Annotated in this window: 118 protein-coding genes and 1 tRNA gene (1 of these 119 running past the window's edge); 64 read left to right on the top strand and 55 right to left on the bottom strand. The window is 65.3% G+C overall.

Features of this window, described 5'->3' with window-relative positions:
• The 3 genes in view from aceA to aceB are tightly spaced (at most 13 nt apart) and all read left to right on the top strand, a layout consistent with a single transcriptional unit that may run on beyond the window.
• A protein-coding gene (aceA, locus tag LZ519_RS08665) for an isocitrate lyase (protein ID WP_249868279.1) crosses the window boundary here: on the top strand, positions 1–409 show its final stretch. Its footprint begins 869 nt before the window's first position; only the last 409 of its 1,278 coding nucleotides appear in the window; its start codon lies beyond the left edge, outside the window; the stop codon is at positions 407–409.
• Between the two features lie 13 nt (positions 410–422).
• Positions 423–620 carry a DUF4170 domain-containing protein gene (locus tag LZ519_RS08660; protein WP_249868278.1) on the top strand — a complete coding sequence of 66 codons (198 nt, stop codon included), beginning with the start codon at positions 423–425 and terminating at the stop codon, positions 618–620.
• Entirely contained in the window at positions 617–2,185 is a 1,569-nt protein-coding gene (gene aceB, locus LZ519_RS08655) for a malate synthase A (protein WP_249868277.1), read from the top strand. The genes LZ519_RS08660 and aceB overlap by 4 nt, the downstream gene beginning before the upstream one ends.
• A gap of 19 nt (positions 2,186–2,204) precedes the next feature.
• Here aceB and LZ519_RS08650 read toward each other — a convergent pair whose 3' ends face one another.
• From LZ519_RS08650 to LZ519_RS08620, 7 genes are all read right to left on the bottom strand, one after another.
• The gene (locus LZ519_RS08650) at positions 2,205–3,515 is read right to left on the bottom strand and encodes a PQQ-dependent sugar dehydrogenase (RefSeq protein WP_249868276.1); all 1,311 of its coding nucleotides are present in this window, start codon (positions 3,513–3,515) and stop codon (positions 2,205–2,207) included.
• Positions 3,512–3,943 (bottom strand): DUF2231 domain-containing protein, encoded by a 432-nt coding sequence (locus tag LZ519_RS08645; protein ID WP_249868275.1) that lies wholly within the window; start codon positions 3,941–3,943, stop codon positions 3,512–3,514. Before LZ519_RS08645 ends, LZ519_RS08650 begins: the two co-directional genes overlap by 4 nt.
• A 154-nt stretch (positions 3,944–4,097) precedes the next feature.
• The gene (gene rplT, locus LZ519_RS08640) at positions 4,098–4,475 is read right to left on the bottom strand and encodes a 50S ribosomal protein L20 (protein ID WP_249868274.1); all 378 of its coding nucleotides are present in this window, start codon (positions 4,473–4,475) and stop codon (positions 4,098–4,100) included.
• A 13-nt stretch (positions 4,476–4,488) separates the two neighbouring features.
• Positions 4,489–4,692 carry a 50S ribosomal protein L35 gene (gene rpmI, locus LZ519_RS08635; protein WP_249868273.1) on the bottom strand — a complete coding sequence of 68 codons (204 nt, stop codon included), beginning with the start codon at positions 4,690–4,692 and terminating at the stop codon, positions 4,489–4,491.
• A 130-nt stretch (positions 4,693–4,822) separates the two neighbouring features.
• Positions 4,823–5,479 (bottom strand): SDR family oxidoreductase, encoded by a 657-nt coding sequence (locus tag LZ519_RS08630; RefSeq protein ID WP_249868272.1) that lies wholly within the window; start codon positions 5,477–5,479, stop codon positions 4,823–4,825.
• 30 nt (positions 5,480–5,509) lie between these two features.
• Positions 5,510–6,085, bottom strand: coding sequence for an SOS response-associated peptidase family protein (locus LZ519_RS08625; protein WP_249868271.1), 576 nt, complete (start codon positions 6,083–6,085; stop codon positions 5,510–5,512).
• On the bottom strand, positions 6,085–7,020 hold the full coding sequence (locus LZ519_RS08620) for a ribose-phosphate pyrophosphokinase (RefSeq protein WP_249868270.1): 936 nt from the start codon (positions 7,018–7,020) through the stop codon (positions 6,085–6,087). Before LZ519_RS08620 ends, LZ519_RS08625 begins: the two co-directional genes overlap by 1 nt.
• Before the next feature lie 100 nt (positions 7,021–7,120).
• On the opposite strand from LZ519_RS08620, the gene LZ519_RS08615 reads away from it, so the two are divergent.
• The 9 genes from LZ519_RS08615 (at position 7,121) to ribH (ending at position 15,018) form a co-directional block, all read left to right on the top strand.
• Entirely contained in the window at positions 7,121–8,764 is a 1,644-nt protein-coding gene (locus LZ519_RS08615) for an NAD+ synthase (RefSeq protein WP_249868269.1), read from the top strand.
• Positions 8,765–9,072: 308 nt separating this feature from the next.
• Complete coding sequence (locus tag LZ519_RS08610) at positions 9,073–9,213, top strand: hypothetical protein (protein ID WP_249868268.1); 141 nt, start codon at positions 9,073–9,075, stop codon at positions 9,211–9,213.
• Between the two features lie 26 nt (positions 9,214–9,239).
• Positions 9,240–10,559 carry a glutamate--tRNA ligase gene (gene gltX / locus LZ519_RS08605; RefSeq protein WP_249868267.1) on the top strand — a complete coding sequence of 440 codons (1,320 nt, stop codon included), beginning with the start codon at positions 9,240–9,242 and terminating at the stop codon, positions 10,557–10,559.
• An 86-nt stretch (positions 10,560–10,645) separates the two neighbouring features.
• Positions 10,646–11,296, top strand: coding sequence for an energy transducer TonB (locus LZ519_RS08600; protein ID WP_249868266.1), 651 nt, complete (start codon positions 10,646–10,648; stop codon positions 11,294–11,296).
• A gap of 49 nt (positions 11,297–11,345) precedes the next feature.
• Positions 11,346–11,666 carry a hypothetical protein gene (locus LZ519_RS08595; RefSeq protein ID WP_249868265.1) on the top strand — a complete coding sequence of 107 codons (321 nt, stop codon included), beginning with the start codon at positions 11,346–11,348 and terminating at the stop codon, positions 11,664–11,666.
• The gene (gene ribD, locus LZ519_RS08590; protein WP_348539389.1) at positions 11,663–12,640 is read left to right on the top strand and encodes a bifunctional diaminohydroxyphosphoribosylaminopyrimidine deaminase/5-amino-6-(5-phosphoribosylamino)uracil reductase RibD; all 978 of its coding nucleotides are present in this window, start codon (positions 11,663–11,665) and stop codon (positions 12,638–12,640) included. Before LZ519_RS08595 ends, ribD begins: the two co-directional genes overlap by 4 nt.
• A 9-nt stretch (positions 12,641–12,649) precedes the next feature.
• Positions 12,650–13,258, top strand: a complete 609-nt coding sequence (locus tag LZ519_RS08585; protein ID WP_249868264.1) for a riboflavin synthase — start codon at positions 12,650–12,652, stop codon at positions 13,256–13,258.
• Positions 13,259–13,310: 52 nt separating this feature from the next.
• On the top strand, positions 13,311–14,594 hold the full coding sequence (gene ribB, locus LZ519_RS08580; RefSeq protein ID WP_249868263.1) for a 3,4-dihydroxy-2-butanone-4-phosphate synthase: 1,284 nt from the start codon (positions 13,311–13,313) through the stop codon (positions 14,592–14,594).
• Between the two features lie 4 nt (positions 14,595–14,598).
• Positions 14,599–15,018, top strand: a complete 420-nt coding sequence (ribH, locus tag LZ519_RS08575; protein ID WP_249868262.1) for a 6,7-dimethyl-8-ribityllumazine synthase — start codon at positions 14,599–14,601, stop codon at positions 15,016–15,018.
• Here the strand turns inward: ribH and LZ519_RS08570 are convergent.
• A complete protein-coding gene (locus LZ519_RS08570; RefSeq protein ID WP_249868261.1) occupies positions 15,015–16,103 on the bottom strand; it encodes an alkene reductase in 1,089 nt (362 codons plus the stop codon). The two genes, ribH and LZ519_RS08570, sit on opposite strands and share 4 nt — an antisense overlap.
• A gap of 159 nt (positions 16,104–16,262) precedes the next feature.
• On the opposite strand from LZ519_RS08570, the gene LZ519_RS08565 reads away from it, so the two are divergent.
• The 5 genes from LZ519_RS08565 to ssb all read left to right on the top strand — a co-directional run bounded on the left by LZ519_RS08565 (position 16,263) and on the right by ssb (position 22,570).
• Entirely contained in the window at positions 16,263–17,162 is a 900-nt protein-coding gene (locus LZ519_RS08565; RefSeq protein ID WP_249868260.1) for a DMT family transporter, read from the top strand.
• A gap of 6 nt (positions 17,163–17,168) precedes the next feature.
• Positions 17,169–17,816, top strand: a complete 648-nt coding sequence (locus tag LZ519_RS08560; protein ID WP_249868259.1) for a COQ9 family protein — start codon at positions 17,169–17,171, stop codon at positions 17,814–17,816.
• An 89-nt stretch (positions 17,817–17,905) separates the two neighbouring features.
• A complete protein-coding gene (locus LZ519_RS08555) occupies positions 17,906–20,029 on the top strand; it encodes a prolyl oligopeptidase family serine peptidase (protein WP_348539388.1) in 2,124 nt (707 codons plus the stop codon).
• A gap of 66 nt (positions 20,030–20,095) precedes the next feature.
• Complete coding sequence (locus LZ519_RS08550) at positions 20,096–22,045, top strand: cytochrome c/FTR1 family iron permease (protein ID WP_249868257.1); 1,950 nt, start codon at positions 20,096–20,098, stop codon at positions 22,043–22,045.
• 57 nt (positions 22,046–22,102) lie between these two features.
• Positions 22,103–22,570 (top strand): single-stranded DNA-binding protein, encoded by a 468-nt coding sequence (gene ssb / locus LZ519_RS08545; RefSeq protein WP_283937309.1) that lies wholly within the window; start codon positions 22,103–22,105, stop codon positions 22,568–22,570.
• Here the strand turns inward: ssb and LZ519_RS08540 are convergent.
• Positions 22,567–23,091: a YceD family protein gene (locus LZ519_RS08540; RefSeq protein WP_249868256.1), complete on the bottom strand. Its 525-nt coding sequence runs from the start codon at positions 23,089–23,091 to the stop codon at positions 22,567–22,569. The genes ssb and LZ519_RS08540 overlap by 4 nt on opposite strands.
• Entirely contained in the window at positions 23,091–23,603 is a 513-nt protein-coding gene (locus LZ519_RS08535; RefSeq protein ID WP_249868255.1) for a ubiquinol-cytochrome C chaperone family protein, read from the bottom strand. Before LZ519_RS08535 ends, LZ519_RS08540 begins: the two co-directional genes overlap by 1 nt.
• Positions 23,604–23,730: 127 nt before the next feature.
• Here LZ519_RS08535 and LZ519_RS08530 point away from each other — a divergent pair, with 127 nt between their 5' ends.
• From LZ519_RS08530 to LZ519_RS08520, 3 genes are read left to right on the top strand one after another with little or no spacing between them, the layout of a single operon-like run.
• Positions 23,731–24,195: an outer membrane protein assembly factor BamE gene (locus LZ519_RS08530; protein ID WP_249868254.1), complete on the top strand. Its 465-nt coding sequence runs from the start codon at positions 23,731–23,733 to the stop codon at positions 24,193–24,195.
• A gap of 44 nt (positions 24,196–24,239) precedes the next feature.
• A complete protein-coding gene (locus LZ519_RS08525; RefSeq protein WP_249868253.1) occupies positions 24,240–25,007 on the top strand; it encodes a tryptophan 2,3-dioxygenase in 768 nt (255 codons plus the stop codon).
• Entirely contained in the window at positions 25,004–26,167 is a 1,164-nt protein-coding gene (locus LZ519_RS08520; protein WP_249868252.1) for a PLP-dependent aminotransferase family protein, read from the top strand. The genes LZ519_RS08525 and LZ519_RS08520 overlap by 4 nt, the downstream gene beginning before the upstream one ends.
• Here LZ519_RS08520 and LZ519_RS08515 read toward each other — a convergent pair.
• Positions 26,164–26,799: a TetR/AcrR family transcriptional regulator gene (locus LZ519_RS08515; RefSeq protein WP_249868251.1), complete on the bottom strand. Its 636-nt coding sequence runs from the start codon at positions 26,797–26,799 to the stop codon at positions 26,164–26,166. The two genes, LZ519_RS08520 and LZ519_RS08515, sit on opposite strands and share 4 nt — an antisense overlap.
• Positions 26,800–26,921: 122 nt before the next feature.
• Between LZ519_RS08515 and LZ519_RS08510 the strand changes: the two genes are divergently transcribed.
• The 9 genes from LZ519_RS08510 to LZ519_RS08470 all read left to right on the top strand — a co-directional run bounded on the left by LZ519_RS08510 (position 26,922) and on the right by LZ519_RS08470 (position 39,937).
• Complete coding sequence (locus LZ519_RS08510) at positions 26,922–29,345, top strand: TonB-dependent receptor (protein WP_249868250.1); 2,424 nt, start codon at positions 26,922–26,924, stop codon at positions 29,343–29,345.
• A 44-nt stretch (positions 29,346–29,389) separates the two neighbouring features.
• Positions 29,390–30,616 (top strand): spinster family MFS transporter, encoded by a 1,227-nt coding sequence (locus LZ519_RS08505; protein WP_249868901.1) that lies wholly within the window; start codon positions 29,390–29,392, stop codon positions 30,614–30,616.
• 127 nt (positions 30,617–30,743) lie between these two features.
• A complete protein-coding gene (locus tag LZ519_RS08500) occupies positions 30,744–32,036 on the top strand; it encodes a hypothetical protein (protein WP_249868249.1) in 1,293 nt (430 codons plus the stop codon).
• Between the two features lie 78 nt (positions 32,037–32,114).
• A complete protein-coding gene (locus LZ519_RS08495) occupies positions 32,115–32,711 on the top strand; it encodes a fasciclin domain-containing protein (protein ID WP_249868248.1) in 597 nt (198 codons plus the stop codon).
• Positions 32,712–32,807: 96 nt separating this feature from the next.
• On the top strand, positions 32,808–33,911 hold the full coding sequence (dnaN, locus tag LZ519_RS08490) for a DNA polymerase III subunit beta (protein WP_249868247.1): 1,104 nt from the start codon (positions 32,808–32,810) through the stop codon (positions 33,909–33,911).
• Between the two features lie 31 nt (positions 33,912–33,942).
• Positions 33,943–35,004 carry a DNA replication/repair protein RecF gene (gene recF, locus LZ519_RS08485; RefSeq protein ID WP_249868246.1) on the top strand — a complete coding sequence of 354 codons (1,062 nt, stop codon included), beginning with the start codon at positions 33,943–33,945 and terminating at the stop codon, positions 35,002–35,004.
• Positions 35,005–35,211: 207 nt separating this feature from the next.
• A complete protein-coding gene (locus LZ519_RS08480) occupies positions 35,212–36,522 on the top strand; it encodes a DEAD/DEAH box helicase (RefSeq protein WP_249868245.1) in 1,311 nt (436 codons plus the stop codon).
• 117 nt (positions 36,523–36,639) lie between these two features.
• Positions 36,640–39,141, top strand: a complete 2,502-nt coding sequence (gyrB, locus tag LZ519_RS08475) for a DNA topoisomerase (ATP-hydrolyzing) subunit B (RefSeq protein WP_249868244.1) — start codon at positions 36,640–36,642, stop codon at positions 39,139–39,141.
• Between the two features lie 34 nt (positions 39,142–39,175).
• Positions 39,176–39,937 (top strand): endonuclease/exonuclease/phosphatase family protein, encoded by a 762-nt coding sequence (locus LZ519_RS08470; protein ID WP_249868243.1) that lies wholly within the window; start codon positions 39,176–39,178, stop codon positions 39,935–39,937.
• Here LZ519_RS08470 and rpoN read toward each other — a convergent pair.
• The 5 genes from rpoN to LZ519_RS08445 are packed head-to-tail and all read right to left on the bottom strand — an operon-like array spanning position 39,934 to position 43,986.
• Positions 39,934–41,382, bottom strand: coding sequence for an RNA polymerase factor sigma-54 (gene rpoN / locus LZ519_RS08465; RefSeq protein WP_249868242.1), 1,449 nt, complete (start codon positions 41,380–41,382; stop codon positions 39,934–39,936). The genes LZ519_RS08470 and rpoN overlap by 4 nt on opposite strands.
• An 11-nt stretch (positions 41,383–41,393) precedes the next feature.
• Positions 41,394–42,167 (bottom strand): LPS export ABC transporter ATP-binding protein, encoded by a 774-nt coding sequence (lptB, locus tag LZ519_RS08460; RefSeq protein ID WP_249868241.1) that lies wholly within the window; start codon positions 42,165–42,167, stop codon positions 41,394–41,396.
• A gap of 3 nt (positions 42,168–42,170) precedes the next feature.
• Complete coding sequence (locus LZ519_RS08455; protein WP_431358112.1) at positions 42,171–42,695, bottom strand: LptA/OstA family protein; 525 nt, start codon at positions 42,693–42,695, stop codon at positions 42,171–42,173.
• A gap of 5 nt (positions 42,696–42,700) precedes the next feature.
• Positions 42,701–43,339 carry an LPS export ABC transporter periplasmic protein LptC gene (locus LZ519_RS08450; RefSeq protein WP_249868239.1) on the bottom strand — a complete coding sequence of 213 codons (639 nt, stop codon included), beginning with the start codon at positions 43,337–43,339 and terminating at the stop codon, positions 42,701–42,703.
• Positions 43,340–43,362: 23 nt separating this feature from the next.
• Complete coding sequence (locus LZ519_RS08445; protein ID WP_249868238.1) at positions 43,363–43,986, bottom strand: ribonuclease D; 624 nt, start codon at positions 43,984–43,986, stop codon at positions 43,363–43,365.
• A 220-nt stretch (positions 43,987–44,206) separates the two neighbouring features.
• Here LZ519_RS08445 and LZ519_RS11605 point away from each other — a divergent pair, with 220 nt between their 5' ends.
• Positions 44,207–44,944 (top strand): cold-shock protein, encoded by a 738-nt coding sequence (locus tag LZ519_RS11605; protein ID WP_283937308.1) that lies wholly within the window; start codon positions 44,207–44,209, stop codon positions 44,942–44,944.
• Positions 44,945–45,020: 76 nt separating this feature from the next.
• Here the strand turns inward: LZ519_RS11605 and LZ519_RS08430 are convergent, their stop codons facing one another.
• From LZ519_RS08430 to LZ519_RS08420, 3 genes are read right to left on the bottom strand one after another with little or no spacing between them, the layout of a single operon-like run.
• The gene (locus LZ519_RS08430; RefSeq protein WP_249868237.1) at positions 45,021–46,568 is read right to left on the bottom strand and encodes a S10 family peptidase; all 1,548 of its coding nucleotides are present in this window, start codon (positions 46,566–46,568) and stop codon (positions 45,021–45,023) included.
• Positions 46,565–47,866, bottom strand: coding sequence for a metal-dependent hydrolase family protein (locus LZ519_RS08425; RefSeq protein ID WP_249868236.1), 1,302 nt, complete (start codon positions 47,864–47,866; stop codon positions 46,565–46,567). Before LZ519_RS08425 ends, LZ519_RS08430 begins: the two co-directional genes overlap by 4 nt.
• Positions 47,867–47,918: 52 nt before the next feature.
• Positions 47,919–49,517, bottom strand: a complete 1,599-nt coding sequence (locus LZ519_RS08420) for a cisplatin damage response ATP-dependent DNA ligase (RefSeq protein ID WP_249868235.1) — start codon at positions 49,515–49,517, stop codon at positions 47,919–47,921.
• 110 nt (positions 49,518–49,627) lie between these two features.
• Here LZ519_RS08420 and LZ519_RS08415 point away from each other — a divergent pair, with 110 nt between their 5' ends.
• Positions 49,628–50,398: a hypothetical protein gene (locus LZ519_RS08415; protein ID WP_249868234.1), complete on the top strand. Its 771-nt coding sequence runs from the start codon at positions 49,628–49,630 to the stop codon at positions 50,396–50,398.
• An 18-nt stretch (positions 50,399–50,416) separates the two neighbouring features.
• Here the strand turns inward: LZ519_RS08415 and LZ519_RS08410 are convergent, their stop codons facing one another.
• Entirely contained in the window at positions 50,417–50,725 is a 309-nt protein-coding gene (locus tag LZ519_RS08410) for a hypothetical protein (RefSeq protein WP_249868233.1), read from the bottom strand.
• A 162-nt stretch (positions 50,726–50,887) separates the two neighbouring features.
• On the opposite strand from LZ519_RS08410, the gene rpmG reads away from it, so the two are divergent.
• Positions 50,888–51,055, top strand: coding sequence for a 50S ribosomal protein L33 (rpmG, locus tag LZ519_RS08405; protein ID WP_249868232.1), 168 nt, complete (start codon positions 50,888–50,890; stop codon positions 51,053–51,055).
• Here the strand turns inward: rpmG and LZ519_RS08400 are convergent.
• Entirely contained in the window at positions 51,048–51,443 is a 396-nt protein-coding gene (locus LZ519_RS08400) for a response regulator (protein ID WP_431358111.1), read from the bottom strand. The two genes, rpmG and LZ519_RS08400, sit on opposite strands and share 8 nt — an antisense overlap.
• A gap of 64 nt (positions 51,444–51,507) precedes the next feature.
• Between LZ519_RS08400 and LZ519_RS08395 the strand changes: the two genes are divergently transcribed.
• From LZ519_RS08395 to LZ519_RS08380, 4 genes are read left to right on the top strand one after another with little or no spacing between them, the layout of a single operon-like run.
• On the top strand, positions 51,508–51,762 hold the full coding sequence (locus LZ519_RS08395) for a DUF3572 family protein (protein ID WP_249868230.1): 255 nt from the start codon (positions 51,508–51,510) through the stop codon (positions 51,760–51,762).
• Positions 51,759–52,505 carry an SDR family NAD(P)-dependent oxidoreductase gene (locus LZ519_RS08390; protein ID WP_249868229.1) on the top strand — a complete coding sequence of 249 codons (747 nt, stop codon included), beginning with the start codon at positions 51,759–51,761 and terminating at the stop codon, positions 52,503–52,505. Before LZ519_RS08395 ends, LZ519_RS08390 begins: the two co-directional genes overlap by 4 nt.
• Before the next feature lie 31 nt (positions 52,506–52,536).
• Positions 52,537–52,998, top strand: coding sequence for a RidA family protein (locus LZ519_RS08385; protein ID WP_249868228.1), 462 nt, complete (start codon positions 52,537–52,539; stop codon positions 52,996–52,998).
• A gap of 31 nt (positions 52,999–53,029) precedes the next feature.
• Positions 53,030–54,166, top strand: a complete 1,137-nt coding sequence (locus LZ519_RS08380) for a GNAT family N-acetyltransferase (RefSeq protein WP_249868227.1) — start codon at positions 53,030–53,032, stop codon at positions 54,164–54,166.
• Here the strand turns inward: LZ519_RS08380 and LZ519_RS08375 are convergent.
• The gene (locus LZ519_RS08375; RefSeq protein ID WP_249868226.1) at positions 54,142–55,068 is read right to left on the bottom strand and encodes an isoaspartyl peptidase/L-asparaginase family protein; all 927 of its coding nucleotides are present in this window, start codon (positions 55,066–55,068) and stop codon (positions 54,142–54,144) included. The genes LZ519_RS08380 and LZ519_RS08375 overlap by 25 nt on opposite strands.
• A 112-nt stretch (positions 55,069–55,180) precedes the next feature.
• Here LZ519_RS08375 and LZ519_RS08370 point away from each other — a divergent pair, with 112 nt between their 5' ends.
• Genes LZ519_RS08370 through LZ519_RS08360 form a run of 3 tightly spaced genes read left to right on the top strand, consistent with a single transcriptional unit; the run spans position 55,181 to position 56,544 of the window.
• Positions 55,181–56,083, top strand: coding sequence for an SPFH domain-containing protein (locus tag LZ519_RS08370; protein ID WP_431358096.1), 903 nt, complete (start codon positions 55,181–55,183; stop codon positions 56,081–56,083).
• A gap of 7 nt (positions 56,084–56,090) precedes the next feature.
• The gene (locus LZ519_RS08365) at positions 56,091–56,291 is read left to right on the top strand and encodes a type II toxin-antitoxin system antitoxin (RefSeq protein WP_249868225.1); all 201 of its coding nucleotides are present in this window, start codon (positions 56,091–56,093) and stop codon (positions 56,289–56,291) included.
• Position 56,292: 1 nt separating this feature from the next.
• A complete protein-coding gene (locus LZ519_RS08360) occupies positions 56,293–56,544 on the top strand; it encodes a hypothetical protein (protein WP_249868224.1) in 252 nt (83 codons plus the stop codon).
• Here the strand turns inward: LZ519_RS08360 and LZ519_RS08355 are convergent.
• Genes LZ519_RS08355 through LZ519_RS08345 form a run of 3 tightly spaced genes read right to left on the bottom strand, consistent with a single transcriptional unit; the run spans position 56,541 to position 61,130 of the window.
• The gene (locus tag LZ519_RS08355; protein WP_249868223.1) at positions 56,541–58,379 is read right to left on the bottom strand and encodes a hypothetical protein; all 1,839 of its coding nucleotides are present in this window, start codon (positions 58,377–58,379) and stop codon (positions 56,541–56,543) included. The genes LZ519_RS08360 and LZ519_RS08355 overlap by 4 nt on opposite strands.
• Positions 58,380–58,439: 60 nt before the next feature.
• Positions 58,440–58,976, bottom strand: a complete 537-nt coding sequence (locus tag LZ519_RS08350) for a hypothetical protein (protein WP_249868222.1) — start codon at positions 58,974–58,976, stop codon at positions 58,440–58,442.
• A 12-nt stretch (positions 58,977–58,988) separates the two neighbouring features.
• Positions 58,989–61,130 (bottom strand): toll/interleukin-1 receptor domain-containing protein, encoded by a 2,142-nt coding sequence (locus tag LZ519_RS08345; RefSeq protein ID WP_249868221.1) that lies wholly within the window; start codon positions 61,128–61,130, stop codon positions 58,989–58,991.
• A gap of 106 nt (positions 61,131–61,236) precedes the next feature.
• Here LZ519_RS08345 and ispG point away from each other — a divergent pair, with 106 nt between their 5' ends.
• Together ispG and LZ519_RS11675 are read left to right on the top strand one after the other, a co-directional pair.
• The gene (gene ispG, locus LZ519_RS08340) at positions 61,237–62,367 is read left to right on the top strand and encodes a flavodoxin-dependent (E)-4-hydroxy-3-methylbut-2-enyl-diphosphate synthase (protein ID WP_249868898.1); all 1,131 of its coding nucleotides are present in this window, start codon (positions 61,237–61,239) and stop codon (positions 62,365–62,367) included.
• A 19-nt stretch (positions 62,368–62,386) separates the two neighbouring features.
• Positions 62,387–63,292, top strand: coding sequence for a DMT family transporter (locus LZ519_RS11675; protein ID WP_249868220.1), 906 nt, complete (start codon positions 62,387–62,389; stop codon positions 63,290–63,292).
• On the opposite strand, the gene LZ519_RS08330 is transcribed toward LZ519_RS11675, so the two are convergent.
• Complete coding sequence (locus LZ519_RS08330) at positions 63,289–63,912, bottom strand: DUF1345 domain-containing protein (protein WP_249868219.1); 624 nt, start codon at positions 63,910–63,912, stop codon at positions 63,289–63,291. The two genes, LZ519_RS11675 and LZ519_RS08330, sit on opposite strands and share 4 nt — an antisense overlap.
• A gap of 61 nt (positions 63,913–63,973) precedes the next feature.
• On the opposite strand from LZ519_RS08330, the gene LZ519_RS08325 reads away from it, so the two are divergent.
• Complete coding sequence (locus LZ519_RS08325) at positions 63,974–64,288, top strand: DMT family transporter (RefSeq protein ID WP_249868218.1); 315 nt, start codon at positions 63,974–63,976, stop codon at positions 64,286–64,288.
• Here LZ519_RS08325 and LZ519_RS08320 read toward each other — a convergent pair.
• From LZ519_RS08320 to LZ519_RS08305, 4 genes are all read right to left on the bottom strand, one after another.
• Positions 64,271–65,860 (bottom strand): amidase, encoded by a 1,590-nt coding sequence (locus LZ519_RS08320; RefSeq protein WP_249868217.1) that lies wholly within the window; start codon positions 65,858–65,860, stop codon positions 64,271–64,273. The genes LZ519_RS08325 and LZ519_RS08320 overlap by 18 nt on opposite strands.
• 15 nt (positions 65,861–65,875) lie before the next feature.
• A complete protein-coding gene (gene murA, locus LZ519_RS08315; RefSeq protein WP_249868216.1) occupies positions 65,876–67,159 on the bottom strand; it encodes a UDP-N-acetylglucosamine 1-carboxyvinyltransferase in 1,284 nt (427 codons plus the stop codon).
• A gap of 46 nt (positions 67,160–67,205) precedes the next feature.
• On the bottom strand, positions 67,206–67,541 hold the full coding sequence (gene clpS, locus LZ519_RS08310; RefSeq protein WP_249868897.1) for an ATP-dependent Clp protease adapter ClpS: 336 nt from the start codon (positions 67,539–67,541) through the stop codon (positions 67,206–67,208).
• Positions 67,542–67,692: 151 nt separating this feature from the next.
• Positions 67,693–68,328, bottom strand: a complete 636-nt coding sequence (locus tag LZ519_RS08305; RefSeq protein ID WP_249868215.1) for a phasin family protein — start codon at positions 68,326–68,328, stop codon at positions 67,693–67,695.
• A gap of 119 nt (positions 68,329–68,447) precedes the next feature.
• Between LZ519_RS08305 and gmk the strand changes: the two genes are divergently transcribed.
• Positions 68,448–69,104 carry a guanylate kinase gene (gmk, locus tag LZ519_RS08300; protein WP_249868214.1) on the top strand — a complete coding sequence of 219 codons (657 nt, stop codon included), beginning with the start codon at positions 68,448–68,450 and terminating at the stop codon, positions 69,102–69,104.
• Here gmk and LZ519_RS08295 read toward each other — a convergent pair.
• From LZ519_RS08295 to LZ519_RS08270, 6 genes are read right to left on the bottom strand one after another with little or no spacing between them, the layout of a single operon-like run.
• Entirely contained in the window at positions 69,101–69,796 is a 696-nt protein-coding gene (locus tag LZ519_RS08295; protein WP_249868213.1) for an ATP12 family chaperone protein, read from the bottom strand. The genes gmk and LZ519_RS08295 overlap by 4 nt on opposite strands.
• Positions 69,793–70,020 (bottom strand): hypothetical protein, encoded by a 228-nt coding sequence (locus LZ519_RS08290; RefSeq protein WP_249868212.1) that lies wholly within the window; start codon positions 70,018–70,020, stop codon positions 69,793–69,795. The genes LZ519_RS08295 and LZ519_RS08290 overlap by 4 nt, the downstream gene beginning before the upstream one ends.
• Positions 70,013–70,678, bottom strand: a complete 666-nt coding sequence (locus tag LZ519_RS08285) for an HAD hydrolase-like protein (RefSeq protein WP_249868211.1) — start codon at positions 70,676–70,678, stop codon at positions 70,013–70,015. Before LZ519_RS08285 ends, LZ519_RS08290 begins: the two co-directional genes overlap by 8 nt.
• Complete coding sequence (locus LZ519_RS08280) at positions 70,675–71,745, bottom strand: RluA family pseudouridine synthase (protein ID WP_249868210.1); 1,071 nt, start codon at positions 71,743–71,745, stop codon at positions 70,675–70,677. The genes LZ519_RS08285 and LZ519_RS08280 overlap by 4 nt, the downstream gene beginning before the upstream one ends.
• 31 nt (positions 71,746–71,776) lie before the next feature.
• Positions 71,777–72,151 carry a ribose-phosphate pyrophosphokinase gene (locus LZ519_RS08275; protein ID WP_249868209.1) on the bottom strand — a complete coding sequence of 125 codons (375 nt, stop codon included), beginning with the start codon at positions 72,149–72,151 and terminating at the stop codon, positions 71,777–71,779.
• Complete coding sequence (locus tag LZ519_RS08270; protein WP_249868208.1) at positions 72,148–72,819, bottom strand: DUF4893 domain-containing protein; 672 nt, start codon at positions 72,817–72,819, stop codon at positions 72,148–72,150. Before LZ519_RS08270 ends, LZ519_RS08275 begins: the two co-directional genes overlap by 4 nt.
• A gap of 146 nt (positions 72,820–72,965) precedes the next feature.
• Between LZ519_RS08270 and LZ519_RS08265 the strand changes: the two genes are divergently transcribed.
• Both LZ519_RS08265 and LZ519_RS08260 read left to right on the top strand, forming a co-directional pair.
• Entirely contained in the window at positions 72,966–73,187 is a 222-nt protein-coding gene (locus LZ519_RS08265; RefSeq protein WP_249868207.1) for a hypothetical protein, read from the top strand.
• The gene (locus LZ519_RS08260) at positions 73,184–73,774 is read left to right on the top strand and encodes a YdeI/OmpD-associated family protein (protein WP_249868206.1); all 591 of its coding nucleotides are present in this window, start codon (positions 73,184–73,186) and stop codon (positions 73,772–73,774) included. The genes LZ519_RS08265 and LZ519_RS08260 overlap by 4 nt, the downstream gene beginning before the upstream one ends.
• Positions 73,775–73,819: 45 nt before the next feature.
• Here the strand turns inward: LZ519_RS08260 and LZ519_RS08255 are convergent, their stop codons facing one another.
• Positions 73,820–74,260, bottom strand: a complete 441-nt coding sequence (locus LZ519_RS08255; RefSeq protein WP_249868205.1) for a GNAT family N-acetyltransferase — start codon at positions 74,258–74,260, stop codon at positions 73,820–73,822.
• Entirely contained in the window at positions 74,257–76,029 is a 1,773-nt protein-coding gene (locus LZ519_RS08250; protein ID WP_249868204.1) for a PHA/PHB synthase family protein, read from the bottom strand. Before LZ519_RS08250 ends, LZ519_RS08255 begins: the two co-directional genes overlap by 4 nt.
• A 22-nt stretch (positions 76,030–76,051) precedes the next feature.
• On the opposite strand from LZ519_RS08250, the gene LZ519_RS08245 reads away from it, so the two are divergent.
• From LZ519_RS08245 to LZ519_RS08225, 5 genes are all read left to right on the top strand, one after another.
• Positions 76,052–76,672: a trimeric intracellular cation channel family protein gene (locus LZ519_RS08245; RefSeq protein WP_249868203.1), complete on the top strand. Its 621-nt coding sequence runs from the start codon at positions 76,052–76,054 to the stop codon at positions 76,670–76,672.
• Between the two features lie 8 nt (positions 76,673–76,680).
• A complete protein-coding gene (locus tag LZ519_RS08240; RefSeq protein ID WP_249868202.1) occupies positions 76,681–77,163 on the top strand; it encodes a DUF2721 domain-containing protein in 483 nt (160 codons plus the stop codon).
• A 62-nt stretch (positions 77,164–77,225) separates the two neighbouring features.
• Positions 77,226–78,224, top strand: a complete 999-nt coding sequence (gene glpX, locus LZ519_RS08235; protein WP_249868201.1) for a class II fructose-bisphosphatase — start codon at positions 77,226–77,228, stop codon at positions 78,222–78,224.
• Between the two features lie 33 nt (positions 78,225–78,257).
• Positions 78,258–80,003 (top strand): single-stranded-DNA-specific exonuclease RecJ, encoded by a 1,746-nt coding sequence (gene recJ, locus LZ519_RS08230; protein WP_249868200.1) that lies wholly within the window; start codon positions 78,258–78,260, stop codon positions 80,001–80,003.
• A gap of 39 nt (positions 80,004–80,042) precedes the next feature.
• A tRNA-Glu gene (locus LZ519_RS08225) sits at positions 80,043–80,118 on the top strand.
• Between the two features lie 59 nt (positions 80,119–80,177).
• Here the strand turns inward: LZ519_RS08225 and LZ519_RS08220 are convergent.
• From LZ519_RS08220 to LZ519_RS08200, 5 genes are read right to left on the bottom strand one after another with little or no spacing between them, the layout of a single operon-like run.
• Positions 80,178–81,413, bottom strand: coding sequence for an MgtC/SapB family protein (locus tag LZ519_RS08220; protein WP_283937470.1), 1,236 nt, complete (start codon positions 81,411–81,413; stop codon positions 80,178–80,180).
• Between the two features lie 23 nt (positions 81,414–81,436).
• On the bottom strand, positions 81,437–82,282 hold the full coding sequence (gene fghA / locus LZ519_RS08215; RefSeq protein ID WP_249868199.1) for an S-formylglutathione hydrolase: 846 nt from the start codon (positions 82,280–82,282) through the stop codon (positions 81,437–81,439).
• Entirely contained in the window at positions 82,279–82,650 is a 372-nt protein-coding gene (locus LZ519_RS08210) for a VOC family protein (RefSeq protein WP_249868198.1), read from the bottom strand. Before LZ519_RS08210 ends, fghA begins: the two co-directional genes overlap by 4 nt.
• An 11-nt stretch (positions 82,651–82,661) precedes the next feature.
• Positions 82,662–83,774, bottom strand: coding sequence for an S-(hydroxymethyl)glutathione dehydrogenase/class III alcohol dehydrogenase (locus LZ519_RS08205; RefSeq protein WP_249868197.1), 1,113 nt, complete (start codon positions 83,772–83,774; stop codon positions 82,662–82,664).
• The gene (locus LZ519_RS08200; RefSeq protein ID WP_249868196.1) at positions 83,771–84,460 is read right to left on the bottom strand and encodes a type 1 glutamine amidotransferase; all 690 of its coding nucleotides are present in this window, start codon (positions 84,458–84,460) and stop codon (positions 83,771–83,773) included. Before LZ519_RS08200 ends, LZ519_RS08205 begins: the two co-directional genes overlap by 4 nt.
• Before the next feature lie 60 nt (positions 84,461–84,520).
• Between LZ519_RS08200 and LZ519_RS08195 the strand changes: the two genes are divergently transcribed.
• From LZ519_RS08195 to LZ519_RS08170, 6 genes are read left to right on the top strand one after another with little or no spacing between them, the layout of a single operon-like run.
• On the top strand, positions 84,521–85,288 hold the full coding sequence (locus tag LZ519_RS08195; protein WP_249868195.1) for an SDR family NAD(P)-dependent oxidoreductase: 768 nt from the start codon (positions 84,521–84,523) through the stop codon (positions 85,286–85,288).
• Positions 85,285–86,094: an enoyl-CoA hydratase family protein gene (locus LZ519_RS08190; RefSeq protein WP_249868194.1), complete on the top strand. Its 810-nt coding sequence runs from the start codon at positions 85,285–85,287 to the stop codon at positions 86,092–86,094. The genes LZ519_RS08195 and LZ519_RS08190 overlap by 4 nt, the downstream gene beginning before the upstream one ends.
• A complete protein-coding gene (locus LZ519_RS08185) occupies positions 86,094–87,239 on the top strand; it encodes an acyl-CoA dehydrogenase family protein (protein ID WP_249868193.1) in 1,146 nt (381 codons plus the stop codon). The genes LZ519_RS08190 and LZ519_RS08185 overlap by 1 nt, the downstream gene beginning before the upstream one ends.
• Positions 87,236–87,628, top strand: a complete 393-nt coding sequence (locus LZ519_RS08180) for a RidA family protein (protein WP_249868192.1) — start codon at positions 87,236–87,238, stop codon at positions 87,626–87,628. The genes LZ519_RS08185 and LZ519_RS08180 overlap by 4 nt, the downstream gene beginning before the upstream one ends.
• Positions 87,625–88,032 carry a GFA family protein gene (locus LZ519_RS08175; RefSeq protein ID WP_249868191.1) on the top strand — a complete coding sequence of 136 codons (408 nt, stop codon included), beginning with the start codon at positions 87,625–87,627 and terminating at the stop codon, positions 88,030–88,032. Before LZ519_RS08180 ends, LZ519_RS08175 begins: the two co-directional genes overlap by 4 nt.
• The gene (locus tag LZ519_RS08170) at positions 88,032–89,615 is read left to right on the top strand and encodes an AMP-binding protein (protein WP_249868190.1); all 1,584 of its coding nucleotides are present in this window, start codon (positions 88,032–88,034) and stop codon (positions 89,613–89,615) included. Before LZ519_RS08175 ends, LZ519_RS08170 begins: the two co-directional genes overlap by 1 nt.
• Positions 89,616–89,897: 282 nt before the next feature.
• On the opposite strand, the gene LZ519_RS08165 is transcribed toward LZ519_RS08170, so the two are convergent.
• From LZ519_RS08165 to scpA, 5 genes are read right to left on the bottom strand one after another with little or no spacing between them, the layout of a single operon-like run.
• The gene (locus LZ519_RS08165; protein WP_249868189.1) at positions 89,898–91,904 is read right to left on the bottom strand and encodes an acetyl-CoA carboxylase biotin carboxylase subunit; all 2,007 of its coding nucleotides are present in this window, start codon (positions 91,902–91,904) and stop codon (positions 89,898–89,900) included.
• Positions 91,886–92,746: an alpha/beta hydrolase gene (locus tag LZ519_RS08160; RefSeq protein ID WP_249868188.1), complete on the bottom strand. Its 861-nt coding sequence runs from the start codon at positions 92,744–92,746 to the stop codon at positions 91,886–91,888. Before LZ519_RS08160 ends, LZ519_RS08165 begins: the two co-directional genes overlap by 19 nt.
• Complete coding sequence (locus LZ519_RS08155; protein WP_249868187.1) at positions 92,743–93,204, bottom strand: DMT family transporter; 462 nt, start codon at positions 93,202–93,204, stop codon at positions 92,743–92,745. The genes LZ519_RS08160 and LZ519_RS08155 overlap by 4 nt, the downstream gene beginning before the upstream one ends.
• Before the next feature lie 33 nt (positions 93,205–93,237).
• A complete protein-coding gene (locus LZ519_RS08150; RefSeq protein ID WP_249868186.1) occupies positions 93,238–93,432 on the bottom strand; it encodes a hypothetical protein in 195 nt (64 codons plus the stop codon).
• Positions 93,429–95,513, bottom strand: a complete 2,085-nt coding sequence (gene scpA, locus LZ519_RS08145) for a methylmalonyl-CoA mutase (RefSeq protein ID WP_249868185.1) — start codon at positions 95,511–95,513, stop codon at positions 93,429–93,431. Before scpA ends, LZ519_RS08150 begins: the two co-directional genes overlap by 4 nt.
• An 87-nt stretch (positions 95,514–95,600) precedes the next feature.
• Between scpA and LZ519_RS08140 the strand changes: the two genes are divergently transcribed.
• From LZ519_RS08140 to LZ519_RS08125, 4 genes are all read left to right on the top strand, one after another.
• Complete coding sequence (locus tag LZ519_RS08140) at positions 95,601–96,059, top strand: YybH family protein (RefSeq protein WP_249868184.1); 459 nt, start codon at positions 95,601–95,603, stop codon at positions 96,057–96,059.
• Between the two features lie 48 nt (positions 96,060–96,107).
• Positions 96,108–96,287 (top strand): DUF3008 family protein, encoded by a 180-nt coding sequence (locus LZ519_RS08135; protein ID WP_249868183.1) that lies wholly within the window; start codon positions 96,108–96,110, stop codon positions 96,285–96,287.
• Between the two features lie 88 nt (positions 96,288–96,375).
• Positions 96,376–97,599 carry a Na+/H+ antiporter NhaA gene (gene nhaA / locus LZ519_RS08130; RefSeq protein ID WP_249868182.1) on the top strand — a complete coding sequence of 408 codons (1,224 nt, stop codon included), beginning with the start codon at positions 96,376–96,378 and terminating at the stop codon, positions 97,597–97,599.
• Positions 97,599–98,600 (top strand): histone deacetylase family protein, encoded by a 1,002-nt coding sequence (locus LZ519_RS08125; RefSeq protein ID WP_249868181.1) that lies wholly within the window; start codon positions 97,599–97,601, stop codon positions 98,598–98,600. Before nhaA ends, LZ519_RS08125 begins: the two co-directional genes overlap by 1 nt.
• On the opposite strand, the gene LZ519_RS08120 is transcribed toward LZ519_RS08125, so the two are convergent.
• The 4 genes from LZ519_RS08120 to sucC are packed head-to-tail and all read right to left on the bottom strand — an operon-like array spanning position 98,597 to position 101,932.
• Complete coding sequence (locus tag LZ519_RS08120) at positions 98,597–99,526, bottom strand: electron transfer flavoprotein subunit alpha/FixB family protein (protein WP_249868180.1); 930 nt, start codon at positions 99,524–99,526, stop codon at positions 98,597–98,599. The genes LZ519_RS08125 and LZ519_RS08120 overlap by 4 nt on opposite strands.
• On the bottom strand, positions 99,523–100,272 hold the full coding sequence (locus tag LZ519_RS08115) for an electron transfer flavoprotein subunit beta/FixA family protein (RefSeq protein ID WP_249868179.1): 750 nt from the start codon (positions 100,270–100,272) through the stop codon (positions 99,523–99,525). The genes LZ519_RS08120 and LZ519_RS08115 overlap by 4 nt, the downstream gene beginning before the upstream one ends.
• Positions 100,269–100,718, bottom strand: a complete 450-nt coding sequence (locus LZ519_RS08110) for a GFA family protein (protein WP_489146316.1) — start codon at positions 100,716–100,718, stop codon at positions 100,269–100,271. The genes LZ519_RS08115 and LZ519_RS08110 overlap by 4 nt, the downstream gene beginning before the upstream one ends.
• 8 nt (positions 100,719–100,726) lie before the next feature.
• A complete protein-coding gene (gene sucC / locus LZ519_RS08105; protein WP_249868177.1) occupies positions 100,727–101,932 on the bottom strand; it encodes an ADP-forming succinate--CoA ligase subunit beta in 1,206 nt (401 codons plus the stop codon).
• Here sucC and dinB point away from each other — a divergent pair.
• The 4 genes from dinB to LZ519_RS08085 all read left to right on the top strand — a co-directional run bounded on the left by dinB (position 101,931) and on the right by LZ519_RS08085 (position 105,338).
• A complete protein-coding gene (gene dinB, locus LZ519_RS08100) occupies positions 101,931–103,043 on the top strand; it encodes a DNA polymerase IV (protein WP_249868176.1) in 1,113 nt (370 codons plus the stop codon). The two genes, sucC and dinB, sit on opposite strands and share 2 nt — an antisense overlap.
• A gap of 176 nt (positions 103,044–103,219) precedes the next feature.
• Complete coding sequence (locus LZ519_RS08095) at positions 103,220–103,756, top strand: CarD family transcriptional regulator (protein ID WP_249868175.1); 537 nt, start codon at positions 103,220–103,222, stop codon at positions 103,754–103,756.
• A gap of 118 nt (positions 103,757–103,874) precedes the next feature.
• A complete protein-coding gene (locus LZ519_RS08090) occupies positions 103,875–104,603 on the top strand; it encodes a head GIN domain-containing protein (RefSeq protein WP_249868174.1) in 729 nt (242 codons plus the stop codon).
• Positions 104,604–104,639: 36 nt separating this feature from the next.
• A complete protein-coding gene (locus tag LZ519_RS08085; protein WP_249868173.1) occupies positions 104,640–105,338 on the top strand; it encodes a GIN domain-containing protein in 699 nt (232 codons plus the stop codon).
• Between the two features lie 4 nt (positions 105,339–105,342).
• Here the strand turns inward: LZ519_RS08085 and LZ519_RS08080 are convergent, their stop codons facing one another.
• The 3 genes from LZ519_RS08080 to mgtE all read right to left on the bottom strand — a co-directional run bounded on the left by LZ519_RS08080 (position 105,343) and on the right by mgtE (position 108,097).
• Entirely contained in the window at positions 105,343–106,020 is a 678-nt protein-coding gene (locus LZ519_RS08080; RefSeq protein WP_249868172.1) for a CADD family putative folate metabolism protein, read from the bottom strand.
• A 211-nt stretch (positions 106,021–106,231) separates the two neighbouring features.
• Positions 106,232–106,633 (bottom strand): DUF1489 family protein, encoded by a 402-nt coding sequence (locus LZ519_RS08075; RefSeq protein ID WP_249868171.1) that lies wholly within the window; start codon positions 106,631–106,633, stop codon positions 106,232–106,234.
• A gap of 39 nt (positions 106,634–106,672) precedes the next feature.
• Positions 106,673–108,097 carry a magnesium transporter gene (gene mgtE / locus LZ519_RS08070; RefSeq protein WP_249868170.1) on the bottom strand — a complete coding sequence of 475 codons (1,425 nt, stop codon included), beginning with the start codon at positions 108,095–108,097 and terminating at the stop codon, positions 106,673–106,675.
• Positions 108,098–108,103 lie beyond the last annotated feature (6 nt).

Here is a 108,103-nt window from a genome sequence, read left to right as displayed (position 1 = left end):
TGCGGAGGCCGTGCGCCGCGATTTCCCGGGCAAGATGCTCGCTTACAATTGCTCGCCCAGCTTCAACTGGGAGGCGAACCTCGATCGCGGCACCATCGCCCGCTACCAGCAGGAGCTGGGCGCGATGGGCTACCGCTTCCAGTTCGTCACTCTGGCCGGGTTCCACAGCCTCAACCATTCGATGTTCGAGCTCGCTAGCGGTTACCGCGACCGGGGGATGGCAGCCTATTCCGAGCTCCAGCAGGCGGAGTTCGCGAGCGAGGCCAACGGCTACACGGCAACGCGCCACCAGCGCGAAGTCGGCACCGGCTATTTCGACGCTGTCGCTACCGCGATCTCGGGCGGCCAGTCGTCGACGGTGGCTCTCAAGGAATCCACCGAATCCGCACAATTCGTTGCAGCCGAATAGAAGGAGCAAGGCGATGGGACAGCGTTACTGGGTCATTGGCGGCGAATTCCGCGACTGCGAGTTCGACGAGGTCGTTCCCGGCACCGAGGAAATCAGCGGCCCCTTCAACGACGAGGTCAAAGCGCGCATGGAGTGGCAGCGCCTGACGTTCCGCGATCATCGCGGAGCTACGGAGCGCTACACCATCTGCGTGGAGCCGGTGCGCCTATGAATGATGTGCTCGAAAGGTCGCGGATCGTCGCCGAGCCGTCGGGGGTGCCGGGAGCAAGGGAAGCCCTCAGCGACGACGCCCTGGAGTTCGTCGCCGATCTTCACGAGCGTTTCGACACGCGACGGCAGGCCCTGCTCGACGCGCGGATGGATCGGCAGGCGCGGTTCAATGCCGGTGAGCTACCGGACTTCCGCGAGGATACGAGCGATATTCGCGACGGCGGCTGGAAGGTCGCGGCGGCGCCCGCGGATCTTCAGGATCGCCGCGTTGAGATCACCGGCCCGACCAACGCCAAGATGCTGATCAACGCGCTCAACAGCGGCGCGAAGGTCTTCATGGCGGATTTCGAGGACGCGACCTCGCCGATGTGGGACGAGCTGGTGCAGGGGCAGGTCAACCTTCGCGACCACTGGCTGAGGCGCCTCGACTACACCGATCCCGACAGCGGCAAGCACTATGCGGTCAAGGAGCATCCCGCTGTGCTGATGGTCCGGCCGCGCGGGCTGCATCTGTCCGAGGATCATGTCACGGTCGATGGGGAGCCGGTCGCCGGCGCCTTCTTCGATTTCGCACTCTACGTCTGGCACAATGCGCGCCGCGCGCTCTCCGCCGGCTCGGGCCCCTATTTCTACATTCCCAAGCTCGAGAGCATGGAGGAAGCGAAGCTGTGGAGCGACGTCTTCGCGCTCGCCGAGAACAGGCTGAGGCTCGAGCGCGGGACGATCAAGTGCACGGTGTTGATCGAGACGATCCCGGCCGCGTTCGAGATGGACGAGATTCTCTATGTGCTGAAGGAGAATATCGTCGGCCTCAACTGCGGCCGCTGGGATTATATCTTTAGCACCATCAAGCGGCTGGGACGGTCGCATGAGAGGCTGACTCCCGACCGCTCGGCGATGACCATGGATAAGGCCTTTCTCGCCGCTTACTCGCTGCGCCTGATCGCCACCTGCCACCGCCGCGGCGCCCACGCGATGGGCGGGATGGCTGCCTTCATCCCGGTCAAGGGCGACGAGCAGGCCAATGCGGCGGCGCTGGAGAAGGTGCGCCAAGACAAGCTTCGCGAAGTGCGCAACGGCCACGACGGCACCTGGGTCGCTCACCCGGCGCTGGTGCCGGTCGCGATGGAAGCGTTCGAGGCGATGGACGGCCCCAACCAGCTATCGAAGATGCCGCAGCACGTCCCCGCCCGCGATGAGATGCTAGAGCTTCACACCGGCCCGCGCACCGAGGCCGGTGCCCGCGAGAATATCCGCGTCGGAGTCCAGTACCTCGCCGCGTGGCTTGGCGGGAGGGGCGCGGTGCCGCTCTACAGTCTGATGGAGGACGCCGCGACGGCCGAGATCAGCCGCGCCCAGCTATGGCAGTGGCTTCACTTCGACGCGGAGCTGGATGACGGTCGAACCTTCGGCCTCGACCTGTTCGACCAGTTGTTCGACGAGGAGGTCGGGCTTCTCCAGGACATTCCCGACATCGACGAGGCCGCCGACCTCTTCCGCGACATGGTCGTCTCGGACAACTTCGTGGAATTCCTGACCCTGCCCGCTTACGAGCGGCTGGGTTAGTAAACCTAGCCCGGCTCGATCATCGCTGCGTCGGCGCCGGGCTCGCGGGAGTCACACGCCAGATGGTGTTTGACAGATCGTCGGCGACGATCAGCGCGCCTTTGGGGTCGACAGTGACCCCCACCGGACGTCCTCGCGTCTTTCCGTCCTTGCCCATGAAGTTTGTGACGAAGTCGATCGGCGGTCCCGACGGGCGGCCGTTGCTGAAGGGAACGAAGACCACGCGATAGCCCGAGGGTGGAGTCCGGTTCCAGCTTCCATGCTCTCCGACGAACACGCCGTCGGCGAAGCGAGCGCCCATCGCCGGTGAAGAGAAAGCGACACCGAGCGCGGCAACATGGCTGCCGAGGCCGTAGTCGGGGACGATGGCGCTGGCGACCTTGGCGGCATTCTGCGGGCGAACGCGATCATCGACGTGCTGTCCCCAATAGCTGTAGGGCCAGCCATAGAATCCGCCCTCGCGAACCGAGGTCAGATAATCGGGGACCAGGTTCGGGCCGATCTCGTCGCGCTCGTTGACCACCGCCCACAGCTGTCCCGTGCCCGGCTGGATGGCTAGCGCAGTCGGGTTGCGAAGCCCGGTGGCGAACTGCCGGTGGGCGCCCGTCTGAGCGTCGACCTGCCAGACCATCGCTCGGTCGGTCTCGACCGTCATTCCCCGCTCGGTGATGTTGCTGTTGGAACCAATGCCCACATAGAGGAAGCGTCCGTCAGGGCTGGCGGTCAGCGCCTTCGTCCAGTGGTGATTGACCGCCGACGGCAGGGGGGTGAGAACGACTGGCGGCCCGCTCGCCCGCGTCTGGCCGGCGCGATAATCGAAGCGAAGAAGCGCGTCCTGGTCGGCGACGTAGAGAGCGTTGCCAACAAGCGCTAGACCGTAGGGCGCGTTGAGCTTGTCGGCGAAAACGGTGCGCCCTTCGTAGGTGCCGTCACCGTCAGCGTCGCGAAGCAGGGTCAGCCGATCGCCGCCCTTCACAGGGCTGGTACCCTGCGCCTTGAGCTTGCTCGCGATGAAGTCCTTCGGTGTCAGCTTCGACTCGCCCCCGCCGCGTCCCTCCGCGACCAGGATGTCGCCGTTCGGAAGGACAAGCATCTGCCGGGGAATTTTGAGGTCGGTCGCGATCGCACTGATCGTGTAGCCGGCCGGCACCTGTGGCCGCTGATCGCCCCAGCCGGAGGGGTTGGCGATCTTCATCGTCGGCAGAAGCCCGCGATGCGGACCGGGCAGCGTCGGGCTGGGGCCGTACTGGTTGGGGTTGGAGTTGGTGTTGCCGCACGCGGATAGGGAAATCGACGCCGCGGCGATGGCTAGTGGCGCGAGAAGTCTCATTTCACCTCTCCCGAGCGCCAGCTGGAGAAGCCGAGCCAGCATGCCGCCAGCACGAGAATCGCGACGATGACCGACAGGATCAGCGCCTCGGGCATCTTGGCCCAGGCGTCCTTGGCGTGAACCAGCGCATTCGCGAATCCGAGAACCCACGCGGCCAGTAGGACGAAGAAATAGATGAGCGGCCGGCCACGCCAGCTGCGGTCTGCGTGGAGAAGATCGACCAGCGCCCAGAGCAGCGCGAAACCGGCGAGAATGAGCGCCCCGACGAGGAGCCATGATGCGAAATTGGTCCACTGAATTTCGTAAGTGGACGAATAGGCCCAGTCGCTGAGCAGGGCGCCCAGAAACAACGGCGCGCAGCCTGCCAGAAGGAAGGCATGGAGCGGGTGGATCCCGGCCCGGGTGACCGCTCTTCGTTCGTCAGCCAAGCCCCTTCTCCCGTTATCGCCCCGAAACGAAGCTCAATGAGCTAATGCGCGTCGGGACAGGCGGTTCCCCCAGGGTGTGGGCGCACATCGCGGGGCGACGAAAAAGGGCGCCGGAATCGCTCCCGGCGCCCTCGTTCTTCGCTGGCGAAGCCGCTTAAGCGGTCGCCTTTTCCTTCTTGTCGATCGCGTCCTTCGCCTGGGCGATGATGCCCTTGAAGGCCTCGCCCTCGTGCATCGCGATGTCGGCCAGGACCTTGCGGTCGAGGTCGATGTTCGCGAGCTTCAGCGCGTGGATGAACTGGCCGTAGGTCAGCCCTTCGGCGCGGACGGCGGCGTTGATCCGCTGGATCCACAAAGCGCGGAAGCTCCGCTTCTTCACCTTGCGGTCGCGATAGGCGTATTGGCCGGCCTTCTCGACCGCCTGGCGGGCGATACGGATCGTGTTCTTGCGGCGGCCGTAATAGCCCTTCGCCTGTTCCAGGATCCGCTTGTGCTTGGCGCGCGTCGTCACGCCGCGTTTGATGCGTGGCATTGTCTAGCGCTCCTTACTTCAGGCCGTAGGGCGCCCAGAGCTTCACGCGCGCCGTATCGGCGTCGGCGAGGATCTCTGTGCCGCGGTTCTGGCGGATGTACTTGGCGTTGTGGCTGATCAGCCGGTGGCGCTTTCCGGCGACTCCATGCTTCACCTTGCCGGTGGCGGTGAGCTTGAAGCGCTTCTTCACGCCGCTCTTCGTCTTGAGCTTGGGCATTTTCGTCTCCTTTGCGTCCCGCGGGACGCGACGTTGTCCAATCGCCACGGCATGCCTTCCGGCCGGGCCATTGGGTTTTCCACTAAGCTGGAAAGGCCGCGCCTATAGAGGCGGAGGCGATTTTGCGCAACTACCAGGGAATCTCCGACCCGTCGTAGCCGAAGAAGCGGCCGGACTGCTCGGGGCCCAGCCCTTCGATGACCTTGCGCATGCCGGCGACGCTGTCTTCCGGCTTTAACGGGGCCGAGCTTCCGCCCATCCGGGTCTGGACCCAGCCGGGGTGGAGGACAGCGCAGGTCACGCGGCCACGATTGTCGATCGCCAAGCTCCTCCAGGCGGAGTTGAGTGCGCTCTTGGACGAGCGATAGGCGATGTAGCCGCCTGATGTGTTGTCTTCGATGCTTCCCATCTTGGTGCTGATCGCGACCAGCTTGCCGTCCGCGCGGGCCACTCGCTCAAGAACCGACTGGGCGAGGAGGAACGGCGCGACGGTGTTGACCGCGAAGGTCTCCAACCAGCCCTCGCCGTCGTGCTCGGACATGACTGACTTCGGCCCGTAGGTGCCCGCGTTGGCAATCAGTAGGTCCAGCGAATCGAGATGCTCACCGAAATGCGTGACGGCGTCGAGGTCGCGCATGTCGAGATGCTCGACCCGGACTCCGAGCTTGTCGAGCTCGCCGCTTCCGTCGCGGACGGTGGCGACGACATCCCAGCCGTCGATGGAATATTGGCGGGCGAACTCAAGGCCGATTCCTCGGTTCGCGCCTGTGATCAGGACTGTTGGCATGAGCGCTAAACGCGTGCGCGCCAAAAAGTGTCAGGCGGCCGCGACATCGAGGCTCCCGGCGGGCGTCGGATGCAGAAGATCGAGCGACCTGGCGCTCCCGTCGAGCCAGGAGCGCCACTGGTTCGGTCCAAGGAGCGCGATCTGGCGGTTGTGGTAGAGCTCCACGTCAGGCCCCGGCGGGCCGGTCAGAAGCGTGAACGCCTCGCCGACCTGCGGGTTCGGGCGAAGGAGGCCGGCGATTGCGAACTCCTGCCCCTCGCTTGGGCGGAACAGCCAGCAGGCCTTGCGCTTCTGCTTGGGGTCGTCGGGCTTGGTATATTCGTAGAAGCCGTCGGCGAGCACCAGGCAGCGGTCCTTGGGGAATTCGCGTCCGTCGGACCGCATGTTGAACACCGGCTTGCCCGTCGGCGCGGGCCACGACCAGCGGCGGATGACAAGCTCCGCATGGTCGTTCGCCCAGCGGACGACGGGCGCCTTGTCGGTAATGTGGATGTCCGCCGGCTGAAGGTTCGGGATCCCTTCGGGAAAGGTCAGCGGGATCTGGACGCCGTCGAACAACCGGCGGATCGCGTCGGGGTTCTTCTCGATCCGGTAAAGATTGCACATCAGTCGAACAGGCTGGAAACGCTCGCTTCGTCGGCGATCCGCTTGATCGCTTCGGCGAGAAGCGGAGCGACGGTCAGCCGGCGGATCTTGCCGCCCTTGACGTCCGCCTCGCCGCTCCAGATCGAATCGGTGACCACCAGCTCCTTTAGCTCCGACGTTCCGACGCGCGCGGCCGCGCCTCCGGAGAGCACTCCGTGAGTGCAATAAGCGAAGACGTCGGTAGCGCCCTGCTGCCTCAACGCGGCCGCCGCGTTGCACAGGGTGCCGGCGCTATCGACGATGTCGTCGATCAGGATGCAGGTCCGGCCGTCAACGTCGCCGATGATGTTCATCACTTCCGATTCGCCGGCGCGCTCACGGCGCTTGTCGACGATCGCCAGCGGGGCGTTGTTGAGCCTCTTGGCCAGGCTTCGCGCGCGGACCACGCCGCCGACGTCCGGGGACACCATCGTCAGCTTGTCGGTCGAGAAGCGCGCGCGGATGTCGGCTGCGATCACCGGCGATCCGAAGAGGTTGTCGGTGGGAATGTCGAAGAAGCCCTGGATCTGCCCCGCGTGAAGATCCATCGTAAGCACGCGGCTTGCTCCGGCGACGGTGATGAGGTTGGCGACCAGCTTGGCGGAGATCGGGGTTCGCGGGCCCGGCTTCCGGTCCTGACGCGCATAGCCGAAATAAGGGAGCACTGCGGTGATCCGCGAAGCAGACGCGCGGCGAAGCGCGTCGATCATGATCAGAAGCTCCATCAGATTGTCGTTGGCCGGATAGCTGGTCGACTGAATGACGAAGACGTCCTCGCCGCGGACATTCTCGTTGATCTCGACGAAAATCTCCTCGTCCGCGAAGCGGCGGACGCTGGCTTGCGTCAGCGGCAGCTCGAGATAATCGGCGATCGAGCGGGCCAGCGGCGGGTTGCTGTTCCCGGCGAGCAATTTCATGTGATGTCGTCCCCAGCGTCGGAGCCGCAGCCTTAGCGATGCGAGGCGTTGGCCGTAAAGCCTTGGTTGCCCAAGCGGCATCGCGCGTTAAAGCGCCCACATGACCGACAGGCTGATTATTGCCCTCGCTCAGATGAACCAGCTCGTCGGCGCGCTTGAGGCGAATGCCGAGGCGATGCTGGAGGTGCGGCGCAAGGCCGCGGGCGCCGACCTCATCCTGTACCCGGAGCTCCAGCTGACCGGCTATCCGCCCGAGGATTTGGTGCTGAAGCCCGAGTTCGTTCGCCGGACGATGGAAGCGACCGAGCGGCTGGTCGACGCGACGAGCGAACCCGGCCCTGCGATGCTGTTCGGTACCGTGATCGCGGAGGACGGCGCGAGCTACAATGCGATGGTGCTGGCCAACGATGGAAAGATCCTTGGCCGGACGCTGAAGCATGAGCTGCCCAATTACGGCACGTTCGACGAGAAGCGCATCTTCGCTGCGGGGCCTTTGCCCAGCCCGCTCGAATATGAAGGCGTGAAGATCGGAGTCCCCATCTGCGAGGACATCTGGTGGGACGCCGCGTGCAACAACCTTGCAAACGAAGGCGCCGAACTCCTCCTCGTCCCCAACGGCAGCCCCTATGAGCTCGACAAGGACCAGATCCGCCAGAAGATGGTTCGGGCGCGGACTCTCGGGACGGGTCTGCCGATGGTCTATCTCAACCGCGTCGGCGGCCAGGACGAGCTGGTGTTCGACGGCTCGTCGTTCGTCGTCCACCCCGACGGCGAGGTCATCGTACAGATGGCCGATTGGGAAGAGGCGCTAATTCTAACCGAGTGGCGGCGCGAGGCCGGCGGCTGGTGCTGCGCGACGAAGGAGCGGGACGAGCTCGATGGCTATCCCGAGGACATCTACCACGCGATGATGTTGGGCCTTCGCGACTATGTGCAGCGCAACGGCTTTCCCGGCGTCATCCTCGGCCTTTCCGGCGGGATCGACAGCGCACTCTCGGCCGCGGTCGCGGTCGATGCGCTCGGCGCAGACAAGGTGTGGGGCGTGATGATGCCGTCCAAATATACCAGCGAGGAGAGTCTGGAGGACGCGAGGGAGAATGCGCGGATGCTCGGTTGCCGCCATGACGTCATCCCGATTATCCCCGCAGTCCAGGCATTTGACGAAATGTTACCCGACCTGAAGGGGGTCGCGGCGGAGAACGTCCAGGCGCGTCTCCGGATGGTCACGCTGATGGCGCTGTCCAACGCCGAAGGGCAGATGCTTCTGACCACCGGCAACAAGAGCGAGATGAGCGTGGGCTATGCAACGCTCTATGGCGACATGGCCGGCGGCTATTCGGTCCTCAAGGACGCCTACAAGACGACGGTGTTCGCGCTTTCCAAGTGGCGCAACAGCAACAAGCCGAGCGGTGCGCTTGGGCCGGACGGACCGGTGATGCCCGAACGGGTGATCACCAAGCCGCCGACCGCGGAGCTCAGGCCCGGGCAGAAAGACCAGGACACGCTGCCGCCTTATTCGGTCCTCGATCCGATCCTGGAGGGACTGGTCGACAAGGAAATGTCGGTGAAGGAGGTTGCACTGGCGACCGGTTCCGACGTCGCGCTGATTTCGAACATCGAGCGAATGCTCCTTCGCGCTGAATACAAGAGACGACAGGCGCCTCCGGGAGTGAAAATCGGAGCGCGCAATTTTGGCCGCGATCGCCGCTACCCAATAAGCAACTTCTTCAGGACGGGCGCATGAGGCGCGCCGTCCTCCCGCTCCTCCTCACGCTGGCCGCATGCCAGGCGAGGGGTCCAGATTTTCCTCCACCGGAGCCAGCGGTTGCAGCACCGGCTGGCCAGCCCATCACCACGCTTGCTGGCGAGTGGCGGGTCGCCGGAATCGATGGCCGGTCGTTTGACGAACCCTACGGCCTGGCGCTTTCCGCCGACGACAAGGCCATATGGTGGGCGCCACGCTGTGCCGGCTTCGACCGGCCTTACACGCTAAGCGGAACGAACATTAGGTTTGGACCACCCGGAGGGTCCGCTACTCGGAGCGGACCGGCAGTGCGCTGCCTGCCGGCGATCCCGGCTCGCCTCGACGAAGTGTTCCGGGCGCTCGACTCCGCTGACCGGGCGGTGCGCACTCCTGCGAACGCGATCGAAATTTCTGGCGGCGGCCACTCGCTGACCCTCTTCTCGCAATAGGAGCTGGCGGCAGCTATGGGCGCGGCATGACCGTTGCCACTCGCTTTGCGCCTTCGCCGACCGGGCGGCTCCACGTCGGCAATATCCGAACTGCGCTCCACAATTTCCTGTTCGCTCGCAAGAATGGCGGCGAGTTCATCCTCCGGATCGACGACACCGATCGCGAGCGATCGACGGCGGAGTTCGACCAGTCCATCTGCGACGATCTCGACTGGCTCGGGCTGCGGCCGGACAGGATCGTCCGCCAGTCGGAGCGGCTTGACCTCTACGAGCGCGAGTTCGTGAAACTGAAGGCCGCGGGTCGCGTCTATGCCTGTTACGAGACTCCGGAGGAGCTGGAGCTTCGCCGCAAGGTGCTCCTCGGCCGCGGCCTCCCGCCAGTCTACGAGCGCAAGCCAGAGGATTCTCCGGTACCGGAGGGCCGCGCGCCGCACTGGCGCTTCCGGCTCAATCATGGCGATCCCATCCAATGGACCGACCTCGTCCGTGGCCCGCAGAGGTTCGATCCCAAGCTGCTGTCCGATCCCGTGATCCGCCGGGAGGACGGGAGCTGGCTGTACCTGCTGCCGAGCGTCATCGACGACATCGACCTCGGCATCACGCACATCGTACGCGGCGAGGATCATGTGTCGAACAGCGCGGTGCAGATCCAGATGTTCGAGGCGCTCGGGAGTGCGCCGCCGCATTTCGCCCACGAGGCGCTGCTGGTGGCTGCAGAGGGCAAATTGTCGAAGCGGCTCGGATCGATCGGTGTCGACCAGGTGCGCGACGCCGGGCTTGAGCCGATGGCCTTGCTGTCGGTGCTCGCCCGGATTGGCACATCGCAGCCGGTCGAAGCGGTCGAGCGGCTGGACGAGCTGGCGAGTGATCTCGACTTCGCGCATTTCGGCCGGGCGCCGGCGCACTTCGACCTTCACGAGGTCGAGCTGCTCAACGCCAGGTTCATTCATTCGCTGGATTTCGTGAGCGTTCGCGATCGCCTCCCGCCCGGTGCGACGGAGCAGGATTGGGAGCTGCTGCGGCCGAACCTCGCGTCGGTCAGCGGTTTCGCGGACTGGTTGCCGGTCCTCCACGGCGAGATCGAGCCCGTCGAACTCGGCCATGAGGAGCGCGCCGTCGTCCGCGAAGCGGCGGCAATCGCGGCCGAGCTCGACTGGTCGTCCGAGCCGTGGAAACGGCTGACTGAGCAGGTGAAGGAGCGGACGGGCCAGAAGGGTCGCGCCCTGTTCCACCCATTGCGCGCTGCGATCACCGGCCTGGACAGCGGACCGGAAATGGCCGGCCTCGTGGAGAGGATCGGCAAGGAGCGCGTCGTCCGCCGCCTCGAAGCAGCCGCAAGGCGTTAATCCGAACGGCGGGCGAAACAATTCAGTTGGCGTTAAAGAATGTAATGTTGTAACATTGCGGAGACTCGCGTTGAAGGAGTTGGGCAATGTCCGTTTACGCTCCCGTTCCCGCTTTCGCGGACCACGCACGCCACCCACGCGCCTTGGCGCTGATCATCGCAGGCCATGCCGTCTTGCTGGCCGCAGTGATGACTGCGAAGATGGAAGCTCCGTTCCAGATTTTCCCGCCCACGGTGGTCAAGCTCGTCCCGATCCCCAAGCCGCCGCCCGAAAATCCGCAGCCGACGAAACCGAATCCGCGCACCAGCACCATCGACCACCCGACGACGCCCATTCCGATCCCTCAGCCGCGAGAACCGACGGTCGATACGAGCCAGCCGACCAATCCAACCTTCGATCCGGGACCGATCATCGATCCGGGACCGCCAACGACGACAACGCCGCCGCAGCCTGTAAGGATCGGGCCGCGCTTCGTGACGCCCGCCTCTGACGTCAAGCCGCCCTATCCGCCGAGCAAGCTCCGCGACGGCGAGGAAGCCGCGCTCCGACTCAAGCTGACCATCGACGAGCGCGGGCGGGTGACCGGCGTCGAGGCCGTAGGCCCGGCAGATCCGGTGTTCCTCGCCGCGGCCCGCAGGCACCTGCTTGCCCATTGGCGGTACCGCCCGGCGACCGAAGGCGGGCGCCCCGTCGCGACGTCGACGTTCGTTACCCTGAGGTTCGAGCTGGCGGGCTGACGACGGCCGGGTCTGGCGAGAGGAGCGCCGAACGCTTATCTTCGCGCCAATGTCCTGGTTTCCCCGTCCGGTCGGCCCCCGCGAAGCCCTGCGCGACCTTCGCGCCTTTGCGCGGCACCGAAGCCGCGAGCAGGTCATCGGCGGCGCGCTGGCGATCCTGGTCACCGCGATCATCGTCATCGAATTCCTGGTCGATTCGAAGATGGGCACCGCGCCGCCGGCGCAGATCGTCTACGTCGAGAGCTGGAACGCGAACCGCACCGACGCGGAGATCATCGCCGACCAGAAGAAGGATCAGGCGGCGCGCCACGCCGCGCAGGAAGAGAAGAAGCGACAGTTCAAGAAGCTCGAGAAACAGCTCGGAATGTGAGCGAGGACCGGAGCTTCATGGCCGAGGCGGCCGCGCTCGGAAGCGCCGCTCGCGGAACCACCGCGCCCAATCCCAATGTCGGCTGCGTGATCGTCTCTGCGGACGGCAAGGTGATCGGCCGGGGCGCAACCGCGCCGGGCGGGCGGCCCCACGCCGAGGCTGTCGCTCTCAAGCAGGCGGGAAAGCGCGCCAGGGGAGCGACCGTCTACGTGACCCTCGAGCCCTGTGCTCATCAGAGCGAGCGCGGACCTGCCTGCTCCGACCTGCTCGCCAGGGCGAAGCCCGCGAGGGTGGTGATTGCCCTCAAGGATCTCGACCCGCGAACCGCTGGCAAGGGGATCAAGCGGCTTCGAGCGGAAGGAATCGAGGTGAAGCTTGGCGCCGGACGCGCTGCAGCGGCGGAATCCCTCTCCGGATATCTCGCTCGGCTGAACCTCGGCCGGCCGCGCATCACGTTGAAGCTCGCGCTGTCGATCGACGGCAAGATCGCGCTTCCGTCCGGCGAGTCGCAGTGGATCACCGGCGAAGACGCCCGCCGCCACGTCCATCTCGAACGATCGCGCTCCGACATGATCCTGGTCGGACGGGGCACCTATCTTGCCGACAAGCCCCGCCTCGACGTCCGCCTTCCAGGACTGGAGGAGCGCTCCCCAAGGCGCGCGCTGCTCACCCGCGGCGAAGCGGTCGACGGATGGGAAACCCTGCATTCTCCGGAGGATGTGTATCGACTTCATGACGTCAACGACCTGCTGGTCGAGGGCGGATCGGCGACCGCGACGGCGTTCCTTTCCGCCGACCTGGTCGACCGGATTCTGATCTACCGGGCGCCGATCATCGTCGGCGAGGGCAAGTCGTCGTTCGGCTACGTCGGGCTCGACGCAATCGCCGACGCTCACGGGCGCTGGCGCTCCGCGGGAGAGCAGGGGCTCGGCGTCGATCGGCTCGAAGTTTACGAGCGCGTTCGGGACGCTTAAGCGCGGCTGATGTTCACCGGCATCGTCACCGACATCGGCACCGTCGCAAGCTCGGAGCAGCGCGCCGACCTGCGGCTTACCGTCCGCTGCGGCTATGACATGGGGAGCGTCGATCTCGGCGCCTCGATCGCCTGCTCCGGCGTGTGCCTGACCGTCGTCGACAAGGGCGACGACTGGTTTGCGGTCGACCTTTCCACCGAAACGCTGTCGCGGACCGCGTCCGGCCTGTGGAGCGAAGGGTCCAGGCTCAACCTCGAGCGCTCGCTTCGGGTTGGCGACGAGCTGGGCGGCCATTTCGTCACCGGCCACGTCGATTGCATCGGCAAGGTCGTCGGGGTCTGCCCCGAGGGCGGCTCCATTCGTATCGGGGTGTCGGTACCGGCGGAATATTCGGCCTTGATCGCGGCCAAGGGGTCGATCGCGCTCGACGGCGTTTCGCTGACCGTCAACGACGTGCGGGAGGCGGAGGACGGAACCACTCATTTCTCCGTGAACATCATCCCGCACACCGCCGCCCACTCGACTCTCGGCGAAATTGCCGCCGACCGACAGCTCAATGTCGAGGTCGACGTGCTCGCCCGCTATATCGACCGGATGATTGCGGCCCGCGCACATTAGAGGGGTTGCTAAGGCCTCTTTTAATCACATTGCAATGTGATAAAGGGCGCAAATGAGCGCCAACCTGATCGAGCGGCTGTCCGCTATCGTCGACACCGGCGAGGTGAGCCGCGCAGCGCTCGCCCGAGCGGCCGGTCTCCACCCCAACAGCTTGCGCAAGCTTGGCCAGGACGACTGGAACCCGACCGCGGACACGCTCAAGCGGCTGGAGAAGCTGATCCAGCGCGGCACGACCGATGTTCTGGTCGGTGCCGAAGCGATCATCGACGAGGCGCGCAACGGGCGGATGTTCATCCTCGTCGACGACGACGACCGCGAGAATGAGGGCGACCTGGTCGTCCCGGCGCAAATGGCGACTCCCGATGCGATCAACTTCATGGCGAGGCACGGCCGCGGCCTCATCTGCCTTGCGCTGACCAAGGAGCGCGCCGACTGCCTGGGCCTGGAGCCAATGACCCGGACCAACCGGAGCCGCAACGAGACAGCCTTCACCGTCTCGATCGAGGCCAAGGACGGAATCTCCACCGGAATCAGCGCCGCGGACAGGGCGCGCACGGTGTGCGTCGCAATCGATGCGACCAACGGGCCCGAGGCCATCGTCTCCCCCGGTCACGTCTTTCCGCTGATCGCCCGGCCCGGCGGAGTGCTGGTTCGGGCCGGTCATACCGAGGCGGCAGTCGACGTTGCCCGCCTGGCCGGGCTCAACCCAAGCGCCGTCATCTGCGAGATCATGAGCGACGACGGGTCGATGGCGCGGCTCGACTCCCTGATGGACTTTGCCCGGACCCACGGCCTGAAGATCGGTACGATCCGCGATCTCATCGCCTACCGGCTCAAGAAGGATCATCTGGTCGAGCGGACGGCGTCCAGCGCGTTCACGGCCAAGAGCGGCGCGCAATGGGAGGCGCAGGTGTTCCGCGACAAGTCTAGCGGCGAAGAGCAGTTGGCGCTCGTCCACGGAAGGCTCGACACCGACCAGCCGGTTCTGGTCCGCATGCACAGCCTCGACCTGTTCGCTGACGTCCTGGGCGAGCACGGACCCAGATCGGGAATGCTCCAGGGGGCGATGCGGGCGATCGAGAAGGAAGGGTCGGGCGTGGTCGTCGCGCTTCACGCCGCGGCGCCGGGATCGCTGTCGCGCTCGATCGACCTTCGCGCGGGCAACCCCGTCGAAGGCGGAGACGCCGTCCGCGGCTACGGGATCGGCGCGCAGATTCTTGCCGCCCTCGGGATCCACGACATGATCCTGCTTTCCAACACCCGCCACTCGCCGGTCGCGCTTGCGGGCTACGGCCTGGCGATCATCGACGAGCGTCCGATCGAGCCGGTAGACTGACGTCATGGCGAAGATCCTGCTCGCGGAAGCGCGTTTCTATCCGCATCTCAACGACATGCTTCTCGAAGGCGCCCGCACAGCGGTCGAGGCCGCCGGCCACAAGCACGAAACGATCACAGTTCCAGGGGCCCTCGAGCTTCCGGCGGCAATCAGCCTGACCGCGAAGAGCGGCCGCTTCTGCGCGTTCGTGGCGCTGGGGGTCGTCATCCGGGGCGAGACCTATCATTTCGAAATCGTCGCCGAGGAAAGCGCCCGTGCGCTGATGGAGCTGTCGCTTCAGGGCTTCGCCATCGGCAACGGAATCCTCACCGTCGAGAATGAGGCCCAGGCGATCGAGCGCGCCGATCCCAGGCAGGGCGACAAGGGCGGCCACGCGGCGCGCGCGGCGCTCGCCCTCTACGATCTTCGCGAGAAATACGCTTAAGCCGCCTTCGCGTCCTTCAGCGTGGGGTAGTCGACGTAGCCGCTCGAGCCGCCGCTATAGTAGGTCGCGACGTCGCCCGGCGCGAGCGGCGCTCCTGCCCTCAGCCGCTCTACGAGGTCGGGGTTGGAAATGAACGGCCGGCCAAAGCTGATCGCATCGCCGACTCCCTCGGCCAATCGGGCGCGGCCGCTCGGGCCGTCATAGTCGCTGTTGAGGGCGATCTTGCCCGAATAGAGTGGGCGCATGGCCGGGCTGACCGGATTCGTCGGGATCGACCCAGCGGAGGTCGGCCGGTGCGCCTCGCGAAGTTCGATCCAGGGCACCTTCAGCTCCTCCAGGCGCCGCGCGACAGCGGTGAACAGGCGCGGCGGATCTGAATCGTCCACCCCCTGGACCAGGATATTCGGAGAGAAGCGGATCCCCACCCGATCCATGCCGATGGAGTCCCCGATTGCGACGAGCACTTCGGACATGAAGCGGAGCCGGTTCTCGATTGATCCGCCATATTCATCCGTCCGCAGGTTCGATGAATCGCGAAGGAATTGGTCGACAAGATAGCCGTTGGCGCCGTGCACCTGCACGCCGTCGAAGCCGGCTTCGATCGCGTTATGCGCGGCCTGCGAATAATCCGCGATGATGCGGAGCATATCGTCTTTCGTTGCGGCGCGAGCTTCGACGTAAGGCTTCTTTCCCTCGTAGGTGTGGGCGAAGTCCGGCGCGGTCGTCGCCGATGCCGAGACCGGCCGCGCTCCGCCGAGGTCAGGATGGACCAAGCGTCCCATGTGCCACAGCTGGGCTACGATCCGTCCGCCGGCTTCGTGGACCGCGCCGGTAACGAGCTTCCAACCTTCGACCTGTGCGCGGTTCCATAGTCCGGGGGCGTTCGGCCACCCAAGTCCTTCGCGGCTGATTCCGGTGGCTTCGGAGATGATGAGCCCCGCGCTCGCCCTCTGCGCATAATATTCGGCCATCAGCGCATTTGGCACGCCATCGCGATCCGACCGCGCGCGCGTTAGCGGAGCCATCACGATTCGATTGGGCAGTGCGATCGCTCCGAACTCGACGGGATCGAACAAGGTGGGCATTGGGCGTCCTCTTGGCGGGAAACAGGTCGGCGGCGAAATAGGGAAGGTGCCACCCGGGACCAACCACGAATCCGTTCGGGCAAGCATAAGTTGAACTTATGGGCGCCGGCGAAATGCGGACTTTTACGGAGCGGCTCGGCCCCTTAAGGGCCGCCGAACGTGACCCGCCACTCAGCCCAACCGCACCCGCTCGCTTTTCCCGCACTGCTGGTCGGCAATGTCGCGCTCGCTTTCGGGCCGTGGCTAGTGCGCCTGTCCGACGTCGGGTCGGTGGCGGTGGGATTCTGGCGCCTCGCGCTTGCGCTGCCCTTCCTCTGGCTTCTCGCGAGGGTGTCGGGCCAGCAGCCGCACTGGCCGAAGCGCGCGCTGATCGTCGTTCTCGCGATCGCCGCCATCTTCTATGCGCTCGACCTGGCCGCCTGGAATGCCGGCATCCGGATGACCAAGCTCGGCAACGCCACATTGTTCGGCAACAGCGGGAGCTTCGTCTTCGCCGTCTATGGCCTTGTGCTGGCTCACCGAATGCCGACGGCGAAGCAGTCCGTCGCGCTCACCCTCGCGGTCGCGGGCGCGGTCCTGCTTATGAGCAACAGCTATGACCTCAGTCCCAAGAATCTCGGCGGCGACCTGCTCACTCTCGTCGCCGGCTTCCTGTACGGCGGCTATCTGATCTTCGTCGAGCGGGCCCGGACCAAGCTCCAGTCGCTCCCACTCCTTCTGCTGGTCACCCTTTTTGCCGCACCGATCCTGCTCGCGATCAGCCTCGGCTTCGGCGAACGGCTGTGGCCGCATGACTGGACCCCGCTCCTCATCTTCGCGCTGTCGAGCCAGGTCTTCGGCCAGGGGCTGCTCGTCTATTCGATCGGCGTGTTTCCGCCGCTCGTCGTCGGGCTTGCGCTATTGAGCCAGCCGGCGGTCTCGGCACTTATCGGCTGGCTCGTCTACGGTGAGACGCTTTCGACCGGGGACTGGGTCGGCGCGGTCGCCATCGCGGCAGCGCTGGTTCTGGTTCGCTTGCCGCAGCGGGGCTTGCGAACGAGCGCCGAGCAGCCCAGTTGAGCGGCGATGAAGGACCTTAGTCCACTCGAGCGGATTCGCGACCGGATCGCGCTGGCGGTCGGCGAGAATGCGGTGTTCGACGGCTGGACCGCGAAGGCCGTGGAATCCGCCGCGGGCCAACTCGGAGTCGACCTCGCCCAGGCGCGGCTCGCCTTCCCCAAGTCGCAGCGCGAGATGATCGACACCTACGTCCGCGCCGTCGACCGGGAGATGGAAAAAAGCTTCCCGGCCAAGACACTCGCAACCATGAAGATCCGCGAGCGGATCCGTAGCCTGGTTTGGACAAGACTTCAGATCATGGCCCCCGCGCGCGAAGCGGTTCGCTCGGCACTGTCGATCCTCGCAATGCCGCAGAACGTGCCGCTCGGGATGCGCATCGGCTGGCGCTCCGCCGACCTGATGTGGCGGCTCGCTGGCGATACCAGCACCGACTACAACCATTATACGAAGCGGATGACGCTTGGCGCCGTCTACGGCTCAACGCTCTTCGCCTGGCTCGACGACAAGAGCGACGCCTGGACCGACACCGCCGCCTTCCTCGACCGGCGCATCGACAATGTGATGCAGTTCGAAAAGTGGAAGGCGCAGTGGCGCGGGCAAGAGCATTTCAGCGTCAGCCGCTTTCTTGGGCGGCTTCGCTATCCGCCCCGCTGATGCTTGACTAAGCGCCCGTTTCCCCGATGTTCGAATTCGAACAAACAGCGGGGATTCTCATGCGCGTGGCGTTGGCTTCTATTCTGTTGGTGACCCTGGGTTCCGCGGCGCTCGCCGCTCAATCGGCCGCTCCGGACAGCGATCCGTACATCTGGCTCGAGGATGTCTACGGCGCGAAGCCGATGGCGTGGGTCGAGAGCCACAATGCCAAGAGCCAGGCCGTCCTCGAGGCGGACCCGCATTATCCGAAATTCTATTCCGAGGCCCTTGCGATCGCGCAGGCCAAGGACCGAATCCCGACCGGCCGTTTCATCGGCGGGCAGGTCTATAATTTCTGGCAGGACGAGGACCACGTGCGCGGAATCTGGCGGCGAGCGCCGCTGGACAGCTATGCGACGGGCAATCCGGCGTGGGAGACAGTGCTCGATCTCGATGCGTTGGCGACCGCGGAGAAAGCGAACTGGGTCTGGAAGGGCGCTGACTGCGTCCGTCCGGCCGAGCGGCGCTGCCTGATCAACCTGTCCGATGGTGGGGAGGACGCGGTCACGATCCGCGAGTTCGACCTGCCGACCAAGGCTTTCGTCAAGGGCGGCTTCAGCCTTCCAAAGGGCAAGCAGGACGCAAGCTGGCAGGACGAGAACACCTTGCTCGTCAGCCGCGAATGGAAGCCCGGCGAGCTGACCGAATCCGGTTACGCTTATGTCATCAAGCGCCTGAAGCGCGGCCAGCCTCTGTCCGGCGCGACCGAGATCTTCCGCGGCACAAAGTCGGACGTCTCGGCCTCCACCTATGTCCTTCGCGACGCCCAGAACAACGTGCTTCCCCTGATCACCGAAGGCACCGACTTCTTCCATTCGAAGACGTTCCTCATCGGCGCCAAGGGCAACCGCCGGATTGCCATTCCGGAGAAGTCGCAGTTCGTCGAGATGCTGGACGGACGGGTGATCCTCCAGACCCAGGAAGAGTGGAAGCCGGCCGGTTCTGCCGAGACCTTCCCCGCTGGATCGCTTCTGTCGCTGAACCTCGCCGACCTTCGCGCCAATCCCTCGCGGTTGAAGCCGCAGCTGATCTACACGCCGGGCCCGCGCGAGGCGTTCCAGGACGCGACGGCGTCGAAGGACGTGCTGCTCGTTTCGACGCTCGACAATGTCAGCGGCAAGATGCTCAGCTTCAAGCCGGGCGCGGACGGCACATGGGCTCGCTCGGAGCTCGAGCTGCCCGCCAATTCGACGCTCGGCGTGGCTGACGCGAGCAACACCGACGACCAGGCGCTGCTGACGGTGACCAGCTTCCTAACGCCCCCGTCGATCTGGCTTGCCGACGCAGCAACGGGGACAGCGCGCGAAATCTTTCGCCAGCCGGCGAAATTCGACGCGTCCAACCTGGTGGTCGAGCAGAGGGAAGCGACTTCGAGCGACGGGACGAAGATCCCCTATTTCATCGTCCACCGCCGCGACATCGCACTCAATGGCGACAACCCCACCCTGCTCTATGCTTATGGCGGGTTCGAAGTTGCGCAGACCCCGAGCTATTCGGCGACGACCGGCAAGCTCTGGCTGGAGAATGGCGGAGTCTATGCCGTCGCCAACATCCGCGGGGGCGGCGAGTTCGGTCCCGCCTGGCATGAGGCCGGCCTGTCGACCAAGCGCCAGATCATCTATGACGATTTCGCGGCAGTCGCGAAGGACCTGATCGCGAGCAAGGTGACGAGCCCGCGCCGCCTCGGGATCCGCGGCGGCTCCAACGGCGGCCTTCTGATGGGCGTCGAGTTCACCCAGCATCCGGAGCTGTGGAACGCGGTCATCATCGACGTTCCGCTGCTCGACATGATCCGGATTTCGAAGATCGCGGCGGGAGCATCGTGGGAAGGCGAGTACGGGAGCGTGACCGACCCGGCCGTGCGCGCCTTCTGGGAGAAAACCTCGCCCTATCACAACCTGCGCAAGGACGTCCGCTATCCCGAGCCGTTCATCTTCACCACCACCAAGGATGACCGCGTCGGGCCTCAGCATGCCCGCAAGTTCGCCGCCCGGATGGAGGAGATGGGCCTTCCGTTCCTCTATTATGAGAATACCGAGGGCGGGCACGCCGCAGGCGCGAACCTGAAGCAGCAGGCGCACACCAGCGCGCTCGAGATGACCTATCTCACTCGCAAACTGATGGGCCCGCAGCAGCCGGCCGAGGCGAGCATTCCGGTTGCGGGGTCGAAGTAACGGGCCTCTGTGGGCAGCGCGTCGCGTTATTGATAATCAGTTGCAATTAGGGTAGCGCGCTGGGGCATGAACCCACGCGCTACCACTCGTGCGGCACGACTGTTGCTCGCGCTATTCGCGACTTTGCTGCTGGCCTTTTCCTCGCCGGCGGCTGCGCAGGACAATGGAGCGCAGACGGCCTGGCGCCTGCTCGACTATGTCGCAGTCGATTACGCGGGGGCGGTGTCAGGCGGGAAGGTGATCAGCGCATCCGAATATGCGGAAATGCGCGAGTTCGCCTCGTCGGTCGACCAGCGGCTCAAGGCGCTGCCGCCCAGGCCGCAAAAGGGCGCACTGCTTTCGCAAAGCGCCAAGCTTCAGTCGGCGATCGCCCAGAAACAATCCCCGGAAGCGGTCGCGGCAATCGCGCGCGGGCTCGGCAAGGCGCTTCTCGACGCCTACCCGGTGCCGCTCGGCCCCCGCAAAGCACCGGACCTAGAGCTTGGCGCCAAGCTCTACGCGGACACCTGCGCTTCCTGCCACGGCATGACCGGTCACGCCGACACCGCCGTTGCCCGCAAGCTCGACCCGCCGCCGGTCGCCTTTGCCGACAGGGCGCGGGCGTCGGAACGCAGCCCTTTCGCTTTGTACCAGGTGATCGACCAGGGCCTCGAAGGCACGGCGATGGCGAGCTTCGCGAACCTCCCGCCCGAGCAGAAATGGGCGCTCGCCTTTTATGCCAGCCGCTTTGCCTATCCCGAGCAGCTCCAGGCGGAAGGAAAGCGGGTCTGGGACGCCGATCCACGGCTTCGTTCGCAAATCGCGAACCTGGATTCGCTCGCCGGCTTGTCCGAACAGGCGCTTGCCAGGGACATCGGCGAGCCGAAGGCCGGAGCCGTCATCGCCTATCTGCGCACCCACCCGGGCGCCGTGACCTCCACCGGCGCTTCGGCACTGACCGTTGCCCGCCAGAAGCTCCAGCAGAGCCTCGCCGCCTATGAGGCCGGCAACCGTGACGAGGCGAAGGACCTCGCCCTGGCCGCCTACCTCGACGGCTTCGAGCCGGTCGAGGCAGTGCTCGGCGCCCGCGACGGCTCTCTCGTCGCGAGGGTGGAATCGGCCATGGGCGGCCTCCGTTCGGCGATCGCCGACGGCAAACCCGCGGCCGATATCAAGGCGCGAATCAATTCGTTAAATGCGCTCTTCGATGAAGCCGAAGCGGCGCTTGCTCCGGACCAGGCGACGAGCGCTTCGACCTTCCTCGGCGCCTTCACCATCCTGTTTCGCGAGGGCCTCGAAGCGCTGCTCATCGTAGTCGGAATGCTGGCCTTCCTCCGCAAGGGCGACAGGCCTGAGATGGTCCGCCCCGTCCACGCCGGCTGGATCAGCGCACTCGTCGCCGGCGGACTGACCTGGCTTGTCGCGACCACCCTGATCGGAATCAGCGGCGCCAGCCGCGAGCTGACGGAAGGGTTCGGGTCGATACTCGCTGCGGTCGTTCTGCTGTTCGTCGGCATCTGGATGCACGGCAAGGCGCAAGCCGACGAATGGCACCGCTACATCAAGGAGAAGGTCGGCCAGGCCTTGTCGCGCAAGTCCGCGTGGTTCCTTTTCTTCCTCGCCTTCATTGCCGTCTATCGCGAGGTGTTCGAAACGATCCTGTTTTATGCGGCGATGGCCGCCCAGGAGCATGTCGAGGCGCTCGTCGCGGGCGCGCTGACCGGCGTCGTCGCGCTCGCCGTCATCGCCGTGCTGATGCTCCGGTTCAGCCAGCGCCTGCCCATCGGCAAGTTCTTCGCTTACAGCTCCGCCCTGGTCGCGGTCCTCGCCGTCGTCCTCGCGGGCAAGGGCATAGCCGCGCTCCAGGAAGCCGGCCTGCTCGCGGTGACGTCCGCCGCCTGGAGCCCGCGGATCCCCGTGCTCGGCCTCTTCCCGACGGTCCAGGGGATAACGGCGCAGGTGCTGACCCTTCTGATCCTCCTCGGCGGCTTCGCATGGAACAGCCGCGAATCCAGGCGAGTGGCGCCTGCCGAGTAAAAGGGTGGCATCCGCTCGGCCGCTCGCCTATTCCGCTGGGATAGGCAGGAGATTGAAATGGCGGGCGTGAACAAGGTCATCCTGGTCGGCAACCTCGGCGCGGATCCGGAGGCGCGGTCGCTCAACAACGGCGGCGAAGTCGTCAACATGCGCATCGCCACATCGGAGAGCTGGAAGGACAAGTCCGGCGAGCGCCAGGAGCGCACCGAGTGGCACAACGTCGTCATCTTCAACGAGAACCTCGGCCGAGTCGCGAAGAGCTATTTGCGCAAGGGCTCGAAGGTCTATGTCGAAGGCCAGATCCAGACCCGCAAGTGGCAGGACCAGTCTGGCAACGACCGCTACACGACCGAGATCGTGCTCCAGCGCTTCCGGGGCGAACTGGTGCTTCTCGACAGCCGCGAGGGCGGCGGCCGCGGCGGCGATTATGCCGATCAGGATTTCGGAGCTTCCGCACCGCGCCAACAGTCGCGGCCGGCTCCAGCCACGTTCGATACGGAACTCGACGACGACGTCCCGTTCTAAGGCGCGTCGCTTCCCTTCTTCAGCTTCGCCAGCGCTGCGAACGGGCCCGCCTCCGCCTCGCTGATCACGCCTGCCTGCTGCAGTGCAGCTTCCGCCTCCGGGCTCCGCGGATAAGGATTGGTCGACAGCGCGAGCGTGTCGGCGATCGCCGCGCCGAGATCGACCGATCCGCCGTCGTAGAAGACGGTGTCGCAATCCTCGGCCCCAAGCTCCACTTCCTGTTCGGCCCGGCCTTCCTTCGGCTCGGGAAGGAACTGCACCTCGAACGCCTCGTCGATTCGCTCGGGGACCGGGTCGCCGGTGGCGACGCAGCTTTGCTCGAGCATCGCTTTCAGCCGCCCCTCGGCGTGAACCCTGGGGCCATCCCGGCTCAGGGTGACATGGGCCTCGAGCCGATCGAGCGAGCGGAGACGCAGGCGGTCGCAGACCGCCGCCCGTTCCTTCTCGTCTGCGACCAGGTCGAGCCGCTCGCCGTCTCTCAGCGAATCCAGCTTCAGCGCGTGGCCGAAGTCGCCGTCCATCAAAACTCTCCCTTGAGCAGCGAATCTTCGGAAGCTGCAGTCAGCCGCTTCCACAGCTCCGCTGTTGCCGCGGCGCTGTGGGCGAGTGCTGAATCGACGGGGTCGCCGGAACGGTACAGGCTCGCCGAAGCGGTCTCGCTCCAGTCGAGTTCACTGGCCGCGGCAGCCTTCCAGTCGTCCACCCGCCGCTCCAGCGATCCAACCAGCTTGCGAATCCGTCGCCCGAGGCCGGGGTCGTTGAGCCCCAGCTCGCGATGCTCGCCGTCCATGTCCTCGATGAACCGCTCGGTCAGGGCCGCCGAGGCCGACGGCCCCGATTCGCTCCCCCGCTCCAGCCGGGCGACCGCCAGCGCGCAGACCGTGGCGAGCACGGCGAAGCGGCCGTCGATCGTATCGGGCACCTGACCCTCCACATACCAGTGGGGCTTCCGCGCCTCCGCCACGACCGAATCGAACAGCGCCTGGCCGCGCTTTGCCTGAGCCGTTAATCCGCCGAACAGGTATCTGAGCATAAGTCCCCGCTTAGCATGGCGCAGGGTTGCGCGCTTGAGGTGCAAGCGCATATTGGCGATTGACGCTGTGCGACAAGGCCTGCCTCGAATATGCCGGGGCACCAGGGTTTCCAGGAGACGATTTCAAATGAAGGCTGCGATTGCGAAGACCGCGACTGCGATTGCGGGTGCCGCGCTGCTCGGCGGCTGCGTCGGGGTTCACGATCACCGCGGCTCGATGATCGACACCGAGCTCGTCTCCGCGGTCCAACCCGGAGTGGACAACAAGGACTCGGTCGCGCGGACGTTGGGACGTCCGACCTTCACCGGCGAGTTCGGCGACACCGACTGGTATTATGTCTCCCGCGACACGAAGACCGTCGCCTTCCGCAATCCGAAGGTCCTGAAGCAGACGGTCCTCCACGTCAGCTTCGACAGGGCGGGCAATGTCCTCGCGCTTAACCAGACCGGCAAGGAGCTGATCGCCAAGATCCGCCCGGTCGGCGACAAGACCCCGACGCTCGGCCGCAAGAGCAGCATCTTCAACGACATCTTCGGCAATATCGGTACGGTGAATTCCGCCGGAGCGCCCGGCGGCGGCGGGGGGTACTGACCTTCCGCTTTTGCGGTCTGCCCGTTTAGCCTAAGCGGGGGCTCATGACCGCCACGCCCGCCGGCATGACCTATGCCCACTATCTGCATCTCGAAGAGCTTCTGGCTGCCCAGCAGCCGCTCTCGAACCTCCACGACGAGATGCTGTTCATCGTCATCCACCAGACCAAGGAGCTGTGGATGAAGCAGATGCTCCACGAGCTCCGCTTCGCCATCGGGCTGGTGGGGGAGGACAGGTTCGCGGAAGCTTACAAGGCGCTTTCGAGGGTTGGCCGGATCCAGTCGGTGATGACCCTGTCCTGGGATGTCCTGTCGACGCTTACTCCGGTCGATTACCTCAAGTTCCGCGACGTTCTCGGAACCTCGTCGGGCTTCCAGTCGGCGCAGTTCCGTGAGTTCGAATATCGGCTCGGGATCAAGAACGATTCTTACCTCGCCCATTATCCTGCGGATGGTGACGAGCATGCCCGGCTCCGCCAGGCGCTCGAGGAGCCGAGCCTTCGCGAGGCGTCCCACTCCGCTCTCGAGCGGGCAGGCTTCGACCTCGGTGACCGCTCCGACGAGGCGGTCGCCCGGGCATGGCTTCAGGTCTACCGCGATTCGGACCGGTGGTTCGACCTCTACCAGCTCGCCGAAAAGCTCCTCGACGTCGATGACGCGCTTGCCGGCTGGCGGCACAAACATGTTCTCACGGTCGAGCGGATCATCGGCAACAAGCGCGGTACCGGCGGATCGGCAGGCGCGTCCTATCTTCGCTCGACGCTCGACAAGCGCGTGTTTCCGGAACTGTGGGCGCTCAGGACCGACCTTTGAGCTTCAAGCGGCTGTTTTCGAAAAGCCTCGGGGCCGATGCCGAGCGGCTGCATATGGCTGCGCACAGCCATCACCTGTGGCCGGACTCGAGCTTCGACGGGCAGGTCGAATGCTGGAACGATGCGGCCCGCCTTGCCGACCGCAAGTGGGACCGGATCATGGGCGAGGTCTGGCCCGAAGCGCAGGGTCACGTGACGGGCGAGCTCGGAACGCACGATCCCGACTCAATCCTATTCGCGCCCAACACCCACGAGCTGCTCGTGCGCCTTGTCGCCGCAGCCCCGCGACAGGCCGGCCGGCCGCTCCGGGTGCTGACAAGCGATGGCGAGTTCCACAGCGCCCGCCGCCAGTTCGCCCGCTGGGTCGAATCCGGCGACATTGTCCTCGACCAAGTTGCAACCGAGCCGTTCGACGACTTTTCCGAACGCTTTCTCGAGCGAGCCGGTTCGGGCGACCACGATCTGATCTTCGTCAGCCAGGTTCTGTTCGGTAGCGGCAGGATATTCGACCACGTGGAGGACTTGGCGGCTCTCGGCAGGCCGGAAGGCCCGTGGGTCGTAATCGACGGCTACCACGCCTTCATGGCGATCGATTCACCTTTCACGTCGGCCGCCTCGAGCAGCGCCTTTTACCTCGCCGGCGGCTACAAATATGCGATGTCCGGCGAAGGTTGCGCCTTCATGCACGCTCCGCAAGGCTTCGGGCCGCGGCCGCCGATCACCGGCTGGTATGCCGAATTCGAGGACCTGACCCTGCCGCCGGGAAGCGTCGGCTACAGAAGCGATGCGATGCGCTTCATGGGCGCGACGTTCGACGCGTCCGGGCTCTACCGGTTCAACGCCGTCCAGCGAATGCTCAAGGAAAATGGCCTGACGACCGCCGACGTGTCGCGGCACGTCTCCGGGCTTCAGCGGAAGCTTCTCGCGGCACTCGACTCCACCGCTTTGGCGTCGGCGGAGCTTCTCAACCCGGTGCGCGAGGGCAGCCACGCCCGCTTCCTCGCCTTCCGCTCGCCGAGCGCCCAGGACTGGTGCCGCCAGCTGCAGGACAGGAATTGCGTGGTCGACGTTCGCGGCGAAGTGCTCCGGATCGGCCTGGGCCTCTATCATGACGAAGCCGACGTCGACCGCTTCGCCGGGATTGCGCAAGGGCTCGACTAGGCCTGCAGCCCTTGCCGGATCATCCGGTTGGCAATTCCAGCGACGTCCTTGGGGTTCTCCTTGCCCCAGACCGCGAAGCGAAGTCCCAGGAAGACATTCATTCCCATGATCGCCCAGGCCTCGACGTCGCTGGCGATCTTGGAGTTCGTCGCGAACACTTCGCCCTTCGCCTTGCCGGCTTCGAGGCGGGCGGCAATTCGGGCGGCGGTGGTGCGGTAATGTTCCTCGAAGCCCTGCGGGTCTGCGAATTCGGCTTCGTCGATGATCCGGTAGACCTGCTTATGGGCGCGCGCGAACTGGAGATAGGATTCGAGCGCCTTCTCTTCGCCTTCCAGCGTGTCGGTCGCCGCCATCAGCACCGGCGCGACATGCTCGCGAACCCGAGCGGACATGTCGCGGACAAGCGCCTTGAACACCGCCTCCTTGCTGTCGAAGTAGGTGTAGAAGGTGCCCAGGGCGACACGTGCCCGCTGGGTGATCCCGACGATCGATCCCTCGGAAAACCCGCGCTCCCCGAACTCGTCGATCGCCGCATCGAGGATCTTGCGCAGCGTGCGTTCGCCCCTCGCGGTGCGCGGGGCCTTTCCGGCGCTCGCCTGGCTTGTCGGTTCGGTCGGCGCGTTAGCGCTCATCGAAACTTCCCCCCGGTCACCGGTCCAACAATCAGAAGTTGAAAGCCGGTTCACCTTTCAGTATAGCCTCCCGCGTAATCCGCGCAATCGGTTTCGATGGCGCATCGAGGGGGCTTTCAAAAATGCACAAGAATTCCGTTCGCGCTGCGCTTTTCGGATCCGTCGCAGCAGCCGCACTTTATTCCGCGCCGGCCTTGGCACAGGAGAATGCGACCACCGATCCCGCGGTCCCGTCCAACCAGCAGACACAGGCCGACGCGGCCCAGGCGAGCGACACGGACATCATCGTCACCGCCCGTCGCCGCAACGAAGTCCTCCTCGATGTTCCGATCGCCGTGACGGCCTATTCAGGCGAGCAGCTCAACAGGCAGGGCGCGCTCGACATCACCGACGTCGGCGATACGACGCCAAACGTCACGTTCGAAACCTCGCGCGGCACCAACACCACGCTCACCGCCTTCATCCGCGGAGTCGGCCAGCAGGACCCGGTTGCCGGTTTCGAGCAGGGCGTCGGCCTCTACCTCGACGACGTCTATCTCAACCGGCCGCAGGCGTCGGTCCTCGACATTTATGACGTCGAGCGGATCGAGGTCCTTCGCGGCCCGCAGGGCACGCTCTACGGCCGCAACACGATCGGCGGAGCGATCAAGTATGTGACGCGTCGCCTGTCGGACGACCCGGAGCTCCGGATCCGCGCCAACGTCGGCACCTACAAGCAGGCCGACCTCATCGTCACCGCTTCCGCTCCGCTCGCGACGGGACTCAAGGTCGGCGCATCCGTCGCCCGGCTTAGCCGCGACGGGTTCGGGAAGAACCTCACCACGGGCGACGAAAATTACAACAAGGACGTCTGGGCGGCTCGCGGAACGGTGGAAGTCGAGCCCGCCGCCGACGCCTGGTTCCGAGTCTCCGGCGACTATACCTGGGACGACAGCAACCCGCGCGGCGGGCACCGCCTGATCCCGGGCCTCGCTAGCGGGACGCCTGTGCTGCACGACGTCTTCGACAGCCAGGGCGCGCTCGACGATCCCAAGCAGCGCGTGACCGGTGGCGGCCTTGCGCTTCATGGTGAAATCGGAATTGTCGACTGGCTGAAGTTCCGGACGATCACCGCCTACCGCCACGACAAGAGTAAGACTCCGATCGACTTCGACGCCCTCCCGGCGGTCGATGTCGACGTCCCGGCGATCTATCGCAACCACCAGTTCAGCCAGGAATTCCAGTTCGTCGCCGACAAGGGCCCGCTCCAGGGCGTCGCCGGCCTTTATTACCTCAACGCCAACGCCCGCGATGTGTTCGACGTCCGGCTCTACACCACGCTCCCGGCGATCCTTCCCGGCCTGACGGCGGCAACCGCCGGCAGCGTCGACACCAAGACCTGGGCGGCGTTCGCGGACTTCACCTACGACTTCACGCCGCAGTGGAGCCTCTCGCTGGGTGGTCGCTATACGGACGACAAGCGCCACGCTCGGGTCCTGCGCACCACCTATATCTTTGGCGGCTCGCCTCAGCTCGGCGGCTCGGGCGTGTTTGACCAGACCGGCCTTCCGATCGCCACGACGTCCAACTTCAACGGACAGCGCAAGGACACCGCCTTCACTCCCCGCGCGTCGATCAACTTCAAGCCCAACGCCGACCACAACATCTACATCAGTTATTCGAAGGGCTTCAAAGGCGGCGGCTTCGATCCGCGCGGCCAGTCGACCCAGGCCCCGGTCCAGACGCCCGAAGGAATCTTCGACTATATGGCGTTCGATCCGGAGAAGGTGGACAGCTTCGAGCTCGGCTGGAAAGCCTCCGTCCTCCAGAACCGCCTGCAGTTCGCGGCGGCGGTATTCGACGCCGAATATAAGGATGTGCAGGTGCCCGCTTCCGTCGGCTGCATCGACGCAAGTGGTAATCCGAGCTTCTGCGGCCAGACGACGAACGCGGGCAAGGCCCGCTTCCGCGGCGCCGAGTTCGAAGGCAATCTGCGCGCCGGCGAAAACCTGCTCGCAGCCGGCGACCGGCTGAACATCTCGACCTCCGTCGGCTATCTCGATGCGAAGTACCTGAAGTTCCTCACGGTGATGAGCGTCGACCAGAACGGTGTGCCGTTCCCCGGGGGACCCCAGCTGGTCGACATGGCGCCCTTCCGGCATATCCAGAACACGCCGAAATGGACCGCGAGCGGCTCGCTCGACTACAACACGCCCGCTTTCGGCGGCCGGCTCAACGCGAACACGACGCTTTCGTACCGAAGCAAGAGCCAGCAGTTCGAAACGGCGATCCCCGGCCTCGACCAGAAGGGCTTCGCGCTTCTTGACGCCAACCTCCTCTGGCGCTCGCCGACCGGACGCTTCGAAGTCGGGCTCCACGGCAAGAACCTGACAAACAAGAAGTACATCACGTCGGGCTACAACTTCCTTGCGCAGAACCCCTACACCGGGGCATTCGTCCTCAACGGGGCGGGCAATCCGGTTCCGACGCTTGGCAAGGAGGGGATCCTGACGGCCTTCTACGGCAACCCGAGGCAGGTCTTCCTGTCGTTTGGAATCAACTTCTGAGCACTTGCTCGGCTTCAGAAGGGCGCGGGCCCCAGACCCGCGCCCTGCTGTCGCTCCTCCTGCTCGCCTACGTCCTCAATTTCCTCGACCGGCAGATCCTCGGGATCCTGAACGCGCCGATCAAGGCAGACCTCCATCTCACCGACACAGAGTTCGGAGCGATCGGCGGGCTCGCCTTCGCCCTGCTTTATTCGGTTCTCGGCCTTCCGCTCGCCTATCTCGCCGACAGGACGAAGCGGAGCTGGGTGATCGCCGGCTCGGTCGCAATCTGGAGCGGCTTCACGGCCCTGTGCGGCCTTGCCGGGAGTTACTGGCAGCTGTTCGCCTTCCGCCTCGGCGTCGGCATCGGCGAAGCGGGCGGCGTCGCGCCGTCATACGCGCTCATCGCCGATTATTTCCCGGCGCACCGAAGGGCGCGCGCACTCGCAATCTATTCGCTCGGGATCCCGCTCGGCCTTGCCGGCGGAGCCCTCATCGGCGCCTATCTGACCGCCTGGATCAGCTGGCGCGCTGCCTTCCTGGTGATGGGCGTTCTGGGTCTCATCCTCGCGCCAATCATGCTCCTCTACGTTCGCGACTTGCCCAGGCGCGGCACTGCCGCTGCCGAACAGGTGCCGATATCGACCGTATTCCCGCTGCTGGCGCGCAAACCGTCTTTCTGGCTTCTCGCTTTTGCATCCTCGAGCAGCTCGCTGATTGGCTACGCCCTCGCCTTGTGGACGCCGGCAGTGATGATGCGGAGCTTCGGCCTCGAGCTGGTTCCGACCGGCCAGTTCCTCGCGTCGCTGCTGCTGATCGGCGGAAGCGCGGGCGTGTTCGGCGGAGGCTGGCTTGCCGATCGCCTGGGGAGCCGCAACCGCGCCTGGTATGCGTGGCTCCCGGCGACCGCATGGGTCGTGTCCGCTTTTGCCTGGGCGCTTGGCCTTATGGCTCCCAGCCTGTGGGTCGCCTGGCCGCTGCTTCTGGTCGGCAACGCGCTCAACATCCTGTGGCTGGGGCCGGTCATTACTGCCGTGCAGCACCTTGCGCCGCCACGGATGCGGGCCACGGCGTCGGGGAGCTTCCTCCTGATCAACAACCTGATTGGGCTCGGAATCGGGCCGCTTCTTATCGGGCGGGTCTCCGATGCGCTCAAATCGACTTATGGCGTGGATTCGCTCCGGAATGCCGCGGTTGCGGGCACCGCCTTTTACCTCCTCGCGGCGCTCCTGATGCTGTTCGCTGCCAAGTGGCTTCGGAGCGATTGGGTCGAAGACCCACAACAAGCCTGAACGAGGCGGAAATCCGCCATTCATCCTGGTGCGCTAGGCTGCTTGTCTGCCCCGACGAAGCGGGCCTGACGGCGGAACGCGCCATCCCCGCTCTTCGTTGGTGAACAAACAATCGGAGTTTTGACTCATGACCAGGATCTTTCTGGCAGCAGGCGTCGCCGCTCTGGCGATCGCCGCGCCGGCAGCTTCCGCCCCCGGCGGAAAGGGTGGCGGCCACGAACATTCGCAGAAGGCACGCGGCGGCGGCCAAGCGAAGGCACAGGCGCGTGGCGGTGGCCAGGCGAAAGCACAGGCACGCCACGCCGACCGGGTTCGCGGATCGGGAGCGATTCGGATCGCTTCGGATCGCAGCCACGGGCCCGACAAGCGCGTCGAGCAGCGCGTTCGCCACAAGGAGGTGCGGGCGGCCCGCGTCGAGCGCCCACGCGACAATCGCGTCGAGCGGGTCCGTGAGGCTCGCCGCGATCAGATCGAGCGCATTCGCGACGTCCGCGAAGAGCGGATGCGTGATCTGCGTGCCGATCGCATCCGCGAAGCGCGCCGTGACGAGATCGGGCGTCTGCGCGACGTTCGGGAGCTCCGGCGCGACCGTTTCGATGATCGGTTCGATGACCGCGTTGCCGTCGGCTACGGCGTTGGCGGGTGCCCGCCGGGTCTGGCGAAGAAGGCTGTCGCCTGCATGCCTCCGGGCCAGGCGAAGAAGCTCGTCGGCCGCTCGGTCAGGGATCTGGAGCGGGTCGCCTCGCTCCGCCGCGTCCCGGTCCGGCTGCAGAGCATCTATGCAGATACGCCGGACTATTATTATCGCTACGGCGACAACGGCTACGTCTATCGGGTCAACCGGGCCGACAATCTGGTAAGCAGCCTGCTTCCGCTGTTCGGCCTCGGCTACGGGATCGGCCAGCCGTTCCCGGTCGGTTACTCGGCCTACGGGATGCCGGCGGCCTATCAGCCCTTCTATCCGAGCACGCCGTATGCCGATTACCGCTACGCCAACGGCTACGTCTATCAGATCGACCCGTACACCGGGCTGATCGAGGACGTCGATCCGGCGCTAGGCTATGGCTACGGCTTCGGGCAGACGATGCCGCTCAGCTATTCGGCCTATAACGTGCCGTACGATTACCGGCCCTTCTATCAGGACACGCCGGACGCTTATTACCGCTACGCGCCTGGGGCGATCTACCAGGTCGATCCGCAGACCAGCCTGATCACCGCGGTTGCAGCGCTGCTCAGCCCCGGGTTGAGCATCGGACAGCCGCTGCCGATGGGCTACAGCGCCTACAACGTGCCTTACGGCTATCGGTCGACCTATTACGACACGCCGGACGCGATGTATCGCTATGCCAACGGCAACATCTATCGGGTCGACCCCGCGACCCAGCTGGTGACGGCCCTGGTCGCAGCAGCACTCACCTGATCCGCGTCGATGGATCGCAAACGGCCCCGCAAGCGTTGCGGGGCCGTTCTGTTTTATACTGATCAGGAGAACACGCGCATGTTGAAGACTCTTCCCCTGTGCCTGTGCGCCGCTGCGCTGGCGCTCGGCGGCTGCGGCCAGTCGGGGTCCGACAACAATGGCGCTGCCGCACAGCCTGGCGAAGCCATCAAGGCCGCCGGCGACAAGACGCTCGCCGCTTCGATAGACCAGAACGGAAAGTTCTTCCAGGCCGCGAAGGCCGTCGGGCTCGACGCGACGCTCGCGGGCCCTGGTCCTTACACCCTGCTCGTCCCCAGCGACGACGCCTTCTCCAAGCTGGAGGGCGACAAGCTCAAGGATCCGACCAATCCGCAGAACCGGGCGGAGATCACCCGGATCCTGACCTATCATATCCTCCCGGGCGTCATCCTTGCCGACGACATCGGCACCGCGATCGACAACGGGAAGGGCAAGGCCGTTCTCGCCACCATGGGCGGTCAGACGGTGACCGCGACCAAGGACGGCGGAAAGATCGTCTTCACCGGCGGCGGAACGAGCAAGGCGACCGTGACTCAGGCCGACATGAAGGCAACGAACGGAGTGATCCACAACGTCGATTCCGTTCTCACGCCCCCGGCCGGCGACTCCGCCTCGGGCGCGAAGCAGGGCCAGTAAGAACCGGCCATTTTGCGCCCATCATAGCTCTGGCACGGCGGCGAAGGCTCGCTATAACGAGCGCTTACCAAAGGCTTCGACGGGGGCAGGGCGCGAATGAAGGCGACGATTGAGCGGGCGACACTGCTGAAGAGCCTCGGTCACGTCCAATCGGTCGTGGAGCGCCGCAACACGATCCCGATCCTGTCCAACGTGCTGATCGAGGCCCGCGAGGACAATTCCATCCGGCTGATGGCGACCGACCTCGACCTGCAGGTCGACGAGAGCGTTCCCGCCAACGTCGACCAGCCGGGCGCGACGACCGTTCCCGCCCACACCTTGTTCGACATCGTCCGCAAGCTCCCGGAAGGCAGCCAGGTCGAGCTCGACGTAGCCGAGGGCAAGATGCACCTCAGCGCCGGTCGCTCCCGCTTCCACCTGTCGACGCTCCCTCGCGACGATTTCCCGGTGATTTCCGAAGGCGAGCTTCCGACCAAGTTCGAGCTTCCGGCGGCCACCCTCCGCCAGATCATCGACAAGACGCGCTTCGCCATCTCGAGCGAGGAGACGCGCTATTACCTGATGGGCATTTTCCTGCACGTGGCGGACGACCAGCTCAAGGCGGCTGCGACCGACGGCCACCGGCTTGCGCGCGTCGTCATGCCGAAGCCCGACGGCGCCGACGGAATGCCCGACGTCATCATCCCGCGGAAGTGCGTTGCCGAGCTTCGCAAGCTTCTCGAGGAGGTCGAAGGAACGGTCGAGGTCTCGTTGTCGCCGACCAAGGTCCGCTTCGGCCTCGGAAGCGCGGTCCTCACCAGCAAGCTGATCGACGGCACCTTCCCCGACTATAACCGGGTCATTCCGACCGCGAACGACAAGCTCCTGAAGCTGGACCCGAAGACCTTCGCGTCGGGCGTCGACCGCGTGTCGACCATCGCCAGCGAGAAGACGCGCGCGGTGAAGATGAGCGTCGACCGCGACAAGGTGACTTTGTCGGTCAGCTCACCCGAAAGCGGAACCGCAACGGAAGAGCTTCCCGCGGACTATGGCTCCGACACGATCGAGATCGGTTTCAACGCCCGCTACCTGCTCGACATCCTCGGCGAGATCGAGGGCGACACGGTCGAGGTCCACCTCGCCGACGCGGCCGCGCCGACGCTGCTGCGCGAAAACGACAAGTCGAACGCGCTTTACGTACTCATGCCTATGAGAGTGTGACCCGGACGGCGAAGCTGCTACTTCGCCCCCTGTGCCTGCAGTCTCGCGCCTGAGCCTCACCGACTTCCGATCCTACGCCGACGCACTGGTCGAGCCTGGGCCGAGCTTCGTGCTCCTCTACGGCGAGAACGGCGCGGGGAAGACCAACCTGCTCGAAGCGGTGTCGCTGCTGTCGCCCGGCCGCGGGATCCGCGGGGCTGCGCTCTCGGAAATGGCGCGCAACGGCGGCAGCGGCGGCTTCGCGGTCGCGGCCCGGCTCGACGCAATCGACATCGGCACCGGCACCAGCGCCTCGGCCCCCGACCGCCGCCAGGTGCGGATCAACGGCGCGCCAGCCTCGGCCAACTCGCTCGGCGAGTGGTTGTCGGTGCTTTGGCTCACGCCTGCGATGGATCGGTTGTTCACCGCCACCGCCGGCGACCGCCGCCGCTTCCTTGACCGCCTCGTCCTGGCGCTCGAACCGCCTCACGCCCATCACGCGGCCCGTTACGAAGCCGCGATGCGCTCGCGCAACAAGCTGCTCGCCGAGCCGGACCGCGCGGACCCTTCCTGGCTCGAGGCCCTGGAAGCGCAGATGGCCGAGCATGGAGCGCAGATCGCTCAAGCGCGCGCACGCACCGTCTCCGCCCTCGACGAGCGATCAGAACAGGCGCCCGAAGACGAGTTCGCCCGCGCCCGAATGACCCTCGAAGGATGGTCGGGGGGCGATCTCGCAGCCCAGCTTCGCGAGAGCCGATTCCGCGATGCAGCCGCCGGCCGCGCGCTCGTGGGCCCGCACCGGCAGGACCTCGCCGTTCTCCACCGCTCCAAGGCCATGCCCGCCGCGCAATCCTCGACCGGGGAGCAGAAGGCGCTCCTCCTCGGCCTCGTCCTCGCCCACGCCGAGCTCGTCGCCGACAAGCGCGGCCAGCCGCCGATCCTGCTACTCGACGAGGTCGCCGCTCACCTCGATCCCAAGCGCCGCGCCGCCCTGTTCGCCCGGCTCGCGGGTCGCGGTCAGGTCTGGATGACCGCCACCGAAGCCGCACTCTTCGACGGGATCGGCACCGCCTCTCGCTTCCACGTCCGGCCGGGCACGATCGCCCCCAAGTGACGCGCAGGTGGACATTTAACGTTTCGGCCCTATATCGCACTGCAACACGAGGCGCTTCTTACAAGCGGCGTGATCGGCTCAACGCTTCGGCGGCAACCGGCCCGCGCCTCGATTTACCTGCTCTCCCATTCACGCGGGGCGCTCTTTTGACCCGCTCGCGGTGCGCCTTCCGGCTGCGCCGCCCGCACAGTTTGGAATTTTGTCACAATGTCCTTCATGTCCCTCGGGCTCTCGAAGCCCCTTCTCGATGCGCTCGCCGCGAAAGATTATTCGCAGGCGACGCCGATCCAGCTCCAGGCGATCCCCACGGTCCTCACCGGCCGCGATCTCCTCGGAATCGCCCAGACGGGCACCGGCAAGACGGCGGCCTTCATGCTGCCCTCGCTCCAGCGGCTCGCCGCTGAGAACCGCCGGCCGCGCCCGGGCAATGCCCGCATGCTGGTCCTCGCCCCAACCCGCGAGCTTGCCTCGCAGATCGCCGCGAGCGCCCAGGCCTATGGCCGCTTCATGAACCTTTCGGTCGGAGTGGTTTTCGGCGGCGTGCCCAACGGCAAGAGCGTCCGCACCGTCTCGCGCGGCCTCGACGTTCTCGTCGCGACGCCGGGCCGCCTCCTCGATCTCATCGACCAGCGCGTGCTCAGCCTTCGCGAGCTCGAAATCCTCGTCCTCGACGAGGCCGACCAGATGCTCGACCTCGGCTTCATCCACGCGCTGAAGCGGATCGTCGCGCTGGTCCCGCCCAAGCGGCAGACCCTGTTTTTCTCCGCGACCATGCCGAAGGCGATCAAGCAGCTTGCCGACCGCTATCTCACCAACCCGGCGGAAGTGTCGGTGACCCCGGTCGCCTCGACCGTCGACCGGGTCGAGCAGCGCCTGACCTTCGTCAACCAGGGCGAAAAGACCGCGCTCCTCATCCAGCTTCTCCGCGAGGAGCCGGTCGAGCGCGCTTTGGTGTTCAGCCGCACCAAGCACGGCGCCGACAAGATCGTCCGCCTGCTCGAAGCCGCGAACATCCCCGCCAATGCGATCCACGGCAACAAGAGCCAGCCGCAGCGCGAACGAGCGATCGCGGCGTTCAAGTCGGGTGACGTGAAGGTTCTCATCGCCACCGACATCGCCGCCCGCGGGATCGACATTCCCGGCGTCAGCCATGTCGTGAACTTCGACCTTCCCGACGTTCCGGAGCAATATGTCCACCGCATCGGCCGCACCGCGCGTGCCGGAGCGGACGGGATCGCAATCGCCTTCTGCTCGCCCGACGAGCGCGGCAACCTTCGCGACATCGAGCGGCTGACGAAGCAGAAGCTGGTGCCCGACGCTCTGCCGCAGGATTTCGAGCGCATCGTCGACGCGACCAAGGCGCTCCGCCCGGCCACTCCGCCGCGCGGCGGCCGAGGCTCACCCTCGGGTCGCGACCATCGCCCGAACCGCCATACGGCGCACCGTGCGAACGGCGCCCGTCCGGGCGGACAGCGCGGGCGCGGAGGCCGAGGCGGCCAGCGCCGCCGCGCTGGGTAGGCGACGCGAAAGCGCTGGGCCGAGTAACCGCTTCGACCCCCCGACTCACGCGTGCGCGTACGCACGCGCATACGCACGCGCGCGTGACTTCCCGCCGAAAATCCCTATATCTGATCCATGGCAACAGACCCCAATCAGAACAGCTACGGCGCCGAATCCATCAAGGTGCTGAAAGGCCTCGACGCGGTCCGCAAGCGGCCGGGAATGTACATCGGCGACACAGACGACGGATCGGGCCTCCACCACATGGTGTTCGAGGTTTCGGACAATGCGATCGACGAAGCCCTGGCCGGCCATTGCGACCGGATCCTGATCACGCTGAACGCCGACGGCTCCGTCTCGGTCGAGGATAACGGGCGCGGAATCCCGACGGGGATCCACAAGGAAGAGGGCGTGTCGGCGGCGGAGGTCATCATGACCCAGCTGCACGCCGGCGGTAAGTTCGAGAACACCAGCGACGACAATGCCTACAAGGTGTCGGGCGGCCTCCACGGGGTCGGGGTCAGCGTCGTCAACGCGCTTTCCGAATGGCTCGAGCTCACCATCTGGCGCGACGGCGAGGAGCATTTCATGCGCTTCCGCCACGGAGTCGCGGAAAAGCCGCTCAAGGTCGTCGGCAAGACCGACAAGCGCGGCACAAGGGTCACCTTCCTGCCCAGCTCCGACACGTTCAAGATCATCGATTTCGACTTCGACCGGCTCGAGCACCGCTTCCGCGAGCTCGCTTTCCTGAACTCGGGCGTCCGGCTGGAGCTTAGGGACGAACGGCACGACGAGCCCAAGTCCGTCGAGATGCACTACGAAGGCGGGATCGCCGCGTTCGTCCAATATCTCGACCGCGCCAAGGCCCCGCTGATCCCGGAGCCGATCGCCATCCACGGCCAGCGCGACGATGTCGGCATCGACGTCGCCCTGGAATGGAACGACAGCTATTACGAGAACGTCCTCGCCTTCACCAACAACATCCCGCAGCGCGACGGCGGCACCCACCTCTCCGCATTCCGGGCCGCGCTGACGCGCACGCTGAACAATTATTCGGAGCAATCCGGAGCGCTGAAGCGCGAGAAGATCTCGCTCGCCGGCGAGGACATGCGCGAAGGCCTGACCGCGATCGTCTCGGTCAAGCTTCCCGACCCCAAGTTCGGAAGCCAGACCAAGGACAAGCTGGTCAGTTCCGAAGTGCGCCAGCCGCTAGAAAGCCTGATGGCCGACAAGCTTGCCGAATGGCTCGAGGAAAATCCGGCCCACGCACGCACCATCGTCCAGAAGATCATCGACGCCGCCGCTGCCCGCGAAGCCGCCCGAAAGGCGCGCGAGGCGAGCCGCAAGTCGGTGATGGGAGTCGCCTCGCTTCCGGGCAAGCTCCACGACTGCTCGGAGCGCGACCCCGCCAAGTCTGAGCTGTTCCTGGTCGAGGGCGACAGCGCCGGCGGCTCGGCCAAGCAGGGCCGCGACAGCAAGTTCCAGGCGATCCTCCCGCTTCGAGGCAAGATCCTAAACGTCGAGCGCGCTCGCTTCGACCGCATGCTGTCGAGCCGTGAGATCGGGACGATGATCCAGGCGCTCGGCACCGGCATCGGCCGCGAGGAATTCAACCTCGAGAAGCTGCGCTATCACAAGATCGTCATCATGACGGACGCCGACGTCGACGGCGCCCACATCCGCACTCTGCTCCTGACCTTCTTCTACCGGCAGATGCCGGAGCTGATCGAAGCCGGGCACCTGCTGATCGCCCAGCCTCCGCTCTACAAGGTCAGCCGCGGCCGCTCGGAAGTCTATCTGAAGGACGACGCGGCGCTCGACGAATATCTGGTCAACGCAGGGCTCGACGGGCTGGTGCTCGACACCGGCGAAGGGCAGCGCTCGGGCGGCGACCTCCGCGCCTTGGTCGACCACGCCCGCCGCGTTCGGACCCTGATGCGCTACGCCCCGCGCAAATATGACAGCGCGCTCCTCGAAGGCCTCGCACTCAACGGCGCCCTCAAGCCCAACCTCGACAGGGCGGGCCGCGACGCCGCCATCGCCAAGGTCGCAGACTGGCTCGGTCGCGGCGATCTGGAGGCCGCCTGGACGGGCGAGAGCAGCGAGGACGGCGGCTATCTGCTTCGCCGTCTGTGGCGCGGAGTGACCGACGTCTTCGTGATCGAGAAAGCGTTCCTGGCTTCGGCCGAGGGCCGCAAGCTCCACGGCCTCGCTGCCGAGGAAGCGGCCGTCTACAGCCAGCCGCTGGTTCTGCGGACGGTCAAGAAGGGCGCTGTCGTCACCGAGGAGGAGAAGCCCGAGCCGATCGAAGGCGCCGATCCGGACGAGCAGCCGGTCGAAGCCGAAACGGACAAGAAGAGCGTTCCCGTCACCCGCCCGTCGGAGCTCCTCGACGCCGTCCTCGCCGCCGGCCGCAAGGGCCTCTCCATCCAGCGCTACAAGGGCCTTGGCGAAATGAACGCCGAGCAATTGTGGGAGACGACTCTCGACCCCTCGAACCGCTCGCTTCTGCGGGTCGAGGTCACCCAGGCGGATGTCGCCGACGAGATCTTCACGCGCCTGATGGGCGATGTGGTCGAGCCTCGCCGCGAGTTCATCCAGGAGAATGCGCTCAGCGTCGCCAATCTGGACGTTTGAGGAACAGCGGTAGCAGTCCGGTGTTGGCGCAATCGTGACCGGCCGTTCAATCACCGTCGCCAGCTATAATATGCGCAAGGCGATCGGTACCGACCGGCGGCGCGATCCCCATCGCGTGCTGCAGGTGCTGAGGGAGATGCACGCCGACGTCGTCGCTCTCCAGGAGGCCGACAGGCGGTTCGGCGGACGCGCCTCGGCGGTTCCGCACGAGTTGATCGACTCCCACGGCCTCTACAAGCCGGTGCTCCTTGGAGTCCGGCACAAAAGGCCGCTCGAAAATGCCAGGCGCCACGCCGAGCGAATCTTGAAGGTCGATACCCGCAACATTGGCTGGCACGGCAACGCTCTGCTGGTGAAGCATGACGTGGGCATTCTCGGCTGCTCGGCGCTCAAGCTTCCGACGCTCGAGCCGCGCGGAGCGGTGATGGCCGAGCTTCTGTTTCCCGGAGACAGGGCGCTCCGGGTCGTCGGAATGCACCTCGACCTTTCGGGGCTGTGGCGGCGACGCCAGCTCAAGGCGATCTTCGAAGCCATCGCCGACCGGCCGCAAAAGATGCCGACCGTCATCATGGGCGACACCAACGAATGGCGGATCGCGGGCGGCTGCCTGAAGGAGCTCCCCGACGGATTCAGGATCGCCCCGACCGGTCCCAGCTTCCATTCGCGCCACCCGGTCGCGGCGCTCGACCGGATCATCGTCGACGATCTGAGGATCGACGCCGCCGGGGTGCATATGAGCCCCGCCGCTCGAACCGCGTCCGATCACCTGCCGATCTGGGCTCGCCTGACTCTTTAGGCCAGGCCGCTGATCTTCCGCTGCCGGCGGCGCTGGACCGACGACCCGATGTTCATCGACTCGCGATACTTGACCACCGTCCGCCGCGCGCAATCGAACCCGCGCTGCTTGAGCAGCGCCGCGATGGCGTCGTCGCTGAGGATCTCGTGCTCGTGCTCGATGATGTCGCGGATCGCCGTCTTCACCGCTTCCGCCGACGCGCCTTCGCCCTCGCCGTCGCTCGAAGCGACTCCGGACCGGAAGAAATATTTGAGCTCGTACAGACCGCGGTCGCACAGCAGATACTTGTTCGACGTGACCCGGCTGACGGTCGATTCGTGCATCTCGATCGCGTCCGCGACCTGGCGAAGGGTCAGCGGTTTCAGCGCTTCCGGCCCCCGCTCGAAGAAACCCTGCTGGGTCTTCACGATCTCCGAGACGACCTTGACGATGGTCCGCGCCCGCTGGTCGAGAGCTCGCACCAGCCAGTTGGCGGTGGCGAGGCATTCGCTCAGCCAGGCCTTCGACGCCTTGTCCTGAGGTCCCGCCTTGAGTTCCTGATAATAGCGGCGGTTGATGAGCAGACGTGGAAGCGCCGCCGTGTTCAGCTCGACCGAATAGCCGCCGCGGGTCCGGCGGACTAAGACGTCCGGCGTGACCTGCTCGGTCCCTTCTTCGGCGAAGCGCGTGCCCGGCTTCGGATCATAGTCGCGAAGTTCTCGAACCATGTCGGCAAGGTCTTCTTCGTCGACGCCGCAGATCCGCCTCAGGTCGTTCATCCTGCCCTTGGCCAGCAGGTCGAGATTGTCGATCAGCCGCGCCATCGCCGGATCGTACCGGTCGGCCGCCTTGGCCTGCAGCGCGAGGCATTCCGACAGGCTCCGTGCACCCACTCCGGGCGGATCCAGGTCCTGGACGATGCTCAACGCCCGCTCGGCCTCGGCCAGGCTCGCCCCCGCATCCTCGGCGATATCGGCGAGCGGCGTCGACAGATAGCCGCTGGGATCGAGCTGCTCGATGATGATCTCCGCGAGGACCGCGTCCGGCCCCGAGGCACCGTGAAGCTGGGCGAGCAGGTGCTCGGACAGCGACGTCGCCACGGCCTCGATCCGGTCGAAGTCGAACTCGTCGCCCGAGCCAGACACGGACACATCGGTGTAGCTGTCGGTCTCCAGCGCCTGGCTCTCGAAATCATAGTCGAGCGGCCGGTCGTCCTCGCCGCCGCCTCCGGGGATGAGCTCGTCGGTCAGCGACGGCGCTGCGGCCTCCTCGGCGATGTCTTCCTGCGGACCCTCGGTGTCCTCGCTCGGCCCCGCTTCCAGCAGCGGGTTTTTCGCCACTTCCTCGGCGATCGCCGCTTCCAGCTCGAGATTGCTCAGCGCCAGCAGCTTGATCGCCTGCGTCAGCTGCGGAGTCATGACCAGCTGCTGCGATTGGCGAAGTTGGATTTGCGGGCCGAGACCCACGACAGGCACTCCTACAGGGCGAAGCTTTCGCCAAGGTACAGGCGGCGAACCTCACTGTCTGCAACAAGTGCTTCCGGAGTACCCTGGAACAGCACCTGCCCATCGTAGATGATGCAGGCGCGGTCGACGATGTCGAGCGTTTCGCGGACATTGTGGTCGGTGATGAGAACGCCGATGTCGCGCTGCTTGAGTTCGCGGACCAGCTCGCGGATGTCGGAAATGGAGATGGGATCGATCCCGGCGAACGGCTCGTCGAGGAGCATGATCGACGGGTCGGCGGCAAGCGCCCGGGCGATCTCGCACCGGCGCCGTTCGCCGCCCGAAAGCGCCATCGCCGCGCTGTCGCGAAGCGCAGTGAGCCCGAATTCGCCCAGGAGCTTTTCGAGACGGTCGCTGCGGACCTGCTCGTCCGGCTCGCTCACCTCGAGCACCGACAGGATATTCTGCTCGACCGTCAGCCCTCGAAAGATCGACGTTTCCTGCGGCAGATAGCCGAGGCCGAGGATTGCTCGCCGGTACATGGGCAGGTCGGTGATGTCCTGGCCGTCGAGGAAGATCCGTCCCGCGTCGGGCTTCACCAGCCCCATCACCGAGTAAAAGCAGGTCGTCTTGCCGGCACCGTTGGGACCGAGCAGTCCCACCACTTCGCCCCGGTGAACCGCCAGCGACACGTCGTGAAGCACCGCACGGCGATCGTAAGCCTTCGCGATCGACCGCACGTCGAGACCGACGTCCGTCGTCGCCGCCTGGTCGCCGGGCCGAACCAGGACGCTCGCTTCGTTCATCGGCTAGCTGCCGCGCTTGGGGACGGTGAAGTGGCCCCTTACTCGCCCGCCGCTTTGCGCAACTCCGGCGGGGCCTCCGTCGATCACCGCGCGCCCCGAGTTGAGGTCGATCACCAGCCTCGACCCCAGGATTTGGGATTCGCCGCGGTTCAGCCGGACATTACCGACCAAAGTGATCAGCTTTCGGTCGAGATCATACACCGCGAAATCGCCACGCGCATTTTCCGACGGGCTCTTCACGACGACCCCGCCGCTCGCGTCGAGCCGCTGAATCTGGATTCCGCCCGCGCTCGCATAAGCGACAGTCAGCCGGACCGTGTCGAGGGTCAGCTCGCCCTGGGTGACGTGGACGTTTCCGGAAAAAATCGCGCGATCCGCCCGGTCCTGCACCTCGATACGATCCGCGACGACGTCGACGGGCGCGTTGGCGTCATGGCCCTTGAGGGCCGAAACCGGCTCCTGCGCCTGGGCGAGCGCCGCGACGCCGGCAAAGGCGGCGGCTGCGAATAGGACCAAGGTCGGCTTCATCCGCGTCATCTGACCGCCCCCTGCACGATTTTCAAGCGAGCGCCCTGATCCAGGGTCACCGTTCGATTGCCCAGATCGGCGGTCAAACGGCCTGCGCTGAACTCCCCGAGCTTCATCCGCCCCTGCACTCCGCCGGTCCCGGTGACGCTTCGCTGCTTCAAATCCACAGTGACGTCGCTGGTGTTGAGAAGGTAGCCGTCGGGTCCCGTGGCCCGCACCGGACCAACCACCCTCACCATCTGCTCGTCGAGATTGTAGCGGGCGAAATTGGCTGCGAGCGTCACCGGCCCCTGGGCGAGCGAAAGCCGCGCCATCATCCCATTGATGTCGACGATCGGAAGGTCGGAGCTGCGCTGTACGGCCGACCTGGCCACGATCTCGAACCGCCGCCCCTCGTTGTCGTCGCCGGTGTAGCGGGCGACGTCGACCCGCATCCGCTCGGGTGCGTTGTCGACCTTGTTCTTGTCCAGGATGAAGCTGACATCGCCGTTCTTGTCGAGCGGCGCCAGTGCAAGGAAGACGATCAGCACGCCGACGGCAGCCGGAAGCCCGATCTTGGCGATCCGAATGACCCGGTCGTGCTGACTCCCCGGGACCGCCCAGTGCTGCCTTGCCTCACGCCCCCGATCGGCGGCCTCAGACATGGCGAATTCCAGGGCGAGTAGCCTCACCCATCATGGGCGAAAATGTCCTGCTCGGCCCAGCCGGCGATATCGAGAAGCGCCCGGTAAGGGATGAAATCGAAGCAGCCTTGCGCCAGGGCCGTGCGATTCTCCCGCTCCAGCCGCTCATCGAGCTTTTCCTTGAGCGCGTGGAGGTAGCGGACGTCGCTCGCCGCATATTCGCGCTGGGCATCGCTGATCTCGGCTGCTCCCCAGTCGCTGCACTGCTGCTGCTTGGAGAGGTCGTGGCCGAGCACTTCCTTGACCAGGTCCTTGAGGCCGTGGCGGTCCGTGTAGGTGCGAATCAGTCGCGAGGCGGTGCGCGTGCAGTAAAGCGGCGCGGCCATGATCCCGAGATATTTGCTCATGATCGCGACGTCGAAACGGGCGAAATGATAGAGCTTCAGCCGCTGCGGGTCGGATAGCAGCGCCTTCAGCCGGGGCGCGGAATAGTCGCTTCCGACCGAGAACCGGACAAGATGCTCGTCCCCCTTCCCGTCGGAGAGCTGAACGAGGCACAGGCGGTCGCGTCCCGGGACGAGCCCCATCGCCTCCGTGTCGACCGCAATCGGGCCGTCCGCGAATCGGACGTCCTCGCCCAGGTCTTCCTCGTGGAAATGGATGCTCATGCGTAATCCTTGTCCGCAGTCGTTTGGGGTGCAGTACAGAAAGACTGCCCCTTTGTGCGATCCCTTAGCAGCCGGGGACCAATCGAATCACTAGAGGCGGCAGATTTTTTCATGTAAGGCTGTGGACGGTGTGTGGAAAAAACACGCCGAGAACCGGTTGCGCGGTTGATGCCCAGCGCGGTGGTTGTAGTCGATTGGGGCACAAGGATAATTGACGGGCATGGGTTTCGACAGAGGGCGTAGAGGCGACCGCGGCGGTCGCGGTAGAGACAAGCGCGACGGGTTCTTCGAGGAAAGCTTCAGCGACCGCGGCGGATTCGAGGAGCGCGGGGGCTTTGGGAATAATCGCGGCAGCGGGTTCGGCGATCGCGGCGGCTTCGGCGGGGGCGACCGGCCAGGCGGGGGCTTCGCGGGCGGACCTAGCGGCGGTGGAGGCGGCGGTTTCCGCGGCCCCGGCGGCGGCGGAATGCCTCCGCAGGTCGTCGGCGAAGGGAAGGGCGTCGTGAAGTTCTTCAATCCGCAAAAGGGTTTCGGCTTCATCGTCCGCGAGGACGGCGGCGAGGACGTGTTCGTTCACATTTCGGCGGTCGAGCAGGCGGGACTTACCGACCTCGCCGACGGGCAGCCGCTCGAGTTCACCTTGGTGGACCGTGGCGGCCGTGTCTCCGCGACCAACCTTCGAATCGAAGGCGAGCCGATCGCGGTCGAGCGAGCCGAGCGTTCGCCGCAGCGCCAGCTGACCGGCGAGAAGGCTCAGGGCACGGTCAAGTTCTTCAACGCGATGAAAGGCTTCGGTTTCATCCAGCGCGATGACGGCCAGCCCGACGCGTTCGTTCATATTTCGGCCGTTGAGCGGGCCGGCCTCAGCACATTGAACGAGGGCGATCGCCTGTCGTTCGAGCTCGAGGTCGACCGGCGAGGCAAGCACGCGGCCGTGAATCTCCAGCCTATCGGTTGATCCCACCCACCGCACCGATAGGTAAGAAGCGCCCGTCCGGCCAAAAGCCGGGCGGGCGTTTTCTCGTCAGCCAGGATTACATCGCGCTGTCGTAGAAGGCGGCGAGGTCGGCCTTCAGCTGCCGCGCCGAGGCCGGGTCCGTGTACATCATGTGACCCGCCGGATAGTAAGCGTAGCGGATGTTCGACTGAAGCTGCGGCTCGAGCGCCAGGTGCTGGAACTCATAGTCCGCACCGCCGAACGGCGTCGCCAGGTCGTAATAGCCGTTCACCGACAGGATCTTCATCCGCGGGTTCTGCCGCATCGCGCTCGCCAGATCGACGCTGGTGTCGGCGATCTGCTGCCGGTCGCCCGGCGCCTTGTGGGTAAAGTCCCAGCTGTTCTCCCCGCCATAGACCGCGCCGTAATTGTTCGGGCGGTAGGTGAGCGGAGTCTTGTAGCCAAGGTCACGGAACAGATAGTCGTTGAGCGCCCCGACGAAAGCGCCGGTGATCGCGCTTCCCTGCGGGTCGTAATCGGTACCTTCGCCGACATTGTCGGATTCGGTGCCGACGTAGCGGGAATCGATACGGCCGATGATCTGGTGCCGATCGCGAAGAAGCTCGCGCCGGAACCGGTCAGGCTGCACGCGCAGGTTGGAGCGCAGGATATAGTCCGCTGACAGGCCGGTCAGCTGCGCCATCTGCTGGGCGATCGCCTGCCGTTCGGAATCGCTCGCCATGTTCCCCTTCTGCAGTGCCAGCGCGTAGGGACCGCTGGCGAATTCGCGCGCCTGGCTGAGGAACTGCTCCAGCGGCGGCTTGCCGGGAATCTTGTCGTGGTACCACGCATCGGCGGCGTAGGTCGGAAGGAAGTTGACCAGCGACTGGTCGCCCTGGAAGTCGGCGAAGTTGAAGACTGTCGAAACGAACGCGATCCCGTTGAGCTGGACTCCGGCGTCGAGAAGCGAATTCGACAGGCCGGCGGCGCGCGTCGTGCCGTAGCTTTCGCCGATGATGAACTTGGGGTCGTTCCAGCGTTGGTACTTGGTGAGGTAACGCTGAATGGTGCGAGTGAAGGCGTCGAGGTCCTTGTCGACGCCGAAAAAGTCCTTCGGCTCCGCCTTGGCGACTTCCCGCGACAGGCCGGTCGTCGGAGCGTCGATGAATACCAGGTCGCTCACATCGAGCAGCGTGTCCGGGTTCGGGCCGTAGCGGAACGGCGGGCCGGGAACGGTTTCCGGGTTCGAGGCGTCGACCTTGATCGGCCCGACCGAGCCCATGTGCAGCCACATGGTCGAGGAGCCTGGGCCGCCGTTGAACAGGAAGGTGACCGGCCGCCGCTGCCCGCGCGCGGAGGGCATCGTATAGGCCGTGTAGAACATGCTGGCGGTTGGCTCGCCCTTGTCGTTACGGATCGTCAGGTGGCCGGGCGTGACGGTGTAGGAAAGCGAGCGGCCGTGGAACGGGATCGACCGGCGGACCGGCTGCGCGTCTTCCTCGACGCTGGCCTTGACCTGATCCGGGTTCGGCTTGGCGGAATCCTTCGCTTCCTTCGACGGAGCGTCTCCGGCAGGCGTGTCCTGCGCGATAACCGGGACGCTGCTTAGCGCCAAGGCGATGGCGAGTGCGGATGTGCGGATCATTGAGCGCCTTTCATCGGAATTTCCCGGCCCTGGGCCATGACATAATCGACGTGCTGGACCGCCGCCGGATCGACCAACGGGTCTCCCTCGACTGCAATCAGGTCGGCGGATTTTCCAGGCTCGATCGTGCCGGTCTCCGCGGACAGGCCCATCAACGCCGGGCCGCCCTTGGTCGCGGCGATCAAGGCGTCGCGCGGGGTCATCCCACCCTTGGTCACCATCAGCTCGAGCTCCTTGTTCGCATCCTTGTGCGGAGCGACCGCCGAATCCGTGCCGAGTGCGATCTTGACGCCATTGCGATAGGCGAGGTTCAGCCCCTTGCCCCAGACGGCGAAGGTCTGGGCGGCCTTGGCTTCGGAAGCGGGCGCGAGCTTGCCGGTGCCGAGCAGGCCTTTGACGCCGCTGAAAGCCATCAGAGTCGCAACATAATAAGTGCCGCGCGCCTTCATGTCCTTGACGCCCTGATCGTCGACGAACGTGCCGTGCTCGATCGAATCGACGCCGGCGCGGACCGCGGCGTCAATTCCGCCGGCGCCATGCGCATGGGCGGCGACCTTGAGGCCCAGGAAGTGGGCGGTGTCGCAGATCGCCTTCATCTCCTCGTCGGTGAAATGCTGCTCGAGCCCACGGCTGCCGGGGTCGAGCACCCCGCCGGTCGCCATGATCTTGATCACGTCGACTCCTGCGGCCGCCAGTTCGTGGACAACCTTGCGGCATTCGTCGGCGCCGGTGCAGACCGAGGAATTGAGATGCGCTTCGTTGACTGCGGCCGCGAGTTCGGGCGGGAGGCCCGTGGCAGCGTCGGCATGCCCGCCGATCATCGACAGCGGAGCACCTGAAACCTTGATCCGCGGCCCTGCGAAGCGCCCTTCGGAGACCGCGTCGCGGACCGCAATTACGGCGCTCGTCGGACCGCCGAGGTCGCGAACGGTGGTGAATCCGCCGCGCGCCATCTCCAGGGCATGGGTCAGGCCGAGAGTCGTAGCGTAAGGATCCGAATATTTCTCGGTGAAGCCCATGTACCAGGGCGTTCCGGCGGTCTGGGTCAGGTGGACGTGGACGTCGGTCATCCCGGGCATCACCGTCCGGTTGCGCTGGTCGACGACGGTCGCACCCTCGGGCGCGACGAAGCCGCTCTCGATCCGGGCGATTCGCCCGTTCTCGACGATGACGGTGGACGCCCCGCGCTCGGGCTGGGCGGCGTCGACGATCAGGCGGCCCGCCTGGATCGCATAGGTCTGTGCGGTGGCGGCGGCGCTCGCCAGCAGCGCCGCGACTGCAACGACTGTATTCAGCATGTTCGGAAAACTCCCCTTCCGGCGCGCGACCGTAGCGTCACCGAAACGGGTTTCAAGTCACCATGGACTTGAGAGTCGCCACCCGGTCGGCCTCCGCCGCCGGTTTGTCGATCCGTATCCGGCTGATCCGGGGGAAACGCATGGCGAGGCCCGACTTGTGGCGGGTGCTCGAGTGGATCGAGTCGAAGGCGACTTCGAGGACAAGCTTCTTTTCGACCTCGCGAACCGGCCTGAACCGCTCGACGGTGTGGTTGCGGACCCAGCGATCGAGCCATTTGAGCTCTTCGTCGGTGAAGCCGAAATAGGCTTTCCCGACGGGAAGCAATTGGCCGTCCTCCGCCCAGCAGCCGAACGTGTAGTCGGAATAATAGCTCGACCGCTTTCCAGACCCGCGCTGCGCGTACATGAGCACGCAGTCTGCGATCAGCGGATCGCGCTTCCATTTGTACCAGAGGCCGGCTCGGCGGCCCGGGACGTAGGCGCTGTCGCGGCGCTTGAGCATCACGCCCTCGATGGCAGCATCACGGGCGCCGGCGCGGATATCCGAAAGCTCGGCGAAATCGCTCGCATCGATCAGCTGCGACAGGTCGAACCGGTCCGGATGGAGCTTCGGGACGAAAACTTCGAGGCGCTTCCGCCGAGCCGTCCACGGCAGGCCGCGGACGTCCTCGGGACCATCGAACAATATGTCGTAGAGCCGGACGAAGGCGGGATATTGCGATTGCATCTTGGCGCTGACGACCTTGCGCCCGAGCCTTTGCTGCAGTGCGTTGAAGCTGGCCGCAGCCCCGCCGTGAAGGTCGGCGCTCCCCTGGTCGGAGCCGCGGACCAGAAGCTCGCCGTCCAACACGCCTTCGGCTTCGAAGGCAACGGCGATTTCGGGGAAGCTTCCCGACACATCGTCGCCGGTCCGGCTGTAGAGGCGCGTCTGGCCAGCGGTCCGGACAAGCTGGACGCGGATCCCGTCCCATTTCCACTCGGCCGCATAATCGTCGAGCGAGACCTCGGTCTCCTCGAGCGGGTGGGCGAGCATGAACGGCCGGAACACCGGCACGTCGCGAGCGGTCGGCTGCGGGCCGCGCCCCTCCGCCCAGGCGAACAATTCCTCGTAGGGCGGGGAGAGGCCGTGCCACACCTCCTCGACCGCATCGACGTCGATCTGGAAGGCGTCCGCCAGCGCCTGTTTCGCAAGCCGAGCCGAGATCCCGATTCTCAGATTGCCCGTGGCGAGCTTCAGAAGCGCGAACCGGCCGGATGCGTCGAGATGGTCGAGCATCTCCGCCAGCACCCTCGGCCCGTTCAGCCGCCCGGCATCGACCAGCCGCTGTACCGCCTCGGTGATGGAAAGGGTGCCGTCGTCGAGTTCCGGCTCGCCGCCGGGAGTCGGCCAGAGAAGCGACACCGTCTCGGCCATGTCGCCCACATAATCACGGCTCATGTAGAGGAGCACGGGGTCGAGGCGTTCCTCCGCGATCGCCCGGATCGCGGCACCCTTCACCGCGGGGATGCTCAGCGACCCGGTCAGAGCGGCGAGCGCGATTCCCCGGTCGGGGTCCGGCGTCGTCTTGAGATAGTCTCCGATCAGCCGAAGCTTGGTGTTGCGGGAGCGCGTGTACACCAGGTCATCAAGCAGTTGGGAAAAAGCGCGCATCGCCCGTGACAATGCACAACGAGCACCGCCGTGCCGAATCAGGCGGGTGGGCTAGGCGCTAGTGAAGGGGTAAGCAGTGCCCGTGGGGCTAGCGGGGAGTGGCCGAATTGGTGATCCGTCGCATTCGGCATCATGTCGAAACCCACAATTGGTTCGCCGTCTTCATCGACCTCCTCATCGTCGGCGTCGGCGTCTTTCTCGGGACGCAGGCCAACAACTGGAACGAAGAGCGGATCAGGCGCTCCGAAGCTGCCGATTACCGGCAAGAGATCGTTTCAGATCTGAAGGCGAACGAGATCGACCTCGTATGGCGGAAAGCCTATTACGAGGCCGTAAGAAAACATGCGATCGCGGCCTTGGCGGTCGTCGAATTGCCCAGCCGCGGGGAGGGGGAAGCCTTCCTTATTGATGCCTACCAGGCGAGCCAGGTGTGGGCGCGCCCCCTCACTCGGACGGCCTATGACGAAATGATCGGCGCAGGGCTGAGCCGCAACATGGGCGATCAGGCAACGCGGTCGCGGCTCACCGCCTATTATACGCAAATCAAACAGTTCGACATCACGGCGATTGGAGTGACGTCCTATCGCGATCGCTTGCGGCGAGCCTTGCCCTACGCAATCCAGGCCGACATCATGAAGCGGTGCGGCGATCGGGTGACGACCCTAAGCAACGGTGTCCAGATTTCCGCATTGCCCGAACGGTGTGCGTTAGGGTTGAACGCGGCCCAGATCAGTTCTGCCGTCGCGCGGCTCAAGGCCGCGGACCTCCACGAAGACCTGACCCGCCAGATTGCTGACCTCGACCAGAAGGTGGCCGGATATGAACGCTTCCTGGGACTGGCGACGAACCTGAGGCTGCGCCTGCAATCCGCCGCCGCCTGATTGCCGCGCTTTTTCGTCTCAGTGCAGGCGAAGAGCGAGCGCCGCCATGATCGACGTGCGATCGGCGCTTGAATGGCTCTCCAGCGCTTCGTCGAGATGCTCGAGGCAGCTGCGCGTTGCGACCCGGTGACCCGGAAGAAGCGCAAGCTGAGCCGAACGATGCATCAGAGCTTCCAGCGCGTCGAGGCCGTTGGCTGCGGCGATCTGGCGGATCGCGTCCATTCGTGCGTGGATATCGAGAGGCGAGAGGCGCGCCGCGCGGCTGCTGAACTCGGCGAGGCGTTCGCCGATCTGGTCCCGAACTGGCCCGAGCTTGTCCCCAGCCATTGTCCTGTCTCCCGTTGAAGCAATAGTCGCTCCAAAGGGTTAACCGCCCGTCAACAGGGCCGCTCGGCTTGACAAAATTGGCCTCCCCAGCCATGTGCCGCCCGCGTGAAGCGACACCTTGAGCGTGTCGCTTTTATCTTTTGCAAAATTGGGACCTGTCCGATGGCCAAGCCGGCAACCGTCAAGATCAAGCTCGTCAGCAGCGCCGATACCGGCTTCTTCTACGTGACGAAGAAGAATCCGCGGACGAAGACGGAGAAGCTGAGCTTCCGCAAGTACGATCCGGTCGCTCGCAAGCACGTCGAGTTCAAGGAAGCCAAGATCAAGTAGCTTCCGGAGCCGCGGCCCTCGCGTCGTGGTCCTGAGTGCCCAGAAGCTCGTTCACCTGGGCAACGAACTTCGCCACCGAAATCGGCTTCGATACATAAGCCTGCGCGCCCGCTGCGCGGATCTGGTCCTCGTCCGCTGCGGCCGCATAAGCGGTCACCGCCATGATCGGCACGTCCTTCAGCCCCTTGTCGTCCCGAATCAGCCGGATGAGGTCGAGTCCCGTCACGTGCGGAAGCTGGATATCCGTGATCACCAGGTCTGGCCCGAACTCCTTCGCCTGGTCGAGAGCGAAGCGGCCGTCGGTCACCGCCCGCGGCTCGTGGCCGTGCGCCGCGAGGAGATCGCAGAACAGTTTGACGTTCAGCGCATTGTCCTCAACGATCAGGATCTTGGCCAATCGACTTCCTCACCTTCCGGTGCGCCGAGTCTAGGCGATGGTTAAGGCCACGCCAATGGACGCCCAAGCGCTCGGGCTGTTCGCCCTCGCCACTGCTGTTTCCGACGAACGGCGGGCGATGCGGTTCCTTGACCTGACCGGAATCGGGACGGATGAGCTTCGCGCACGAGCCGCAGAGCCGGCGCTTCTCGCGGCGCTGATCCGCTTCCTGGAAGCCCACGAGCCGGACCTGGTCGCGGTGTCGGAAGCGATGAACGTGAAGCCGGAGGCATTAGTCGCGGCGAGGCGCGAGCTGGAGGAAGAGGAATGACGAAGACGATCCTGATCACTGGGGCGACCGCGGGAATCGGCGAGGCGACCGCTCGCCGGTTCGCCGCTGCGGGCTGGAAGGTGATCGGAACCGGGCGAAGGGCCGAGCGGCTGAAGGCGATCGCGGATGAGCTTGGCGATGCCTTCCTTCCGCTGGAGATCGACATGCTCGACCTGGAGGCGGTGCAGAGCCTCGCGAGCCTCTCCGGCGAGTGGGGCGATATCGACCTGCTTTTGAACAATGCCGGCTTCGCTCCGCCCACCGATCCGCTCCCGGACACGGACATGGGGCTGCTGGAGAGCGTGATCGCGACCAACGTGACCGGCGTTGTCGCACTGACTCGGGCGGTCCTTCCCAAGCTGGTCGAGCGCAAGGGCGCGATCATCAACCTGTCGTCGGTTGCCGCAACCTACCCCTACAAGGGCGGAGCGGTGTACGGCGGCACCAAGGCGTTCGTCAGCCAGTTCTCGCTCGACCTCCGCTCCGACCTGGCTGGGACCGGCGTGCGGGTTACATCGATCGAGCCCGGGATGGTGGAGACGGAGTTCACGATCGTGCGCACCGGCGGCGACAAGGCGGCTTCGGATGCGCTCTACGCGAACATGGACCCGATGACCGCGGGAGACATCGCCGAGACCATATGGTGGGTCGCCAACCTGCCGCCGCACGTGAACATCAATGTGGTCGAGCTGATGCCGACCAGCCAGAGCTTCGCCGGCTTCGCAGTCAGCCGCAAAGCTTGATTCGCAAGGCGCAAGCTAGCAGGAGCGCGCAATGAGCATCGAAGAACGTCTCGCCGAACTCGGCATCACCCTTCCCGAACCCGCTTCCCCTGTGGCTGCCTATGTCCCGACCGTGGAAGCCGGCGGGCTTCTTCACATTTCCGGCCAGATCAGCTTCGCCGAGGACGGCAATTTGATCACAGGCCGGCTCGGCGAAAACATGAACCTTGAGCGGGGAACGGCTGCGGCCAGGCGCTGCGGGATCATGCTCCTGGCGCAGATGCAGGCGGCGCTGGGCTCGCTCGATCGGGTCGAGCGGGTCGTGAAGCTCGGCGTCTTCGTCAACAGCGACCCTTCGTTCACCGACCAGCCCAAGGTGGCCAACGGCGCCTCCGAGCTGATGCAGGAAGTGTTCGGCGAGGCCGGGCGGCACGCGCGAAGCGCAGTCGGAGTCGCCGCTCTTCCGCTCGGGGTGGCGGTTGAAGTCGACGCCATCGTGGCGGTGAAGCCCTAGTTCATCGAGCTCGGCCTACCCATAAGGGGGCATGGCCGACCGCGAATCGGAAGTCCTGGCCCGGATTGCTCCAGGCGTAAGCGCAATTGGCGCGGCTGAGTGGGATTCGCTCGCCAGCGACCATCCCTTCGTCAGCCATGCTTTCCTGTCGGCGCTGGAGGATTCCGGCAGCGTCGGCCCCGGCACCGGCTGGACGCCTGTTCCGATCCTGGTCGAGGAGGAAGGACGGCTCGCCGCCGCCGCACCAGCCTATCTGAAGAGCCACAGCCAGGGCGAATATGTGTTCGACCATGGATGGGCTGACGCCTGGGAGCGGGCCGGCGGGGCTTATTATCCCAAGCTCCAGGTGGCGGTGCCCTTCACGCCGGTGCCGGGCCCGCGGCTGCTCGGCTCGCGGCCCCAGCAGCTCCTCGCCGCGCTGGAAGCTGTCGCAGTCCAGAACGACCTGTCCTCGGCGCACGTCACTTTTGCCAATGCAGCAGACTCAGCGGAAGCCGAGCGGCGCGGCTGGCTGATCCGCCATGGGATCCAATATCATTGGTTCAACCGCGGCTATCGCGACTTCGACGATTTCCTCGACACGCTCACCAGCCGAAAGCGCAAGGCGATCCGCAAGGAAAGGGCGGCCGCTCGCGAGGGGCTGGAATTCCGGGCCTTGACCGGTGCCGAGATCGGCACGCCGCAGTGGGACGCGTTCTGGCGATTCTACCAGGACACGGGGTCACGCAAATGGGGCAGGCCTTACCTGACGCGCGAGTTCTTCGATCGGCTAGGCCAGACGATGGGCGACAGGCTGCTGCTGTTCCTCGCCTATCGCGGAGGACTTCCGATCGCGGGCGCGCTCAACGTGATCGGCCCGAGCGCCCTTTACGGCCGCTATTGGGGCGCGATCGAAGAAGTTCGCTTCCTCCACTTCGAGCTGAGCTATTACCAGGCGATCGAATGGGCGATCGCTCATGGTCTTTCGACGGTCGAGGCGGGCGCGCAGGGCGAGCACAAGATCGCCCGCGGCTATGAGCCGGTGATCACCAGATCCGCCCATTTCATCGTCAATCCAGGATTCCGGCGGGCTGTGGGCGATTTCGTGCGGCAGGAAAGCGAAGCCGTCGTCGCCGAAGCGCAATGGCTGGCGCGCGACTTGCCCTACCGCTCCTCGTCTTCCGAATAGAGCGCGACCCTGCGGCCCGTGGAATCGGCCTTCGCCCGGTACATTCCCGGCGTGGTGAAGCCCCATTCCGCTTCGCCGGTGGGAGCGACGGCAATCAACCCGCCGCTCCCGCCCAGTGAACGGACGTCCGCGAGGGTGTCGTCGACAGCTCGCTTCAACGATTGTCCCGTCTTCATGCGCTCCGCCACCTGGTAAGCGGCGAGCGCGCGCATGAAATATTCTCCCGCACCGGTGGCGGAAACGGCTGCGGACCGATCGTCGGCATAGGTGCCGGCTCCGATGATCGGCGAGTCGCCGATGCGTCCCCAGCGCTTGCCGGTCAGCCCGCCCGTCGAGGTGGCGGCGGCGACATGGCCGTGAATGTCGAGAGCGACCGCTCCGACCGTGCCGTATTTGAGGTCGGCGTCGAAATGATCGCCCTCGGCGGCCATCATCTCGTCCAGCTGGCGGCGCCGCTCGGGGATTGCGAACCAGCTGTTGTCGACCTGCTCCAGCCCCTGCTCGCGCGAGAATTGGTCGGCGCCGAGGCCGCGGAGGAGGACGTGCGGGGAGTGCTCCTTCACCGCCCGCGCCAGGCTGACCGGGTGGCGAGTCTCGGTAGCGCCGGTCACTGCGCCCGCCGACCGGTCGCGGCCGTCCATGATGGCGGCGTCGAGCTCGTTGCGGCCCTCGAAGGTGAAGACCGCGCCCCGGCCGGCATTGAAATGGGGGTCATCCTCAAGCTCGCTGACCGCTGCTTCGACTGCGTCGATCGCGCTTCCGCCGGTCGAAAGGATCGCCTCTGCGGTCGCGAGCGAATGGTCGAGCGCGGCGCGAATCGCGGAGTCCTGCTCGGGGGTCATCCGGGACTTTTCGATGATCCCCGCGCCGCCATGGATAACGATTGTCCAGCCGTCCTTCATTGCGCCCCTTTGGACAGGCGAAAGCCCGAATGGAAGGGCGCGCTTGCGATTCCGATTGACTCCGCCGCCGCCATAACGATATTAAAGTGATATCAAATAAAGGGAGGCATTCGTGGCCAAAGACAAAGTGATCGCATTGACTGCGACCGGGGAGCGAGCGGCATCGACGTTGAGCGGTTACCCGATGCTCTTCGTCGCACTACTTGGCGTGCTGATGGACGGATATGGCGTGGCTCGGCTGCCGGCTGGCGACTCGGTCATTGAGAGCGTCGCCCTGATCATCGTCGGCACCATCCTCTTCGTCCTGGTGATCCCCGGCTTTTACATGCTCCAGCCGAACCAGGCCGTGGCCATAACCCTGTTCGGCGATTATCGCGGGACGGACCGCGTTACCGGGCTTCGGTGGACGTGGCCGTGGATGGGCAAGAAGAAGGTGTCCGTCCGCGCGAACAACTTCATCTCGGACCGGATCAAGGTCAACGACCTTCGCGGCAATCCGATCGAGATGGCTGCACAGATCATGTGGCGGGTGGTGGACAGTGCCCAGGCCCTGTTCGACGTCGACGACTACAAGCAGTTCGTCCGGGTTCAGGTCGAAGCGGCCATCCGCACCATCGGTTCGCGCTACCCCTATGACGATTTCGAGCATCTCGAAATCACCTTGCGGGGGAACCATGACGAGGTCGGGGCGGAACTCCGCACAGAGCTCCAGGCGCGGCTCGCGGTCGCCGGAATCACGATCGACGAATGCGGGTTCACCCATCTCGCCTATGCAACCGAAATCGCCGGCGCCATGCTTCGCCGGCAGCAGGCGCAGGCGGTCGTTGCCGCCCGGAAGACTCTTGTCGAGGGCGCGGTAGGAATGGTTGAAATGGCGCTGGAGCAACTATCGGCGAAGAATGTCGTCGAGCTCGACGACGAACGCCGAGCGGCCATGGTGTCCAACCTGATGGTTGTGCTCTGCGGCGAACGCGACACGCAGCCCGTCGTCAACACCGGCACGCTGTACCAGTAGCAAGAGCGTGACGGGTGAGCGCAAAGCCTACCCCTTGCGGGTCGATCCGGCGCTGTGGGCGACCGTCGAGCGCTGCGCCGCGGCCGACCTCAGGAGCGTCAATGCGCAGGTCGAGGTACTTCTGCGCGAGGCGCTCGCAGCGCGCGGCGTCAGGCTGAAGGCGCCGGAACCCCGCAAGCGCGGGCGGCCTGCGAAGAAGGAGGGTTGAGGTGGACGACGGCCCCGAATGGTTCGCCCCCAAGCGCTTCGGCTACGGAACCGGCTTGCCCATCGCGTGGCAGGGATGGGCGGTGCTCGCTGCTTACCTCGCGCTTGTTATCGGCTCCGGAGCCCTGCTGTCCAAATGGCCGCTGGCGGTGTTCGGCGTCGCGGTGCCGGCGACCGTAGCGTTCCTCGTCGTCGCCATGAAGACGACCCGCGGCGGCTGGCGCTGGCGCTGGGACAAGACTCCGCGCGACTAGCCGACCGACAGGTCGCGCTGCTGGTTGATCAGCCGCCACTCGTCGAGATGCTCGAGCATCACTCTCGCTGCCTGCTCGACCAGGTCCGCCGCCCTCGTCAACGGCACGCCGCGCTGCAGCTGCGCGTCGATCACTCGGAGCGCGTTCGCGGCTGACTGGGAGCGGACTGCATCGCCACCGAAATCGCCCTGGAAGCGTATTCCGAAAATCGCGGTTCCGAGGGCGGGGAAGCCGGCCGACACCAGCGTGAACCAGTTGCCGTAGTTGGTCACCCAGGAGGCGTTCAGCGTCATCCCGACCAGCGTCGCCACCGAGACGACAAGGGTCGCAATGAACAGCATGAACCCGATCACTCCCAAGCGGTGGTCGAGCTCGTTGATCTGCACCGAGCTTCGATGGTGATAGGCGACCTGCGGCGCGATCTCGTACTCGCCGATGACCCGCGCAAGCCGCTCGGCACGCTGCCCGTCGAGCGATCCGGCGACGCATCCCATCGCCCTCCATATCCCGCTCGCGTACCAGTCGAGCCAGCGGCGAGGAACGGGATTGGTCGGAGTTCCTGGGGCATCGGGAGCGGCGATCCCGAGCAGCTTCAGGCTGCGCATCGGCCGGAGGCGCTCGGCAAGCTGGCGGTAATCGAGCCAGCGGCGGTGCCATTCGTTGCGCGTGCCGATGTGGGCGTTGAGAATGATGCCGATGGTTATGAACAGCTCGGCGGCCGCGAACTCGAACTTCAAATGCGGCGCCATGAATGCGCTCAGTCCGAGGCAAACCGCAACGCCGCCAAGCACGAAGTTGAAGATGTGCCCGCTCCGGTAGGTCTGGGCGAAGTGGGTCGCCAGCCCGTCGGCCCAGCTGTACGATTCTTCAAGGACGTCAATCGGCGCCGCGATCTGGTTGGCGTCCGCGCAAAGCTCGCGATAGCGCCGCCATTCGTCGCGGGTCTGGTTGACGCAATGCGTGTTGGTGAAGTCCTTGCGGCCGAAACGCCCGACGCCCGCGGCCGCGAGCAGAAGCGGATATTCGATGCGCGCCCTGATGCGCGAAAGGCGCTCCGTCTTGAACCGCTGTGCGAACCTTCGGTCCTCGGCATCCGGTGGCGGCAGCAGCAGCGCGCTCATCAAAGAATCAATATGGGACCGCTCGAGCGGGCGCTCGGCGGTCGAGTCATCGGCGAGCGTCAGGACGGTCGGGTCGAAAGCCGCCCACACAAGGCGCGGCGGCACGGCGGGATCGACTGGAATGTGGGCGATCGCCGTGCCTCGAGTGATCGCGATCTGGACAACCTCGCCCGTACCTCCACGCCCGCGGGGCGGGAGCCCGTCCCAAACCGCAACGATGATGTCGCAATGGGCGACGGTTCCGCGGCCCGCCATCACGAAGGCCTTCAACTCGTCGTCCGGCTCGCCGGGCAATTCGAGCACGCAGGTCGCTCGGCACATCAACTCGTCGAACCGTTTCAGGCCGGAATTGTGGAGAGTCGTCCGATAGGTCTCGCGGTCGAACGGAAGGATCGCCTGCAGCTCGTAGCCGAGCTCGAGTGCGATCTCGGCGGCGATCTGGTCGGCTCCGTCGGCGAGCGGCGAGACGAACAGCAGGCGGGGCGGCACATCCGAGAAGAAGGCTCGCTCCGCCTCGTAGAGGGCGAGCGCAGCAGCCTTCAGCTCGACGAGGGCCGCGCCGATCCGATCGACGATGGTCTGCACCGCGCTTTCCGGAAGCGCCTCGATCCGGTGACCGGTGATCCCGACGCTGAGCACGAACGGGAGCAGCGGCGGGTGGACAGCCAGCACATTCGCTTGCTCGCATTCGAGAGTGGGTACCGCGACGTTCACCTGAATGGGCTTAGCGCAAACGTGAACGTCGCGGCTGCCGATAACATGCGTGCGTGACACTCATCGCGTGAGGGTGAAACTGCGCATGCCGTTCTGATCGTCGCCGCCGGGATCGAGCTGCAGGTACGGCTTTTCGCCGTTCAGTCCGACATTCAGCGTGTAGCGGAACAGGCCTATTGGGTTGCCGTCTTCCTTCTTGTCGTTGTTGTTGTTGACGACCAAAGTCAGTCCGTCCGGCAACACTCGCTTCGGCGAGAGAACCTCGTTTTTCCCCCATCTCTCGTCAGGGCAGGTCGTGCCGATCTTCGACCATACCGCTTCATCTGCGTGTTTCGGAAAAGTGTACCCTTTATGGGTCTCGTCGTGGAGGTGGAAAAGAATATCGAACCCGGGCCGGCACTTGTTTTGAAAAACCACGTATGTCTCGCCCGGCTTGACCTCTTTGATCGGCAAGGGGCATTCGATGCGGAACTTGGGCGGGTTGGATTGATCATCTTCCAGGTAGACGTCCATCTGGATCTGCCAGGGCTTGTCCTGAACGCCCAAGTTCGCGAAGCATGCGTCGAATTCTGCCTCTTCGGTATATCCGTTTTTCATGCAGCCCTCCTCCTAACTAGTGCTTCTATAGCCCATTGCGCGCAGCTTCTCCGAAAGCGGACGCGCTTCATCGTTGCGATTCAGCCGACGGAGCAGCTGCTCGCGTTCGTAGGTTTCCCACGGTTGTTCGGTCACGCCGGCAGGCAGAAGACCAAGCCCCGCGCTCCAAGCCCCCGCTGCTCGTGCCGAATCGCCACCGCGGTGGAAAACATCGCCGAGTAACCGGTAGGCTGATGCGGCAACGTAGGGGTCGCTCGGCGGCTCGCCCGTGCCCAGCCGCGCAACCTCCACGGCTGTGCCAGCCAACTGCCTCGCTTCGGCCGGCGAACCGGACGACATCGCAATTCGCGCGCGGGCCGCAAGGCACGTCGTCTGCAGCTTGCGCCACTTGTCCTCATTGGGATCGCGCCCGCGTAGTGCTGCCGTCGCGGCGCATCCCGCATTCAATGCTCCAGCCGCATCGCCCGCACGACCCGCGGCCAGCAGCGTCTTTGCGAGTTCAAGCCTGGCTGCGGCCGCGTAGCGTTTCCAAAGCCTGTTCTGGGGCTCAACTGCGACCAGCCGGTCGGCAGTAGCAATGCCGAGCTGGAACTGCTGGACCGCCTCATCGCTTTCGCCGCGCGACGCCAGCAATATTCCAAGGCCGACATGAGCCGGGATGAGCTTTTCGCGCAATCGCACGTCGCCCGAGCCGTCGGCGATGAATTGGTTTAGCAACGCAATCTGCTGCCGGCGGGCCGCGATCCCTCCTTGCAAGTCGCCCGCGGCGCCCTTCGACTGGCCGACCCAGCCGATCAGGTTGGCCAGCTCGCGCTGGTACGTCGAATTGTTCGAATCGATCGTCACGGCACTTTGGACGGGACGGATGCCCGCGTCGAACTGCCGGGCGGCCTCCTGGTATCGGCGTTCGTCGTAAAGCGCGATCCCGAGGTCTTCGTTGGCGTAAGCTACCTCCATGCGCCACTTCAGGTTGTCCGGTTCGATCGCGACCATCCTGTCGGCAAGCTGCTTGTATTCGCGATATGCGAGCTCCGCTGGTCGATAGTGACCGCGCAGGCGCTCGATGTCGCCGAGATAGAAGACGTTCTGTGCATGCTCGTACAGGCGATTCGGATCGTCTGGCGAGCGACGAAGCGCTTCGGCGGTCCCAGCCAGCGCCTGCCGATAGAAGGCGCTCGCCTCGTTCGTGTGTCCCCGGGCGTAAGCGACCTGGGCCATTAGCCCGAGAGCGCGCGAGCGCTGCATGAGGCCCGAATCCGACAGTTCGGAGGTATCCTGCTGTCTATAGTAGGCCAGCACCCTTGAGCCGACACCGTCGAGCGCATCGAGTTTTCCGATCGGCTCGAGCTTGTCCTTGAGGTCGCCGAGCATGAAGCTGACCAGGCCCTCGGCCTCGCGGCGCTGGTCGCGGGCGGCGTCGCGCGCCTGGACGGCGACGACCGCCAGAGCGATCGCGACGAGCATTCCGATCAGCGCTCCGGCCGCGATGGTCGCCAGGCGCCGCTGCCTTCGCAGGTTCTCGCGCTGAACGAGATCGTCCAGCCCGATGCCAAGCACTCCCGCGACGACTCTGAGCACTCCAACGCGCCGCCCGCCCTTGCCCTCGCGAAGGTCGGCGGCGAGCGGTTCGGTCTTCTGCCCGGTCGGCTTTCCGCGGCGGTTGTACTTGGCGACCAGCGCCGGCGGGAAGCATTCCTCCTCCTCGCGTCCCGGAATGTCGCTGGCCAGCGGCTCGCCGGCGATGACGGCGGCGATGATGCAACCGTCGGGGTGAAGCCGCTTGAAGGTGTCGATCTCCGCGTTCGTCCATTTCGACTTGGCTGCCGCAGGGGAGCACAGGACGATCAGACAGCGCGACGCTGAAAGCGCGGCCCGTATCTCCTCGGAAAGGTCGCGACTTGCGCCGAGCTCGTGCTGGTCGCGGAAGATCGGGGTCAGCCGCTTCGGGATCACTCCGTTCGCGGTCAGCTTGCCGGTGAGGCTGGAGGGCACCCGGAAGCTTTCAAGCTCGTCGTGGAGCCAGTCTGCTTCGGCCGAATCCTGATGGCTGTAGCTGAGGAACGCGAAATAATGGTGGGTGAGGGGCGAGGGTCCGCCTGCGGCGGTTCCGGCCGCTGTACCATTCCACTCGAAACGCCGCGTCCACTTGTTCATGGCCGCCCCCGCGGATGCTGTTCATTCCTTTAGCATCTTTGATTTATCGCGGCGAATCCGACGCTTCGGCTTTGCGGGGGGCGTTCACGGCGCCTATATGGCGGGCATGTCCATTCGCCCGTGGCGCGATATCGAGCGGCGAAAGTCGCGTCAGATCATGGTCGGATCCGTCCCTGTTGGCGGAGACGCGCCGATCAGCGTCCAGACGATGACCAATACACCGACCGAGGACGCGAAGGCGACGATCGACCAGATCCGGCGCTGCGAAGAGGCCGGTGCCGACATAGTCCGGGTTTCTTGCCCGACCGCCGACGCGACCGCGGCATTGAGGCAGATCGTCCGCGAGGCCCGGGTACCCATCGTCGCCGACATCCACTTCCACTACAAGCGCGCGCTCGAGGCTGCCGATGCCGGCGCGGCGTGCCTTCGAATCAATCCGGGCAACATCGGGTCCGAGGAGCGGGTGAAGGAAGTGATCGCGGCTGCCCGAGCCAACGGCTGCGCGATCCGAATTGGCGTGAATGCCGGAAGCCTCGAAAAGGACCTGCTCGAAAAATATGGCGAGCCCTGTCCCGAGGCTCTGGTCGAAAGCGCGCTCGACCATATCCGAATCCTCGAAGACCACGGCTTCCGCGAGTACAAGGTCGCGGTCAAAGCGAGCGACGTGTTCCTCGCGGTCGCCGCCTACCAGCAGCTTGCCGACCAGGTCGACTGCCCCTTGCACCTCGGGATCACGGAGGCTGGCGGCCTGATCGGCGGCACCGTTAAATCCGCGATCGGGATGGGCAACCTGCTCTGGGCCGGCATAGGCGACACGATCCGGGTCTCTCTGTCGGCGGAGCCGGAGGAAGAAGTCCGGGTCGGCTACGAAATCCTCAAGGCGCTGGGCATTCGAAGCCGAGGAGTGCGCGTCGTTTCCTGCCCGAGCTGCGCTCGCCAGGGCTTCGATGTGATCCGCACCGTCGAAGCGCTCGAGGCACGGCTACAGCATATCAAGACTCCCATGTCGCTGTCAGTGCTCGGCTGCGTGGTCAACGGGCCGGGGGAGGCGCGCGAGACGGACATCGGCATCACCGGCGGCGGCAACGGCACCCACATGGTTTATCTCTCCGGCGTTACCGACCACCATGTGAAGGACGGTGACATGGTCGATCACATCGTCCGGCTGGTCGAGCAGAAGGCCGCCGAGATCGAGGCCGAGGCGGCGGCCGAGCAAACTCTCGACGCGGCCGAATAATCGTATAGGCGCCGGCGGCGTGAACCGCGTCGCCCAACATCCCGTCAAAGCTTTCGCGGTCGCGCTTGCGGCGGTCGGCATCTTGTCGGTCATGGACGCGCTGATGAAGGCTCTGGTCATCGCGCTCGGCATATATGCGATCAGCCTGTGGCGATCGGTCGTGTCGCTGGCGATGGCGAGCGCGCTCTATCTTCCGCGGCGGCTTCCCTGGCCGAGCCGCTCGACGCTGAAGATCCACGTCGCGAGGGCAGCAGTCGTGATGATCATGGCCTTCCTGTTCTTCTGGGGGATCGGCCGGGTGCCGCTTGCCCAGGCCATCGCCCTGACCTTCATCGCGCCGCTCATCGCCTTGGTCCTCGCGGCACTGGTGCTCGGAGAGACGATCGGGCCCAGGTCCATCGCCGGCTCGATCGCCGCTTTCGCCGGGGTGGTTGTCATCGTCCTCGGCCAGGCAAGGCCGGAACTCGGGCCCGGCGTCCTGCTCGGCACCGTCGCGATCATCGCCTCGGCGCTCTGCTATGCCGTCAACATCGTCCTGATGCGCCACCAGGCGCTCGCCGCGAAACCGCTCGAGATCACCTTCTTCCAGTCGTTGGTCGTCACCCTATTGTGGTTTGCGGTGATCCCCTTCGCGGGGCTGCCGGTCTGGCCGGCGACGGTCTGGTGGGGGTGGATCGCACTCGCTTCGGCCATGTCGATCGCCGGCGGATTGCTGTTTGCCTATGCTTATGCGCGCGCGGAGGCGAGCTACCTGGCAGTCACCGAATACAGCGCCTTCCTGTGGGCATCGGTGCTCGGCTGGACCGTCTTCCAGGAGCGGCTCGGGCCATACACCGTCGCCGGCGCGGTACTGATCGTCGGCGGCTGCATCGTCGCGTCGAGGGGCAAGCGCGCGGTGCCCCCGGAAATCGAAGTCGCGGCCTAGGATCCGAGCGCGTTGATGGTGAATGCCAGCACGCCGAGGTTGAAGATGAAGGCTGCGAAGCAGTGGCCGACAACTACCCGCCTGATGGCCGGGGCTGTAATGTCGCAATCCGAGGTCTGGAACGTCATTCCCAGGGTGGCGGCGAAATAGAGGAAATCCCAGTAATCGGGCTCCTTCGTTGCAGGAAACTCGATTCCCGCAGCGTCTCCCCCCTTTCCCGGCCCTGCCTGATAATAGAGATGCGCATAGTGCAGCGCGTAGACGGTGTTCCCGAAGAGCCACGCCAGGGCCAGCGTGACAATGACCATCACCACGTCCGCGACCTCATGTGATTGGCCCCGGCCGATTACGGCACCGACCGTGACGAGGATGACCGTGGTCACCGCGACAGTGATGGAGAGCAGCATCGCCCGGTTGGCGTCATTTTCCTTCGAATGCCGGCGCATCTGGTCGGCGGTGTCGTTGAGGAACGGAAGATGCGACGCGAGGAAAATGAAGGCGGCCAGGTCGAACCCGGCCATGATGCCCTTGAGCGGCTGCCATATCCATACGAAGCCGCCGATGCCGGCGATCAGCAGCACCAGGAAAATGATGAACCGGCTTGGCGCGAACTTGCGCATTCGGATGCCCTCCCGTTCGCTACCCTAGCGCCGCATGGCCCGCGCGGCTAACGCCTTCGAAATGCCATGGCTGTATCTGATCGTCGGAGGCTTGTTCGAAGTCGGTTTCACCACGTCGCTCCGCTTCGTGGACGGCTTCCGGAACGTGCCATGGACGATCGCCTTTCTGGTGTCGGTGGCGATCAGCATGGCATTGCTCGAGCTCGCGTCGCGGTCGATCGCGATGGGGACCGCTTATGCCGTCTGGGGCGGGATCGGTGCGGTCGGCACGGTGCTGGTCGGCCTCGCCTGGTTCGGCGAGCCGTCGTCCCTGATCCGGATCCTGCTGATCCTGGTGATCGTGGCTGCGATCGCGGGATTACGGCTGGCCGGGTAGTGGAAGCTGCTGCGGCTCGAGTGCTGGAGCGATCGCCGGGCTGATCTCGATCGATGGGAAGAATTGCGGCGCCGGGAAAGGCCCGCGCGCCTGCTCGTAAGCGTAGCCCAGCGACAATAACAGCGCCTCGCTCCACTTGGGCCCCATGAAACTGAGCCCGATGGGGAGACCCTTGACCAGTCCCATCGGAACGGTGAGGTGCGGATACCCCGCGACCGCCGCCAGGCTTCCGGCGCCGCCGCCGGTAAACTGGTCTCCGTTCACAGCGTCGATCTTCCACGCCGGGCCGACAGTCGGGCCGACCAGCGCGACGACATTGTTGTCCTTCAGGAGCTTGTCGATTCCCTTGGGCCCCGCCGCTTCGAAGCTGGTCTTGCGCGCCTTCTTGTAGGTAGGATCGTCGAGGCCCTTGGTCTTTTCCGCCTGCTCGAAGATGTCCTGTCCGAACAGCGGCATCTCCTGTTGCGCGTGCGCCTTGTCGAAGGCGATCACGTCGGCAAGAGTTCGCACCGGGATCGGCGCCGGGCTGCTCGCAAGATATTTGGCCAGGTCGGCCTTTAGCTCCGACAGAAGCACGGGAAACTCGTTCTTGCCGATGGCGCTGTCGTCGAACTTCTTGATGTCGACGAGGACCGCGCCCTGCTTGCGGAGGACGGCAAGCGCCGTCTCGAAGGCCGGGTCGAGCTGCTCGGTCGAAGCGAAGCGCATCACCCCGATCCGCTTGCCCGCGAGCGAATTGGCGTCGAGCTGGGCCGCATAGTCCGTCCGGTGCCTGTCGGCGTCGGCGGTCGCCGGGTCCGCGGGGTCGCTGCCCGCGATGACGCTGAGGAGCTCGGCCGCGTGGCGGACGCTATCGGTCATCGGACCAGCCGTGTCCTGGCTGTGGCTGATCGGGACGATGTGGGTTCGGCTGACGAGCCCGACTGTGGGCTTGAGGCCGACGATTCCGTTGATGGAAGCCGGGCAGGTGACCGAACCGTCGGTCTCGGTGCCGATGGCGAAGGCGACGATCCCGGCCGCGACCACTGATCCGCTTCCGCTGGAGCTTCCGCACGGGTTGCGGTCGAGCGCCCACGGGTTGCGCGTCTGCCCGCCGACCGCGCTCCAGCCGGAAATGGAGTGTGACGAGCGGATATTCGCCCATTCGGACAGGTTGGTCTTGCCGACGATGATCGCGCCCGCCGCCTTAAGTCGCGCCACTAGTGGAGCGTCGCGGTTGGTGACGTTGTTGGCGAGGGCCAGGCTCCCGGCGGTCGTCGGCATCGGGCCCGCCACTTCGATATTGTCCTTGATCAGCACCGGCTGTCCGGCGAGCGGGCCAGCCAATCCGGACGAGTCGACGCGCCTCGCCTGCTCCATCGCCGTCGGGTCGGTGGCGATAACCGCGTGAAGCGCCGGGTTGAGCGCGGCGATCCTTACGAGCGTAGCCGCGGTGGCCTGTTCAGCGGGTCCGCCTGCGAATGGAAGCGGGGGGATCGCTCCGATTGCCTGGACCGGCGGCGCCATAGGCTGGGGATATGCCGCCGCGCAGCCGGCGAGCAGGCCGGCGATCGCAAAAGCCAAACAACGCATGCTCGAAACTCCCCCTTAGCCTGTACTCCGCCGTTCGATCGTAGCGCCCACCGCGGACAACTTCTCTTCCAGCCGCTCATAGCCGCGATCGAGATGATAGACTCGAAGGACCTCCGTCTCGCCCTCGGCCGCAAGGCCCGCGAGGACCAGGCTCATCGACGCTCGAAGGTCCGTCGCCATCACCTGCGCGCCGGTCAGCTTCTCGACTCCGTGGACGATGGCGGAGCGACCGTGGATGTCGATGCTTGCTCCCATCCGACGGAGTTCCGGCACATGCATGTAGCGGTTCTCGAAGATGGTCTCCTCGAGGAAGCTGTCGCCCTGCGCCAAGGCCAGCATTGCCATGAATTGCGCCTGCATGTCGGTCGCGAAGCCCGGGAAGGGCGCGGTCGAAAGGGCCAGCGGCTTGAGCGGGGCGTCGGCGCTGACCTTGATCCCCTTGTCGTGGAATTCGAGCATCAGCCCGGCGTGGGCGAGCGCGTTCAAAGTCGCGCGCATGTCGTCCGGACGCGCGCCGATCAGGTCGATCGATCCGCCGGTGATTCCCGCAGCGCAGGCATAGCTTCCCGCCTCGATCCGGTCGGGCATCACCTCATAGGTGGTGCCGTTGAGGCCCTCGACGCCGTCGATGATGAGATGGCCGGACCCGATGCCCTCGATCTTGGCGCCCATCGCGACAAGGAGGTTGCAAAGGTCGACGATCTCGGGCTCGCGGGCGGCGTTGAAAAGCTGCGTCCGGCCGGTCGCCAGCACCGCAGCCATGAGAGCGTTTTCGGTGGCTCCGACCGAGACGACGGGGAAGCTGTAATCGCCGCCCGAAAGCCGCCCCTTTGGAGCGCTCGCCTTCACGTAACCGGCTGCAAGCTCGATCTCGGCGCCGAGGCATTCCAGCGCCTGGAGGTGCAGGTCGATCGGCCGGTCGCCGATCGCGCAGCCGCCGGGCAGCGACACCGTCGATTCGCCGGCTCGCGCGAGCATCGGGCCCAGCACCAGCACCGAAGCGCGCATCTTCCGGACCATGTCATAGGGAGCAACGGTCGACGCGATGTCGTCGGCCTGCAGAGTCATCCGGCGGCCGTATTCGCCCTTTTTCACTCCCGCGACGCTGGTCGAAACCCCGAGTTGGTTGAGGAGGTGGCTGAAGGTGTCGACGTCCGCGAGCCGCGGAAGGTTGGTTAGAGTCAGCTTTTCATCGGTGAGCAGCGCGCAGGGGAGAAGCGTGAGTGCGGCATTCTTCGCGCCGCTGATAGGGATCTTCCCCTCAAGGCGGTTGCCGCCCTTGATCCAGATGCTGTCCACAGCCGCGGTTTAGCGGACGCGCCCGCGGGCGCAACAGCGGCTCGGCTCAGGCTTTTTCCAGCGTGCACTGAAGCGGGTGCTGGTTCTCGCGGGCGAAGTCGATGACCTGCGCGACCTTGGTCTCGGCGACCTCGTAGGTGAACACTCCGCAGACGGCGACGCCCTTCTGGTGGACCTGGAGCATCACTCGAGTCGCATCCTCGATGCCCATGCTGAAGAAACGCTGCAGGACCAGCACGACGAACTCCATCGGAGTATAATCGTCGTTGAGCATCAGCACCTTGTAGTTGGACGGCTTTTTCGTCTTCGGACGAGTGCGCGTAGCGACTCCGATCTCCAGATCGTCGTCGAGGCCGTCACCCCGGCCCGGGCGGTCGCCCATGTTCAAAACTCGCCACGTCATAACCCGCTCACAAATATGGCATGGGGAAAACGCGCCGCAAGGCGGTAGCGATGCGTGCACGGCAGAAAAAAGGCGGCCGCCCCGGGTAGGAGCGGCCGCCTGCGGTGCCTGACGGGAGGGGGAGGAGGTGTCAGGCAGCGATCTGGTTGAACCGCTCGACGTTCGCGCTGGCGCGATTCGAGATCGGCTGGAACGCCTCACCGGCGAGCTTCACGAAGGACTCGGTAAGGGCCGAGCTTTCCTCGACGAAGCGGTCGAAGGCGGTGCGCGCGAAATCGCTCTGCAGCTGCAGAAGCTCGGTCGGGCTCTTCGCCTCGGTGAATGAGCGAACCGTGTTGGCGGTCTTCTCGAGGCTGTCGCGGCTCTTCGCAACGACGTCCTGGCCGATCGACTGGGCGCCGCTGACGGCGATCCGGCTAGCCTCGACGAACGCCTCGACGTTACCGCGAGAGATGTCCGCGAGCTCTTCCGCCGCCTTGCGCGAGCGCTTGGCGACTTCCTCGCCGCGGCCCGCGACGTCGGTGAACAGCTTCTCGAAAGAACCGGCGCCCGGGAAAGCCCCGAAGCCGGCGAAAATGTTGGCGTCGTTGGTCATGTCTTCGATCCTCTTTTGCGCGCCGACGTTCGGCCTCGACTGGCGCCGAGCCCGCTTGGCGGTCTTCGAACGCTTCTTTGCTGCGGACTTGGCCACCTTCACGGCAGCCTCGTTGCTGGCCTCGACGGCCTCGACGATGGCTTCGGCAGATGCGTCGGTGTCGGCGATCATGTTTTCTGTCTCCATTGTGCGGTGCAACATAAATGGTGCGCAGCAGCATTTCAAGGGTCTATTTGTGCAGTGCAGCGCGTGCTCTTGACGAGGCGCGGGGCAGCATCGCAAGAGCGGTCATGGACCCGGTCTCCACCGAACATCCGCAGCGAGAGCGCAGGGGGCTGCTGATCGTCCTCTCCTCCCCTTCCGGGGCCGGCAAGTCGACGATCGCCCGAAAGCTGCTCGAGGCCGATCCCCAGGTCAGCATGTCCGTGTCGGTAACGACCCGCCCCCAGCGGCCGGGAGAGGCGGACCATGTCGATTATCATTTCGTCGACCAGGCTGAGTTCGACCGGATGAAGGAATCCGGCGAGTTCGTCGAATGGGCGACCGTATTCGGGTATTGTTACGGAACGCCAAAGTCCCCGGTGAAGCATGCGCTCAAGCAGGGCAGCGATATCCTGTTCGACATCGACTGGCAGGGCGCCCGCCAGCTGGAGCCCGACTTCGGCGAGCATCTCGTCACCATCTTCCTCCTGCCTCCGTCGATGCAGGAGCTGGAGCGGCGCTTGCGGTCACGCGGGACGGACACGGCCGATGTGGTTGCCGAGCGGATGCGGCGCGCGGCCGAAGAAATCAGCCACTGGGCCGAATATGAATATGTGCTCGTCAACGACGACATGGACGAGTGCCTCGCCCGGGTTCGAGCGATCGTCGCCGCCGAGCGGTCTAAGCGCACCGGGCAGCCCGGGCTCGTATCCTTCGTGCGCGACCTGATCGGCCCCGCTCACTAATCTTCGAGAAGCTCCAGGAATCGCGCGGCGGCGAGGAAGTCCCGGCGCCGCGCTTCCAGCGCCTGCGCCGCCTCCGCGTCGGCGCCCCATTGCTCCGCCTGCCACTGTTCATCGATGGTCAGAGAGTCCCACGCTTCGGTTGCGGTAACCGACCGTTCGAGCACAGCCAGTGCGGTCACCAGCGACCCGCCGATCGTCACCAGCGGCGACAGGCCCGCCAACCTGAACGCATCTAGCGTCGCGAGCGCATGAAAGAGCCTGGCGACCGTCGCCTCGGGCTGGGCAACATGGACGATCCCGGCCGTGGTTGCGAAATCAATGTCGAAGCGTCGGCGCGCCCAGCCGAGCAGCGGATCCCATCCGGCCTCCTGTCGCTCGCGAAGTTTACGCGGATTTTCAGCGCGATAGCAGAGCAGGTCGTTCTCGCCGTAGCGGGCAAGCATCGCCGTGAACCCGTCCGGATCCGGCTGCACCTGGTCGATCGCGGCGTTGGCGAGGCCCGTCAGCGCCAGCTGTCGCGGGTCGAAGGTCTCGCCGGCCGCTCGCCACTCCCCGGCGATCGCCTCAGCCAGCTTTTCGGTGGGCACGACGAGCGGGCGCCGCTCGGGGGTCCGCAGTGGCTTGCCGTCGAGCGCGACCGACCAGCCGCCATCCGCCTGAGCGACGTTCGCGTCCTTCCAGAAGCGCTTCACGCCCCGCCGTCGTCCTTCTTCCATTTCTTGCGGAGCAGCCTGGGTGCGACGAAGGCATCGATTGCGCCCAGCGCCATGATGATGCCGCCCACGACCGGCCACCCTCCCGGCCTCACAAGGTCGGTGAAACCGATCGCCAGCCCCGCAGCCATCGTCGCGAGGCCAAGCATCCTGGCGCCCAGGTAGACGTAGAAGCGTTGCTTCCAGGGATCTTCGTCAGCCATTCACCGCTTCCCTTGCAATGGCCATCACCTCGGCCGGATCGTTCGCGACAGCCACGGCGCCAGCCGCGATAAGCTCGGTCTCGTCATGGTAGCCCCAGCCGGCGCCGATGCCCGTAGCGCCGGCCGCAACAGCCATGCCCATGTCGTAGCTCGTGTCGCCGATCACCACCGTTTTAGCGGGCGTGGCGCCGGCATCTGCCATCGCGGCAAGCGCCATCGATGGCGACGGCTTGGATGGGTGCCGGTCCGCGGTCTGGAGGGAGAGGAAGCGCGGGTGCAAGCCGTGGCTTTCGAGGCAGAGCCGAAGGCCGCGGTCTGACTTGCCGGTGGCAACGGCGAGCAGCCAGCCTTCCGTCTCGAACGAATCCAGAAGCTCCAATATGCCGTCGAACAATGGCTCCTCGACGAGCCCGTTGCGGCGCGCCTGGTGAAAGCAGCCCTTGTAGGTCTCCGCCAGCTCCGCATGATCCGCATCGGCGGCCTCGGGGAGCAGAGCGGCCATCGCCTGGGTGAGGCTGAGGCCGATCACCTTGCGCGATTCGCGTGCGGGAGGAATTTCCAGCCCGTGCCGATCAAACGTCTCGCTCAGCGCTCGGTGGATCGTCGCGCCGCTGTCGACCAACGTTCCGTCGCAGTCGAAGATCGCAAGCTTCGTCACCGGCGGCCGCGAGTGCTTCGGGCACGCCGTTCACCGCGCCGGTTCTCGCGGCGCGGCTTCGTTCCCGGCGCTCGTTTCTGCCTCGGCGCGGGGCCCTTTACCGGCTCGCCTTCGGCAAGCTCGAATCCGAGGGTGGCCAAGCTCTGCTTCAGATGGTCGGGAAGCTCAGCCGTCACGTCGATCTTGCCGCCGCCGGGGGAATCGATCTTGAGGTGCCGCGCATGGAGGTGAAGCTTGCGGCTGATTCCGCCGGTCAGGAAGGCCTCGGCACCGCCATATTTCCCATCTCCGACGATCGGATGGCCGATCGCAGCCATGTGCGCTCGAAGCTGGTGGGTCCGGCCGGTCAGCGGCTGAAGCTCGACCCAGGCCGCGCGGTTGCCGGCACGGTCGATCACCCGCCAGCGGGTCTTGGCCATCAGGCCATGCTCCTCGTCGACCTGCATCTTCTCGCCGCCGGTGCCCGGCTGCTTTGCAAGCGGAGCGTCGATCAGCCCCTCGTCGCCCGACGGAACCCCGATCACCAGCGCCCAATAGACTTTCTTGGCCGTGCGGGCGGAGAAGGACTTGGAAAAGAAGGCGGCGGCGCGGGCGGTCCGCGCGACCAGGATCGCGCCCGACGTATCCTTGTCCAGCCGGTGGACGAGCTTGGGTCGGTTGCCGGCTCCGTCGGTCAGACCGTCGAGCAGCCGGTCGAGATGGTTGGTCGTCTTGGTGCCCCCCTGGGTCGCGAGTCCCGCCGGCTTGTTGAGCACGAAGGCGCTGTCGTTCTGGAAGATGACCATCGAACGGACCAGCTCTTCTTCCTCGGTGGTGAGCGGATTGCACCTGGGCTTGGGCCGTTCCTGCCGCTCCGGCATCGCCTCGGGCGGTGGCACGGTGATCACCTGTCCGGCGGCGATCCGGTCGCCCGGAGCGACCCGCTTTCCGTCGAGCTTTACCAGGCCGGTGCGCGCCCAGCGGGAGACGATATTGAAGCTGGTCTCGGGCTGGTTGCGCTTGAACCAGCGGTCGAGCCTTATGCCGTCATCGTCTTCGGTAACCGTGAATGTTCGGGCGTCGGCCATGGCTGCCACTTAGCGACTGCGCCGACGAATTCTAACCCGTCGTCTTTCCGGCCCAATATTCGAACGCCTGCCGCTGGAGCTTTTTGACTAGCTTCGCTGCGGCTGGACCGGTCCACAGCCCGTCATAGCCGTGAAGCATCGCAACTCCTCCAACCCACCAGCCCTGGCCGGGAAGGCCGTCCGATTGCCTGACGACCAGAACCGCCAGTTCGGGTTCGCCGTGTTCGGCTGCCTCATCGTCAATCACCGTCAGCACCTTGCACAGGGCCCGCATCTTCGGCCGGGTGAAGGCGTGGCCCAGCGCGTTGAGAAGCTCGGAGTAGGTTATCGCCTGGCCGGAGCTGGCCGAGGCAATCAATAGTTTCCGCACCTCGGCCGGATCGGCGAGCAAGCCCGCAGAGCTCATCCCTCCGGCTGGTCCGCGACAGGCGTCAGCTCGAACAATTCAAGCTTGGCTCCGCTTCGCGGCCAAGGAATGACCAGTCGCCATTTGAACGGCGCGATCCGTTCGAAGATCCCGGCGGTGTCGCGGGCAGGATCCTCGCCATAGGCCAGCGGCTCCTTCTCGTCGCCCAGCGCAAGGCTTCCGAGGAAGATCAGACGGTTGGGATCATCGTCTTCCCACAGGCGTCCGGCAGGGCGCCGGCTTCCGGTCTGCTTGACGATGGTGAGCACTCCGGCGTCATCGGTCAGGACGTAGCAGAAGAACGGCTTGAACTTTTCGAAGACGGGCGCTTTCGGCTCGGTCTTGCCGACGCTGATCATCCGGCAATTGTAGCTTCCGGGCGTCGGCTCGGGACGTGACAGGCCAGAGCGCGGCTTGAGCAACAGCCCTTCCGAATTGATCTCTTTCGCATGTTTCGGCTTGGCGACCGTCAGCGCCTCCTGCCACGCGAGGCCGAGGCGGTTGATCCGGTCGCGGTCCTCCGCCGTGGCGACTGCGCCCCAGAGGTCGGACTTGGCTTGCGGCTCGACCGTGACGCTAGCCGTGCTCCGGGCCCGATCGAGCGCGGTGTTGCAGCCACTGACAAGCGCCAGCGTCGGAACCAGCCAAAGCCACGACGTCCGCTTCATGGGTTCAAGGGTGACAGCAGCGGCGGCGCCTTGCAACCAATCCTCCGTTCACCAGCTCTGTAGAACCGGCGTTTGTTTAACGTCCGAAAGGTTTGGGAATTTCCCTCACGCTGATAGGATCGCGCCGGCATAGTGAAGGACCGTCCATGCTCAACGTGGTTTCGCTGATCATCGGAATGGTCGCGGCGATCTTCGTTGCGATCGCCTTCCTGCCCCTCCTGGGCTGGGCAAACTGGCTCGTCGTGCCGTTGGCGATCGTCGGAGCGACCATAGGAGCGATGAGCCGGGGTAGCGCTGGGCGAAACCTCAACATCGTGGTCATCATCGTCGGAGTTCTCCGGCTGATGCTCGGCGGAGGGATATTTTGAGCCGCGAGCCACGGATCGACGCCTATATTGCGAAGGCCCAGCCTTTCGCCCGTCCGATCCTGGAAAGAATACGCGAGCGGGTTCACTCGGTCGTCCCCGAGGTCGAAGAGGCGATGAAGTGGAGCGCGCCGGCCTATCTTCTGGACGGCAAGATCCTGCTCATCACCGCCGCCTTCAAGCAGCATGCGGCTCTGAATTTCTGGCGCGGGCAGGAGCTTCGCGGCGAGCAGCCTAGCGAGGATGCGATGGGCCAGTTCGGCAAGCTCACCAGCGTCGACGACCTTCCCGCCAACCTCGACGAGCTGATCGCCAAGGCTGCGAAGCTGTCGCGATCGGCTCCCGCTCCCAGAAAAGCCAAGCACGCGCCCAAGGCGGCACCGGGAATGCATCCCGAATTCGCTGCGGCGCTGGCCAAGGCGCCCCAGGCCAGGGCGGCGCTGGAATCCTTCCCGCCTTCGGCCCAGCGCGATTATCTGGAGTGGATTGCCGAGGCGAAGCAGGATTCGACGCGGCACAAGAGGATCGCCACCGCCGTGGAGTGGCTATCCGAAGGCAAAAGGCGTCACTGGAAGTACCAAAACTGCTGATGCCGGGGGCATGAGCTGTTTTGGTACTCGAAAACTGCTGATGCGTCAGCGCGACATCCGAAGCGCAGGCCCGAAGCGCGTTTGAGCTTCGCCTTCAAGCGAGAAGCCGCAACGTTCATAAAAACCGCGGGCGGCGGGGTTGGCGATAACCATCAGGGCCAGGCCATTCTTGCGTGCCTCGTGAGTAGCGGCCTCGACCAGGGCCGCTCCAATTCCCTTTCGCCAGAGCTCCGGTTCGACGAACAAGCCGTCCAGCTCGGCATGGCCTTCCTCCCGCATGAAGACAGCGAAGCCCGCGATCGCACCGTCGATTTCGGCGACGAGGACCTGGCCGAGGTCGATCTGCTCCTGTGGAAGCTCGATCGCATCCGGGTTTGCTTCGAGGTGCGGGCGGTCGGCATCGTTGGCGAGCGAGGCGCGCCATTGAAGCGCTTCCAGGGCGTCGCGCTCCTGCGGAGCTGCGAGCCTGATGCGGACGTTCGTCAATGCTCCCTGACGTAGCGGCCGGGCGCGTCTTCGACCGCCTTGAGCTTGCCTTCGCCAGGAATTCGCGCGCCCTCGGCTTTCACCATCCTTGCGGACTGCTTTTTCAGCCAGGCGAGCCAGTCCGGCCACCAGCTTCCTTTATGCTCGGTCGCCCCCTCGACGAAGTCGTCAAGAGTCCCGCACGGGCGGTCGTTAGTCCAATAGCAGTATTTCTCCGCCGCGGGCGGGTTCACCACGCCCGCGATATGGCCGGAGCCGGCCAGCAGGAACCTCTTCTCTCCGGAGAAATGGTCCATGATCTTCCACACGCTTTCGGGCGGAGCGATATGATCCTCTCGCCCGGCCTGGATGTAGGACGGGGTCTTCACCTGGTCGATGTCGACCGGAGTTCCGGCAACGCGTACGCCGCCCTTTTCGGCCAGCTTGTTGCCGACGTAGAGGTCCTGCAGATAAGCGCGGTGCCACGATGACGGCAGGTTCGTCGTGTCCGAATTCCAATGGAGCAGGTCGAACGGCGGCGGCTCCTCGCCCAGCAGGTAATTGTTGACCACATAGTTCCAGATGAGGTCGCGGCCGCGAAGCAGGTTGAACGTCGCGGCCATGTAACGCCCGTCCAGATAGCCCTTCTCCGCTGTCAACTGCTCCAGCAGCGCCATCGTATCGGGGCCGGTGAAGAGCTTGAGGTCTCCGGCAAGCGTGAAATCGACCTGCGCGGTCAGGAACGTCGCCGACGCAACCTTGTCCTGCTGCTTCTTGCTGTGGAGATAGGCGAGGGTTGCGGCCAGCGTGGTCCCGGCGACGCAATAGCCGATCGCGTGGACGTTCTCGACGCCGAGCACGTCGCGAACGGTGTCGATCGCGTCGATCTGCCCGCGAAGCACATAATCGTCGAGGGTCGCGTCGGCGATGCTTTCATCGGCCGATTTCCAGCTGACCATGAACAGCGAAATGCCGTTGTCGACGCACCATTTGACGAAGCTCTTTTCCGGGCTGAGGTCGAGGATGTAGAAGCGGTTGATCCACGGCGGGAACACCACCACCGGAGTTTCGAGCACCTCGTCCGTCGTCGGCGTGTACTGGATCAGCTGATAGAGCGCGGTCTCCCTGATCACTTTGCCGGGCGTGGTGGCGATGTTCTTGCCTACCTCGAACACGCCGGGCTTCGTCTGGGTCAGCTGGCCCGCCGCAATGTCCTTCAGCATGTTGCCGAGACCCTTGAGGAGGTTCTCGCCCCGGCTCTCGATGGTCTTCTTGAGCACCTGCGGGTTCGTCAGGGCGAAATTCGACGGGCTCATCGCATCGACGAAGTTGCGGGTCGCGAACTTCAGCTTAGCGCGCGTCTCCTTGTCCAGCCCTTCGATCTGGTCGGCGGTCCCGAGCAGCTTGTCGGAGAGTGCGAGATAGGTCTGGCGAATCTGGTCGAACAAGGGATTGTCGCGCCATTCGGGCGCTGCGAAGCGCCGATCCTTTTTTTCGGCCGCGGCCGGCTGGAGCCCGACCATCCGGCCCCACGCCTCAAACCCCTTGGCCCAAGCCTGGGCTCCTGCGTTCATCATGCTGACCGGATCTGCGGCTGGCGCTGCCTCGCCGCCAAAGAAGGCGGGCGGAAAGGCGCCCCAGGCGGGAGGGCTGGTCGGCCACGGCTGCGCAGTCTTCAGGCTGTCGGCCCAGGCCTCCATCAGCATCTGCTGGGCTCGTCCCATCACCCAGGTCCAATGCTGCCAGTCCTCGAGGTTCGGGGTCGGGCCCGTTTCGGTTTCGTCAGCCATGCCGCCAATGTAAGGACGGCGAGTGACCGCGACCACCCACCTGCCGTCAGCGCTCTACCTGCTCGACTATTTCGGGATCGCCGTGTTCGCGATCTCCGGTGCGCTGGTTGCGGCCAAGCACCGCACGGATTTCGTCACCTTCGTCTTGTTCGCTGTCATCACCGGAGTCGGCGGCGGCACGCTCCGCGACGTCCTGATCGGCGCGCCCGTCTTCTGGGTGCGCGCCAACGCCACTTTGGTCATCTGCATGGCGGCTGCCCTGCTGGTGTGGATCGACAGGCGGCGCTGGCTGACCGGCGTAGCAGTGCTCTGGTTCGACGCTGCAGGGCTCGCGGCTTACGCCGCTTATGGCGCGGCCAAGGCGCTCGGCTACGGTGTCGCGCCGGTGCCTGCCTTCGTTATGGGCGTCCTCACCGCCTGCGCCGGCGGAATCATCCGCGACGTCCTGGCCGACGAGCCGTCAATCGTCCTCCGCCGCGAGATATACATCACGGCAGCAGCCCTCGCGGCCGCGTTGTTCGTCGGCCTCACTCTCTTGGGCGTTTCGATCTGGATAGCGGCGGGTGTGGCAATCGCCGCCGGGTTCGGGCTTCGTGCCGTTGCGATTGTTCGCGGCTGGTCGCTTCCAACTTATGGGGGTTAAATGACGCAATGATCCCGCTTCCGCCGAATGACACCGCAGTCGCCCAGATCGCCGATATCATCCAGTCGGCGCTGGGACCCGTCTTCCTGCTCGCGGGAATCGGCGCCTTTCTCAACGTGTGCGCCGGCCGACTGTCGCGGATCGTCGACCGGGCGCGGCAGATCGAGCCGCTGCTGCTCAAGAGCCGAGGCAGCGAGCACGACCGCTATTTGCGCGAGATCCGCGTTCTCGACCGGCGAATGGCGCTGGTCGGCCGGGCGATCTGGCTGGCGGTGTTCGCGGCGATGCTCATCTGCCTCGTCGTGATCCTCCTGTTCGCGGGAACGCTGGTGAGGGGGCATTTTGGAACGGCAATCGCAATCTTGTTCATGACCTGCATGGCTTTGCTCGGAAGCGGCTTCGCGCTGTTCCTCGTGGAAACGCAGGTCGGCTCGCGCGCCGTTCGAGTCCGGAACGCGCTGCTCGAGCATGAGGCCGAGGAGCAATCCTAGGCCTCGACAGCCTGATTGGCCGCTCCTATCGCCCTGCAATCCAACAAGGAGTGATTGCGTCCATGAACCGCGACTGCGTGCAAAGCTCGTCCGTCCTCGACCGAGTGCTGGTTCTGGAGATGGTGCGGGTCACCGAGGCCGCGGCGATCGCGGCATCGAAGTGGATCGGCCGCGGAGACAATGATTCCGCCGACGCGGCAGCAGTGGAAGCGATGCGGACCGAGCTCAATAAGCTGCCGATGGACGGCACCGTCGTCATCGGCGAGGGCGAGCGCGACGAGGCCCCGATGCTCTACATCGGTGAAAAGGTCGGCTCCGCCCAGGGCAGCGGCCCGAAGATAGACATCGCGCTGGATCCGCTCGAAGGCACGAGCCTGACAGCCAAAGCAGGCCCGAGTGCATTGGCCGTCCTCGCCATCGCCGAGAGCGGCTGCCTGTTGAACGCTCCCGACGTATATATGGAGAAACTGGCCATCGGCCCAGGCTACGCGGAAGGGGTGGTCGGCCTCGACAAGTCGCCTGCAGACAATGTCCGTTCGCTCGCAAAAGCGAAGGGCGTGGAGGCATACGAGATCATTGCCTGCGTGCTCGACCGTCCGCGCCACGACAAGATGATCGCCGAGCTTCGCGAGGTCGGCTGTGGGATCAAGCTGATCCCCGACGGCGACGTCGCCGGCGTGATGGCCACGGCCGATCCCGATACCGACATCGACATCTACATGGGCAGCGGTGGCGCACCGGAAGGGGTCCTCGCCGCGGCGGCTCTGCGCTGCGTCGGTGGGCAGATATTCGGCAAGCTGCTGTTCCGCAACGACGACGAGGTCGGCCGCGCCCGCGGGTGGGGTATCGACGACCTCGACCGGGTCTACAGCGTCACCGAGATGGCCCGCGGCGACTGCATCTTCGCTGCGACCGGAGTCACCCACGGATCGCTTCTGAAGGGAGTGAGCAGGCGCAAGGAATGCGTAACGACGGAGAGCCTGGTGATGCGGGCGAGCTCCGGCACGGTTCGCCGCGTCTATGCCGAACATTACAAGCTAGGAAGCCGCCGAAGCCTCTAGGACGGCGGGCAAGCTTGCCCTAGAATCCCGAATGTGGGGTTCGCTCTCAACATCGAAAAATCTGTTACCGGCCAGCCATGGAAGTGGCGCGGCGGGCGTGAGGGCGGCATGGATTCGCTGGTCGACGAGCTGCTCCTGGCCCGCGGCGTCGACCCGGGCGATCTTCCCCGCCATCGCGACCCGAGGATCCGCGACTTCCTCCCCGACCCTGCGGCCTTCCAGGACATGGACAAGGGCGCGAAGCGGCTCGCCGATGCCATTCAGGCCGGCGAGACGACCGCCGTCTTCGGCGACTATGACGTCGATGGCGCGACCAGCGCCGCGGTCCTGACGCTTCTGCTGCGCCGGCTGGGAGCCGAGCCGATCGTCTACATCCCCGACCGCCTGATGGAGGGCTACGGGCCGTCAGGAGCGGCGCTTGTGGAGCTGAAAGGCCGCGGCGCTTCGCTGGCGATCACGGTGGATTGCGGGGCGCAGGCGTTCGAGGCGCTCGAGCAGGCAAAGGCCGCCGGCCTCGACGTGATCGTCGTCGATCATCACCAGTGCGCGACGCTTCTCCCGGTCGCCTTTGCACTCATCAATCCCAACCGATTGGACGAGGGCGAAGTCGGCGGAGCCCACGGCCACCTCGCTGCGGTCGGCATGGCGTTCCTTCTCGGGGTGGCGCTTCTACGCGAGCTCCGCGGGCGCGGTTTTTTCGCTGAGAAGGAAGAACCGAAAATCCTCGACCTTCTCGACCTGGTCGCGCTCGGGACCGTCGCAGACGTCGCCAAGCTTCACGGCCTCAACCGAGCGTTCGTCACGCAGGGGTTGAAGGTGATGTCCGCGCGCCAAAACGTCGGGCTTTCCGCGCTCGCCGAAGCGGCGCGGCTGGTCAAAGCGCCGAGTTGCCGCGACTTGGGCTTCGCCCTCGGCCCAAGGATCAATGCCGGCGGCCGTGTCGGCAAGTCGGACCTGGGCGTTCGCCTGCTGACCTCCACCGACCCCGAGGAGGCGCGCACGATCGCCGCCGAGCTCGATCGCCTCAACGAGGAGCGCCGAGCGATTGAACTGACCGTTTGCGAGCAGGCGGAGGAGCAGGCAGCGAAGCTCGGTGACGTTGCCGTCCTCACGGTGATGAGCCCCGGCTGGCATCAGGGCGTGATCGGCATCGTTGCAGGCCGGCTGAAGGAACGGTTCGGACGGCCCGCGATCGTCATCGCCGAATGCGAGGACGGCACGGGCAAAGGATCGGGCCGCTCGATTTCGGGCGTCGATCTCGGTGCAGCGGTGCTCGCGGCGAAGGAAAGCGGGCTGCTGATCGCCGGGGGCGGCCATGCGATGGCGGCGGGTCTCACTCTGCCCGAAGGCGGGCTCGAACCCTTGCGCGAATTCCTCAACGACCGGCTGGCCGGGGACATCGAAAGGTCGCGCGATAGCCGGACATTCCTGGTCGATGCGGTGCTCGCTCCGGGAGGAGTTGCGGGAGGCTTATGCGATTCGCTGGACCAGGCGGGGCCTTACGGCGCCGGCTGGCCGAGCCCGAAGATCGTCTGCGGCCCGGCGCGGCTGCTTCGCACGGGCGTTGTCGGCGATGGCCATGTCCGCGGCATCGCGAGCGGCGACGACGGTAAGAGTTTCAAGTGGATCGCGTTCCGCTCCGCGCAGACGGAGCTTGGCCAGGCGCTGCTCTCCTCGACGGGCGACAGGCGCTGGTGGCTGGCGGGAAGCATCCGCCGCGACGAGTGGACCGGCGGCGATGCCGCGGAGATGCACCTCGAGGATGCCGCGCTCGCTTGACCCTACGGGAGCGCTCGCCTAACTCGCGGCGGCTTTTCCGGCCCCATCGTCTAGCGGTCTAGGACGTCGCCCTTTCACGGCGAAAACACGGGTTCGAGTCCCGTTGGGGTCACCAGCTTTCGACCACCCAGGGGATGGCCGTAGAAGCTGGTCACAAAATGGTGACGGCGCCACTCACACCATCGTGAACCAGGCTACGGCGATGCTCGCCACTAGAACGAGCGTGCTCGCGATCAGCGAAATGGCCGCGGATCGCCCCTTCGCCTTCGCGTAGACCAAGGTCACGCCAATCTTCACCCACATGTTTGCCACAATCGTTCCGGCAAGCGCGATCGCCGCGAGGTTCGCCGAGATGGACTGGGGAGGAAGACTTCCCGCGGTAACGATCGCCACGTCTACGTTCGCGCTTCCAGAAATCAGCAGCAGGAGCGCAATCCCCTGCTGTCCGAACCTACCCTCAGCCCAGGTAACGGCGACGGCCATAATGGCGACAAAGGCAACAAAGCCCAGCGCCGGAAGAAGCGCGACCGGGTTGCCTGGCGCAGTCGGAGAGTCGGAGCGCGGAGACTCGCGGTACAACCACCATCCCGCTCCTGCTCCGACCAGGATCGCTGGGAACGTGATGATCGCGAACGGTATGGCGATACGGGTGGCCAGGATTGCCACCAGTAACAGGACGCGCACGTACATGACGGCGGTCGCCAAGGCGATTCCAGCGGGCTCCGCGCCCGGGGTTTTCGCCCTCCCGAGACGTTCTGACAAGGACTGGGTGACGGCGGTCGAACTGTAGAGTCCGCCGATGACTGCCGTCGCAATGGTGCCGTGGCGCTCTCCAAACAGGCGGTTGGCGACGTATCCGAGAAACGAAAATCCGGTGACAATGATGACGACCAGCCAAAGCTGCTGGGGATTCCACGCGCCTAGCGGGCCGTAACGACCATTGGGCAGAAACGGCAGGACGGCGCCAGCGACCACTGCATATTGGGCAAGCGCCTTGACGTCTTCCTCATCGAGCCGATTGAGGATCCCGTGCGTTTCCCGCTTGGCCGACAGGATCAGAGTCACGATGGTCGCGCCCGCAATGGCGAGGGCGGGATTGCCGCTCCCAGCAAGGAAGCCGAGGCCAATGGTGGCCATTGCCGCGATGGGCGTCGTTGCGTCGGGTCTCTCCGACAGGTCCGGCCTGTGCGCGTACCCGACTGACAATATCGCTGCCGCGCCGGTGACAATGGCCGCGCCGGCGAAGCCTTGGCCAAGAGCGGCTATTAGTCCCGCAATTCCGGAGGCCAGTCCGACCAATGTGAACGTGCGCACCCCGGCGATCCGCGTTCCGGATTTCAGGCGGCGAAGATCGAATCCGCGCTCGATTCCGATCAGTAGTCCGCAGGCGAGCGCAGTCGCGACCGACAGCGCCTGCCAGTACCAGCCGCCGTTCAGCGCAATCTCTCCGAGTGCCAGCGAAGGTGTTCGGCCATGAACGTCGAAATGAAATAATAGCTGTGGTCGTATCCCGGCTGCCTCCGCAGCGTCAGCGGGATGCCCGCGTCGACACAAGCCTGCTCCAGGAGGTCGGGGCGAAGCTGGCTGTCGAGGAAGGGGTCGTCGGTCCCGACGTCGACCAGCAAATCCGATACTCTCGCTCCGTCCTCGATGAGCGCGACGGCGTCATGCGGACGCCAGGCCGCTTCGTCACTCCCGAGGTAGCCGCCGAGCGCCTTCGTCCCCCAGGCCACCTGGCTCGGAGCGACGATCGGGGCGAAGGCGGAAACGCTCCGGAAGCGGCCGAGATTGCGAAGCGCGACCGTCAGCGCGCCGTGGCCGCCCATGGAATGGCCGGTGATTCCCTGGCGCCCCATGTCCGCTGGAAATTCGCTGGCGACGAGCGCCGGAAGCTCCTCGGTCACGTAGCTCCACATCCGGTAGTGCCGGGCGAATGGCTCTTCGGTCGCATCGACGTAGAAGCCCGCGCCGAGGCCGAAGTCCCAGCCGCCGCTGGAGTCCGTCGGCACGTTCTCGCCGCGTGGGCTCGTGTCCGGAGCAACGAAAATCAACCCCAGCTCGGCGCAGGCGGCGCGATACTCGCCCTTCTCGGTGACGTTCATCGGGCTGCAGGTCAGGCCGGAGAGGAACCAGACGACCGGGAGCTTCCCGCCCGCTTCCGCCTGCGGGGGCAGGAAGATCGAAAATCGCATCTCGGTCGACGTCGACTCGGATGCGTGGCTGACGACGAGCTGCCGCCCGCCGTGCGCCCTGTTCTCCGAGGCGATCTCGATCGTCACTGCGCGGGCCGATACAGGCCGCACAGCTTGTTGCCGTCCGGATCGCGCAGATAGGCGAGGTAGAGCTTGCCGAAGTCGAGCTCACGATAGCCGGGCGGGTCCTCGATCGACGTCCCGCCGGCGGCGACGCCCGCGCTGTGCCATGCGTCCACTTCTTCGGGGCTGTCGAAGTTGAAGCCGACGGTACCCCCGTTTGCGCAGCAAGCCGGCTGCCCGTCGATCGGTTCCGTCACCATGAAGACCGCGCCGTTCCTGCGATAGGCGAGCCGCCGCTTCGCGTCCTGGTACCCCTCCTTGCCGAACAAGGCGTCGTAGAAGCGCTTCGATCGGTCGATGTCGTTGGACCCGACCATCACGTGGCTGAACATAGTTTCCCCTCCTAGTAGACGACGACGGACCGGATGCTCTCGCCGGAACGCATCAGGTCGAACCCCTTGTTGATCTCGTCGAGTGTCAGGACGTGCGTGATCATCGGGTCGATGGCGATGGTGCCGTCCATGTACATGTCGACGATCTTCGGGACGTCCGTGCGGCCCTTGGCTCCGCCGAAGGCCGTCCCGCGCCAGTTGCGGCCCGTGACCAGCTGGAAGGGGCGGGTCGAGATTTCCTTTCCCGCTTCGGCGACCCCGATGATGATGCTCGTCCCCCAGCCGCGGTGGCAGCACTCCAGGGCGGTCCGCATCACCTCGGTATTGCCGGTGCAGTCGAAGCTGTAGTCCGCGCCGCCGTCCGTGACCTCCGTGATTTCAGCGATGGTCGCGGCGCGATCCTTGCCCCTGGCGTCGATGAAGTCGGTCATCCCGAACCTGCGGCCCCAGTCTTCCTTTGCGGGATTGATATCGACACCAACGATGCGATTGGCGCCCGCCATCTTCGCGCCTTGGATAACGTTGAGCCCGATCCCGCCGAGCCCGAAAACGACGACATTGTCGCAGGGCTGAACCTTGGCGGTGTTGATGACTGCGCCGACGCCCGTGGTCACTCCGCAGCCGATGTAGCAGCTCGTCTGGAACGGAGCGTCCTCACGGATCTTGGCGACCGCGATCTCGGGAAGAACGGTGAAGTTGGAGAAGGTGGAGCACCCCATGTAATGGAAGATGGTCTCGCCCTTGTAGCTGAAGCGGGACGTCCCGTCGGGCATCAGGCCCTTGCCCTGGGTGGCGCGGATCGCGGTGCACAAATTGGTCTTGCCGCTGAGGCACGACTTACACTTGCCGCATTCGGGCGTGTACAAGGGGATCACGTGATCGCCCGGCTTCACGCTGGTGACTCCTTCGCCGATGTCGCGGACGATACCGGCGCCCTCATGCCCCAGGATCGATGGGAAGATCCCTTCGCTGTCCAGGCCGTCGAGCGTGTAGGCATCGGTGTGGCAGATACCCGTCGCCATGATCTCGACCAGCACTTCGCCCGCCTTGGGACCTTCGAGGTCGACCTCCACGATCTCGAGCGGCTTCTTCGCCTCGAAGGCGACTGCTGCGCGCGTCTTCATGCGTCTTTCTCCGTGAGGAACTTCCTGATCCAGTCGCCGACGTTCGCTGTGTCGTTCGGCCCATCGAGCGACGCAATTGCTGCATCAGGATTGTTCACCCGATCATAGCGTTGCTCGATCAGCGCCTTGGCGAACTCGGGCGAGAATTCCGGGTGGAACTGGAAGGAGATCGCCGGCCTGTCGGTCCATGCGAGGCCAGCGTAAGGCGTGAAGTCGGAACAGGCTGTCACCCTGGTGGCGGGCGGCGGCGCGATCACCTGGTCCTGGTGCGAGGCCGGAATGGCGATTGTCTGCTCGCCGTTCATCCATCTCGTTCGGTGAACGACGTCGTAATTGTGTAGCCCGGCGCCCCACCCCTTCTCGGATTTCTCGACATGACCGCCCAGGGCTTCCGCCATCACCTGGTGGCCAAAGCAGACGCCCACCATCTTCGCTCCGTCGGCCGAGCGAATGAAATCCATCAGCGGAGCGATCCAGGGCAACGGGTCGTACACGCCCGCCGGGGAGCCGGTGATCAGGAACGCGTCGTGCCCGTTCGATCGAGGAGGCAGGTTTCCGGCCTGCACATCGAACGTGTCGATCTCAAAGCCGTCGCCGAGCAACCCGGCGAACATCGCCGGATAATCGCCGAACCTGGCTTCGAGGTCTCCGGGCGGCGTCCCGGTTTCGAGGATTGCGAGCTTCATCGGCGCTGCCTTGCCACCGGATTGCCGTTCGGCCAATGCTTCAATTGAAGAGGGGCTGTGATGTCGGACAGAGCGCTCGAAGGCCGCCATGCGCTGATCACCGGAGGAGGCACCGGGATTGGCGCCGCCGCAGCGATCGAGCTCGGCAATGCCGGAGCGAAGCTGTCGCTGCTGGGGCGGCGAATGGCGCCGATCCAGCACACGGCCGTCCGCACCGGCGGCACCGCGTTCCAGTGCGACGTGACCGAGGCCGGAGCGATCGAGCAAGCGTTCGACGAGGCTCGAGCCGCCAACGGGCCGATCGACCTTCTGGTGGTCAACGCCGGGATCGCCGAGAGCGCGCCGTTCCACAAGATGACCCGCGAGAGCTGGGACCGGATCATCGGGACCAACCTGACGGCGGCGTTCGAGTGCGCGCGAGCAGCTATCGGCGACCTGCTGAAGAGCGAGAATGGGCGGCTGGTCTTTATTGCGTCGGTCGCGTCGATCCGCGGCGTTCCCTACGCCGCGCATTATGCAGCATCGAAGCATGGCCTGCTCGGCCTGTCGCGATCGCTCGCCGCCGAATATGCCAAAACCAACCTTACGGTGAATGCCGTTTGCCCGGGATATGTCGACACCCCAATGACGGACCAATCGGTTGCTCGAGTGTCCGAGATCACCGGCCGCAGCGAAGAGGATTCGCGCGGGGCCATCACCAACATGAATGCGAGCGGCCGACTGGTCGATCCGGACGCGATCGCCAAGATCATCCTGATGCTGTGCCTGCCTCTTTCCCGCGACATCAACGGCGCGGCGATCACCATCGACGGCGGCACCAGCGCATGAGCTTCGACCCGGCCAGTTACTCGCCGACCCATTTCCTTTGGGACTTTGCCGACGGCGTGGCGACGATCACCCTCAACCGGCCCGAGCGGAAGAACCCGCTCACCTTCGAAAGCTATGACGAGCTTCGCAAGACCTTCTGGTCGCTGGACGAAACCTATGCCGTTAAGGCCGTCGTCCTCACCGGGGCCGGCGGCAATTTCTGCTCGGGCGGCGACGTCCACGAGATCATCGGTCCGCTGACGAAGATGGATTCGAATGGGTTGCTGGAGTTCACCCGGATGACCGGCGACCTCGTGCGGGCGATGCGCGCCTGCCCGCAACCGATCGTAGCGGCCGTCGAGGGTGTGTGCGCCGGCGCCGGAGCGATCCTTGCTATGGCCAGCGATCTTCGGATCGCGGCGCCCACCGCAAAGACCGCCTTCCTGTTCACCCGAGTCGGCCTGTCGGGCGCAGACATGGGCGCCTGTGCGATCCTTCCGCGGATCATCGGCCACGGCCGTGCGGCGGAGCTTCTGTTTACCGGGCGGAACATGACGGCGGACGAGGGTTTCGCCTGGGGCTTCTGGAACCGGCTCAGCGACAGCGTCCTTGCCGATGCGCAGGCGCTCGCCAGCGACCTCGCGGCCGGCCCGAACGTTGCCCATGCTGTGACCAAGAAGCAGCTCGACGCCGAATGGCATGTGCCGGTTGAAAAAGCGCTTCAGATGGAAGCTGAAGCCCAGGCCCTGTGCATGGAAACCAAGGACTTCCACCGAGCATATGAGGCCTTCGCCGCCAAGCAGAAGCCGGTGTTCCAGGGCGACTGATGGCCGACCGAAGCTTTCTCTCCTGGCCCTTCTTCGAGCCGAAGCACCGGGAGCTGGCGGCAAAGCTCCAAGGCTGGTGCGAATCCAGGCTGCCCAAGTCGAGCGGCGATCTCGACGCCGACTGCGGCGCTCTGGTCGCGGCGCTCGGCTCGGCCGGATTCCTCAAGCTCTGCGTCGCGGACGGTGATCGCCGCCCGGATGTTCGCAGCCTCGCGATCGCTCGCGAGACGCTCGCTTATCATAGCGGCCTCGCCGACTTCGCGTTTGCCATGCAGGGTCTGGGATCGGGCGCGATCAGCCTGTTCGGGACCGTCGAACAGAAGCGTGAGTGGCTTCCGCGAGTGGCTTCGGGCGGCGCGATTGCCGCCTTCGCGATGACGGAGCCCGAATGCGGTTCCGACGCCGCCAACATCCAGACCTCGGCGATGCGCGAGGGCAACGAGTGGGTGCTGGTCGGCGAGAAGACCTACATCTCGAACGGCGGGATCGCGGATTTCTACCTGACCTTTGCGCGGACAGGCGAAGGCGAAGGGGCGCGCGGCCTTTCGGCGTTCATCGTTCCCGCCGACGCGGTCGAGGTCGCCGAGCGGATCGAGGTGATCGCACCGCACCCGCTCGCCCGGCTGAAGTACGACAATGTCCGGCTTCCGGCTGACGCGATCATCGGCGAGCCAGGCCAGGGCTTCCGAATTGGAATGGAGACCCTGAACCTGTTCCGGGTCACCGTGGGGGCTGCTGCTCTGGGATTCGCCCGCCGAGCGCTGGACGAGGCCCTGGCCTTCGCTTGCGAGCGCCGGCTCGGAAGCGGAACGCTCGCGGACAATTCGGTCACCCAGGAAAAGCTCGCCGACATGGCGCTTGCGGTCGATGCGTCGGCCCTGCTCATCTACCGCGCCGCATGGCAGCAGGATGTCGGCGGCACCGACAACCGGCGCGCGGCGGCGATGGCCAAGCTGCACGCGACCGAAAGCGCCCAGAAAGTGATCGACGCCGCGGTGCAAATGCACGGCGGCGCGGGAGTCACCAGGGGGGTGAAGGTCGAGGAACTTTATCGCGATATTCGCGCGCTGCGGATCTACGAAGGGGCGAGCGAAGTGCAGCGCCAGATCATCGCGCGCGACTTGCTGAAGGGGGCCAGCTCATGAAGATCCTGCAACCGGCCGGGTGGCCCCGGCCAAAGGGCTATTCGAACGGCATCAGCGCCAGCGGGCGGATGATCTTCACCGCCGGCATCGTCGGCTGGGACGAACGCGAGATGTTTCCTGAATACACACTCCACGGCCAGTTCGCCCAGGCGCTGAGGAACACGCTCGCGATCCTCGCCGAAGACGGCGCGGGCCCGGAGCATATCGTCCGAATGACCTGCTACATCATCGACCGCTCGGAATATCTTCGCGAACGCGACGACATCGGGGCCGTGTGGCGTGAGATCATGGGCAAGACCTACCCGGCGATGGCTTTGGTCGAGGTGAAGGGCCTGATCGAAGCGGCGGCGAAGATCGAGATCGAAACGACGGCGGTGGTGGAGGAATGACCAGCGCAGGCGCGGATCGCTTCACCGGCGGCTGCCTGTGCGGCGACGTGCGCTTCGTTGCATCGGGCCGGCCCTACCGAGTCGGCGTTTGCCATTGCCTCGATTGTCGCAAGCATCACGGCGCTCTCTTTTTTGCCGCTGCAATCTTCCCGCAGGACGCCGTGGCCATCGAAGGTGAGGTGGGCGATTATCGCGGACGGTCTTTCTGCCCGCGCTGCGGCTCCTCGGTCTTCGCTCGCCATGGCGATGAGATCGAAGTGCATCTGGGATCGCTCGACGCCCCGGACCAGATGACACCGACCTATGAATGCTGGACCATCCGCCGCGAGTCATGGCTACCGGCTTTTCCCACCAGCAAGCAATTCGACCGCGACCGCGAGGGCGCCGGTCGCTCCGAGGATTGATGTACGACTCCTTCGTTCGTGACCGATTGCCGCCGCCGGAGCTGCTTCCGGAGTTCCGCTTCGACCTGCCGGAGGTGCGCTATCCTGAGCGGCTGAATTCGGCGGCGGAGCTTTTAAAGGGCGGAGGGGCCGAGACGCTGGCCGTCATCAACGATCACGGGCGCTGGACCTATTCCGAGCTGGACAATTTCAGCGGACGGATCGCCGGGCTGCTGGTCGAGGAAGAGGGGCTGAAACCCGGGAACCGGGTGCTTCTTCGCGGGCCCAACGGCTACACGATGTTCGCCGCCTGGCTCGGTATCCTGAAGGCGGGCGGGGTCGTTGTCGCGACCATGCCGCTGCTTCGGCCGGGCGAGATCGCTACCGTGATCGAGCGCGCTCAGATCAGTCACGCGATCGTCGACAGCCGCTTCATCGGCGACTTCCGCGACGCCGTCGACCAGACCCATTTCGTCAAGCACATCGTCAAATATGACGGCGACTACGGCAAGGGCGAGCTGGAGACCCGCTGCGCCTCGCTTGAGCCGCTGGCGCCGGCCGACACCGGCCGCGATGACCCGTGCATCATCGCTTTCACGAGCGGGACGACGGGCGTGCCAAAGGGATGCGTGCAGTTCCACCGCGACGTCCTCGCGCCGTGCGACACCTTCGCCAAGCATCTCGTCGATCCGAAGCCCGGCGACGTGTTCCTGACCAGCGCGCCGATGGCCTTCACTTTCGGGCTCGGCATCACGCCGATGTTTCCCTGGCGCTTCGGCGCGGCGGCGGCGACGATTGAACAGGGCGGTCCGGATAAGCTGCTGGATGCCATTTCGAAGTTTGGGGTGACGCACCTCGGGACTGCGCCCACCGCATACAAAGCGATGCTGTCGCAGCCGGCGCTCGATGAGGCGCTGAAGACTCTGCGCTACTGCATTTCAGCCGGCGAGCACCTCCCCGAAGCGACGTGGCGGGCGTGGAAGGAGCGTACCGGAATCGCGATCACCGACGGCATCGGCTCGACCGAGATGATGCACATCTTCGTCTCCGCTGCCGGCGAAGGCATCTGCCCGGGCGCGACCGGTAAGGCGGTGCCAGGGTACGAAGCGACCGTGCTCGACGCGGATGGCGAGCCTCTGAACGAGGGCGTCGGCCGCCTGGCGATCAAGGGCCCGACCGGCTGCCGCTACATCGATGACCCGCGCCAGCGCGACTATGTCGTCAATGGCTGGAACGTCACTGGCGACACCTACCGCAAGGACGCCGACGGATACTATTGGTACCTCGCGCGGAGCGACGATATGATCGTCAGCTCGGGCTACAATATCGGCGCTCCCGAAGTGGAGAATGCGTTGCTGTCGCACCCCGCGGTCGCCGAATGCGCGGTGATCGGAGTCCCCTGTCCCCAGCGCGGCCAGAAGGTTAAGGCGTTCGTGGTGCTCGCGGCGGATGCGCAGTCGTCAGAGGAGCTGGTCGCGGAGCTGCAGGCGCACGTGAAGGCCGAGATCGCCCCCTACAAATATCCGCGCGAGATCGAGTTCGTCGACGCCCTGCCGAAGACTGCTACGGGGAAGCTTAGGCGGAGTGAGTTGAGAACGCGCTGAGGGGCTACTTCCGACGCGCGAGACAGATGATTGTGTAAATCGCCGTCAGCAAACCCAGGATTGTCTCGACGATGCCAACGAGGACGAACCCTTGCGCATTTTGTAGGTCATTCGGCGCGAGCGCTATCCAAGCGCCAGCGGTCAATGCGATCCAGAAGAGAAAAGCAAAGGGGACGCTCTGCAAGGAGAAGAGGCGGACCGGAGGTTCTCCAGGACGCAGCCGCTTAAACGCTGTGACCGACATAGCCAAGAAAGCCGCGAGCGACAGTAGTTGGTTCGCGCTCACTCAAACTCAACGATGACCTGATTGACCGCGAGGCTGTCGCCGGCCATGGCCGGGGTCGCCTTGACCGTCGCCGCCTTGGGCGCTCGGAGGATATTCTCCATCTTCATCGCTTCCATCACCGCGACCGGCTGGCCCGGCTCGACCTTGTCGCCGACCGCGACGTCGAGCTTCGTGAGCAGCCCCGGCATCGGCGCGAGCAAAAGCCGCGACAGGTCCGGCGCCGGCTTTTCGATCATGTGCTTCGAAAGCTCGGCGACGTGCGGCGGAAGCACCTGGACCCTGTGGCTCGCGCCGCGAGTGTTGAGCGTCCAGCCGCGGCCGTTCTTCATCACCTTCACGGTGCGCATCCGGCCGTCGATGCTTGCGGACAACAGCCGTTGTCCCGGGGACCAGCGAGCGATCACGTCGATCAGCTCGCCGCCGTTCACGACCGCGAGCGTCCCGCCCTCATAGGGCTTGATCCGCACCTTGTGCTGATCGCCGTCGACGATGACAACCCGCTCGGAGGGCGGCACGACCGGTGGGCCAAGCTGATGGTCGACACCCGCGGCGCGTTCATCGCTGATCGCCCCGATCATTCCGCCGATCACCGCAATGTCGGACAGCAGTTCCGCGTTCGCCGGAGCGCCGGTGAATCCTTCCGGATATTCCTCGGCGATGAAGTTGGTGGTGATGTCGCCCGACCGATAGCGCGGGTGCTGCATCAGCGCCGTGAGAAAGTCGACATTGTCGCCGATGCCGTCGAGCTCGAACGCGTCGAGCGCCGCGATCTGCGCGTCGATGGCGGCTTCGCGGTTTGGTCCCCAGGTGATCAGCTTGGCAACCATCGGGTCGTAGAACATGCTGATCTCGGAGCCTTCGGTGACCCCGTCGTCGACGCGGACCCTGATGTCGCCGTCCGCGCGGGCAGGCCGCGTGTAGCGGGTCAGTCGCCCGGTGCTGGGAAGGAACCCGCGGTACGGGTCCTCGGCATAGACTCGCGTTTCCACAGCCCAGCCGTCGAGCTTCACGTCGTCCTGGCTGAAGGCGAGCTTCTCGCCGGCCGCGACGCGGATCATCTGCTCGACCAGGTCGAGGCCAGTCACTTCCTCGGTCACCGGATGCTCGACCTGGAGTCGGGTGTTCATCTCCAGGAAGTAGAAGCTCTTGCCGGTCGGGTCGGCGCCGGAGACGATCAGCTCGACCGTGCCCGCCGAGTAATATCCGACAGCCTTGGCGAGGGCGACCGCCTGTTCGCCCATCGCCCGGCGCATTTCGGGCGTGACGAACGGCGACGGCGCTTCCTCGACCACCTTCTGATGGCGGCGCTGAATCGAGCATTCGCGCTCGCCCAGATAGAGGACGTTGCCGTGCTGGTCGCCGAGCACCTGGATCTCGATATGACGCGGCTGCTCGATGAACTTCTCGATGAACACGCGGTCGTCGCCGAAGCTGTTGAGCCCCTCGCGCTTCACGCTGTCGAAGCCTTCGCGGACGTCGGTCTCGTTCCAGGCGAGCCGCATGCCCTTGCCGCCGCCGCCGGCCGACGCCTTCATCATCACCGGATAGCCGATGTCCTTGGCGATCTTCAGCGCGTCCTTGGTGGTGGTGATGTCGTCGAGATAGCCGGGGACGATGTTGACGCCCGCATCTCTAGCCAGCTTCTTCGACTCGATCTTGTCGCCCATCGCGGCAATGGCCTTGGGCGGGGGGCCGATGAAGGTGATCCCGGCTTTCTTGAGCGCCTTGGCGAAGCTCTCGCGTTCCGAAAGGAAGCCGTAGCCCGGATGCACCGCCTCGGCGCCCGTCGCCTTGCACGCGTCGATGATCAGCTCGGCCTTGAGGTAGGATTCGGATGCTGGCGGCGGGCCGATCCGCACCGCCTCGTCCGCCATCAGCACGTGCGGCGCGCGAGCGTCGGCATCGGAATAAACGGCGACCGTCTTGATGCCCATGCGCTTCGCCGTGCGCATCACCCGGCACGCAATCTCGCCGCGGTTGGCGATCAGGATCTTTGAGAACATTGGACCTCGAAACCGAACTCGGGTGGCGGCGCCTCTGCCGGCGGCAGAAGGAACTGCAGAGCCTGCGGCGTCAACTGCTGGTAAATCGTCGAATGGGCAAGGTCGTTGCGCACGTTGAAGCACCAGCCGCGGGCTTTTGCCTTCAACGCGGCGGCAACGCGGTCGTCGGCGGCGCGCATCTCGGCCCCTTCGTCGGCGACGGCGAAATAGAGACGCCGGCCTTCCTGCCGCGAGCCAAGCGTCGGGGCTACGCGCTTCGACAGCGCCTCCTTGTCCCACCACAGGCTGGGGCTGATCGCGCCATAGGCGTCGAACAGGCCCGGCTCGTCGGCATAGGTTTCGAGGATGAACAAGCCAGCGAGCGACTCGCCGATGACCGCGTCATAGCCGTTGGTGCGGTAGGATCGCTCTACCAGCGGCTTGACCTCGTCGCGGATGAAGGCGCGGAACTTAGCCGACGATCCGGCCGTCGGATATTTCTTCAGCAGCTCCGGATCGTGCGTGACTCCGGTCAGTTCGCGTCGACGGTCCTTGGTCGCGATGCCGACCAATATCGCTTCGCTCGAGCGGCCCCAGGCGGAGTTGAGCTGGAGCACTCCGGCGACGTGGAGCAGGTCCTGATCGACCCCGCCGTCGATCAGGTAGAGTACCGGAAAGCGCTTCACCGTTTCCTTCCAATAGCTCGCCGGAAGAACGACGTTGATCGTGCGGTCTTCGCCGAGCGCGCTCGATTTCAGATGCAGCGAATTGCCGATGACGATCGGCTCCGGCGGCGTCGCCGGCTGCGACTGCGCGGAACCTGCTATGCAGAGTGCAAGGAGCGCAATCGCGATCCGGTTCATACCGGCTTCTTAGCCAGGTAGACGCCGACCGCCATTACGACCAGCCCGATACCGCGCTGCATGGTCAGCGTAGATTTCACCGCTCCGAACAGGCCGAAATGATCGATGATCGCGGCGGCGACTAGCTGGCCCAGCAGGACGAAGAAGATCGCGTTGCCGACACCGATCTTCGGCGCCGACCAGGTCACGGACAGGACGTAGAAAACGACGCCGAGCGCCGCGAGATAATACCAGGGGGAAAGGCCCGTGAAGACTCCGCGCGACGGCAGCCCGACGAACGCGAGGACCAGCGCGGTCATCACCAGGCCGACCGCGAACAGGATCACGCTCGCCGTGACGGGACTCTGGATGTGCGTGCCGAGCCCAGCGTTGAGCGCGGCCGTGACGGGAATGCCCATGCCGACGACGATCATCATCAATGCGATGGCCGTGAAGCTCGCACCGGCGGACGGATTCATTCGGCTGCCTCGTCGCGATTGGCGGTCAGGATTTTACTGAACATGTTTAAATCTGAGCCAGACCAGCGGTGGGATAGCAACAACACCTATCCACCAGACCACGCCGGCAATGTCAGCAACGGCAGGCGAGACGGCGAACAGCGACCAGACGAGCATGACGCCAAAGAACCACCAAGCGAACCAAACCAACAAAGTTACTGCAGCAGTGACGGCGATGCGCTTCGTCACTCCGCCGCCTCATCCAGCGGCGGGCGGTTGTGGCCGAGCAGGCGAAGCACTTCGTCGGCGGCGTCGGCGAGGTTGGTACCGGGGCCGAAGATCGCTTGGACACCCGCGGCTCGAAGCGCGGCATAATCCTGCGGCGGGATGACCCCGCCCGCGACCACCTTGATGTCGGCGCGGCCCATCTCCTTGAGCGCCTCGATCATCTCCGGGATGAGGGTCCGGTGGCCAGCGGCGAGCGAGCTCGCGCCCACGACGTCGACGTCCTTCGCGACCGCCATCTCGGCGGTTTCGCGTGGGGTCTGGAACAGTGGACCTGGGATCACATCGAAGCCCAAATCGGTAAAGGCCGAGGAGACGAGGTTCGCGCCTCGATCATGCCCGTCCTGCCCCATCTTGGCGACGAGAATTCGCGGGCGTCGGCCGAGGCGCTGAGCGACCGATTGCGTCCCCTGCTCGGCGGCCTTCCAACGCGCGTCGCCGCGCGCCTTGCCGTAGATCCCGCGCACCGGCTCGGGCACCGTATCGTAGCGGCCGAACGCGCGCTCCAGCGCATCGGAAATCTCGCCCAGAGTGGCCCGCGCCCGCGCCGCCTCGACGCTGAGCGCCAGCAAATTCCCATCGCCCCTCGCGCCGGCTTCGAGCGCATCCAGCGCCGCGCGAACCTGGCCCTCATCGCGGTTCGCGCGCACCTTCTCCAGCCGCGCGATCTGGCCGGCGCGCACCTTCGCATTGTCGACCTCGAGGATGTCGTGCTCGGGCTCGTTTTCCGGCTGGTAACGGTTGACGCCAACGATCACCGTCTCGCCCGTATCGACCTTCGCCGCGCGCGCTGCTGCGGCCTCCTCGATGCGATGCTTCGGCAGGCCTTCCGCGACCGCCTTGGTCATCCCGCCATGCGCCTCGACCTCCTCGATCAAAGCCCAGGCTTTTTCCTCGAGCTCTCGAGTCAGCTTCTCGACGTACCAGCTTCCGCCGAGCGGGTCGGCGACCGCTGTCACGCCGCTCTCCTCGGCGAGGATCAGCTGCGTGTTGCGGGCGATCCGCGCGCTGAAATCGGTCGGCAGCGCGATGGCTTCGTCAAAGCTGTTGGTGTGCAGCGACTGCGTGCCGCCGAGCACGGCCGCCAGCGCCTCGATCGTAGTCCGCACGATGTTGTTGTACGCGTCCTGCTCGGTCAGGCTCACGCCCGATGTCTGGCAATGCGTCCGGAGCATCTTCGACCGGTCGGTCTTGGCTCCAAGGTCCGTCATGATCCGGTGCCAGAGCGTCCGCGCGGCGCGCAGCTTCGCGACCTCCATGAATAGGTTCATTCCGATGCCGAAAAAGAAGCTCAGCCGGCCCGCGAATTCGTCGATCTCCAGGCCCTGCGACTGCGCGACACGGACATATTCCATGCCGTCGGCCAGCGTGTAGGCAAGCTCCTGCACCGCCGTCGCCCCGGCCTCGTGCATGTGATAGCCGCTGATCGAGATCGAATTGAACTTCGGCATCTCGCGGGCGCAATAAGCGATCACGTCGGCGACGATCCGCATGCTTGGCTCGGGCGGGTAGATGTAGGTGTTGCGGACCGCGAACTCCTTCAAAATGTCGTTCTGGATCGTGCCGTTGAGCTTGTCGTGGGGGACGCCCTGTTCCTCGCCGGCGACGATGAAGAAGGCCATGATGGGAAGCACCGCGCCGTTCATGGTCATCGACACGCTCATCGTGTCGAGCGGGATTCCGTCGAACAGCAGCTTCATGTCCTCGACGCTATCGATTGCGACGCCCGCCATTCCGACATCGCCGGCGACGCGCGGATTGTCGCTGTCGTAGCCGCGGTGGGTGGCGAGATCGAAGGCGACGCTGAGGCCCTTCTGTCCGGCCTTCAGGTTGCGGCGATAGAAGGCGTTCGATTCTTCCGCGGTCGAGAACCCCGCATATTGGCGGATCGTCCAAGGCCGGCCGGCGTACATCGTCGCATAAGGGCCGCGCGTATAAGGCGGCTGCCCGGGCAGGCCGCTATCGATCCCCGCGGAATCCTCAGGCCGGTAGACCGCTTTGAGGCGAATGCCTTCGGGCGTGTCGCGGGTGGTATCGTCTGCCATCGGCCGCTGGCTCTAGCAGGGCATTTTGCATTTCGGGAGTGGGTGAGGCACGCCGGCGTCCCCGAGTCCCCGCGTGGAGTTCCTGGCATGAAGCACGCAATCCTCCTTCCCGGCCTGCTGGCCGCAACGTTCCCGGCTCTCGCTACAGCGCCGCAAGTCGATCCCGTCGTCGCTCAGGCCGCACCTTTCATCGACCGCGCCAACTCGGAATGGGGCACGGCGGTAGTGTCGGGCGATCCGGATGCGCTGAGCGCTCCTTATGCGGAGGACGGGATCTTCATCGGCCCGGACGGGAAGGTGACCGTCGGCAAGGCAGCGATCCGGGCGATGTACGCCGCGCGTCCGAAGAGCGCGCGGATTCTGGAAGCATCGGCGAGAAGCGACGGCCGCGTCGCCGCCGATGCCGATGACGTCTACGAATGGGGATCGGCCTCGGCGACCGTGAAAACCGATGCGGGCGTGACGAAGAAGTCGCTTGGCCGTTTTCTCACGGTCTGGCATCGGCAGGCATCCGTCTGGCTGATCACCCGCAACATCGCATTCTGAGGAAGCCTGGGAAGGGCTCGAGCGTTTAACCCGCAGAGGAGAAACGCCATGCCTGCCAAATCGAAAGCGCAGCAAAAGGCCGCCGGTGCCGCTTTGTCGGCGAAGCGCGGCGATACGCCCAAGAGCGAACTGAAGGGCGCGTCGAAGTCGATGATGTCGATGAGCGAAAAAGAGCTCCACAAGATGGCGTCGACCAAGCGCAAGGGTAAGCCCGAGCACGCCAGCTAGGTGCTGGTCTCCATCGATGGAAAGGCCCGCCGTACCACTGATGGGCGGCGGGCCTTTCCATCGTGGCGCGCCCGGCTAGAACGCTTGGATGGCAAGCGGTCCGGACGAGGTTCAGAGCCGAGAGAAACTCGCTGGGATCTTCCTGATGGCAGCGGCGGCGGCGGCTCTGCTGATCGCCAACAGCGGCCTTGCCGGTCCCTATCACTCGCTGCTCGAAACGAGGCTCGGACCCGCGCTTCCGCGTCTTGGCGTCCTCTCGCTTCACGAATGGATCGCCGACGGATTAATGGCCGTTTTCTTCCTGCTCGTCGGGCTGGAGGTGAAGCGCGAGTGGTATGACGGGCGCTTGTCGACCGCGGCCGAGCGACGTCTGCCGATCATAGCGGCCGCGGCGGGAATGGCGGTCCCAGCGATGGTTTATCTCGCGGTCACCGGGGCCGATCCGGCGGTGATCCGCGGCTGGGCGATACCGTCGGCGACCGACATTGCGTTCGCGGTCGGAATCCTGGCTCTGCTGGGCAAGAGCGCCAACCCCTCGCTGAAGCTCGTCCTCGTCGCAATCGCAGTCATCGACGACATCGGTGCGGTGATCATCATCGCACTCGTCTACACCGCGAGTCTCGATGCCTTCGCCATCGCGGCAGCCGTCGCAATCGTCGGGCTGATGGCGATGATGAACCTGCTCGGAGTGCGTCGCCTTTTTCCCTATATGATCGCGTTCGTAGCGCTGTGGGTCGCGATGCTCGCAAGCGGCGTGCATGCGACCATCTCGGGCGTGCTTGCCGCGCTGACGATTCCTCTCGGCCGAGGCGAGGAGCAGTCGCCGCTCAAGCGTCTCGAACATGCGATTCACCCATGGGTGATGCTTGGGATCATGCCGCTCTTCGGACTCGCCAGCGCCGGCGTCCACATAGGCGGCTTCGGCGAGGTGCTGCAGCCCGTGCCGCTGGCCATTATCGCCGGCCTTTTCATCGGCAAGCAGGCCGGCGTTTTCGGCTCGATCTGGCTGATGGTGAGGCTCGGGATCGCGACTCGCAAGCCCTCGACACCGTGGATCCAGATTTACGGTGCGGCGCTTTTGACCGGCGTAGGCTTCACCATGAGCCTGTTCATCGGAGCGCTTGCGTTCAACGATCCCGACCTCGTCGATTCGGCCAGGCTGGGCACGATCGTCGGGTCGCTCCTCGCCGGGCTGGCAGGATGGGCAGTCCTCTACTTCTCCAAGCCGTTCGTCGCCGAGGACGACCGCGCAGAAGCGCGAGAGATTTTCGCAGGGGATTTCGAGGGCGGGACGCAGGGTGAGGCGGGCTGATGCGATGCTTCTGGGATGAGCGGCAGCGGGCGCATGTTCCGCAGGGAGAATTCTTCAATGGGAAGATGCACGCCGCGGCGGAGCATCGCGGGCGCATCGACGCGATGCTGGACGCCATCGGCGCAACCGAATTGCCTGACGATCGCGGAATTGAGCCGCTGCAGCGCGTACATTCGGCGGATTACCTCGACTTCCTCCGGTCAGCTCATGAGCAGTGGGTGACGGCCGGCCGCGAAGGCGACGCCTTCCCGTACAGCTTCCCGATCGTGCGCCGCCGGCCGCAGGCGTTCGACAGGATCGACGCATCGCTCGGCTATTACGGGTTCGATACGTCGTCGCCCATCGGGCCGGGGACGTGGGAGGCCGCTTACTGGAGCGCGCAGACCGCGCTCGCCGCGCTTCATGCTACGCTCGACGAGGGCGGCGCCTTCGGCCTGTGCCGGCCACCGGGCCACCACTCCGGGTCGGATTATTTCGGCGGCTATTGTTACCTGAACAATGCGGCAATCGCCGCCGAAGCCGCGCTTGCGAGCGGCCGCGAGCGCGTCGCAATCCTCGATGTGGACTATCACCATGGCAACGGGACGCAGGACATCTTCTACTCGCGCTCCGACGTCTTCTTCGCCTCGATCCACGCTGACCCAGCGACCGATTATCCCTTCTTCTGGGGTCGCGCCGACGAAACTGGAGAGGGTGACGGGGCGGGCGCCAATCTCAATCTTCCGCTGGTACGCGGGACCCGCTGGCCGGAGTACGAACGGGCACTCGGCACAGCGCTCGATGGGCTAGGCAATTCAGCGCCCGACCTTCTGATCGTGTCGTTCGGAGCCGACACGTGGGGCGGCGATCCGATCAGCCATTTCCAGCTCGAAACCGCCGATTACCGATCGATTTCCACCCGGATCGCGAGCGCCGGTCTGCCGACGCTAGTGCTGATGGAAGGCGGCTATGCGGTCGAGGCACTCGGCGCCAACGTCGCCGAATTCCTGAGCGGTTTTTAAAGCTTTTCGGTCAGCTCCGGGACGATCTTGAACAGATCGCCGACCAGGCCGATGTCCGCCACCTGGAAGATCGGGGCTTCCTCGTCCTTGTTGATGGCAACGATGACCTTCGAATCCTTCATTCCTGCGAGGTGCTGGATCGCGCCTGAAATGCCGATGGCGATGTAGACTTCGGGGGCGACGATCTTGCCGGTCTGGCCGACCTGGTAGTCGTTGGGGGCATAGCCCGCGTCGACCGCGGCGCGGCTTGCTCCCACCGCCGCGCCGAGCTTGTCGGCGAGCGGGTCGAGGAGCTTGTGGAAGTCGCCGCTCGATCCGAACGCTCGGCCGCCCGAGACGATGACCTTGGCGCTGGTCAGTTCCGGCCGCTCGCTCTCGGATGCCTCGAGACCGACGAAGCTGCTGAGGCCCGCGGGCTGCCCGCCGTCGACCTTCTCGACGCTTGCACTTCCGCCCTCGCGCGCCGCCTTTTCGAACGCCGTCGTTCGGACGGTGATCACCTTCTTGGCATCGCTCGACTTGACCGTCGCAATGGCGTTGCCTGCGTAGATCGGGCGAGTGAAGGTGTCGGGCCCTTCGACGGAGAGGATGTCGGTGATCTGCATCACGTCGAGCAATGCAGCGACACGCGGCGCGATGTTCTTGCCCGTCGTCGTCGCGGGGACCACGAACGCGTCATAGCCCGCGATCAGCTTTGCAGCGACCGGCGCCACTTCCTCGGGAAGCTCGTGATCGAGGTGAGCGGCATCGGCGAGGAGAACCTTGGACACGCCGGCGATCTTCCCCGCTTCGTCGGCCACCGAGGCGACGTTGGCCCCGACGACCAACGCATGGACTTCGCCAAGCTTCGAGGCCGCGGTGACGGTGGCGAGGGTCGCGTCGCGGACGCTTTTTCCGTCATGCTCGACGAGTACGAGTACGCTCATTTCGCAATCCCCATGCCCTTGAGGCGCTCGACAAGCTCGTCGACCGACCCGACCTTGATTCCCGCCTGGCGCTTGGGCGGCTCGGCTACCTTCAGGACTTCCAGCCGCCGCCCGATGTCGACTCCAAGCTCGTCCGGAGTCTTGGTCGCAAGCGGCTTAGACTTGGCCTTCATGATGTTGGGCAGCGACGCGTAGCGCGGCTCGTTGAGACGGAGGTCGGTGGTGACGACCGCAGGCACCTTCAGCTCCTCGGTCTCGAGCCCGCCGTCGACTTCGCGGGTGACCTTCACCTTGCCATCGCCGGCCTCGACCTTCGACGCGAATGTGCCCTGCGGCCAGCCGAGCAATGCGGCCAGCATCTGGCCGGTCGCATTATTGTCGTCGTCGATTGCCTGCTTGCCCAGAACGATCATCTCGGGCTTTTCCTCCTCGGCGATCTTCGCGAGGATCTTGGCGACTCCGAGCGGCTCCACCTCTTCGTCGGTCTGCACGAGGATCGCGCGATCGGCCCCCATCGCCAGCGCGGTTCTCAATGTCTCCTGCGCCTTCGCCGGACCGATCGACACCGCAACAATCTCGGTGGCGACACCCTTTTCCTTCAGCCGGATGGCTTCCTCGACGGCGATCTCGTCGAACGGGTTCATGCTCATCTTGACGTTGGCGAGGTCTACTCCGGAGCCGTCCATCTTGACCCGCGGCTTCACGTTGAAGTCGATCACGCGCTTGACCGCGACGAGAAGTTTCATGCCATCATCCTTCCATCCCACTCGGCATAATCCGCGATCAGCCCGGGGAACTCGTTTTCCTTGGGAAAGCCTTCGTAAGAGCGAACTGCTCCGGACGTTGCGCCCGGCATGGCCTCGGCCAGGAACATCTCGACGTAAGGCCTGTGCTTCTTCGCGTCGTCGAACATTGACGAGCGCACGTTGACGAAGCCCTCGATTTCCTTGGCGGTCGTGAACATCCAGCTCATGCACTCGGGGCAGAACTGATGGTCCGGACCGGCCTTCAGGCCGCCGCGAACCGTTCTGCCATCGGTCACCGTAAAGCGGTCCGCCGGATAGAAGCTGCTCAGGGAGAATGCTCCTCCCGTCATTCGCTGGCAGCCTGTGCAATGGCAAGCCATCGTGATGAGCGGAGCGCCCGATGCCTGGATACGGACGGCGCCGCATCGGCACTGGCCGGAATGCAAATCCCCACTCAAGCAGGGACCGCCTGCTTCACTTGCGCGACGACCTTGCGTGCGGCGTCGCCGAGGTCGTCAGCTGGGATGATTGCGAGCCCGCTGGACGCGAGGATGTCCTTGCCCTGCTGGACGTTCGTGCCTTCGAGGCGGACGACGAGCGGAACCTTGATGTCCATCTCGCGGGCGGCCGCGACGATACCCTCCGCAATGATGTCGCAGCGCATGATCCCGCCGAAGATGTTGACCAGGATGCCTTCGACCCGCGGATCGGACAGGATGATCTTGAAGGCAGCGGTGACCTTCTCCTTCGAAGCTCCGCCGCCGACGTCGAGGAAGTTGGCGGGCTCGGCACCGTTGAGCTTGATGATGTCCATCGTCGCCATCGCAAGGCCGGCGCCGTTGACCATGCAGCCGATGTTGCCGTCGAGCTTGATGTAGGCGAGGTCGTATTTCGACGCCTCGATCTCCATCGGATCCTCTTCGCTCAGGTCGCGAAGCTGCTCGAGGTCCGGGTGGCGGAACTCGGCGTTGTTGTCGAAGCCGACCTTGGCGTCGAGGACGAGGAGCTCGCCCTTGTCGGTGACCGCCAGCGGGTTGACCTCGATCTGTGAGGCGTCGGTGCCGAGGAAGGCCTCGTAGAGCTTGGCAAGAGTCTTGCCGCACTGCTTGGCGAGGTCGCCTGAAAGGCCCAGCGCGGCGGCGACCGCGCGTCCATGATGCGGCATCAGCCCGGTTGCTGGATCGACTGTAATCGTTCGGATCTTCTCGGGCGTTTCGTGAGCGACCGTCTCGATGTCCATTCCGCCTTCGGTCGAGGCGACGATGGCAATCCGGCCCGATTCCCGGTCGACCAGGAGGGCCAGGTAGAATTCCTTTTCGATATCGACGCCATCGGTGATGTAGAGCCGCTGGACCTGCTTTCCGGCCGGGCCGGTCTGAACGGTGACCAGGGTCTTGCCGAGCATCTCGGCGGAATGCTCGCGAACCTCGTCGATCGAATGAGCGAGGCGGACGCCGCCCTTAGAGCCTTCGGGAAGTTCCTTGAACTTGCCCTTGCCCCGGCCGCCGGCGTGGATTTGCGCCTTCACGACCCACAGGGGTCCGGGAAGCTTCTTCGCGGCTTCGACCGCCTCATCGACGCTCATCGCGGCATGGCCGGCGGGAACCGGCACCCCGAACTTCGCGAGCAGCTCTTTCGCCTGATATTCGTGGATGTTCATGGCGCTGGCCCTTAATCAGAAGCTTGCTGCGATGCAAAGTGACGAGCGACCTCTCCGCAAGATCATCCATGTCGACATGGACGCCTTCTACGCGTCGGTGGAGCAGCGCGATAATCCCGCGCTTCGCGGGCTCCCTGTCGCGGTAGGCGGAGGGCACCGGGGAGTCGTCGCGGCAGCAAGCTATGAGGCGCGGAAGTTCGGCATACGCTCGGCGATGCCGTCGGTCACCGCCAAGCGTAAATGCCCCGACCTCATCTTCGTGAAGCCGCGATTCGACGCCTATCGCGAAGTGTCGAACCAGATCCGCGCGATCTTCGCCGATTACACGGAGCTGGTGGAACCGTTGAGCCTGGACGAGGCCTATCTGGACGTGACCGAGGACCGCCGTGGCCTGGGCAGCGCACGCGCGGTCGCCGAGGACATCCGCCGCCGGATTCGCGAGGAGACGGCTCTGACCGCGTCCGCCGGCGTCTCCTATTGCAAGTTCATCGCCAAGCTCGCCTCCGACTATCGCAAGCCCGACGGGCTGACGGTGATCCGTCCAGAGCAGGGGGCGGAGTTTGTCGCTTCCCTCCCGGTCGCCCGCTTCCATGGCGTCGGGCCGGTGACCGCGAAGAAGATGGAGGCGCTGGGAATCTTGACCGGCGCGGACTTGCGGGCATGGAGCCTGCCCGAGCTCGAGGCGCGGTTCGGCAGCTCGGGATCCTGGTATCACCGGATCTGCCGCGGCATTGACGATCGGGAGGTGAAGGCGGACCGGCCGTACAAGTCGGTCAGCGCCGAACGGACCTTCGACGAAGATTTGAGTGAGCCGCAGAGGCTTTCCGTCGAGCTTGAGCGGGTCGCGGGTTACGCCTGGGCGCGGGTCGAGCGGGCGGAGGTCGTCGGACGGACCGTCACGCTCAAGGTCAAATATGGCGACTTCAGCCTGATTACCCGCTCGAAGAGCTTTCCGGACGGCGTGCCCGACCTCCCGAAATTCGCCGCGGCCGGGCAGTCGTTGCTCCAGTCGCTGCTGCCCGTTCCAAAGGGAATCCGGCTTCTGGGGCTTGGTCTCCACAATCTGGCGGACAGGTTCGATGAACCGCAGCAGCTCAGACTCGCAATTTAGGGTAAGTTCTGATATAAAATCGTAACAGAGGCCGCCGCGGTTCCGCAGCGGCCGACCACAGCAGGAACCTTAACAGGCGACGAGCCACGACCCATTGTTCCTAGGGGCAGGTGTCGTTTTGGGGGACGATACGCAATGTGTCGGCTCCGTTCGCCGTTAGACAGGAAGGTATACGAATGGCTGCCAAGGCTTTGAGCTTCGACGTCGGTGATTATGTTGTTTACCCCAAGCACGGTGTCGGCCGCGTCGTAGAACTGCAGAGCACGGAAATCGCCGGGACCCGCCTCGACCTCTACGTTCTTCGCTTCGAGAAAGAGAAGATGACGCTGAGGGTGCCGGTCAACAAGGCGGACTCTGTCGGGATGCGCAAGCTGTCGTCCGACAAGACGATGAAGGACGCTCTCGACACGCTGAAGGGCAAGCCGAAGGTAAAGCGCACCATGTGGTCGCGCCGCGCGCAGGAATATGAAGCGAAGATCAACTCGGGCGACCTGACGTCGATCGCCGAAGTGGTCCGCGACCTCTTCCGCCCGGACGACGCTCCCGAGCAGAGCTATTCGGAGCGGCAGATTTTCGAGGCCGCTTCCTCGCGCCTGGCGCGGGAGCTCGGCGCGATGGAGCAGACCGACGAGAAGTCGGCGCTTGCCCAGATCCTCGACATCCTGAACAAGGCGGCGGTGATCCACCACAAGCCCAAGGAGGAAGTCGCGTAAGCGCTTCTCTCAACGAATTTGCAAAGGGCGCCCCTCACCGGGCGCCCTTTTCTTTTGCGCTTGCGCTTCACGATCCGAGTGCTGTATTGTGTATCTAATACAGTTCAGGAGACGCAAGATGCGCAAGACAGTGCTGATCGGGATTGCGGTGGCGGCGTTGGCCGCAGCGGGTTGCGGGCAGAGCCGCGCCGAGGATGGCGGGCCGATGACGAAGCGCAGCTATCAGGTCGGAGGCTTCGAGCGAATCCAAGTTGCGGGCCCGTTCGACGTCCAAGTGCGGACCGGCTCGGCACCCTCGGTTTCGGCAAGCGGTCCGTCGAAGCTTCTCGACCGGCTGGTGGTCGAGGTCAAAGGCGATCGCCTGGTCATCCACACGAAGGAGCATCACGGCCTGTTCAACTGGGGCTCGCACAGCAACGGCAGCGCGACGCTCCAGGTCACGGTGCCGGCGCTTAGCGGCGCCGACATTGCGGGATCGGGCGGGATCAGCGTCGACAAGGTCAAGGGCGACAACTTCAACGGAGCTGTCGCCGGATCGGGCGATCTCACCATCGACTCGCTAGACGTCCAATCGCTCAAGCTTGCGATCGGCGGCTCGGGCGACATCCGGGCGCAGTCGGGACAGGCGGCGCAGGCCGACTACAGTATCGCGGGATCGGGCGGGATCGACGCTCGCGGCATCAGGGCCGCAGTGGCGAAGGCGTCGATTGCCGGCTCGGGAAGCATCTCCGGCCAGGCGACAGCCAGCGCGGACGTCAACATCATGGGATCGGGCGACGTGACCCTGACGGGCGGCGCCAAGTGCACCGTTTCGAAGATGGGCTCGGGCAACGTCAACTGCTCTTAAAGGGGTCTTAACCATGAGGCGCGAAAAGCGGAGGCCATGAGCCTTCGCTTTCTCGTCTCGCTTCTTGTCCTGCTCGGCGTCGCTTCGGCGGCATCCGCGGCGGAGCGCCGCTATACTGTCACGGACTTCACCCGGGTGCGGGTGGACGGCGGCTATGGCGTCAAAGTGACCACGGGAGTGTCGCCGTTCGCAACTGCGAGCGGCACGCCCGCAGCACTCGACGCGGTTTCGGTCGAGGTGCAGGGCCAGACCCTGATCGTCCGGCAAAACCGTTCGGCGTGGGGCGGCTTTCCAGGGCAGCGTCCGGGACCGGTCGAGATCAACGTCGGAACGCACGACATCACCGCCGCCTGGCTGAACGGCGCGGGAAGCGTCGCGGTGGACAAGGTCCGCGGATTGTCGTTCCAGCTGTCGGTGCAGGGCTCCGGGTCGGGCTCCGTCGCCAACCTCAGCGTGGACAAGCTCGAAGCCGACCTCAGCGGAAGCGGCTCGATCAGGCTGGGAGGAAGCGCGAAGAACGTTCACGCGAGCGTTCGCGGGCCCGGCTTGTTCGACGCTGCGAACCTGTCGGCGAAGGACGTGAACGTCAGCGCCGAAGGGGATTCGGTCCTCAAGATCACCGCGACGGAAACAGCCAAGGTGTTCGCCACCGGCACAGCCAGCGTGGAGCTTGCGGGCAAGCCCGCCTGCACGGTGGATTCGAACGGGGCGGCGACCGTCAGTGGCTGCCGCTAGGCTCCTAGTTCAGCGAAGCGGTCGCTTCGACTCCCGACAGGAAGTTCCAGAGTGCTCCGGCGAGCTCTTCGCCGGCGGCGACCGCCTCCGCCTTTTGGTCCTCGGGAAGGCGATCGAGAAGCTCGCGGCAGACCGAGCTGTGCTCGACGTCAGCGGTCGCGTGGACGCGGAAGAAGCGAAGCGTGTCCTCGTCGGCGATCCCGTAACGGTCGACCAGGCCCTCGATTTTCGCCGTCGCAACCCCGGGGAATTGCGATTCATACGCGTAGAGGGCGCCGAGACCCGCGGCGTAGGACTGGTGAGACAGCCGGCGGAAGGTGTCGATTAGCGCCTGGGTCTCGCCGTTGAGCTTCTGCAAGCGGACCGACTGCTCATCCTCCCCGAGCCCGCAAGCGAACATCAGCCAAAGGGTCGCATGATCCTGCTTGCCGGCCTCGATTCCCTCCTCTTCGGCCAGGTTCTCGGCGAGCATCCGGCGGCCGTCGCGGTCAGGGCAGGCGCTGTGAACGGCGCTGACTGCGCGCGGGAAAGCCTCGACGTGGTGGAAATACTGGCGGGCGTAGGCGCGCAGCGTGTCAAGGCTCAGCCGGCCCTCAGTCCACGCCTGGTAGAAAGGGTGGCTCAGCATTGCGCGGTCGGCGACCTTCGTATCGATTGCCTGGGAAACACGAACGTCGGTCATGGAGCGCCTCCTGCTATTTTGCACCGCAATAGGGCCGTCCAAATGTGTCGACAAGCGGATGCTGGACGCGACGGGCGAAGCAACCGATCCGCAGCATCTTCGTTGAGTAGTGAACGAAGAACAACGGGAGTGAAGCCATGTATATCGGTATCGGCGGACTTATCCTTCTGATCATCCTTCTGGTCGTCCTGCTTTAACCTGAACGGCAGACCTAGACCAAAGCCAGCGCGGCCAATCGGCCGTAAAGCCGGGGCGGCAGGCCGGTAAGGCCGGATCCGTCGTCCCCGGCCGTTGGCTCATTTTCTTCAGACAAATAGCGCCAGCCCTGGTGAGCGCGCCGGTGAGCCGGCGTGACGGGCACGAACTCGGCCGAGCAGACGATGTCGATTCGCCCATCGGTCCGGTCCTCGAGCCGGAGGATTTCATTGCCTCCGACCAGCCGGTGCTTGACGATCCAGTAAAGGTTGCCGCCGACCAGCTCGTCCGCACGCCGCGGGCGCATCCTGGTCGCCACCCGAAGCTCCCCGCCCGACGAGCGCGCGGCGATGCGCGCGGCGAGCGATTGGGCGTCTCGGCACCCGAAGGCGACCTTGGTCAGATGGAGATTCGGCACGCCGTTGAAGTGGCGATCCAGGCCAGGTTTCGCAACCGCTTAGTGGACGATCCCGCTCGCCGTGGCGAGGCCGAGAACGGCCAGGTAACCCATTGAATCGGTGATCATCGTCAGGAAGATGCTGCTCGCCACGGCGGGGTCGGCGCCCATCCGCTCGAGTGTCAGCGGGACCAGCACTCCGGCCATCCCGGCGGTGACGATATTGGTCATCATCGCCGCGCCGATCACCAAGCCGAGCGACGGGCTGCTCAGAACAAGGCTGACCCCGATTCCGAGCAGCAGTGCGATGGTGACTCCGTTGAGCAGCGCGACCCTGATTTCGCGCCCGACGGCTCGCCAGCGGTTGGAGCTGGTCAGCTGGTTGGTTGCAAAGGCTCGCACCGTCACGGCAAGAGTCTGCGTGCCGGCATTGCCGCCGACCCCGGCGACGATCGGCCCGAGCGCGGCGAGGATGGCCAGCTTCTCGATGGAGCCGGTGAACTGGCGGATGATTGTCGCGGCGACCAGCGCGGTGACGAGGTTCGCGGCGAGCCAGCGGACCCGCGAGCGGTAGCTCTCGCCCACCGGCTCGTTGATGTCGCCTTCGCCGACGCCCGAGAGGAGCAGCGCGTCCTCGCTCGCTTCCTCCTGAATGATGTGGACGATGTCGTCGACGGTGATCATTCCGACCAGCCGCCCGGCGCCGTCGACCACCGCCGCCGACACCAAAGCATATTTCTGGAAGCGAAGAGCGACGTCCTCCTGGTCCATGTCGACGGGGATCAGCGTCTGCTCGCGCATCATGATGTCGACCACCGGCGTCGATCTCGGGGTTCGAAGGACTGTCGACAGCTTGCAGGTGCCGACCGGATGGTGGCTCGCGGCGACGACGAAGATTTCCCAGAAGTCGGTGGGAAGCTCGTCGGTCGAGCGAAGATAATCGATGACCCGGCCGACCTTCCAATGCTCGGGCACTGCGATCAGGTCGCGCTGCATCAGGCGGCCCGCGGATTCTTCCGGGTAAGCGAGCGCCTCTTCGACCGCGGCGCGGTCATCCGGCTCCATCGCCCTCAGCACCGCTCGCTGCTCGTGCTCCTCGAGATCCTCGAGGATCGCGACCGCGTCATCGGTTTCCAGGTCGCCGGCGATCCGCGCCAGCTCGTCCGGGCCGAGCGCGTCGAGCAAGGTCTCGCGGACGTGCTCGTTCATCTCGGCGAGGACGTCGGCGTCGACGATACCGGCGAGCGCCTTGACCAGCCCGTCGCGCTCGTCGCGGGCGGCGAGCTCGATCAGGTCGGCTACGTCCGCCGGATGGAGCGGGGCAACCATTTCGCGGGCGCGCTCGTCATTGCCCGCTTCGACGGCGTCGAGGACCTCATCGACGAACTCGGGGCGCAGCCGGTCTTCGTGGTCGATTGCGGAGGATGCGCCGGGGTCCAGCCCACCTGTTTCGGGGGCGGCTGCGATTTTGTCGCTTTCGGCCATTGCCCA

It is taken from the genome of Sphingomonas anseongensis (genome assembly GCF_023516495.1).
In the GTDB taxonomy this organism is placed as follows: domain Bacteria; phylum Pseudomonadota; class Alphaproteobacteria; order Sphingomonadales; family Sphingomonadaceae; genus Sphingomicrobium; species Sphingomicrobium anseongensis.
The sequence above is the reverse complement of the archived record's forward strand: the minus strand, read 5'-3'. Positions and strand labels throughout refer to the sequence as shown.

What these genes read in the sequence shown, in the direction of transcription:
- LZ519_RS08660 (WP_249868278.1), top strand. Translation starts at nt 423, where the DNA reads ATGGGACAGCGTTACTGGGTCATTGGCGGCGAATTCCGCGACTGCGAG.
- aceB (WP_249868277.1), top strand. Translation starts at nt 617, where the DNA reads ATGAATGATGTGCTCGAAAGGTCGCGGATCGTCGCCGAGCCGTCGGGG.
- LZ519_RS08650 (WP_249868276.1), bottom strand. Translation starts at nt 3,515, where the DNA reads ATGAGACTTCTCGCGCCACTAGCCATCGCCGCGGCGTCGATTTCCCTA.
- rplT (WP_249868274.1), bottom strand. Translation starts at nt 4,475, where the DNA reads ATGCCACGCATCAAACGCGGCGTGACGACGCGCGCCAAGCACAAGCGG.
- rpmI (WP_249868273.1), bottom strand. Translation starts at nt 4,692, where the DNA reads ATGCCCAAGCTCAAGACGAAGAGCGGCGTGAAGAAGCGCTTCAAGCTC.
- LZ519_RS08630 (WP_249868272.1), bottom strand. Translation starts at nt 5,479, where the DNA reads ATGCCAACAGTCCTGATCACAGGCGCGAACCGAGGAATCGGCCTTGAG.
- LZ519_RS08625 (WP_249868271.1), bottom strand. Translation starts at nt 6,085, where the DNA reads ATGTGCAATCTTTACCGGATCGAGAAGAACCCCGACGCGATCCGCCGG.
- LZ519_RS08620 (WP_249868270.1), bottom strand. Translation starts at nt 7,020, where the DNA reads ATGAAATTGCTCGCCGGGAACAGCAACCCGCCGCTGGCCCGCTCGATC.
- LZ519_RS08615 (WP_249868269.1), top strand. Translation starts at nt 7,121, where the DNA reads ATGACCGACAGGCTGATTATTGCCCTCGCTCAGATGAACCAGCTCGTC.
- gltX (WP_249868267.1), top strand. Translation starts at nt 9,240, where the DNA reads ATGACCGTTGCCACTCGCTTTGCGCCTTCGCCGACCGGGCGGCTCCAC.
- LZ519_RS08600 (WP_249868266.1), top strand. Translation starts at nt 10,646, where the DNA reads ATGTCCGTTTACGCTCCCGTTCCCGCTTTCGCGGACCACGCACGCCAC.
- LZ519_RS08595 (WP_249868265.1), top strand. Translation starts at nt 11,346, where the DNA reads ATGTCCTGGTTTCCCCGTCCGGTCGGCCCCCGCGAAGCCCTGCGCGAC.
- LZ519_RS08585 (WP_249868264.1), top strand. Translation starts at nt 12,650, where the DNA reads ATGTTCACCGGCATCGTCACCGACATCGGCACCGTCGCAAGCTCGGAG.
- ribB (WP_249868263.1), top strand. Translation starts at nt 13,311, where the DNA reads ATGAGCGCCAACCTGATCGAGCGGCTGTCCGCTATCGTCGACACCGGC.
- ribH (WP_249868262.1), top strand. Translation starts at nt 14,599, where the DNA reads ATGGCGAAGATCCTGCTCGCGGAAGCGCGTTTCTATCCGCATCTCAAC.
- LZ519_RS08570 (WP_249868261.1), bottom strand. Translation starts at nt 16,103, where the DNA reads ATGCCCACCTTGTTCGATCCCGTCGAGTTCGGAGCGATCGCACTGCCC.
- LZ519_RS08560 (WP_249868259.1), top strand. Translation starts at nt 17,169, where the DNA reads ATGAAGGACCTTAGTCCACTCGAGCGGATTCGCGACCGGATCGCGCTG.
- LZ519_RS08550 (WP_249868257.1), top strand. Translation starts at nt 20,096, where the DNA reads ATGAACCCACGCGCTACCACTCGTGCGGCACGACTGTTGCTCGCGCTA.
- ssb (WP_283937309.1), top strand. Translation starts at nt 22,103, where the DNA reads ATGGCGGGCGTGAACAAGGTCATCCTGGTCGGCAACCTCGGCGCGGAT.
- LZ519_RS08540 (WP_249868256.1), bottom strand. Translation starts at nt 23,091, where the DNA reads ATGGACGGCGACTTCGGCCACGCGCTGAAGCTGGATTCGCTGAGAGAC.
- LZ519_RS08535 (WP_249868255.1), bottom strand. Translation starts at nt 23,603, where the DNA reads ATGCTCAGATACCTGTTCGGCGGATTAACGGCTCAGGCAAAGCGCGGC.
- LZ519_RS08530 (WP_249868254.1), top strand. Translation starts at nt 23,731, where the DNA reads ATGAAGGCTGCGATTGCGAAGACCGCGACTGCGATTGCGGGTGCCGCG.
- LZ519_RS08525 (WP_249868253.1), top strand. Translation starts at nt 24,240, where the DNA reads ATGACCGCCACGCCCGCCGGCATGACCTATGCCCACTATCTGCATCTC.
- LZ519_RS08515 (WP_249868251.1), bottom strand. Translation starts at nt 26,799, where the DNA reads ATGAGCGCTAACGCGCCGACCGAACCGACAAGCCAGGCGAGCGCCGGA.
- LZ519_RS08510 (WP_249868250.1), top strand. Translation starts at nt 26,922, where the DNA reads ATGCACAAGAATTCCGTTCGCGCTGCGCTTTTCGGATCCGTCGCAGCA.
- LZ519_RS08500 (WP_249868249.1), top strand. Translation starts at nt 30,744, where the DNA reads ATGACCAGGATCTTTCTGGCAGCAGGCGTCGCCGCTCTGGCGATCGCC.
- LZ519_RS08495 (WP_249868248.1), top strand. Translation starts at nt 32,115, where the DNA reads ATGTTGAAGACTCTTCCCCTGTGCCTGTGCGCCGCTGCGCTGGCGCTC.
- dnaN (WP_249868247.1), top strand. Translation starts at nt 32,808, where the DNA reads ATGAAGGCGACGATTGAGCGGGCGACACTGCTGAAGAGCCTCGGTCAC.
- LZ519_RS08480 (WP_249868245.1), top strand. Translation starts at nt 35,212, where the DNA reads ATGTCCTTCATGTCCCTCGGGCTCTCGAAGCCCCTTCTCGATGCGCTC.
- gyrB (WP_249868244.1), top strand. Translation starts at nt 36,640, where the DNA reads ATGGCAACAGACCCCAATCAGAACAGCTACGGCGCCGAATCCATCAAG.
- lptB (WP_249868241.1), bottom strand. Translation starts at nt 42,167, where the DNA reads ATGAACGAAGCGAGCGTCCTGGTTCGGCCCGGCGACCAGGCGGCGACG.
- LZ519_RS08455 (WP_431358112.1), bottom strand. Translation starts at nt 42,695, where the DNA reads ATGAAGCCGACCTTGGTCCTATTCGCAGCCGCCGCCTTTGCCGGCGTC.
- LZ519_RS08450 (WP_249868239.1), bottom strand. Translation starts at nt 43,339, where the DNA reads ATGTCTGAGGCCGCCGATCGGGGGCGTGAGGCAAGGCAGCACTGGGCG.
- LZ519_RS08445 (WP_249868238.1), bottom strand. Translation starts at nt 43,986, where the DNA reads ATGAGCATCCATTTCCACGAGGAAGACCTGGGCGAGGACGTCCGATTC.
- LZ519_RS11605 (WP_283937308.1), top strand. Translation starts at nt 44,207, where the DNA reads ATGGGTTTCGACAGAGGGCGTAGAGGCGACCGCGGCGGTCGCGGTAGA.
- LZ519_RS08430 (WP_249868237.1), bottom strand. Translation starts at nt 46,568, where the DNA reads ATGATCCGCACATCCGCACTCGCCATCGCCTTGGCGCTAAGCAGCGTC.
- LZ519_RS08425 (WP_249868236.1), bottom strand. Translation starts at nt 47,866, where the DNA reads ATGCTGAATACAGTCGTTGCAGTCGCGGCGCTGCTGGCGAGCGCCGCC.
- LZ519_RS08420 (WP_249868235.1), bottom strand. Translation starts at nt 49,517, where the DNA reads ATGCGCGCTTTTTCCCAACTGCTTGATGACCTGGTGTACACGCGCTCC.
- LZ519_RS08410 (WP_249868233.1), bottom strand. Translation starts at nt 50,725, where the DNA reads ATGGCTGGGGACAAGCTCGGGCCAGTTCGGGACCAGATCGGCGAACGC.
- rpmG (WP_249868232.1), top strand. Translation starts at nt 50,888, where the DNA reads ATGGCCAAGCCGGCAACCGTCAAGATCAAGCTCGTCAGCAGCGCCGAT.
- LZ519_RS08395 (WP_249868230.1), top strand. Translation starts at nt 51,508, where the DNA reads ATGGACGCCCAAGCGCTCGGGCTGTTCGCCCTCGCCACTGCTGTTTCC.
- LZ519_RS08390 (WP_249868229.1), top strand. Translation starts at nt 51,759, where the DNA reads ATGACGAAGACGATCCTGATCACTGGGGCGACCGCGGGAATCGGCGAG.
- LZ519_RS08385 (WP_249868228.1), top strand. Translation starts at nt 52,537, where the DNA reads ATGAGCATCGAAGAACGTCTCGCCGAACTCGGCATCACCCTTCCCGAA.
- LZ519_RS08380 (WP_249868227.1), top strand. Translation starts at nt 53,030, where the DNA reads ATGGCCGACCGCGAATCGGAAGTCCTGGCCCGGATTGCTCCAGGCGTA.
- LZ519_RS08375 (WP_249868226.1), bottom strand. Translation starts at nt 55,068, where the DNA reads ATGAAGGACGGCTGGACAATCGTTATCCATGGCGGCGCGGGGATCATC.
- LZ519_RS08350 (WP_249868222.1), bottom strand. Translation starts at nt 58,976, where the DNA reads ATGAAAAACGGATATACCGAAGAGGCAGAATTCGACGCATGCTTCGCG.
- LZ519_RS08345 (WP_249868221.1), bottom strand. Translation starts at nt 61,130, where the DNA reads ATGAACAAGTGGACGCGGCGTTTCGAGTGGAATGGTACAGCGGCCGGA.
- ispG (WP_249868898.1), top strand. Translation starts at nt 61,237, where the DNA reads ATGTCCATTCGCCCGTGGCGCGATATCGAGCGGCGAAAGTCGCGTCAG.
- LZ519_RS08330 (WP_249868219.1), bottom strand. Translation starts at nt 63,912, where the DNA reads ATGCGCAAGTTCGCGCCAAGCCGGTTCATCATTTTCCTGGTGCTGCTG.
- LZ519_RS08325 (WP_249868218.1), top strand. Translation starts at nt 63,974, where the DNA reads ATGCCATGGCTGTATCTGATCGTCGGAGGCTTGTTCGAAGTCGGTTTC.
- LZ519_RS08320 (WP_249868217.1), bottom strand. Translation starts at nt 65,860, where the DNA reads ATGCGTTGTTTGGCTTTTGCGATCGCCGGCCTGCTCGCCGGCTGCGCG.
- clpS (WP_249868897.1), bottom strand. Translation starts at nt 67,541, where the DNA reads ATGGGCGACCGCCCGGGCCGGGGTGACGGCCTCGACGACGATCTGGAG.
- LZ519_RS08305 (WP_249868215.1), bottom strand. Translation starts at nt 68,328, where the DNA reads ATGATCGCCGACACCGACGCATCTGCCGAAGCCATCGTCGAGGCCGTC.
- gmk (WP_249868214.1), top strand. Translation starts at nt 68,448, where the DNA reads ATGGACCCGGTCTCCACCGAACATCCGCAGCGAGAGCGCAGGGGGCTG.
- LZ519_RS08290 (WP_249868212.1), bottom strand. Translation starts at nt 70,020, where the DNA reads ATGGCTGACGAAGATCCCTGGAAGCAACGCTTCTACGTCTACCTGGGC.
- LZ519_RS08280 (WP_249868210.1), bottom strand. Translation starts at nt 71,745, where the DNA reads ATGGCCGACGCCCGAACATTCACGGTTACCGAAGACGATGACGGCATA.
- LZ519_RS08275 (WP_249868209.1), bottom strand. Translation starts at nt 72,151, where the DNA reads ATGAGCTCTGCGGGCTTGCTCGCCGATCCGGCCGAGGTGCGGAAACTA.
- LZ519_RS08270 (WP_249868208.1), bottom strand. Translation starts at nt 72,819, where the DNA reads ATGAAGCGGACGTCGTGGCTTTGGCTGGTTCCGACGCTGGCGCTTGTC.
- LZ519_RS08265 (WP_249868207.1), top strand. Translation starts at nt 72,966, where the DNA reads ATGCTCAACGTGGTTTCGCTGATCATCGGAATGGTCGCGGCGATCTTC.
- LZ519_RS08250 (WP_249868204.1), bottom strand. Translation starts at nt 76,029, where the DNA reads ATGGCTGACGAAACCGAAACGGGCCCGACCCCGAACCTCGAGGACTGG.
- LZ519_RS08240 (WP_249868202.1), top strand. Translation starts at nt 76,681, where the DNA reads ATGATCCCGCTTCCGCCGAATGACACCGCAGTCGCCCAGATCGCCGAT.
- glpX (WP_249868201.1), top strand. Translation starts at nt 77,226, where the DNA reads ATGAACCGCGACTGCGTGCAAAGCTCGTCCGTCCTCGACCGAGTGCTG.
- LZ519_RS08210 (WP_249868198.1), bottom strand. Translation starts at nt 82,650, where the DNA reads ATGTTCAGCCACGTGATGGTCGGGTCCAACGACATCGACCGATCGAAG.
- LZ519_RS08205 (WP_249868197.1), bottom strand. Translation starts at nt 83,774, where the DNA reads ATGAAGACGCGCGCAGCAGTCGCCTTCGAGGCGAAGAAGCCGCTCGAG.
- LZ519_RS08200 (WP_249868196.1), bottom strand. Translation starts at nt 84,460, where the DNA reads ATGAAGCTCGCAATCCTCGAAACCGGGACGCCGCCCGGAGACCTCGAA.
- LZ519_RS08195 (WP_249868195.1), top strand. Translation starts at nt 84,521, where the DNA reads ATGTCGGACAGAGCGCTCGAAGGCCGCCATGCGCTGATCACCGGAGGA.
- LZ519_RS08190 (WP_249868194.1), top strand. Translation starts at nt 85,285, where the DNA reads ATGAGCTTCGACCCGGCCAGTTACTCGCCGACCCATTTCCTTTGGGAC.
- LZ519_RS08185 (WP_249868193.1), top strand. Translation starts at nt 86,094, where the DNA reads ATGGCCGACCGAAGCTTTCTCTCCTGGCCCTTCTTCGAGCCGAAGCAC.
- LZ519_RS08180 (WP_249868192.1), top strand. Translation starts at nt 87,236, where the DNA reads ATGAAGATCCTGCAACCGGCCGGGTGGCCCCGGCCAAAGGGCTATTCG.
- LZ519_RS08175 (WP_249868191.1), top strand. Translation starts at nt 87,625, where the DNA reads ATGACCAGCGCAGGCGCGGATCGCTTCACCGGCGGCTGCCTGTGCGGC.
- LZ519_RS08170 (WP_249868190.1), top strand. Translation starts at nt 88,032, where the DNA reads ATGTACGACTCCTTCGTTCGTGACCGATTGCCGCCGCCGGAGCTGCTT.
- LZ519_RS08165 (WP_249868189.1), bottom strand. Translation starts at nt 91,904, where the DNA reads ATGTTCTCAAAGATCCTGATCGCCAACCGCGGCGAGATTGCGTGCCGG.
- LZ519_RS08160 (WP_249868188.1), bottom strand. Translation starts at nt 92,746, where the DNA reads ATGAACCGGATCGCGATTGCGCTCCTTGCACTCTGCATAGCAGGTTCC.
- LZ519_RS08155 (WP_249868187.1), bottom strand. Translation starts at nt 93,204, where the DNA reads ATGAATCCGTCCGCCGGTGCGAGCTTCACGGCCATCGCATTGATGATG.
- scpA (WP_249868185.1), bottom strand. Translation starts at nt 95,513, where the DNA reads ATGGCAGACGATACCACCCGCGACACGCCCGAAGGCATTCGCCTCAAA.
- LZ519_RS08140 (WP_249868184.1), top strand. Translation starts at nt 95,601, where the DNA reads ATGAAGCACGCAATCCTCCTTCCCGGCCTGCTGGCCGCAACGTTCCCG.
- LZ519_RS08135 (WP_249868183.1), top strand. Translation starts at nt 96,108, where the DNA reads ATGCCTGCCAAATCGAAAGCGCAGCAAAAGGCCGCCGGTGCCGCTTTG.
- nhaA (WP_249868182.1), top strand. Translation starts at nt 96,376, where the DNA reads ATGGCAAGCGGTCCGGACGAGGTTCAGAGCCGAGAGAAACTCGCTGGG.
- LZ519_RS08125 (WP_249868181.1), top strand. Translation starts at nt 97,599, where the DNA reads ATGCGATGCTTCTGGGATGAGCGGCAGCGGGCGCATGTTCCGCAGGGA.
- LZ519_RS08120 (WP_249868180.1), bottom strand. Translation starts at nt 99,526, where the DNA reads ATGAGCGTACTCGTACTCGTCGAGCATGACGGAAAAAGCGTCCGCGAC.
- LZ519_RS08115 (WP_249868179.1), bottom strand. Translation starts at nt 100,272, where the DNA reads ATGAAACTTCTCGTCGCGGTCAAGCGCGTGATCGACTTCAACGTGAAG.
- dinB (WP_249868176.1), top strand. Translation starts at nt 101,931, where the DNA reads ATGGCGCTGGCCCTTAATCAGAAGCTTGCTGCGATGCAAAGTGACGAG.
- sucC (WP_249868177.1), bottom strand. Translation starts at nt 101,932, where the DNA reads ATGAACATCCACGAATATCAGGCGAAAGAGCTGCTCGCGAAGTTCGGG.
- LZ519_RS08095 (WP_249868175.1), top strand. Translation starts at nt 103,220, where the DNA reads ATGGCTGCCAAGGCTTTGAGCTTCGACGTCGGTGATTATGTTGTTTAC.
- LZ519_RS08090 (WP_249868174.1), top strand. Translation starts at nt 103,875, where the DNA reads ATGCGCAAGACAGTGCTGATCGGGATTGCGGTGGCGGCGTTGGCCGCA.
- LZ519_RS08085 (WP_249868173.1), top strand. Translation starts at nt 104,640, where the DNA reads ATGAGCCTTCGCTTTCTCGTCTCGCTTCTTGTCCTGCTCGGCGTCGCT.
- LZ519_RS08080 (WP_249868172.1), bottom strand. Translation starts at nt 106,020, where the DNA reads ATGACCGACGTTCGTGTTTCCCAGGCAATCGATACGAAGGTCGCCGAC.
- mgtE (WP_249868170.1), bottom strand. Translation starts at nt 108,097, where the DNA reads ATGGCCGAAAGCGACAAAATCGCAGCCGCCCCCGAAACAGGTGGGCTG.